Annotated in this window: 91 protein-coding genes and 1 tRNA gene (2 of these 92 cut by a window edge); 49 read left to right on the forward strand and 43 right to left on the reverse strand. The window is 40.6% G+C overall.

From position 1 onward, the window contains the following. The 3 genes in view from SLH46_RS19540 to SLH46_RS19550 are tightly spaced (at most 57 nt apart) and all read left to right on the forward strand, a layout consistent with a single transcriptional unit that may run on beyond the window. A protein-coding gene (locus SLH46_RS19540) for a KpsF/GutQ family sugar-phosphate isomerase (protein ID WP_320282907.1) crosses the window boundary here: on the forward strand, positions 1–336 show its 3' portion. 282 nt of this gene lie to the left of the window's left edge; the window shows 336 of its 618 coding nt (coding positions 283–618); its start codon lies beyond the left edge, outside the window; its stop codon occupies positions 334–336. 57 nt (positions 337–393) lie between these two features. After that, positions 394–936 carry an isochorismatase family protein gene (locus SLH46_RS19545; RefSeq protein WP_320282908.1) on the forward strand — a complete coding sequence of 181 codons (543 nt, stop codon included), beginning with the start codon at positions 394–396 and terminating at the stop codon, positions 934–936. A 56-nt stretch (positions 937–992) separates the two neighbouring features. After that, on the forward strand, positions 993–1,823 hold the full coding sequence (locus tag SLH46_RS19550; protein WP_320282909.1) for an MBL fold metallo-hydrolase: 831 nt from the start codon (positions 993–995) through the stop codon (positions 1,821–1,823). A 105-nt stretch (positions 1,824–1,928) separates the two neighbouring features. On the opposite strand, the gene SLH46_RS19555 is transcribed toward SLH46_RS19550, so the two are convergent. After that, on the reverse strand, positions 1,929–3,245 hold the full coding sequence (locus SLH46_RS19555) for an aspartate kinase (protein ID WP_320282910.1): 1,317 nt from the start codon (positions 3,243–3,245) through the stop codon (positions 1,929–1,931). Positions 3,246–3,441: 196 nt separating this feature from the next. Between SLH46_RS19555 and SLH46_RS19560 the strand changes: the two genes are divergently transcribed. Beyond that, positions 3,442–4,329, forward strand: a complete 888-nt coding sequence (locus tag SLH46_RS19560; protein WP_320282911.1) for a hypothetical protein — start codon at positions 3,442–3,444, stop codon at positions 4,327–4,329. Between the two features lie 14 nt (positions 4,330–4,343). Here the strand turns inward: SLH46_RS19560 and SLH46_RS19565 are convergent, their stop codons facing one another. Next, positions 4,344–5,231, reverse strand: coding sequence for an alpha/beta hydrolase (locus SLH46_RS19565; RefSeq protein ID WP_320282912.1), 888 nt, complete (start codon positions 5,229–5,231; stop codon positions 4,344–4,346). Positions 5,232–5,272: 41 nt separating this feature from the next. Continuing rightward, the gene (locus tag SLH46_RS19570) at positions 5,273–6,061 is read right to left on the reverse strand and encodes a peptidoglycan DD-metalloendopeptidase family protein (protein ID WP_320282913.1); all 789 of its coding nucleotides are present in this window, start codon (positions 6,059–6,061) and stop codon (positions 5,273–5,275) included. 200 nt (positions 6,062–6,261) lie between these two features. Between SLH46_RS19570 and SLH46_RS19575 the strand changes: the two genes are divergently transcribed. Continuing rightward, entirely contained in the window at positions 6,262–6,927 is a 666-nt protein-coding gene (locus tag SLH46_RS19575; protein WP_320282914.1) for a transaldolase family protein, read from the forward strand. Between the two features lie 3 nt (positions 6,928–6,930). On the opposite strand, the gene SLH46_RS19580 is transcribed toward SLH46_RS19575, so the two are convergent. The 14 genes from SLH46_RS19580 to hpt form a co-directional block, all read right to left on the reverse strand. Beyond that, entirely contained in the window at positions 6,931–7,653 is a 723-nt protein-coding gene (locus SLH46_RS19580) for a L,D-transpeptidase family protein (protein ID WP_320282915.1), read from the reverse strand. Continuing rightward, positions 7,637–10,885, reverse strand: a complete 3,249-nt coding sequence (locus SLH46_RS19585) for a ligand-binding sensor domain-containing protein (protein ID WP_320282916.1) — start codon at positions 10,883–10,885, stop codon at positions 7,637–7,639. Before SLH46_RS19585 ends, SLH46_RS19580 begins: the two co-directional genes overlap by 17 nt. A 281-nt stretch (positions 10,886–11,166) precedes the next feature. Next, on the reverse strand, positions 11,167–16,251 hold the full coding sequence (locus SLH46_RS19590) for a hypothetical protein (RefSeq protein WP_320282917.1): 5,085 nt from the start codon (positions 16,249–16,251) through the stop codon (positions 11,167–11,169). 255 nt (positions 16,252–16,506) lie between these two features. After that, entirely contained in the window at positions 16,507–17,142 is a 636-nt protein-coding gene (locus tag SLH46_RS19595) for a response regulator transcription factor (RefSeq protein ID WP_320282918.1), read from the reverse strand. A 516-nt stretch (positions 17,143–17,658) separates the two neighbouring features. Then, positions 17,659–20,115: a helix-turn-helix domain-containing protein gene (locus SLH46_RS19600; protein ID WP_320282919.1), complete on the reverse strand. Its 2,457-nt coding sequence runs from the start codon at positions 20,113–20,115 to the stop codon at positions 17,659–17,661. A gap of 64 nt (positions 20,116–20,179) precedes the next feature. Then, a complete protein-coding gene (locus tag SLH46_RS19605; RefSeq protein WP_320282920.1) occupies positions 20,180–21,811 on the reverse strand; it encodes a thiamine pyrophosphate-binding protein in 1,632 nt (543 codons plus the stop codon). 80 nt (positions 21,812–21,891) lie between these two features. After that, positions 21,892–22,389 (reverse strand): shikimate kinase, encoded by a 498-nt coding sequence (locus SLH46_RS19610; protein WP_320282921.1) that lies wholly within the window; start codon positions 22,387–22,389, stop codon positions 21,892–21,894. A gap of 22 nt (positions 22,390–22,411) precedes the next feature. Continuing rightward, complete coding sequence (locus SLH46_RS19615) at positions 22,412–25,060, reverse strand: DNA gyrase/topoisomerase IV subunit A (protein ID WP_320282922.1); 2,649 nt, start codon at positions 25,058–25,060, stop codon at positions 22,412–22,414. A 43-nt stretch (positions 25,061–25,103) separates the two neighbouring features. Continuing rightward, positions 25,104–26,939 carry a DNA topoisomerase IV subunit B gene (locus SLH46_RS19620; RefSeq protein WP_320282923.1) on the reverse strand — a complete coding sequence of 612 codons (1,836 nt, stop codon included), beginning with the start codon at positions 26,937–26,939 and terminating at the stop codon, positions 25,104–25,106. Between the two features lie 335 nt (positions 26,940–27,274). Continuing rightward, positions 27,275–29,053 carry a MutS-related protein gene (locus SLH46_RS19625; RefSeq protein ID WP_320282924.1) on the reverse strand — a complete coding sequence of 593 codons (1,779 nt, stop codon included), beginning with the start codon at positions 29,051–29,053 and terminating at the stop codon, positions 27,275–27,277. After that, positions 29,054–29,746 (reverse strand): phosphatase PAP2 family protein, encoded by a 693-nt coding sequence (locus tag SLH46_RS19630; protein WP_320282925.1) that lies wholly within the window; start codon positions 29,744–29,746, stop codon positions 29,054–29,056. Next, positions 29,746–30,735 carry a GTPase ObgE gene (gene obgE, locus SLH46_RS19635; RefSeq protein WP_320282926.1) on the reverse strand — a complete coding sequence of 330 codons (990 nt, stop codon included), beginning with the start codon at positions 30,733–30,735 and terminating at the stop codon, positions 29,746–29,748. Before obgE ends, SLH46_RS19630 begins: the two co-directional genes overlap by 1 nt. An 87-nt stretch (positions 30,736–30,822) precedes the next feature. Further along, complete coding sequence (locus SLH46_RS19640) at positions 30,823–31,395, reverse strand: adenylate kinase (RefSeq protein WP_320282927.1); 573 nt, start codon at positions 31,393–31,395, stop codon at positions 30,823–30,825. Positions 31,396–31,412: 17 nt separating this feature from the next. After that, positions 31,413–31,952, reverse strand: coding sequence for a hypoxanthine phosphoribosyltransferase (gene hpt, locus SLH46_RS19645; protein ID WP_320282928.1), 540 nt, complete (start codon positions 31,950–31,952; stop codon positions 31,413–31,415). Positions 31,953–32,040: 88 nt separating this feature from the next. Between hpt and purE the strand changes: the two genes are divergently transcribed. The 5 genes from purE to SLH46_RS19670 are packed head-to-tail and all read left to right on the forward strand — an operon-like array spanning position 32,041 to position 37,277. Next, the gene (purE, locus tag SLH46_RS19650; protein WP_320282929.1) at positions 32,041–32,547 is read left to right on the forward strand and encodes a 5-(carboxyamino)imidazole ribonucleotide mutase; all 507 of its coding nucleotides are present in this window, start codon (positions 32,041–32,043) and stop codon (positions 32,545–32,547) included. 59 nt (positions 32,548–32,606) lie between these two features. Beyond that, positions 32,607–33,425 carry a hypothetical protein gene (locus tag SLH46_RS19655; protein WP_320282930.1) on the forward strand — a complete coding sequence of 273 codons (819 nt, stop codon included), beginning with the start codon at positions 32,607–32,609 and terminating at the stop codon, positions 33,423–33,425. Beyond that, a complete protein-coding gene (locus SLH46_RS19660) occupies positions 33,422–35,464 on the forward strand; it encodes a ComEA family DNA-binding protein (protein ID WP_320282931.1) in 2,043 nt (680 codons plus the stop codon). Before SLH46_RS19655 ends, SLH46_RS19660 begins: the two co-directional genes overlap by 4 nt. A 38-nt stretch (positions 35,465–35,502) precedes the next feature. Continuing rightward, positions 35,503–36,645 (forward strand): 1-acyl-sn-glycerol-3-phosphate acyltransferase, encoded by a 1,143-nt coding sequence (locus tag SLH46_RS19665; protein WP_320282932.1) that lies wholly within the window; start codon positions 35,503–35,505, stop codon positions 36,643–36,645. After that, a complete protein-coding gene (locus tag SLH46_RS19670; protein ID WP_320282933.1) occupies positions 36,645–37,277 on the forward strand; it encodes an HAD family hydrolase in 633 nt (210 codons plus the stop codon). Before SLH46_RS19665 ends, SLH46_RS19670 begins: the two co-directional genes overlap by 1 nt. On the opposite strand, the gene recJ is transcribed toward SLH46_RS19670, so the two are convergent. Next, positions 37,274–39,001 carry a single-stranded-DNA-specific exonuclease RecJ gene (recJ, locus tag SLH46_RS19675; RefSeq protein ID WP_320282934.1) on the reverse strand — a complete coding sequence of 576 codons (1,728 nt, stop codon included), beginning with the start codon at positions 38,999–39,001 and terminating at the stop codon, positions 37,274–37,276. The genes SLH46_RS19670 and recJ overlap by 4 nt on opposite strands. Positions 39,002–39,240: 239 nt before the next feature. Here recJ and lysS point away from each other — a divergent pair, with 239 nt between their 5' ends. The 8 genes from lysS (at position 39,241) to SLH46_RS19715 (ending at position 49,881) form a co-directional block, all read left to right on the forward strand. After that, the gene (gene lysS / locus SLH46_RS19680; protein ID WP_320282935.1) at positions 39,241–40,947 is read left to right on the forward strand and encodes a lysine--tRNA ligase; all 1,707 of its coding nucleotides are present in this window, start codon (positions 39,241–39,243) and stop codon (positions 40,945–40,947) included. Positions 40,948–41,115: 168 nt separating this feature from the next. Beyond that, on the forward strand, positions 41,116–41,700 hold the full coding sequence (locus SLH46_RS19685) for a hypothetical protein (RefSeq protein WP_320282936.1): 585 nt from the start codon (positions 41,116–41,118) through the stop codon (positions 41,698–41,700). A gap of 557 nt (positions 41,701–42,257) precedes the next feature. Continuing rightward, positions 42,258–42,656 (forward strand): hypothetical protein, encoded by a 399-nt coding sequence (locus SLH46_RS19690; protein WP_320282937.1) that lies wholly within the window; start codon positions 42,258–42,260, stop codon positions 42,654–42,656. 250 nt (positions 42,657–42,906) lie between these two features. Then, entirely contained in the window at positions 42,907–43,395 is a 489-nt protein-coding gene (locus SLH46_RS19695) for a T9SS type A sorting domain-containing protein (RefSeq protein ID WP_320282938.1), read from the forward strand. A gap of 7 nt (positions 43,396–43,402) precedes the next feature. Then, on the forward strand, positions 43,403–46,117 hold the full coding sequence (locus SLH46_RS19700; RefSeq protein WP_320282939.1) for a hypothetical protein: 2,715 nt from the start codon (positions 43,403–43,405) through the stop codon (positions 46,115–46,117). A 180-nt stretch (positions 46,118–46,297) separates the two neighbouring features. Then, complete coding sequence (locus SLH46_RS19705; RefSeq protein WP_320282940.1) at positions 46,298–46,762, forward strand: hypothetical protein; 465 nt, start codon at positions 46,298–46,300, stop codon at positions 46,760–46,762. 295 nt (positions 46,763–47,057) lie between these two features. After that, positions 47,058–47,130, forward strand: a tRNA-Thr gene (locus SLH46_RS19710). Positions 47,131–48,099: 969 nt separating this feature from the next. After that, positions 48,100–49,881, forward strand: coding sequence for a T9SS type A sorting domain-containing protein (locus tag SLH46_RS19715; RefSeq protein ID WP_320282941.1), 1,782 nt, complete (start codon positions 48,100–48,102; stop codon positions 49,879–49,881). A 130-nt stretch (positions 49,882–50,011) separates the two neighbouring features. Here the strand turns inward: SLH46_RS19715 and tsf are convergent, their stop codons facing one another. From tsf to rplM, 4 genes are all read right to left on the reverse strand, one after another. Continuing rightward, a complete protein-coding gene (gene tsf / locus SLH46_RS19720) occupies positions 50,012–50,836 on the reverse strand; it encodes a translation elongation factor Ts (RefSeq protein WP_320282942.1) in 825 nt (274 codons plus the stop codon). 45 nt (positions 50,837–50,881) lie between these two features. Then, positions 50,882–51,649 carry a 30S ribosomal protein S2 gene (gene rpsB / locus SLH46_RS19725; RefSeq protein ID WP_320282943.1) on the reverse strand — a complete coding sequence of 256 codons (768 nt, stop codon included), beginning with the start codon at positions 51,647–51,649 and terminating at the stop codon, positions 50,882–50,884. Positions 51,650–51,749: 100 nt separating this feature from the next. Beyond that, positions 51,750–52,136 carry a 30S ribosomal protein S9 gene (rpsI, locus tag SLH46_RS19730; protein WP_320282944.1) on the reverse strand — a complete coding sequence of 129 codons (387 nt, stop codon included), beginning with the start codon at positions 52,134–52,136 and terminating at the stop codon, positions 51,750–51,752. Beyond that, positions 52,136–52,591: a 50S ribosomal protein L13 gene (rplM, locus tag SLH46_RS19735; RefSeq protein WP_320282945.1), complete on the reverse strand. Its 456-nt coding sequence runs from the start codon at positions 52,589–52,591 to the stop codon at positions 52,136–52,138. Before rplM ends, rpsI begins: the two co-directional genes overlap by 1 nt. A 406-nt stretch (positions 52,592–52,997) precedes the next feature. Between rplM and SLH46_RS19740 the strand changes: the two genes are divergently transcribed. The 5 genes from SLH46_RS19740 to queA all read left to right on the forward strand — a co-directional run bounded on the left by SLH46_RS19740 (position 52,998) and on the right by queA (position 57,011). Then, positions 52,998–53,873 (forward strand): cell division protein FtsX, encoded by an 876-nt coding sequence (locus SLH46_RS19740; RefSeq protein ID WP_320282946.1) that lies wholly within the window; start codon positions 52,998–53,000, stop codon positions 53,871–53,873. A 189-nt stretch (positions 53,874–54,062) separates the two neighbouring features. After that, positions 54,063–54,317, forward strand: coding sequence for a DUF3098 domain-containing protein (locus tag SLH46_RS19745; protein ID WP_320282947.1), 255 nt, complete (start codon positions 54,063–54,065; stop codon positions 54,315–54,317). Positions 54,318–54,327: 10 nt separating this feature from the next. Further along, on the forward strand, positions 54,328–55,107 hold the full coding sequence (locus tag SLH46_RS19750; protein ID WP_320282948.1) for an undecaprenyl-diphosphate phosphatase: 780 nt from the start codon (positions 54,328–54,330) through the stop codon (positions 55,105–55,107). A gap of 41 nt (positions 55,108–55,148) precedes the next feature. Next, on the forward strand, positions 55,149–55,862 hold the full coding sequence (gene truB, locus SLH46_RS19755) for a tRNA pseudouridine(55) synthase TruB (protein WP_320282949.1): 714 nt from the start codon (positions 55,149–55,151) through the stop codon (positions 55,860–55,862). Positions 55,863–55,961: 99 nt separating this feature from the next. Then, positions 55,962–57,011 carry a tRNA preQ1(34) S-adenosylmethionine ribosyltransferase-isomerase QueA gene (gene queA / locus SLH46_RS19760; RefSeq protein ID WP_320282950.1) on the forward strand — a complete coding sequence of 350 codons (1,050 nt, stop codon included), beginning with the start codon at positions 55,962–55,964 and terminating at the stop codon, positions 57,009–57,011. 72 nt (positions 57,012–57,083) lie between these two features. Here queA and SLH46_RS19765 read toward each other — a convergent pair whose 3' ends face one another. The 4 genes from SLH46_RS19765 to rimP form a co-directional block, all read right to left on the reverse strand. Next, a complete protein-coding gene (locus SLH46_RS19765) occupies positions 57,084–59,867 on the reverse strand; it encodes a DUF3352 domain-containing protein (RefSeq protein ID WP_320282951.1) in 2,784 nt (927 codons plus the stop codon). A 150-nt stretch (positions 59,868–60,017) separates the two neighbouring features. Continuing rightward, positions 60,018–62,807: a translation initiation factor IF-2 gene (infB, locus tag SLH46_RS19770; protein ID WP_320282952.1), complete on the reverse strand. Its 2,790-nt coding sequence runs from the start codon at positions 62,805–62,807 to the stop codon at positions 60,018–60,020. Positions 62,808–63,021: 214 nt separating this feature from the next. Then, the gene (gene nusA, locus SLH46_RS19775; RefSeq protein ID WP_320282953.1) at positions 63,022–64,257 is read right to left on the reverse strand and encodes a transcription termination factor NusA; all 1,236 of its coding nucleotides are present in this window, start codon (positions 64,255–64,257) and stop codon (positions 63,022–63,024) included. 10 nt (positions 64,258–64,267) lie between these two features. After that, entirely contained in the window at positions 64,268–64,732 is a 465-nt protein-coding gene (gene rimP, locus SLH46_RS19780) for a ribosome assembly cofactor RimP (RefSeq protein ID WP_320282954.1), read from the reverse strand. 268 nt (positions 64,733–65,000) lie between these two features. Between rimP and SLH46_RS19785 the strand changes: the two genes are divergently transcribed. The 4 genes from SLH46_RS19785 to lpxA are packed head-to-tail and all read left to right on the forward strand — an operon-like array spanning position 65,001 to position 69,536. Then, a complete protein-coding gene (locus SLH46_RS19785; RefSeq protein ID WP_320282955.1) occupies positions 65,001–66,257 on the forward strand; it encodes an HD domain-containing protein in 1,257 nt (418 codons plus the stop codon). A gap of 37 nt (positions 66,258–66,294) precedes the next feature. After that, positions 66,295–67,332: a UDP-3-O-(3-hydroxymyristoyl)glucosamine N-acyltransferase gene (gene lpxD / locus SLH46_RS19790; RefSeq protein WP_320282956.1), complete on the forward strand. Its 1,038-nt coding sequence runs from the start codon at positions 66,295–66,297 to the stop codon at positions 67,330–67,332. Between the two features lie 18 nt (positions 67,333–67,350). Continuing rightward, the gene (locus tag SLH46_RS19795; RefSeq protein WP_320282957.1) at positions 67,351–68,736 is read left to right on the forward strand and encodes a bifunctional UDP-3-O-[3-hydroxymyristoyl] N-acetylglucosamine deacetylase/3-hydroxyacyl-ACP dehydratase; all 1,386 of its coding nucleotides are present in this window, start codon (positions 67,351–67,353) and stop codon (positions 68,734–68,736) included. A 17-nt stretch (positions 68,737–68,753) separates the two neighbouring features. Continuing rightward, positions 68,754–69,536 carry an acyl-ACP--UDP-N-acetylglucosamine O-acyltransferase gene (gene lpxA, locus SLH46_RS19800; protein WP_320282958.1) on the forward strand — a complete coding sequence of 261 codons (783 nt, stop codon included), beginning with the start codon at positions 68,754–68,756 and terminating at the stop codon, positions 69,534–69,536. Between the two features lie 77 nt (positions 69,537–69,613). Here lpxA and thiL read toward each other — a convergent pair whose 3' ends face one another. Continuing rightward, the gene (gene thiL / locus SLH46_RS19805) at positions 69,614–70,651 is read right to left on the reverse strand and encodes a thiamine-phosphate kinase (protein WP_320282959.1); all 1,038 of its coding nucleotides are present in this window, start codon (positions 70,649–70,651) and stop codon (positions 69,614–69,616) included. Between the two features lie 252 nt (positions 70,652–70,903). Between thiL and sufB the strand changes: the two genes are divergently transcribed. From sufB to SLH46_RS19825, 4 genes are all read left to right on the forward strand, one after another. Further along, positions 70,904–72,349: a Fe-S cluster assembly protein SufB gene (sufB, locus tag SLH46_RS19810; protein WP_320282960.1), complete on the forward strand. Its 1,446-nt coding sequence runs from the start codon at positions 70,904–70,906 to the stop codon at positions 72,347–72,349. 62 nt (positions 72,350–72,411) lie between these two features. Then, positions 72,412–73,164, forward strand: coding sequence for a Fe-S cluster assembly ATPase SufC (gene sufC, locus SLH46_RS19815; RefSeq protein ID WP_320282961.1), 753 nt, complete (start codon positions 72,412–72,414; stop codon positions 73,162–73,164). A 1-nt stretch (position 73,165) separates the two neighbouring features. Further along, entirely contained in the window at positions 73,166–74,533 is a 1,368-nt protein-coding gene (gene sufD / locus SLH46_RS19820; RefSeq protein WP_320282962.1) for a Fe-S cluster assembly protein SufD, read from the forward strand. 110 nt (positions 74,534–74,643) lie between these two features. Next, positions 74,644–75,861 (forward strand): aminotransferase class V-fold PLP-dependent enzyme, encoded by a 1,218-nt coding sequence (locus tag SLH46_RS19825; RefSeq protein WP_320282963.1) that lies wholly within the window; start codon positions 74,644–74,646, stop codon positions 75,859–75,861. Positions 75,862–75,953: 92 nt separating this feature from the next. Here SLH46_RS19825 and rbr read toward each other — a convergent pair whose 3' ends face one another. Next, on the reverse strand, positions 75,954–76,532 hold the full coding sequence (gene rbr / locus SLH46_RS19830) for a rubrerythrin (protein ID WP_320282964.1): 579 nt from the start codon (positions 76,530–76,532) through the stop codon (positions 75,954–75,956). Positions 76,533–76,699: 167 nt separating this feature from the next. Between rbr and SLH46_RS19835 the strand changes: the two genes are divergently transcribed. The 3 genes from SLH46_RS19835 (at position 76,700) to SLH46_RS19845 (ending at position 78,161) form a co-directional block, all read left to right on the forward strand. Continuing rightward, complete coding sequence (locus tag SLH46_RS19835) at positions 76,700–77,122, forward strand: SufE family protein (RefSeq protein WP_320282965.1); 423 nt, start codon at positions 76,700–76,702, stop codon at positions 77,120–77,122. Between the two features lie 12 nt (positions 77,123–77,134). Next, the gene (locus tag SLH46_RS19840; protein ID WP_320282966.1) at positions 77,135–77,440 is read left to right on the forward strand and encodes a metal-sulfur cluster assembly factor; all 306 of its coding nucleotides are present in this window, start codon (positions 77,135–77,137) and stop codon (positions 77,438–77,440) included. An 85-nt stretch (positions 77,441–77,525) separates the two neighbouring features. Next, entirely contained in the window at positions 77,526–78,161 is a 636-nt protein-coding gene (locus tag SLH46_RS19845) for a thiamine diphosphokinase (protein WP_320282967.1), read from the forward strand. Positions 78,162–78,211: 50 nt separating this feature from the next. On the opposite strand, the gene lon is transcribed toward SLH46_RS19845, so the two are convergent. The 6 genes from lon to SLH46_RS19875 form a co-directional block, all read right to left on the reverse strand. Further along, the gene (gene lon, locus SLH46_RS19850; RefSeq protein WP_320282968.1) at positions 78,212–80,665 is read right to left on the reverse strand and encodes an endopeptidase La; all 2,454 of its coding nucleotides are present in this window, start codon (positions 80,663–80,665) and stop codon (positions 78,212–78,214) included. 264 nt (positions 80,666–80,929) lie between these two features. Then, positions 80,930–81,193, reverse strand: coding sequence for a type B 50S ribosomal protein L31 (locus SLH46_RS19855; RefSeq protein ID WP_320282969.1), 264 nt, complete (start codon positions 81,191–81,193; stop codon positions 80,930–80,932). Between the two features lie 155 nt (positions 81,194–81,348). Beyond that, positions 81,349–82,515 carry a GNAT family N-acetyltransferase gene (locus SLH46_RS19860; protein WP_320282970.1) on the reverse strand — a complete coding sequence of 389 codons (1,167 nt, stop codon included), beginning with the start codon at positions 82,513–82,515 and terminating at the stop codon, positions 81,349–81,351. A 51-nt stretch (positions 82,516–82,566) separates the two neighbouring features. Further along, positions 82,567–83,730 carry a GNAT family N-acetyltransferase gene (locus SLH46_RS19865; RefSeq protein ID WP_320282971.1) on the reverse strand — a complete coding sequence of 388 codons (1,164 nt, stop codon included), beginning with the start codon at positions 83,728–83,730 and terminating at the stop codon, positions 82,567–82,569. Positions 83,731–83,846: 116 nt separating this feature from the next. Further along, a complete protein-coding gene (locus tag SLH46_RS19870; protein WP_320282972.1) occupies positions 83,847–84,617 on the reverse strand; it encodes a Bax inhibitor-1/YccA family protein in 771 nt (256 codons plus the stop codon). Positions 84,618–84,807: 190 nt separating this feature from the next. Beyond that, positions 84,808–85,512, reverse strand: a complete 705-nt coding sequence (locus tag SLH46_RS19875; protein WP_320282973.1) for a hypothetical protein — start codon at positions 85,510–85,512, stop codon at positions 84,808–84,810. A gap of 138 nt (positions 85,513–85,650) precedes the next feature. Between SLH46_RS19875 and SLH46_RS19880 the strand changes: the two genes are divergently transcribed. From SLH46_RS19880 to SLH46_RS19950, 15 genes are all read left to right on the forward strand, one after another. Further along, entirely contained in the window at positions 85,651–87,003 is a 1,353-nt protein-coding gene (locus tag SLH46_RS19880; RefSeq protein ID WP_320282974.1) for a lipopolysaccharide biosynthesis protein, read from the forward strand. Beyond that, positions 87,000–88,550, forward strand: coding sequence for an asparagine synthase C-terminal domain-containing protein (locus SLH46_RS19885; protein WP_320282975.1), 1,551 nt, complete (start codon positions 87,000–87,002; stop codon positions 88,548–88,550). The genes SLH46_RS19880 and SLH46_RS19885 overlap by 4 nt, the downstream gene beginning before the upstream one ends. 53 nt (positions 88,551–88,603) lie before the next feature. Beyond that, the gene (locus tag SLH46_RS19890; protein ID WP_320282976.1) at positions 88,604–89,734 is read left to right on the forward strand and encodes an AI-2E family transporter; all 1,131 of its coding nucleotides are present in this window, start codon (positions 88,604–88,606) and stop codon (positions 89,732–89,734) included. 189 nt (positions 89,735–89,923) lie between these two features. Further along, positions 89,924–91,084 carry a cytochrome c3 family protein gene (locus tag SLH46_RS19895; RefSeq protein WP_320282977.1) on the forward strand — a complete coding sequence of 387 codons (1,161 nt, stop codon included), beginning with the start codon at positions 89,924–89,926 and terminating at the stop codon, positions 91,082–91,084. 32 nt (positions 91,085–91,116) lie between these two features. Beyond that, positions 91,117–94,056, forward strand: a complete 2,940-nt coding sequence (locus tag SLH46_RS19900; protein WP_320282978.1) for a TAT-variant-translocated molybdopterin oxidoreductase — start codon at positions 91,117–91,119, stop codon at positions 94,054–94,056. Positions 94,057–94,062: 6 nt separating this feature from the next. Then, positions 94,063–95,448, forward strand: a complete 1,386-nt coding sequence (nrfD, locus tag SLH46_RS19905) for an NrfD/PsrC family molybdoenzyme membrane anchor subunit (RefSeq protein WP_320282979.1) — start codon at positions 94,063–94,065, stop codon at positions 95,446–95,448. After that, positions 95,441–95,938 carry a DUF3341 domain-containing protein gene (locus SLH46_RS19910; protein ID WP_320282980.1) on the forward strand — a complete coding sequence of 166 codons (498 nt, stop codon included), beginning with the start codon at positions 95,441–95,443 and terminating at the stop codon, positions 95,936–95,938. Before nrfD ends, SLH46_RS19910 begins: the two co-directional genes overlap by 8 nt. Before the next feature lie 14 nt (positions 95,939–95,952). Continuing rightward, on the forward strand, positions 95,953–96,552 hold the full coding sequence (locus SLH46_RS19915) for a c-type cytochrome (protein WP_320282981.1): 600 nt from the start codon (positions 95,953–95,955) through the stop codon (positions 96,550–96,552). A 108-nt stretch (positions 96,553–96,660) separates the two neighbouring features. Next, positions 96,661–97,821: a hypothetical protein gene (locus SLH46_RS19920; RefSeq protein WP_320282982.1), complete on the forward strand. Its 1,161-nt coding sequence runs from the start codon at positions 96,661–96,663 to the stop codon at positions 97,819–97,821. Positions 97,822–98,246: 425 nt separating this feature from the next. Then, positions 98,247–99,170: an ABC transporter ATP-binding protein gene (locus SLH46_RS19925; RefSeq protein ID WP_320282983.1), complete on the forward strand. Its 924-nt coding sequence runs from the start codon at positions 98,247–98,249 to the stop codon at positions 99,168–99,170. 10 nt (positions 99,171–99,180) lie between these two features. Beyond that, positions 99,181–100,524, forward strand: a complete 1,344-nt coding sequence (locus SLH46_RS19930; RefSeq protein WP_320282984.1) for an ABC transporter permease — start codon at positions 99,181–99,183, stop codon at positions 100,522–100,524. Positions 100,525–100,930: 406 nt separating this feature from the next. After that, a complete protein-coding gene (gene cysK / locus SLH46_RS19935) occupies positions 100,931–101,842 on the forward strand; it encodes a cysteine synthase A (RefSeq protein ID WP_320282985.1) in 912 nt (303 codons plus the stop codon). Between the two features lie 142 nt (positions 101,843–101,984). Then, positions 101,985–102,455, forward strand: coding sequence for a DUF302 domain-containing protein (locus SLH46_RS19940; protein WP_320282986.1), 471 nt, complete (start codon positions 101,985–101,987; stop codon positions 102,453–102,455). Positions 102,456–102,479: 24 nt separating this feature from the next. Next, complete coding sequence (locus SLH46_RS19945; protein WP_320282987.1) at positions 102,480–102,788, forward strand: heavy-metal-associated domain-containing protein; 309 nt, start codon at positions 102,480–102,482, stop codon at positions 102,786–102,788. Between the two features lie 113 nt (positions 102,789–102,901). Continuing rightward, on the forward strand, positions 102,902–103,054 hold the full coding sequence (locus SLH46_RS19950) for a hypothetical protein (RefSeq protein ID WP_320282988.1): 153 nt from the start codon (positions 102,902–102,904) through the stop codon (positions 103,052–103,054). A gap of 94 nt (positions 103,055–103,148) precedes the next feature. On the opposite strand, the gene SLH46_RS19955 is transcribed toward SLH46_RS19950, so the two are convergent. From SLH46_RS19955 to SLH46_RS19995, 9 genes are all read right to left on the reverse strand, one after another. After that, positions 103,149–104,087 (reverse strand): sugar phosphate isomerase/epimerase family protein, encoded by a 939-nt coding sequence (locus tag SLH46_RS19955; RefSeq protein ID WP_320282989.1) that lies wholly within the window; start codon positions 104,085–104,087, stop codon positions 103,149–103,151. Positions 104,088–104,289: 202 nt separating this feature from the next. Beyond that, complete coding sequence (locus SLH46_RS19960) at positions 104,290–106,584, reverse strand: patatin-like phospholipase family protein (RefSeq protein ID WP_320282990.1); 2,295 nt, start codon at positions 106,582–106,584, stop codon at positions 104,290–104,292. An 82-nt stretch (positions 106,585–106,666) separates the two neighbouring features. After that, complete coding sequence (locus SLH46_RS19965; RefSeq protein WP_320282991.1) at positions 106,667–106,843, reverse strand: hypothetical protein; 177 nt, start codon at positions 106,841–106,843, stop codon at positions 106,667–106,669. Positions 106,844–106,903: 60 nt separating this feature from the next. Continuing rightward, positions 106,904–107,674, reverse strand: a complete 771-nt coding sequence (locus SLH46_RS19970) for a LytR/AlgR family response regulator transcription factor (RefSeq protein WP_320282992.1) — start codon at positions 107,672–107,674, stop codon at positions 106,904–106,906. Positions 107,675–107,769: 95 nt separating this feature from the next. Beyond that, entirely contained in the window at positions 107,770–108,840 is a 1,071-nt protein-coding gene (locus SLH46_RS19975; RefSeq protein ID WP_320282993.1) for a sensor histidine kinase, read from the reverse strand. A gap of 17 nt (positions 108,841–108,857) precedes the next feature. After that, positions 108,858–110,243, reverse strand: a complete 1,386-nt coding sequence (locus SLH46_RS19980; protein ID WP_320282994.1) for a TolC family protein — start codon at positions 110,241–110,243, stop codon at positions 108,858–108,860. 163 nt (positions 110,244–110,406) lie between these two features. Beyond that, on the reverse strand, positions 110,407–113,463 hold the full coding sequence (locus SLH46_RS19985; RefSeq protein ID WP_320282995.1) for an efflux RND transporter permease subunit: 3,057 nt from the start codon (positions 113,461–113,463) through the stop codon (positions 110,407–110,409). Further along, positions 113,463–114,536 (reverse strand): efflux RND transporter periplasmic adaptor subunit, encoded by a 1,074-nt coding sequence (locus tag SLH46_RS19990; RefSeq protein WP_320282996.1) that lies wholly within the window; start codon positions 114,534–114,536, stop codon positions 113,463–113,465. Before SLH46_RS19990 ends, SLH46_RS19985 begins: the two co-directional genes overlap by 1 nt. Before the next feature lie 107 nt (positions 114,537–114,643). Then, a protein-coding gene (locus SLH46_RS19995) for a glycosyltransferase family 2 protein (RefSeq protein ID WP_320282997.1) crosses the window boundary here: on the reverse strand, positions 114,644–115,343 show its 3' portion. The gene runs 71 nt beyond the window's last position; the window shows 700 of its 771 coding nt (coding positions 72–771); its start codon lies beyond the right edge, outside the window — the gene reads right to left on this strand; its stop codon occupies positions 114,644–114,646.

A 115,343-nucleotide genomic window follows, 5' to 3' on the forward strand; every position in this document is an offset into this window, starting at 1 on the left:
TCAAATTCGGGAAAAACCCGTGAGATTATTGAGCTGATCGAGCTGGCAGAGAATTTATATACAGGACTTCCACTGATCGTAATTTCAAGCAATCCGGAAGGTGTGCTGGCAAAAGCTGCCGATGCCTTTATTTACACCGGAAATCCACAGGAAGTTTGTCCATTGGGTCTTTCACCAACTACTTCAACAACAGTCATGACAGTAATTGGTGATGCGCTTGTAGTGTCGATGATGAAAAAAATTGGTTTTACCAACGAAGATTACGCCAAACGTCACCATGGAGGATATTTGGGAAGCAAATCGCGTTTGCAGGCGGAGAGTGAGAAGAAAGATTGATGAAGATTGAATTAGATTGACAGAAGATTGATTTTAGATTTATAACCAGAAATTGAAATGAGAATTACTAAAGAAAATACGGTTGGATTGGTGATTGATATTCAGGAACGTTTAATCGTTGCCATGAATAACCAGGAAGAGTTGCTGAAAAACTGCGAGACTTTAACACAAGGACTAAAGGAACTGGAAGTTCCGATGTTGGTATCGCAACAATATACAAAAGGTTTGGGCGAAACAGTTCCGGTAATTCAGGCTGCTTTTGACGAATTCAGCTACTTCGAAAAGAAAGAATTCAGCTGTTTTCAGGTGCCGGAAATTGCAGCAAAAATAAAAGAGCTGGGAGCGAAGAACATAATTATTTCAGGCATTGAATCGCATGTTTGTGTATTACAAACAGCAGTTGATTTAAAAGCTGCCGGTTTAAATCCGATCGTTGTTATGGATTGTGTGTCGTCGCGCACCGCCGCTAACGTTGAGCTGGCGAAAGAACGTTTCCGCCACGAAGGAATTATGATGACTTCGTACGAATCGATCTTGTTTGAATTAACCGGTTCGGCCGGAGATCCGTCATTCCGTGCTATTTCGAAATTGGTAAAATAAAAAACACCATAGTCATCGCCTGCATTAAAACGGGCGATGACAATTAACAAAACAATATGCTTGAGATTTGTGCCATAGCTTCAGGAAGTAACGGAAACTGCTATTATATTGGCAATAGTAAAACTGCCATTTTAGTCGACGCCGGTATTTCTACAAAACAAATTCTGGTGCGAATGAAAGAGCGGGATCTGGATCCTGACAAATTACGGGCACTATTTATTACCCACGAACACAGCGATCATTTGCGCGGTGCACGGGTTCTCGGGAAACGACTTCAGATTCCGATTTACATGAGTGCAAAAACCTACGATGGCGCCTATAAAAATCTGCGCCCTGATTATCCCAAATATTTTGATGCCGAACAACAAATCGAGGTCGACGATTTTATCGTTTTCCCGGTGGCAAAAAAACACGATGCAGCCGATCCGTTTTCATTCAGAATTAGCTACAACAACCTGAATGTTGGCGTGTTTACAGACATTGGCGAAGCCTGCGACAACGTAAAAGAACATGTTAGCCTTTGTAATGCACTGTTTCTGGAATCGAATTACGACGACAAAATGCTTTGGGGAGGTCGCTATCCGCAATTCTTAAAAGAAAGAGTTGCCTCAAGTGTTGGGCACCTCTCGAACGACCAGGCTTTTGAACTCTTGGACCAACACACCAATGGCGAGTTACGATGTGTATTTCTGAGCCACATTTCGAAAGACAACAACACACACAAAAAAGCATTGGAAACGATGCAACCACTTTCAGAGCGGTTCGAAATAGCCATTGCATCACGCTACGAAGCGTCGGAGGTGTACCAACTTACACTGGATGCGGGCCATAAAAAACAAATCCCAAATAAGCCCCAAAACTTAAAACTGCAGTTTCCTGAGTTTTAATCAACCAAAAAGTTGAAATGGATCTTATTTGAGATCTCTAAGCTAAACGGAATTTCTTCCCTAATACCAAATTCAATTGCAAATGAGCCTTAAATTTTGGTATAATTAGCCATTCAATAAGTTATCGCTTAATGACTGTAATGTTTGTTTTTTACAATCGGTTGGTACCAACACCGAAATGTTGTGTTTGCTACCACCATACGAAATCATACGAATAGGAATGCCATCAAGTGCTTTGAACACTTTTGGAGCAAAACCCTGTTCTTCCTGAATGATGTCGCCAACAATACAAACGATGGTCATGTCCTGATCGATAATTACTGTTCCAAAATTTGCCAGCTCCTCTTTTATCGAATCAAGGTTTCGGGTATCGTCAATAGTTAATGAAACGGCAACCTCCGAAGTTGAAATCATATCAATTGGTGTGCGGAAATCTTCAAATATTTTAAAAACCTTTGATAAAAATCCGTAAGCATTTAACATTCTTCCCGAACGAATTTTGATGGCGGTAATACCATCTTTTGCAGCAACTGCTTTTATGCCCATTCCATCCGATTCCAAGGTAATAAGAGTACCGCTGTCAGTCGGATTCATGGTATTTTTTAAACGTACCGGAATGTTTTGTACACGCGCCGGCAATACTGTTTGCGGATGCAGGATTTTTGCACCGAAAAATGCCAGCTCGGCAGCTTCGTTAAACGACAACTGATCGATTTTCTTGGTATTTTCCACATAACGCGGATCGTTGTTGTGAAAACCATCGATGTCAGTCCAAATCTGGATTTCGTCGGCATCAATTGCAGCACCAATCAACGAAGCAGTATAATCACTTCCACCACGCTGTAGGTTGTTTATCTCGTTTTCCGCATCGCGGCAAATAAATCCCTGGGTAATGTAATAGTCGGCATCTCCAACTGTTTCCATTACCGAAGCTATATTCTGACGAATAAAAACCAGGTCGGCAGCCTTATCCTCATCAATTTTCATAAAATCAAGAGCCGGCAACAACTTGGTATTGTAGCCATTTTCATTCATCAATAGCGTTACCAAATTGGTTGAAATAATTTCGCCCTGAGCCAAAATTGTATTCTCACCAACCAAGTTAAATGCGCCCGATGTAAATGATTTGATGGTATCAAAAGCTTCCTGAACAACCTGTAAGCCCTTCTTCTTATTTTCGTCGGAGGTAAAAAGTTCGTCAACTACCTGTTTATAGTTCTGTTCAAGTTTACCAATAAAAATTAGCGCCGTGTCCTTGTTCTTTTTATGAAGATAACTAGATATTTCCACTAACGCGTTGGTTGTACCCGACATGGCCGACAACACCACGATTTTTTTCTCACCATCGGTTACCAGGTCCATAACTGCCCGCATATTTTCAGGCGACCCAACCGATGTTCCTCCGAATTTTAAAACTTTCATCTCTTTCTTATTCAAAAATTTAGTGTTGCAAATATGATGAATTTTTAACTCATACGAAAAGCTTTTGTTTTCTCATGCATAATTATTCATTTACCGTGCATATATATTAACATAATAGCTATGATATGTATCATAACCCATCCTCATTTCCATTTTAATACAGGCAGTACTTTTACCCAAACTAATTCAATAAAAAATGAAACGAACTATTTTTCTATCCCTTCTTTGTCTTTTATCCTTTTCATCTTTATTTGCACAAGACGAATCAGCCTATTTCCTCATCAGCAGCTCAAACGAAACGATGGCCGACGGAATGGCAAGAACCAAAGCAGCATTAACCGAATCGGGCTTTAAAATAATTGGAGAATACCATCCGGCCCAATCACAGGACTTGGGTGTTGTTTGCTACACTCATCCTGATTTGGAAAAAATTGCCCTTGGCTTTAAAGATCGTGGGGCACTGGCTGCAACTTTAAAAATCGGCTTTAAAAAAGATGGCGAAACACTTCAGATAAGTATGATTAATCCGATCTACCTTTTTTATGCTTATTTCGTTGATGGAGTTGACCAACAGGAAAAAGCTTTACAAGCGATTTCTGATCAGGTAGTAACTGCCATGCAAAATGTTGGAACAATGAACAAACCGTTTGGCGGCACACTCGACAAAAATAAATTGCAGAAATACCACTATAAAGTAATGATGCCCTACTTTACCGATGCCGAAGAACTAAAAACTTTTGATTCGTTTGATGAAGGCGTAAAAACTATCCAGCAAAACCTGGAAGCCGGCTTGGGCGAAACAGAACAGGTTTATGAGTTGGTTTACACCGACAATCAAGTGGCAGTTTGGGGCGTTGGACTAAAAAATACAGAAGACGGTGAAGCTCACTTTCTACCTATTATTGGCGACGACCATGTGGCAGCTATGCCGTACGAAATTATTCTGCAGGGTAACACAGCTTCCATTCTTCCCGGGAAATACCGAATTGCGCTGCACTGGCCGGAGCTCACCATGGGTACTTTTATGAAAATTATGAGCACTCCCGGCGATATAAAATCTGCAATGGAAAAACTTACGGAATAAACTTTATCCTTATTCTATAAAAGTTTCTCAATAAAAAACTCCACCACATCTTTTCCCGACGAATCGGAAATTCCAAGAGCCGGAGCATAAACCAATGCTTCGGTGCTAACTTTGTCGGCCTTGTCTTTTAAAGCTTTTGCATGAAGCGGATGATGATTCAACTCGTCTTCGTTGGTGGGGATTCCACCCTCGTAATGATTAAATACAAAAAACGGCGGAGAATCTTTTGTCATTTTCTCCATGAAATCGAGTTCCTCCCGAATTTTATGTTGAGCAAACAAATCAATTCCATCGGCCGATTTTAAACCAAATACGCGGGCAATGGCTAACAACTCCTCCGGATTCTGATAAGGTGGGATTCCGATCAATTCGGGCCAACGTAAAATATCGTAGGTCGACTGGGTAGAAAAAGCAGCAGCACACACAATTTTTGTACTTTCCCTTAAAATGGGATCTTCGTTTTCGGCATCCGCCATATCATCTGAAAAAGCCAGCCACAACGAAGTTCCCGCGCCGGCAGAACCGCCACTACAAGCTATTCGTTCTTTATCGATATTGTAGCGATTGGCGTTGGCCCTGATGTATTGCAAACACCGTTTTGAATCGTACATACTCGCCAGAATTCCATAAGGAGGCTCAAACATATAACGGTAATTGATGGAAGCGATCGAAATGCCTGCATTCAATAAACGTATCCAATCTTCCGAGTCGTAGTATCTGCTTTTATCTCCGCCAACAAATCCTCCACCATGAATAAAAATTGCCAGCGGAGTTGGTTTTTCCGAATCGGCCAGCCAAATATCAAAGGTGTTTCGTTCGTGTTCTCCGTAGCGCTCGTTGGCAAAAGTTGCACGCACTCCTGCTGCGTTTATGGCTTCCGGATATTCGTTATTTTCAGTCATTGATTTTTTAGTTTTATTTCAGAAAGTCGGTGCCGGTTTTATTAATACATTTTAAGTGGCTGTCCAATTTGCAATACGGAGTTTTCTGAAATATTGTTCAGGCGACAAAGCTCACCAATCGGCGTTTTAAACTTTCGGGAAATTACCCAAAGCGAGTCGCCTGAGCGCACTTTGTAATACTCAGGCACGGCCACATTTGTTGAGTAACCTTTTGGTTTTAGTCTTTTATGCAACGCAATCAAACTTTCCATTTCAGCAGCGTCGTCACGTATTTTTTCGTCTTTGAAATCAAATACCAGTTCCGGATCAAAAGGCTTCCCATTTTCGCGCATCTCAAAATGCAGGTGAGGTCCACGCGCACGGCCTGTACTTCCGGCAAGCCCAATTGGCTCACCCTTTTCAACAGTTTCGCCTTTTCGCTTCAGAAATTTTGAAAGATGTGCATAATACGTTTGAATATTGTTACGATGCTGAACGACGATTAAATTTCCAAAACCGTAGCCCCAGTTCGAACGCGCTATCACACCACTTTGTGTTGCAACAACCGTATCGCCTTTAAACATTTTAATATCGGTTCCGTAATGCATGCGTCCCGATCGCGGACCAAAACGACTAATAATGTACCCATCGTTGCCGGGTACAATAAATTGCCCCAGATAACCTCCTACTGCCTCTTCAGGAAAACTATTCAGCTTTGCTTTGTAGCCCTCCAAATCCAATGTTTTTGTTACATCCGGCGTAGTCAACTTTTCAGCACTTTTATACTGTCCGAAAACGTTTACAGCCAATAAAATGTATAAAACAAAAATTACCCCTCTTCTCATTAACATGCTACAAAAAAAGTTAAAAGTTTCTGGATTTGAAAACGATAAACGAAGAAGAATATTTCTCACGATACAAATTCATGTTAACAAATTTACGAAATCGACTGAAAGCGGCTGCCTCGGTAAAATCATGATTATCTTTGCAGAACTTTCTACACCGGAACTTTTACCTTAACTTTATTTCAATCAATAAAATCAAAAAAAAGATGATTTATCTGGCAGACACCGCAGACATTGAGGCATTAAAACAGTTATATGACTTTTTCCCTTTACAGGGCGTAACCACCAATCCGACTATTCTGAAACAATCGGGATTAAAACTTTCGGAAGCTATAAAAGCAATTGCCGAAATTGTTGACAAAGGCACCATTCACGTTCAGGTGATGACAAACACCGCCGAAGAAATGGTTAACGAAGCCAAAACCTACAAAACATATTTCGACCTTGGCGATAATTTTTATGCCAAAATACCTGTGTCGATTGAAGGTTACAAAGCCATGCGTATGTTAAAGGATGCGGGCATTAATGTAACGGCAACCGCTATTTTTACGCAACAACAAGCTTTGGTAGCGTCGCGTGCAGGTGCCGATTTTGTAGCGCCTTATGTTAGCCGACTCGACAATATTTCGTCGCATGGTATCGAGGTCGTTTCTGATATCGTAAAAAATACAAAAGAGTTTAACCTGCCTACAAAAGTTTTGGCGGCAAGCTTTAAAACGGTTGACCAGATTCACCGGGTGAGCATGTCGGGAGCACAATCGGCAACCATTAGTCCTGAGTTACTTTTCCAACTGATAAAACATCCGATGACCGACATCAGCATTGCCCAGTTTGAAAAAGACGGCGAAGGTTTATACGATGTAGAAAAGTAGAACTTAAGGGTTAAATTCTGAAAGTATTTCGTTCGAATTTCCCATAATGATGTGCGGATTACTTTCAGGATTGAGCCATTTTAAAACCCTGAGCATATTCTCCTCGGTAATGGCCACACAACCGGCTGTTGATTCGTTTCCTGTCTTATTCAGGTGAAAGAAAATCGCACTGCCTTTTCCTTTAACCACAGGTTTGGTATTGTATTCGATTACCATACAAAATTTGTACGCATCGCTTTTTAACAGCAGATTTTCATAGGATTTTGCATCGGTTTCGCCCTGTACAAAGCAGTTGTAACTTTCCGATTCCGGGTCGTCGATCCATTTATCGTCTGCCGTAGTTGTTTGAAAGGGCATCTGTGTATCAACACTATCGAGGTAGGTAAATAAGTTGCCGAGCGCGAAAATTCCAGAAGGAGATTTTCCATCGCCTTCTACTTTCTCTCCTGTAGGAGCAAAACCGTTTTTTCCAATTCCTGCCGGAATCTCATCAAAAACCTGATCCCAACCTTGAAGTGTTTTTTCGAAAGCAAAAAGTGTTGCCTGGTGATTGTTTGTTTGGCTGTTAAAAACTACCAGCGTTTGTTTTACACCCGATAATTCTTTGTCTGCAATATTTGCTAATAGCTTTTGTGCGGTTTCCTGTTTCTTTTCCGACGGAGTGTTGCATGAAACTACCATCACCAAAACCAACAGAAATGTAATTGTTCTATTTATTTGTATCATCTACAGGCAAAGTAAACATAAATTCGCTTCCTTTCCCAACTTCACTTTCAACACTTATTTTCCCGCCATGTCGTTCAACAAACTCTTTACACAACACCAAACCCAATCCGGTACCTTTTTCGCCATCTGTGCCACGGCTGCTAACATCATTATCAAGCGTAAAAATCTTCTCAAGATTTTCTTTCGGGATTCCTATTCCGTTGTCTTTAACTTTTATAATACACCACCCATTTTCTTTTAAAATATTGACTGAAATTTCGCCATCCTTATTTGTAAATTTGATAGCGTTCACCAGCAAATTCCGCATAATGGTTGAGAACATATTTACATCCACTTTGGCCTCAACCGCTTCTTTGCTAAAAACTTCAATCAGAATATTTTTTCGTAGCGCGGCCTCTTCATGGAAATATAATAACTCCCTTGTTTTTTCGGGAATATTTATCGGCTCTGGACGAAAAACTAGAGCATTACGTTGCAAACGCGCCCATGTAAGCAGATTGCCTAACAAATCGTCGGCCAGTACCGATGACTTATGAATATTTGAAATGTGATGCTGCAATTTGAGTTCATCCATCGATTTAAAGCCCGAAAGCAGGTTCTCGGAAAAACCAATGATTATATTAAAATGATTACGTAAATCGTGCCCGATAATGGAGAAGAATTTATCCTTTGTCCGGTTCAGTTCATTCAGCTCTTCATTTTTAGCGGTAATGATTTGATTCTGTTCATCAATTTGGATGGTACGTTCCTGCACCTTTTTCTCCAACCGAACCTTTTCCAACTGCAACCGGCGTTCGCGCAAAATTGTAATCCCTACGATCGCCATCGAAATTAGCACAAAGTAGGCCAGGTAAGCATAAACACTTCGCCACCACGGAGGAAGAATTACAACCTGCAATTGTATTCCTTCATTGTTCCAAAGGCCATCGTTATTTGAGCCTTTAACAAAAAAGGTATAATCGCCAGGTGGCAATGCAAAAAAGGGTACAAACTTCCTGTTCCCGATTTTGATCCACTCGTTTGAAACGCCCTGCATTTTATAGGCGTAGTTATTTTTTTGCGGATTGGTAAATTCAAGTGCTGCAAATTCAATGGTAAACGATTGCACATTGTGGCGCAACACCACTCTTGGAGAAGATGCAATATTAACCTTCTGTTGTTGCTCCCCAATTGTTGACTCAAAAGAAGTAAGCACAATAGTTGGCACATACGGATTTCCGCTAAGCGAATCGGGGTAAAAGGTGTTAAAACCGTTCATTCCTCCAAATAGTAATTCGCCATCGCGGGCACAGTAGGCAGCACGTAAATTAAATTCCGGACTTTGCAGACCATCGTCGGAAGTGAAAGTTTGAAGCCTGTTTTCTTTTATCAAAAAACGGCACAATCCGTTGCCGGTGGCAAGCCACAAATCGTTGTTTTTGTCTTCAACAATCTCGTAAATATAATTACTGGGTAATCCGTCCTTTTCGCTAAAATAGCTGAATTGTTGTGTGTTTTTATCAAAAATATTGATAGCTGCATTTGTGCCGATCCAAATTCGCCGGAGACTATCTTCGCATAACGAAATAACAAAATCGCTGCTCAGTCCGCTATCCGTTTTTTTATATTCTTTCATCGTATCGGTCTCCGGATCGTACACATCCAGTCCCCCGATGGTTGCTATCCAAATCAATCCATCCGAATCCTCCAGTAAACTATAAACCAGGTTCGAGCTGATTTGCCGGCTGCCTGTTTCCTGTTGAGTAAAATTTTGAACATCGCCGTTTTTGATATTTACACGGTAAAGACCGTTTGATGTACCTATCCAAATCATTCGGTTACGATCCTGAATGATGTGATAAATCCGGATATTTTGGAATGCAGGCCAGTTCGGAGAATTAAAAAATTGCCGATAATCTGCAAAACTTCTGGTTGATTCATTCCAAATAAAAATACCGTTACGGGTACCTAACCAGATATTTCTAGCTGCATCTTTAAAAATTACATGAATAAAATCGTTTGGCAGGTAATTTTTCCCTGTATGTTGCGACGAAAAATGTTCCACCTCATAGGTTTCCGGATCAACAATATTCAGCCCCTGCCCCCAGTTACCGATCCAGAGTTTTCCATCGTCGTTTTTTAGCATTCCGGCAACAACATTCCCTAACAAATCGATTGACGATGGCGAATTACTGTGGCGATAAAGTTGAAATTTGTCGCGTTTTAAATCGGCTTTACTAAGACCTGCCAATGTCCCAACCCAAAGGTTTTCCGACCGGTCGATTAATAAACTTTGTACAATATTGTGTGCCAGCTGGCTGTTCTCTGACGTAAAGTTCTGAACGGTAAACTGACCTTCAAAATTTTCAGAAAGTACATAAATTCCATTTCCTTCTGTTCCCAAAATCAGTTCTCCCGACCGGGTTTCAGCAATACTTCTGACACAGGTAGAAAACGAAAAAACGGCTCCACTTTCCAACCTGAATTCCTGTTCTTTGAAACACTTTTGCTCCGGTTTAAAACAGAACAATCCCCTACTTGTACCTGCCCAGATACGTTGACTTTTATCCTGAAACAAAGCCGTTACATTTACCGGTTCCAACGTGTCATCCGAAATTGACAAAAAACTGTAACACGAGAAATCTTCGGTCTGAAACGAGAATGAACTAATTCCACTGGTACAACCCGTCCATATTGTTCCTTCCTCATCTTCTAAAACGGGTTGTTTTACGTCCTGCACGGCCGGATCAAATGGAGCATCGCTCTGGTAATGTGAGAAATTATTGGTATCGAAATTAAATACAGAAATTAAAGGTGGCGTATTTATAACCATCCGTCCATCATTGAGCAAGAGGTTGTCGTAGCTGCGCGAAGTAACATCGGGAGAGTAATCCGTTTGATACTGTATTCGTTCAAAACGATCTTCCGCAAAAAGGTACTTGTTTAATCCTCCTTTAGTTCCAATCCACAGGTTACCGGCACGATCTTCCGAAATGGCATAAATCCAATTGTTGGAAATCGATGTAGAATCGTCCGGTTGAAAGCGAAACACTCTGAAGTTCTCTCCGTCGAAACGATTCAATCCATTTTGTGTACCAATCCAAATAAAACCCTTTGAGTCTTGAAACAGACAGTTTACAACACTTTGCGACAGGCCTTCGTTAATGGAATACGAACTAAAATTGTATTGCCTGGGGAAAACAAATGACAGCAGCGCAAAGTTAAAAATCAGAATACAGCACAATCGTTTCATGGTAAAACAAATAAATTTCTATCGTTGTTAACCAGCGCATTGCGAAGTTCGCGATAAGTTAGTTTATTTCAAAATTTGTATTTATACCTAAAGAAACATTACGGCAAAGTCAAAAAAAAAGGATTCCATCTCTTCAAAAAGATGGAATCCTTCCCAAAACCAAAGAAAGAGGCTGACCTCAACAAGTCAGCCTCTTTAACGAATCCCACTAAGGACGAATCCTCAGGCCAAAGTCTGAAAAACTTTGGCATTATACACGATAAAAAATAAGGGTCAAAAAATTATTCTTTGTAGATAATTCTACCCATTTGGAATTTTCCATCCAAATCTAAACGATAGAGATATATTCCGCTAACATTATGTCCCGGTACATATTCTACCCGATTCATAACTCCAGCCTCAACCGGACGATCAAGTAATCTTGCTACCCGCTGACCGAAGATATTGTAGATTTCAAGCACACCATAAGCATCAACACCTGAAACGAATTCGAAAGTTACCTTTTCTGTAAATGGATTCGGGAATACTTTCAGGTCGCTTGGTGCCAATAGCGGTTCTACCTCAGTAGTAATTTCTGCACTACTTGTTGGGTGCAGACATTCTATCATGTCACCGTTGTAGGTCATACTTCCTGAATTAGACTCCGGTGGCTCCTGAGTTCCAGGAATATGACAAGCCACAGCATGTGCAATGAGATAGAAATCACCCAGATCGATACTACCATCGATGTTCTCTGCAGGGATTGTAATTGTATAATCGGTTACATAACTCAAACCGGTAATGTTAACACTGTATTGGCCCGGAGATACTGATACTCCTCCATTGGGCTTAATTACAAATGGATAACAATTAACATTTAAGTGAATCTGACTCATGTAATATTCATCGAAGGTAACATAGTGAACAACCAGGTCACCATCAACCAAACTTACAGTTACTTCTCCCATTTTATCAGTAATGATATCACAAGATGAATTTCCTGCATAAACATCCAGAGTTACAGGGAAGTTGGCAGTGTCCATATGGTTACTCCAACCCCAGTTACTAAAGTTGAAGTATGTATTATCCATGAAACAAACGCTGTCTTCATATACTCCGTAGGCAGTTTCACATTCTTCGCAAGCCGGCAATGTAAATGTACAGGTTACCGAGTCTCTTGAACAATCATCCCATGCTTTGAATTCGAAGGTAAGCGTACCTCCCGAAGTTGGATCGATTTCAGACAACAGCGGAACAGATGCTATATTTGTTGAAACCTGACCTTCGCAACCACCCTGATAGGTAAATCCTTCAACCCATGCCTGATATGCTCCGGAAATATCGGTCGCATCACATTGCAGTGAAGTGGTATTACAATCTACGGTAATTGCCTCGCGGGCAGCTACACCAAAGCTCGCTCTTACTGTATCACTGGTACACAAATCGCCAATACCGTAAACTATTTTTATGGTATCGCCCATACACAGATCAGGTGCCTGGATTCCTGAAATATCAGGTTCGTCAACACCACATTCGTTGCTATTGACCATGAATTTATTTTTCCAGGTAGTAAATGCATTGTTCAACTCGGTCTGATCGGCAAAGTCGCAGCTGCTGTAGTATTCGTCGCCAGGACCTTCTACATCAACTGTATCTCGTGCGGATACACCGAAGCTTGCCCAAACTGTATCGCTGGTACACAAGTCGCCAATACCGTAAACTATTTTTATGGTATCTCCCAAACATACATCCGGTGCCTGGATGCCTGAAATATCAGGTTCCTGAACATTACATTCGTTGCTGTTCACCATAAATTTGTTTTTCCAGGTAGTAAATGCATTGTTCAACTCAGTCTGATCGGCAAAGTCGCAGCTGCTGTAATATTCGTCGCCAGGACCTTCTACATCAACTGTATCTCGTGCGGAAACACCGAAACTTGCCCAAACTGTATCGCTGGTACACAAGTCGCCAATACCATATACAATTTTTACGGTATCGCCTAAACAAACGTCAGGTGCGTTATAGCCGGAAAGATCAGGTTCCGGAACGCCACATTCGTTGCTATTGACCATGAATTTATTTTTCCAGGTAGTAAATGCATTGTTCAACTCGGTTTGATCGGCAAAGTCGCAGCTGCTGTAGTATTCGTCGCCAGGACCTTCTACATCAACGGTATCTCGTGCGGAAACACCGAAGCTTGCCCAAACTGTATCGCTGGTACACAAGTCGCCAATTCCATAAACTATTTTTATGGTATCGCCCAAACATACATCCGGTGCCTGGATGCCTGAAATATCAGGTTCGTCAACACCACATTCGTTGCTATTGACCATGAATTTATTTTTCCAGGTAGTAAATGCATTGTTCAACTCGGTTTGATCGGCAAAGTCGCAACTGCTGTAATATTCGTCGCCAGGACCTTCTACATCAACTGTATCTCGTGCTGAAACACCGAAACTTGCCCAAACTGTATCGCTGGTACACAAGTCGCCAATACCATATACAATTTTTACGGTATCGCCTAAACAAACGTCAGGTGCGTTATAGCCGGAAAGATCAGGTTCCGGAACGCCACATTCGTTGCTGTTGACCATGAATTTATTTTTCCAGGTAGTAAATGCATTGTTCAACTCGGTCTGATCTGCAAAGTCGCAGCTGCTGTAATATTCGTCGCCAGGACCTTCTACATCAACTGTATCTCGTGCTGATACACCGAATGTTGCTCTTACCGTATCAGTGGTACATCCATCATAGATTGAGTAAACAACATCAACTGTATCTCCCAAACAAACATCGGGTGCTGTTAAACCTTCTTTACCTTTGCCAACTGAATCGCAACCTCCATTATTGGTTACTACAAACAAATCAAGCCAGTTCTGGAATGTGGTATCCAAATCTGTCTGATCCGCAAAGTCGCAACTAGTGTAGTAAATTGTATTTGGACCGTCTGCATCAACTGCTTCCGGTGTTGGTACAGTAAAGGTTGCAAAACAAGTATCCGACAACATACAATAGTCTGAGACAATAATTTCAAGCGTAATGCTGCCTCCGCATTTATCCGGAGCGACAATAGTATCAAGATCAACTTCAACATTATCTATTTTAAAAGTTGTATCAAGAGGATCAGTTCCACCGCTTACAGAGAATAATGTGTCCAACCAATTGTTGAAATCTGAATCAATCTGACTTTGTGTTAGACATGACTCAACCGTCAAATCAGAACAATCCACAAATACCAATTTTTCATCAGGCTGTGTAACTGTATCATAACAGAAAGTTGAATTCGGGTCGTATGCATCCCATATTTCTACCGAATAAATTCCCGGTTCCAGATTATATAAAGTATCCGTCAAACTGTACGTTACAGATGTATCGTAAGCAACAGGTGGCGGACTGGGTGGATTCGTATCTTTAAACCAGTGTAACGTATATGGTGGATTATACCCAACACCTGTGGTATCAATCACGGCATAAGCAATCCCGTCTCCTGCTCCGAAACATTCCAGATCAATAGTAAATACCTGACAAGTTGGTGTGGTGAATAGATAGCTTATAGTATCTCTACAAGTTGACACACACCCAAACGCATCGGTTACAGTTACTATATAGATTCCACTACCCAATCCTGTTAATATACTATCAGTATTTATAGAATCGGCCACATATCCTCCCTCATCTGCTTCCCAGAAGAAAGTATAAGGTGCGGTTCCTCCATATGGAATAACCTTTGCAGTTCCATCGGATGCATGATAATGCGACTCATCGGTAACTACAACTTCACATGTAGGATTTTCGTGTACGGTAAGTACTGCTGAATCAGACCGGGTACAGCCGGTTCGTTCATGCTCAACCTCCAGCCAGTAAACGTTGCCATCCATTGAAATATCAACAGTATTAATTACCAGCGAATCATCTGTTGCTCCGCCAATTGGGGTTGCTCCCAAATACCATTGATACGACCAGTTCTGATCGGTAGGATCGATATTATCGGTAACAATTTCTGAGCGGAAGATTACAGGGCCTTCATTCTCGCATGTATCTCCATCGTTTACCACCACGTTAAAATCAATGGCATTGCCAAAACGGTAAGGTCCGGCAAAGTCTTTTAACTCGGCAGTAAACTCTTGCGAAGAACGGGTTTTTACAATTAAAGTCCCCAGCAAGTTAACACAGTCATCATTTTGTCCTTCACCCAATTGTACATCCAAACCAAAAGCAGTCAGGTCAATGGCCACCTCTGTAATTTGGTACTGAAGATAACTCTGAAATACTTTACCTTGCGATCCTGCCAGGGTTCCCCATGGTGGTGCAGCAGTGGTACCGCTAACATTAACGGTTGCCCAAACATCAGGGTCATCCAAATTTTCACCGGTTACAGTACCCTTAGGAGCAATTTCAAAATAACCATAAGGCGCATCATTCGGGTCTGTATCATAAATACCGGTTAAATCAAACGGCCTGTTTGTCAGATGGTTAAAAACGGAAGTATCTCCATCGGCAACCGCTATCCATACCCTTACGGAATAAGTCGGATTTTTACCGCCTTTTTCAAAATCGGTAGAGAAAACAAGGTCTCCCGCATCCAATCTTGTTCCGTCTGTATCAAAAGTCCATACGGTATGACCCATTGTTGTCGGGTCCAAATTTCCAAACTGACCAAGACCCGGATCATAAGTAAGATTTCGTCTGAAGAATTCAAAATCGGTATGAGACGAACCATCTGCTGAAATAGTTGATGCGGCACCATAGGCAATCCTGTGTTCATCTCCAAACAGCTTTTGCCTGATATAACCATAAACGTCAACCAAATCGTTTTTTTGCGGAGATCCTTTAATACCTAAATTCCAGGTGTGAGGATCCTGTGCATTTTTGTCTTTAGTTCCTGTAAACGTGGTCGAATCATTCAAACCGCCAACTGATACATTGTCGCGGCCGTAAACTCCATCAATCCATTCGTATAAGTTACCGTCATCTGAAGTCCATTGTGACCAACGTGGTACACTCATACGAAATTCAAACGATTGATGGTTCGCGATCCAGCCAAGAATTGTAGAAGGACTGCTGGCCCACAACGAGGTGTCAATAACTCCCCAACCATCCATCGATCCGAGAAGTTCAGGATTGGCTCCAAACCAGTCATCCGAATTAAAAACGGGAGCAGGTGCTTCCAGCTCCTGTGCTGCCCAAACATCACCATCAACACCAAAAGCAGCCACAACTTCGGCAGGTTTTGTGTTTTGCGCAACTGCAGAATAATTAATCATTAACATCGCCATTACAAGTAATGGCGTAATAAAGCAGAAGCGCCAACATCGGAACCAAAGCCTTTTTTGTTCATCGAATGATACCCCAATATCATCCTTTCGTTCAGCGTAATTGTTTCCCATAATCTGATAATTTTTTAGTTTAAAATGTGCTTTCGCCATTATCAGATCATCATCAAAACAAACTACGTCCTCACAATTTGGTATACATAAAATTGGTTTATCGGAATTAATTCCAGGGGTATGGAGTTAATTCAGTTTCTAGTATCAATTTTTATGAAAAAAAGTTACGACAGGATACGCAGGAAGTCAATCGGGTTTTATACGCATTTATTGCATATAAAATTACAATACCTCCAACTCTTTTTTAATAAAACATTATTTACTTATTATGTGATTTCTATAGGCATATTTCACCATATCGGCAGTGGTATTTATTTTCAATTTTGCTAAAATATTTCGTTTATGCGTTTCGACTGTTCGCGGACTGATATTTAACCTGGCGCCAATTTCTTTATAAGTTAAGCCACTCGAAAATAGTTTTAAAACAGACACCTCTCTGTCTGTAAGAAATTGCGATTTTTTCTTACCATATTTTCGTCTCTGAATGGATGTTTTAAATATGTCCCACACTTTTTTCCGGAAGAATTCTCCTCCCTCTTTTAACCTTTTGATGGCTTCGATTAAATCTTTTCCGGAAGCATCGTTAAAAACAAAACCTTTAACTCCCAGTCGGATATACTCCTCGAAACAATCCGAATAGTTCTGACTCAATATTAACAATACGGGTATTTGGGGATATGTACGTCTGATCTTTTTTATTGATCTCATTCCGGAGTTATCTCCGTGGATAACATCTATTATTATAACATCGGGCGCTGAGTCTTTAAATTGTTTGAAAAGTTCCTCACAGCTTGTGGCATGCACAATTTCGCAATCATTCGTTATTTTCAGTATCGACTCAATTCCCGAAGCAAATAGAGTAAACTTATCCAGTATGGCCAGTTTACACATAACAGTACAATTAAGAGTAAGCGAAATACGCCTGTCCAAAAAGAAGTTTCGGACAAGTCAATATTTTCATGTTGTGTTTCTAGTAATTCAAATAAACTGTCTCCTGAAAGACATTATTTGCAATTCAATCATTCTAAAAAACCGTATCTGAGGAGTGATTTTGAGAAAGGGATCCTCTCGTTTCAATGGATATACAAGATACAACAATATTCCGCTGATTTCAATCCGTAAAATCCCGTACCATGTTTTAGGAAAGTACGTAAATATAACGCAAAAGACTGCTTAATTGAATTGTACTTTAAGCATCGTTTTTCGTATAACGATGAAAAAACTCAACTAGAGAGTATTCGAATTTTCTGTCTAAATACAAATTCCGATGAAGAACATATCGAAATCTATGTAAGCCGATTTTAAGACTTTAATCCCTTATGTGACTCAAGCGTATAACATTCAATTGGGTAATAGATGAGTTGAAGAAGATTGATTTTAGTTAATAGAAATCAGCAACATAAAAAACTAGGTCTCTGAGGTTGATTTTTTTAATTCCCAATAACTCAATCCAATCCGCAACTCGCCATAACTCACATCATTTCCAAAATGCGACTTTGCTACTCCAAAGGATCTGTCATCGGCTTTTTCGAAATAGTCAGCTATTTTTTTCAGTTTCGCTTCATCGACTAAGCGTGTAGCCTCCAATTCTCCCAGTTTTATGTAATGTGCTAAATGTGCCTCAATGGTATTTGCCGATAAGGCGCGTTCTTTGGCAATTTCGTCAATGGATTTACCGCAATTAAACAGCTCAAAACTCACAAGTTTTGTATCCACTTTTTCCTTCTTTTCCTTTTTGGGCTCCTGCAACGGAATCTCCCCTTTCTCAATATTATTTTCGTTGCAATAATGTTGAATGATTTCTGCTATCTCTGCACCAAACTGTGTTATTTTTCGGGGCCCCAAACCATTTATCAATTTTAACGATGCTGCATCGGTTGGGAGGTAAGTTACCAGTGCATAAAGTACCTTTTGCGAAAAGATCATAAAAGGAGGAATCTCAAGCTCGCCGGCCTTTTCCGTTCGGAAAGTACGCAATTGCTCAAACAATTCGGGATTCGGAATATTTTCGAAATCGGTTATTTCTTTTGCCTTTTGTTTCCCTGAAGACTTGCTTTGTTTCACCAGCGTTTTGGCACGCGAGTCCATCAACCGTTTTACATCAAATCCTTCGAGGCACGATTCAAATGCGGTTAACTTAAGTTGGGCATCATCTTTCAGGTCGTTCACATATCTTTTTAACTGGCTTTTAATCTCTTTGTTGTCAACATCCAAATCCACCTTTTTAATTCCGTCAGCCAGAATATGTTGCACCTTCTCGCCAAAATAGGCAGCCGCCTTTTTTATGCGCTCCTGCAAAGTTTCGTTTTGATAAACATCAGGTTGTTGCCGCAACAAATCAGTGATCTGATTATGGAATTTAGCTGCCACGGCAACAATCTCTGAGTCATGCCCATTGCGCATTTGTTCTACTTGAGTGATGGTAACTTCCGGAAAACTTCCTTTGTTTTCGTTCACCAGCTTTGAAACGTTTCGTAATAAGTTTTCTGAGCGGTAAAAGCGAAAAATCTCTGTCAACTGTTCTTTTTGAAAGGCCAGTTTTGCAGCATTTAACTCCGGCTCTCCGGGTTGATTTTCTTCCACTTCGCGGATAAAACCACTAACTTTTTGATCGCTGATAATACTCCGGCCGGCAATTGGCGATGAAAGTACCATACCTTCCAGCGATTTACAACGACTCAACGCCACATAAACCTGCCCATGCGCAAAAGATGCTTCGGCATCTATAATAGCTCGCTCGAAAGTAAGTCCCTGGCTTTTATGAATGGTAATCGCCCACGCCAGTTTTAACGGAACCTGAGTGAACATACCTTCCATTTCTTCGCGAATCTCGCCCGATTCTTTATCGATAGAGTATTTGTAGTTTTCCCAGTTTTGAGCTTCCACTTCAATCTCCTCTTCTTCACCCGGACACAGCACAAAAACACGATCCTTTTCAATCGACTGTACCTGTCCGATTTTTCCGTTATAAAACCGTTTCTCAGGATTGGAGTCGTTTTTAACAAACATCACCTGTGCACCAACTTTTAGTTCAAGTTTAAAATCGGTTGGGTACGAATATTCGGGAAATTTTCCCTCAACCGAAGCAGTAAAAACTTCCTTTTTGCCCGTTAAAGCACCCAGTTTTGATTCGTTGATACGTTGTGCACTTACATTGTGCGTACAAAGCGTAATGTAACCGTCCTCGTCGCCGGGAACAAAATCGGGAATATGCCTTGTATTTAAGAGCTGACGCGCTTCTTCATCGAGTTTATTCTCGCGCACTTTATTCAGCACCGAAATAAACTTTTCATCCTGCTGACGAAACACCTCAGTGAGTTCGATACTCACATGCGGAAACTCACGAAGTGCTTTACTGCTGAAAAAATATGGAGTATCATATTCGCGGCGTAACAAGCCCCACTCTTCGTTTTTAACTACCGGAGCTAACTGCTGCAAATCGCCGATCATTAAAACCTGCGCTCCGCCAAAAGGCTTTTGCCTGTTTTTAAAGCGGCGCAGTGTGCGGTCGATCGCGTCAAGAACATCGGCCCGAACCATACTCACCTCATCGATCACCAAAAGATCGAGGCTTCGCATAATATTTATCTTTTCTTTGGTGAAACGCTGTTCGCTGCTGTGTTTACTTTCGTGCCCCACCTGCGGTGCAAACGATAATTGAAAAAAGGAGTGAATCGTAACTCCGGCTGCATTTATAGCCGCCACACCGGTTGGTGCAACCACTACCATTCGTTTGGGAGAGCGCTCTTTCAGGCTTCTCAGAAAAGTAGTTTTACCGGTTCCGGCTTTCCCAGTGAGAAAAATATTTTGCCCGGTATATTGTACAAAATTAAAAGCTAACTGGAGTTGTTTGTTGGTCTTCATATATAATATTCAAAAGCTGAAAATCCGATTGGTTACTATTTCGATCAATAAATATAATGAGAATTTATTTATTCGGCTGCAGCACAAGTTCGTCATATTCCCCGCGGCTAACAACAGCCTCAATTACCAGCGGATCATCAGCAGCAAAAGCTTTTTCCAATGCAGTTTTATACTCTTCGCTGTTTGTTACACGAACTGCCGGAACGCCAAAATAATTATTGGTCGGTTCATCTTCCATCACATTCAAATCAGTACCGTAACCACTGTCGAAATTCTTTTTCGTTTGCTTTATACTTATCAGCGATAAACTATCGTCGTAAATCACCACAAAAACGATGTTGAGATTAAGTCGTTTTGCTGTTGCCAACTCACCTACCATCATCAGAAAACCACCATCACCCATTAAGCTAACAACCGGCGCATCAGGATTACAAAGTTTTGCCGCCAAAGCTGCCGGAATAGCAAACCCCATGCTCGACCAGCCATTTGTCATTAATAATTTTTCGGGATGCGGCGTACGCCATTGTTGCCCAACGAGGTGTAAATGAGCTCCCACGTCAACCGTTAGAATTCCGTTATCTGGTAATGCTTTCCGCAATTCATCAACTACAGTCAAAGGCCCAAAACTATCCGGTTTGGGAGTCAGCTTTTTTACAATTTCCTTTCTGTTCTGCTCTAAAAATTTTAAATCCCATTCTTTCGCCGGAATCATAAGTTGTAGCAATTCATTCAAAGCAACATCGATTGTTCCTACAACATTTAAAACTTCCGGGATCTGTCCTGTCTCTACATCTGCCTTTTTGAAATCAATATGAATCAGCGGTACTTTGGGCATCCAGTCTTCATAATTAAACTCCACCGGATCGTAGCCAATTCCAATAACCAGGTCGGCTTGCGAATACACATTTGCAACATGGTTTGACAATGCATGAAAAAGCACTCCTCCATACAACGAATGCTCCTCCGGAAAAAGTCCTTTTGCCATTGGAGTGAGAACCACCGGAACCTGTAATTTTTCGGCGAGCGATACAAGTTGTTCACCAACCTGGGCATGCACAGCCGATAAACCAAGCGCCAAAACCGGCTTTTTGCTTTTCGTCAGAAGCTTTTCAATTTTTGTAACCTGATCGGCCACTAACGGCGACCACCGTTTTTTTTCCAGCCGCAAATAATCCACTTCTGCTTTCACTTTTTCTACCGGATTTCGTCCAATTCCTGCAGGAATTCCAATATGTACAGCACCGGGTGTATTTTCAGTAGCAATACCGGCTGCTTTCAGTATAATTTCTGCAATATTTTCCTGAGTGATGCGTGTAGTCCATTTGGTAATGGGGAAAAAAAGTTGTTCATGGTCGATATTCATCTGAACAGTTCTGTTTCTCAGGTTATCGGGCATTTCGTCGGTAAAGGCCAGCAAAGGAAACCGGTCGAGTTGAGCGCCGCCAACACCGGTACTCAAGTTGGTTGCACCCGGACCGAAAGTTGCAAAACAAACTCCGGGCACACCTGTTAACCGGCCACAAACACCAGCCATAAAAGCCGCCGTTGCTTCGTGACCAACCAATATAAAATCAATTCCGTCTTCTTTTCGCAAAGCTTCTACATAATCGATCATGTTACCGCTTGGCACCCCAAAAACGTAACGTACTCCAATCTCTTTTAAAGTATGTGCAAAAATTTCGGCAACCGTTGACATGCTTCTTTTATTTTAAAGCTAATTTAAAGCCTATTTCGTGAGAAAACAAAAGCAAAACAGCGACAAAAATCGAACCGAAACTATGAGATCATATCCTGAATCTCGTCCAGGCTTAAATCAGGTTCTGTTATTTCGAAGCGGGCCTTCGAATAGAATTCTTTTCGTTTCTTCAGTGTATCGTCAATAAAAACGACCAGCTCGTCACGCGATTTTCCTTTAATAAGCGGGCGTTCAGTTTTCGACTTCATCAAACGGTCGGCAAGAATAGCAGGATCGATATTCAGGAAAATGGTTTTACCGCTCTTATTCATCACGTCCACATTATCGAAAAAGCAAGGTGCTCCTCCCCCGGTTGCAATTATCACGTCAGTAAATTCCGATAACTCTTCAAGGGCTTTTCGTTCAATCTTTCGAAAACCATCTTCCCCATCTTCAGCAAATATTTGCGGGATTGTTCTACAGTTCCGCTCCTCAATATAATCGTCCATATCAACAAACTGCACACCCATGTGTTCCGACAAAAGTCTTCCCAACCGGGATTTTCCACACCCCATGTATCCTATTAAATATATCCGCATCCTCTCCTATTTCTGTTATGGATTAAAACAGCGAGCCCTGGCCGTCGTCTTCATTTTTGGGGCGATTTATTTCCATCGGAATGTCGTCAGTATTATCCACGGCATTGTCGTCAACTCCCCCTTCTTCATCGCGCTCACTCTCATCTTCATGATGATCGTAATCATCCTTAATCGTCGGCTCTATTTCTATAATTTTGTTTACATCGTAATTGCTAAGTCGTTTACCTTTTGCCTTCCACGATTTTACGCCAATAAACTCGGCAACTTCGATAATCTCATTTTCGCGCTCGGCATTCTTCCCACCAAAAGTAAGCTCCAAACGCGGGTAATGAACCCAGGTTATGCTTACCAGTCGGTTGTCTTTGTTATCGCCAATAAAACGAATCAGTTTTCCTTCCGGTTCATCAATCTCAAAACGTTTTACGTAGTAATAATCCTGATCAGCATCAAAATAAACCACCGACAAAATCTTACGTCTGTCAAATTTTTCAATTACCAGAATATCCTGTTGGAAGTGATTACTGAGGTCGTAATTGTACAACTGGAAATCGCCACTTTTGTAGATAACCAGAATCTGGTCTTCGCCTGTAAACTCGCCAAGATACTTGCCCCGGCTGTCGGCATTCAGTCGCAATACATCCGGATCGAACCAAATCTTACGGCCACCAAGCGTAGAAACTCCTTTTTCTTTCAGCGTAATTTTGTGGACTTCGTTTTTGGTCAGGATATTTCCCATCGACTGACGACCTTTTATGGCCAGCTCGCCAAGATCTTCTTCAAAAATGAGCTTTTTCAAACGTGGTTTTGGTTTTAAAACGATACGCAGCACTTCCGCTTCGCCGTTTGGATTGGCCGAAAAATATACGATACGCGAGCCCTTTGTTTCTTTGGTAAGGTTGTATTCTTTATCGCGGGTTACCCCGGTTACAAAGAAACGCTTCATGTAATAGAAACCCGTTTCGCCATCTTTGTAAACCACGTTGTAAATGGTTCGTTTATCGCTTTTTTTGAATACTGCCAGGTGAAGAATATTCTTACCGATAAACGCTTTATCGGTTACTTTGGTAATGTAATACGATCCGTCGCGGCGGAAAATAATGATGTCGTCGATATCGGAACAATCGCAAACAAATTCGGCCTTTTTGAGCGAGGTTCCCATAAATCCTTCTTTCCGGTCGACGTAAAGTTTTTCGTTCTTCACAACAACTTTGGCAGCCACAATATTCTCGAAACTCCTGATTTCGGTTTTGCGCTCCTTTCCTTTGCCATATTTTTGTTTCAGGTGTTTAAACCAGGCAATGGTAAAGTCAACAATATTTTCGATGTTGTGCTCAACTTCTGCAATCTCATCTTCGATTGATTTTAGCAGGTCGTTGGCTTTATCTTTATTAAATTTAAGGATACGTGCCATCCTGATTTCCATCAGTTTCAGGATATCCTCCCTTGTTACATCCCGTTTAAGTTTTGGCTTCCAGGGCTCCAATCGGTTATCGATATGAGCAACTGCCTGATCCATATTCTCCGCATCCTCAAACTTTTTATCCTTATAAATGCGTTCTTCGATGAATATTTTTTCGAGTGAAGAAAAATGCCATTGTTCTTCCAACTCCGACTTACGAATTTCCAACTCCAGTTTCAACAGGTCTTTTGTTGAATCGGCCGAACGTTTCAGAATTTCGGAAACGCCAATAAAATGCGGTTTATCGTTCTCAATAATACAGGCATTTGGCGACAGCGAAACTTCACAATCGGTAAAAGCATACAGCGCATCGATGGTTTTATCTGATGAAACCCCGGCAGCCAGATGCACCAGAATTTCAACATCAGCAGCAGTGTTATCATCAATCTTTTTGATTTTGATCTTGCCCTTATCGTTGGCTTTAATAATCGACTCGATCAAAGTAGATGTTGTTTTGCCGTATGGCACCTCGTTAATAACAAGCGTTTTATTATCGCGCTTTTCAATTTTGGCTCTTACTTTAACCGAGCCGCCACGCAGTCCATCGTTGTATTTGCTAAAATCGGCCGATCCTCCGGTTGGAAAATCGGGATACAATTCGAAATTCTTACCACGCAGGTACGCAATCGAAGCATCGATCAGTTCAATAAAGTTATGCGGGAACATTTTTGATGCGAGTCCAACGGCGATACCGTCGACTCCCTGTGCCAGCAATAACGGGAACTTAACCGGGAGTGTTACCGGTTCCTTTTTACGGCCATCATACGAAAGTTTCCATTCGGTGGTTTTGGGATTAAAAAGAACCTCCAATGCAAACTTTGTTAAGCGCGCCTCAATATAACGAGGAGCAGCTGCACCATCGCCGGTAAGAATATTTCCCCAGTTTCCCTGCGAATCGATCAGCAATTCTTTTTGGCCGATCTGCACAATCGCATCGCCAATAGAAGCATCTCCGTGCGGGTGATACTGCATGGTTTGCCCGATTATGTTCGCTACTTTGTTGTAACGTCCATCATCCATTTCGCGCATGGCGTGCATAATACGGCGCTGAACGGGCTTCAATCCGTCGTTAATATACGGAACGGCACGTTCGAGTATAACATACGAGGCATAGTCCAAAAACCAGTCGCGGTACATCCCCGACAGGTAGGTTACTTCCTCTTTAATATTATCGTCCTGAATTTCTTCGTGATCCAAATTCTCTTCTGACATTTCTTTCTTGAAATTTATCGTGCTCCCCCGCGGGGATTTTTCTTTACATTACTTCGTCTTTCTCAACATACAGGTTATCAATAATGAATTCCTGTCGCTCCGGGGTATTTTTGCCCATGTAATAAGCAAGCATCTGCGATACCGATTCGTGCTTTTTCATTTGCACCGGATCCAGTCGGATATCTTTTCCGATGAAATGTTTAAACTCGTCCGGCGATATTTCTCCCAAACCTTTAAATCGTGTGATTTCCGGTTTCCCGCGTAATTTCCCAATCGCTTTTATTTTTTCTTCTTCGGAATAGCAGTAGTAGGTTTTTTGCTTATTACGCACCCTGAACAGTGGCGTTTGTAAAATATACACATGACCTTTCTTTATCAATTCGGGGAAAAATTGCAGAAAGAATGTGATAAGTAGCAAACGAATGTGCATCCCGTCGACATCGGCATCTGTTGCAATAATTACCTTGCTGTAACGCAGGTCTTCCATGCTTTCCTCAATGTTCAACGCCGCCTGCAACAGGTTAAACTCTTCGTTCTCGTAAACCACTTTTTTAGTCAGACCAAAGGTATTCAACGGTTTTCCTTTCAAGCTGAACACCGCCTGAGTATTTACATCGCGCGATTTTGTAATCGATCCACTTGCCGAATCTCCCTCGGTAATAAAGATGCTCGATTCATCCTTCCGCTCGTCTTTTTCGTTAAAGTGAACACGGCAGTCGCGCAGTTTTTTGTTATGTAAATTGGCTTTTTTAGCCCTTTGCCTGGCCAGTTTCTTTACGCCGGAAATCGCTTTTCTTTCGCGTTCCGACTCTACGATACGTCGTAATAAAACCTCTGCGGTTTCCTGGTTTTTATGCAGGAAGTTGTCTAATTCCTTTTGCAGGAAATTACCAACATGTGCGCGCACCGACGGACCATCAGGACCAATATCTTTCGATCCGAGTTTGGTTTTGGTTTGCGACTCAAAAACAGGCTCTTCTACTTTAATGCTAACAGCCGCCACAATTGATGCCCGTATATCCGACGGGTCAAAATCCTTCTTGTAAAAATCCCTGATTGTTTTCACTAAAACTTCACGAAAAGCCTGTAAGTGAGTCCCTCCCTGGGTGGTGTGTTGGCCATTAACAAATGAATAATAATCTTCCCCATATTGATTACCATGCGTGATGGCAACCTCAATATCTTCGCCTTTTAAATGTATAATTGGGTAAATTGGGTCGTGATCCATATTTTCCTCAAGCAGGTCGCGCAATCCGTTACGCGAGTAAAAGCGCTCGCCGTTGTATTCGATGGTCAGTCCGGCATTAAGGAAAGTATAGTTTTTCATCATATTCACGATATAATCGTTCATATAACGATACTTCTTGAAAACACTTTCGTCGGGAACAAAAGTTACCAGTGTTCCGTTTTCCTCATCAAGTCCTTCAAAATCTTTTTCTCCCGTTTTTATTCCCTGGCTAAAATAAACCTCTTTAGCAACGCCTTCGCGAACTGCTTTTATCGTAAAATCGGTCGACAGCGCATTTACGGCTTTAATACCAACACCGTTCAAACCCACCGATTTTTTAAACACCTTATTGTCGTATTTTGCGCCGGTATTCATTTTGCTGACAACATCCACCAGTTTGCCAAGCGGAATTCCCCGTCCGAAATCGCGGATGGAAACCGTGTCCTGATCAACTGTTACAACGATTCGTTTACCATGTCCCATCATAAACTCATCGATGGAGTTGTCCATCACTTCTTTCAGCAAAACATAAATACCGTCGTCAGCAGAAGTTCCATCTCCCAATTTCCCAATGTACATTCCCGGGCGTCGCCGGATATGTTCCTGCCAATCTAACGTTTTAATAGTTCCTTCGTCGTAATTTGCGCTCATACTTCAATCTCAGAATCAACTTTCGAAAATTTTATGAACCCTGTGTCTTCGCTGGTTTTGCGCTTGCGGATCGTGGTTTTCCTAATAAAAAACACAGAATTCACCCAGTTGTCACAAATATAAACAAATACTCCACTCTGCAAGGGTTTTGACGGCCGCAATAACTAACAATCTACCGTTGAAAAAGTGTGAATAAAAACAGGCATACAAGCGGGCGAAGACGACTATTCATTCATGATTTGTTGCGAGAATTCGCAAGATTAAATCCGATTCTGTTTAGACAAAATACTGGTTTACAGATTTGAAAAATGATGATAAAAAATCAGCCGACGGCCTTAAATGATTCCCATCTTTTTCATCAGAAAAGTGGCATTCATGGTTTTTGTAACACCATCAGAAAGTTTGTAGTCGAAGATCAACTCGTTGTTTTCAATCCGAATTTCGAAACACTTATTAAAAACCTGCTTCGGGAGTTCGTTTTCCATCTCACTCAATTTCAGGTCGTGAGTGGCAATCATAGCTGCACATTGATACTGTGCAAGTTTTCGAACCAGCTCTTTAGAACCATTTAGTTTATCTACCGAGTTGGTTCCTTTTAGCATTTCATCGAGAATAACAAAAATTTGCTCGCCTGCAGCCAACCGATCGAGCACAGCTTTTATCCGTTTTAATTCGGCAAAGAAATACGACTCATCTTTTAGCAGCGAATCAGTTGTGCGCATGTTTGTATACAGGTCAACCGGTTTGATTTTCATCGACGAGGCACAAACGGGAGCTCCAATTTCGGCCAACAATATATTTGTTCCAACCGTGCGCAAAAAGGTACTTTTACCGGCCATGTTTGCCCCGGTTACAATCATTATTTGCGACCAGCCTTCAATTTCAATAGCATTGTTTACCCGCTTATCTTTTTTCAGCAGCGGATGCCCCAGCCCGGTAGCACACAACATAAATTCCTGATCCGAAATTTTAGGATACGCAAAATCGTCGTGATTATTGGCATAATTCGCCAAACTGATTAAAGCATCCATTTGAGCGATAATCTCCAGCCACTCGGCTAACCTGTCATGATTCTTTTTGTGCCAACTCCAAAGTTTATACACACAACGAATATCCCAGGTTAAAAGCCCGTTCAGCATAACACCCACCAATATATTCTGGCGGTATTCAAACTTCTTAACCAGGTTTTTTAGCTCTCCAAACAATTTACCGGCCGATGGCTCTGTCACTTTTTTCTGCAATTCGCACAAATACGGAGATCGAAATTCTTTCTGCTCAATCATATCCAGCAACTGCATGTATTTTGCAAGCAGATCGGACTTACGACCAAAAAAACCAAAGAAATAATTCACTCTTTTTGTCCAGGCAAACAAAAGCAAGAACTGAATAACGATCATCGTTACAAGATAAAAGTTAGTCCATCCAATTATTGCCGGAATTGCCGCCAAAACTGTTACTGCGGGAACAATACGAATTAACCACTTCACCAGGTTCGAATTCGTTAAGCCAAGCTCAAGTTCCGACCAGGACTGAATTTCATTATACTGCACAGTGGTTTCCTGAAACAGGTTGCCTTCGGTTAAAAAATCGAGTCGCCACAATGGCATTTCAACCAATTCTTTTATGGCTTCCTGACGCTGCTCAATTTCCTCTTTTACCTTAAGCGGCTTTTGCAACCAATCAGCCAGTCGCTGCCTGCCTTCAACCGTTGAAGTCCGGTTCAGATACTGAAACAAAGATCCTTCGCCAAACAGATCGAGGTCGTACGCAAATGGATGTTCAACATCTAAAAACTGCTCACCGTTCTCGAAATGCAGAAACGAATGCTCCAGCGCTTTCAATTCATCTTCAAGCAATTTCTTTTTAATCGTAAGTGTTTGCTTTATTTTTTCGAGACGAAGATTTCTTTTAATGAGGTAAAAAAACAGAACAACAAGAGGAAGCGTACAATACAGAGCTGCGAGCTCCCAGCCAAGTATTATTAACGGAAGAAATATTCCAACAAATGAGCCAAAACGATACCAGGCAAAACGTTTTACTTTCGCCGATATTCGCTGCAGTTCATCAGTATAAAACGAAAGTTTTTCGGAATAAAGCCTGGCCGGATCATTCATTTATAAAACATTATAATGACGAAGAATAGCAACAGCAACAAATACAGTACACAACAATACAGTGTAGATTAAAACGATAGTTCCTACCTCTCTTGCCGAAAGTGCCGTTTTTTCAATTTTTGGCGAGCGCCCAAAAAAGAAATGGTTCTCTACAAACATCATCAGCCGGAATAATCCCCAACCAATTAACCAACCTACAAGTCCTCCGCAAATCAGATCGAGGGGGTAATGCACGCCCACATAAATACGTGAATAACAAAACACAAGCACCCACGACAGCATTATAAAATAAAACGTGCGGTTTTTGAATGTACGGGAAATAAGTACCAACATCGCCACCGAGTTGGCAGCATGTGCCGAGACAAAACCATAAGGCCCGCCTTTACCCATCACCTCGTGCACCAAATGCGCAATGGCCGGATCGTGCACAGGGCGGAAACGCTGAAAGAAATCTTTTATTAATCCTGAAAACTGATCGGTAGCCGCAATTAACAGCGCCAAAGCAATAAGAATTAAAATGGTCTTGATCCGATAATTTTTTAATATATAAAATAAAATGCTGGCAAAAAACGGGATCCAGATTTCCTGTCGCGTAATCATCACCATGATGGGATCCCAAAAACCATTGTGCAAGCCGTTAAGGAATAAAAACAGATCCTTATCCAGCTCCATTATTCGTTGAATTAACTCCATTAACTATTTAAAATTTCCCAGATTTGGTCTTTCAATTGTTGAATATTAAACCCTGAAACGGCAGAAAAAAACATGTGCGGAATATCGCCCAGCTCGCTGCTAATTTCCTTCATCAGTTCCTCATCAAGCATATCGGCTTTACTGATGGTTAAAAAGCGCTGTTTGTCGAGCAACTCGGGATTGTATTTTTCGAGTTCGTTGAGCAATACTTTATATTCTTTCAGGTGATCTTTACTATCGGCCGGCACCATAAACAACAGCATCGAGTTTCGTTCGATGTGGCGCAAAAAACGCAGTCCCAAACCACGTCCTTCGTGTGCTCCTTCAATAATTCCGGGAATATCGGCCATCACAAACGAACGTTGTTCACGGTGTCCCACAATTCCTAAATTCGGCACAAGCGTAGTAAACGGGTAATCGGCAATTTTTGGTTTTGCCGCCGACACTACAGACAGTAAAGTCGATTTTCCGGCACTCGGAAATCCAACCAAACCAACATCGGCCAGTACTTTTAGCTCCAGTATCTTCCAACCTTCCACACCTTCTTCGCCGGGTTGTGCATAACGTGGTGTTTGATTGGTAGACGTTTTAAAATGGTCGTTACCTAATCCTCCACGGCCACCTTTCATCAGAATTTGCTCTTCGCCGTGTGTTGTAATCTCGAACAGGAATTCGCCGGTTTCCACATCGCGGGCCACCGTTCCCAGCGGCACTTCCAGGTAAATATCCTCCCCGTCGGCACCTGTACTACGCTGCTTTCCGCCCGGTTCACCATGTCCGGCTTTAATATGTTTTCGGTATTTCAGGTGCAGCAATGTCCACATCTGCTCATTCCCCACAAGAATAACGTGGCCACCACGACCACCATCGCCACCATCGGGGCCACCTTTGGCAACATATTTCTCTCTGCGCAAATGCGCCGAGCCGGAACCTCCGTTACCCGACTGACAATGAATTCTTACGTAATCAACAAAATTGGTCTCTGCCATCTGATCTTTACTGTTCGTTTACTATACAAATATAAAAAAGGTGAGATACTTGTCCTACAACAAGCTCCTCACCCTTGTAAATCAATGTTATAATTTTTCTACAACTTCCTGCAATCTTCCTGCAATTTCCTCGATAGTACCCATTCCGTTTACATCGAAATGTTTACCCTGTGGCTTGTAGTATTCAATTAACGGAAGTGTTTTTTCGGTGTAAACCGTGATGCGATTCTCAATAATCGACTGGTTTTGATCGTCGGAACGGCCCGAAACTTTTCCGCGGCTTAACAAACGATCGATCAATTCCTGTTTTTCAACCTGCAGACAAAGCATGCCTGAGATTGGAGTACCATTTTCGTTCAGCAAAACATCAAGGGCTTTTGCCTGATCAACGGTACGTGGAAATCCATCGAAAATAAAACCTTTCGCATCGGTATTCGCGTCTAGTTTAGTTTTAATCATTCCAATCACCACTTCATCAGGAACCAATTCTCCTTTATCCATGAAGTTTTTGGCTTCTTGCCCCAATGTTGTTCCTTCAGCAATTTCGCTACGTAACAAATCACCGGTCGACAAGTGGATCAATCCAAATGATTTTATTAGAAATTCGGCCTGGGTTCCTTTTCCAGCTCCCGGTGGGCCAAACAATACAAGATTTAACATAATTTTTGGTTGTTTTTTTATTTTACTACTGTGTAAATATCGATCAGATTTCTACCGTAGCCGTCGTAGTCAAGTCCGTAACCTACGATAAAATCATTCGGGATCTCTATTCCCACATATTTTAGATCGACTTCTTTTTGAAGCGCATCGGGCTTTAACAACAAGGTTGCCACCTGCACTTCTTTTGGATTCATTTGTTCCAGTTGCTCCAAAATATTATTGATGGTAATTCCGGTATCAACAATATCCTCTAAAACAACAACGGTTCGTCCTTCAATTTCTTCATTTAAACCGATCAGTTGTTTCACTTTTCCGGTTGTAGAATCGCCTTGATACGAAGCCAGTTTTACAAACGAAATCTCCGACTCAACAAAGTTAATCCGCTTATAAACTTCGGCGGCAAACATAAACGAACCATTCAAAATACACAGGAAAAGCGGATTTTTATCTGCCAATTCCTCATTCATTTGTTCAGCCATTTGTTCAATAACCGAACGAATCTTCTCATATGGAATAAATAACTCAAATTCCTTATCCAGGATTTTAACCTTCTTCATATGTGGATTTGATTTTTATTAATTGCTAATTTGCTGTATTTTCGTGCTGAAAATAAAAAGATACAAAGTAACAAATAAATTATAAAACATGACTCCAAAAGTTAGTATTATTATGGGCAGCACATCGGATTTAACGGTGATGGAAAAAGCTGCTAAACTGTTTGATGAGTTTGAAATTCCTTTCGAGATCAATGCTTTGTCAGCACATCGCACACCGGAAGAAGTAGAAAGCTTTGCCAAAGGAGCCAAAGACCGTGGTATTAAAGTGATTATTGCGGGTGCCGGAATGGCGGCGCACCTGCCGGGTGTTATTGCTGCAATGACTCCAATTCCGGTAATTGGTGTTCCGATTAATGCCAGCCTTTCGGGGTTTGATTCGATTCTTGCTATTCTTCAAATGCCTCCGGGGATACCGGTAGCAACTGTTGCTGTTAACGGTGCAATGAATGCTGCTATTTTAGCAACACAAATGATGGCCACCGGCGATGAAGAAGTGATGAATAAACTGATTGCTTACAAAGAGAATCTGAAAGAGAAAATTGTTAAAGCCAACCAGGAACTTTCGGAGGTAAAGTACAGATTTAAAACAAATTAATTGCAAGTAAAGATATTTTACTTAATTTTAAAGAGGTATTAATTAATACCTCTTTTTTTATGCAAAAACCCTTTTACATACTATTGCTATGCTCAACATTAATTGCATCAACAGCCTCCTCGCAAAATTACACCGGAGGCGCACGATCGACTGCGCTGTCAAACGCTTTTGTTTCTATTTCCGACACCTGGAGCACTTTCCACAACCAGGCAACTTTAGCTCAATTCAATCATTTTTCTGCCGGAATTTATTACGAGTCGAAATACGGAATCGATGAATTTGCATTGGCAGCATCAAGTGTTGTTTTGCCAACTTCCGCCGGAACTTTTGGTTTGAGTTTTTACCAGTTCGGAAAAGGAACATTTAAAGAACACAAAATCGGTTTTGCCTACGCCAAACAACTTTCTGAACGTTTGAATGCCGCTGTTCAATTCGATTACCAAACACAACACTTGCCCGAAAATGCTGATGTTTTTTCGTTCGTGACTTTTGAGCTGGGTGCAACTTATCAATTGACTGAGCAAATTAAACTAGGTGCCCACATTTACAATCCGCTTAAAAACGGCTTCAATTATCCGGAAGAGAAGATAAAACTTCCGGCAATTTTCAGGCTGGGTGCTCATTATGCTTTCGATGAACATGTCCTAGTGAGTTTTGAAACGCAAAAAGAATCAGACCATGATGTGGTTGTCAAGTCCGGATTAGAATTTATGCCGGTACAGAATCTGGCACTTCGTTTTGGAATTTCGGGAAGGCCGGTGCAATACACAGCCGGACTGGGCTACAGTTTTAAAAACGTTAGGACCGACATTGCATTCAGTTACCACGGTAATTTAGGATTTACACCATCAGTTTCCATTCAATACCAACTAAAATGAGAAGTCCGGTCCGACATATCCTTTTCATCCTGTTGCAACTGATTGTTTTGGCATCATCAGCACAAAACGAAACGCCGGATCAAATGATTGAATCGATATTGGAATCGCATCTCGACAAAATTGAAGAAGGTACCGATGTTGCATTGATCATTGAAGACCTTGAATATTTCCTTGAACACCCCATTAATATCAACGCAACCAATGCCACTGAACTGGCCCGGCTCTATTTGTTGAACGAAATACAGATTCAAAAATTACTGGAATACGTTACGAATTACGGCCCGGTTTATTCCATTTTCGAATTAAAAACCGTTGATGGATTTACACCCGACCTTCTACAAAAACTGCAATATTTTATTGAGTTTGGCCCAAAAGAACAGGAACAGCAAACATTAAAAGACCAGTTAAAATATGCCGACAACCAATTACTATTACGAACATTAGGAACCTTACAAAAAGCACGCGGCTATAAGGAAAAAGACGATGGCACCATTCCGTACGAAGGCAACCGGTTTCGCTATTACACGCGTTATAATTTCAGAGTAGATGACAAACTTTCTGCCGGTTTTACCGCTGAAAAAGATCCGGGCGAAGCCTTTTTTTCCGGCTCCAACAAACATGGCTTCGATTACTACTCGGGGCACATCAGTTTTAAATTGAACGAAACTTTTGAAAATATTTCCGTAGGCGATTATCTGGTACGATCAGGACAGGGTTTGGTGTTGTGGCAAGGTTACACCACCGGAAAATCGGAAAATGTTTTAGGAATCAGCAAAACCGGGCAGGGCGTTCGGGCTTACACATCGGTGGATGAGAATTTTTATTTCAGAGGTGCTGCGGGTACGGTAAAATTTGGGAACTCGCGTTTGAGTTTATTCTATTCACATAAAAATGCCGATGGCAATTTGGCTTACAGCGATTCTACCGTAACTCATTTTACCAGCCTTCAAACTTCGGGCTACCACCGAACCGAGAGCGAAATTGCAGATGAAAAGACCGTAAAATTCACCAACGCCGGCGGAGTTTTTACGCATAATTTCAATCACCTGAAACTGGGAGCAACAGTTGTTTATCAGCACTTTGACAAACCATTTATTCGCAGCGATCAGCTTTACAATCAGTTTCGATTCAGTGGAACTGAAAATTACACCGCCGGTGCCGATTATCTTTTTAGCAAAAACAACTACACACTTTTTGGTGAGGCTGCACTCTCAAAATCAAAAGGGAAAGCAGTAACACAAGGCGCGATCGTTCATGTAAACGACCAGCTGGGATTTTCAGCGCTGTTTCGTCATTTCGATAAAGACTACCACGCTTTTTGGGCCAACACCATGGCCGAAGGAAGCAATATTTCAAACGAGTCCGGACTTTATTTTGGGCTGCGTTTTTTACCCGCCAAATTTGTTACGTTATCCGCCTACTCCGATGTTTATCAATCGGAGTGGTTTAACTACTCTACTGCAGGTCCGGCACGTTCCTGGGATATTTTTACGCTGGCCGATTTTCAGATCAGTGAAAAATTAAATGGCTACCTCCGTTTTAAAAACGAGGAAAAAGATCAAAAATTCAAGAACGAAAACCGTTACATCAACCTTCCCGAGCGTGTTCAAAAATTACGTTTACACATTCAATTTCAAGTTTCGGAAACGATTCTGCTAAAAACCCGAGCCGAACATGTTTATTACAAAGACGACGAAAGCGAAAATGGCTTTCTTCTTTTTCAGGATATTCAATTTAAACCACAAGAATTTCCGATGAACCTTGCTGCCCGGCTGGCATGGTTTCATACAGAAAGTTACAACAGCCGCATTTACGCTTACGAAAACGATATTCTTTATGCTTTTTCAATTCCGGCGTATTACGGCAACGGATTTCGGGGATATCTCAATTTAAAATACCAGGCTGCAAAAAAAATCGAGTGCTGGTTAAAACTGGCAAACACCTGGTGGATCGACCGTGAAATCATCAGTTCGGGCTATAACGAGATAGCAGGACACCACAAAACAGAGTTAAAATTCCAGTTGAGGTTGAAATTTTAAATTTGAATACCTTACTTTGTCAGGTTAAAATTTAAATAATGCGAGACATTGATTTTGATGATATTCGCCCTTACACTGACAAAGAAGTAAAACAAAAGATCAGACAATTACTAAAGGACAAAACCTTTGACGACGTTCTGCATCACCTGTTTAAAAACCGGCCAAAGGTTGAAATGGTAAAATTTCAGTTACGCCGGGTAAGCAGCATTAAACAGTTGCAAGGCGTGTTTATTTACGACCTTTTGCACTGGTTGGTTGACAAAACTTCAGACGGACTAAAAGTTACCGGAATAGATAAACTGGATAAAACCAAACCTTACCTGTTTATTTCGAACCACCGCGATATTATTCTGGATGCGGCGTTATTAAATTTCCTCATTTTCGAACATGGCATGAACACCACCCAAATTGCAATTGGCGACAACCTGTTGCAATACGAGTGGATAGAACATACGGTTAAACTGAATCGATCGTTTGTAATTAAACGGAATTTGCCACCACGCGAACTAATGATGGCTTCGAAAAAGGTTTCGCATTTTATTCGTAAATCAATTACCGAAGATAAATTATCGGTGTGGATTGCACAGCGCGAGGGAAGGACAAAAGACGGCAACGACAAAACTCAGGAAAGCGTTTTAAAGATGCTGAACATGAGCAATAAAGACGGAATTTCCGACGGTTTTAACGAGCTGAATATCGTTCCGGTTTCTATTTCGTATGAGATTGAGCCTTGTGGTTTGGCCAAACTTCGCGAGCTGATAAAAAAAGAACACTACGGCAGGGCAAAACAAAGCAAAGACGATTTGAAAGCGATGTCGATGGGTATGTTTGCACCAAAAGGAAGAATGCGGTTTGCCTTTGGCACACCCATAGAAACCCATTTTGAGCTGGCCAAAAACAACGAGCAGCGCAATGATTATATCCGTCGTTTGGCTGAAATGATTGACGACCAGATCTACAAAAACTTTAAACTGTGGCCCAGCAATTTTGTAGCTTACGATATGCTGATGCAGGAGCACCGTTTTAAAGACCGTTACACTGCCGACGAACAAAAGAAATTTGAAATAATGGTGGAACAGGCCATGGTGCATATCGATTTCCCGATAACCGACATACAGGAACGTTTTCTGAAACTTTATGCCTACCCGGTAATTAACAAATTCGACAGAAATAAAAAGTAATGCAATCAATTATCTGGGACTGGAACGGTACGCTGCTTAACGATCTTGACTTTTGTATTTCAACCATTAATGTGCTGCTCAAAAACCGACAACTAAATCTGCTCGATCATTTTTCGTACAAAGAGGTATTCTCGTTTCCGGTAAAAGACTGCTACGAATCAATTGGTTTTGATTTTTCGAAAGAAGACTTTTCGGTTGCGGCACAGGAATATATGGATATTTACAACGCAGGAGTTTCAAACTGTAAATTACATTCGGGCGTTATCGACGTACTGGAACATTTTAAAAATATGGGCTACCGGCAATTTGTACTTTCGGCAATGAAACAGGACATGTTGTTACACACCTTAAAACACCAGAATATTTTTGACTATTTTGAAGGTGTCGCCGGATTGAATGATCATTATGCGGTTTCGAAAATTGAACGTGGAAAACAGTTTATCCGCGAATTTAACATCGATAAAACGCAGGCAACAATTGTTGGCGATACAAACCACGATTTTGAAGTTGCACAACAATTGGAAGTTGATTGCATTTTGGTTGCCGACGGGCATCAATCAAAAGACCGACTTAAAGCAACCGGGGCAAAAGTTATTGATGATTTACGAGCGCTAAAAACGCTGCCGCTTTAATCCAGAAATTCTCTTTTCTTGATATCCCTTACAAATAACTGAAGATTTGTTTTTCCCCGGTATTCGTTTTCGTTAATCGAATAACAAACATCAAAAGGCGAACCGGACGTGATTACATCGTAAGCTTCCGATTGATTAAAGGCAATTCCCGGAAAAATTCCTGAATTTACATCAGGCTCAACCAGGTCGAGTTTTAAGTGTTCGGCATTTTTCCCTACCAAACGGCTTGTTCCGGCATCGAATACATCTTCAGTAACAAACACCGGCATCATATTGTGTGGGCCAAACGGCGCAAATTGTTTCAGGATTCGATAAAAGCGTGGTGTAATCTCACTGAGCGCAATTTTTGCGTCCACCTCAATGGTTTGAACCTGCTGTTTATCGGTAATCTGATTGGTAACAATTTCTTCGAAGCGGCGTTTGAACTCCGGAATATTTTCAATTTTCATGGTCAACCCTGCGGCATACATGTGTCCACCGTATGATTCCAGCAAATCGCTACACTGACCGATTGCTTCGTACAAATCAAAATCGCGCACCGAACGTGCTGATCCTGTTGCCAAACCATTCGATTCGGTTAAAATTATGGTTGGCCGGTAGAAATGCTCGGTAACCCGCGATGCAACAATTCCAACCACTCCTTTGTGCCAATCGCGGTTATACAACACTGTGCTGTTCATCGCTTTTAACTCTGCACTATTCTCGATGGTATCCAATGCATCCTGGGTAATGTCGCGGTCTAGCGTTTTCCGGATTTCATTAAAAGAGTCGATCTCCTCTCCCAGCAAATCCGATTTATCTTCATCGGTTGAAACAAGAATCTGTACCGATTTTTTACCATGTTCAATCCGGCCCGATGCATTTAAGCGCGGTCCGATTTTAAACACAATATCGCTGATTGTAATTTCGGTTCCTGAGATACCTGCAAAATTTATAATCGTCTGTAAACCAATCCCCGGATTCGAGTTTAGCTTTTTAAGACCATAATAAGCCAGCACCCGGTTTTCTCCGGTTATCGGAACAATATCGGCAGCAATACTTACCGCGACCAAATCGAGTAAATCGTATATTTCTTCGTAATCAATTTCATGTTTTTTACAGTAGGCCTGCAACAACTTAAAACCTACACCGCAACCTGACAATTCTTTATAAGGATATTGACAATCGGTCTGTTTCGGATCGAGCACTGCAACAGCCGGCGGAACTTCGTCATCCGGATTATGATGATCGCAAATAATAAATTCAAGCCCGCGTTCTTTTGCCGTAGCAATTTTCTCAACGGCTTTAATTCCGCAATCGAGCGCAACAATAAGCGTCACCCCTTTCTCAACAGCATAATCGATACTTTTAGGAGAAATTCCGTAGCCCTCGCTGTAACGATCAGGTATATAATATTCAATATCGTTAATCCGCTGTTTCAGAAACTGGTACATCAACGCAACTGAGGTGGTTCCATCCACATCATAATCGCCGTAAACAATAACTTTTTCCTGATTTTCAATAGCCTGATCTAAACGCGCCACTGCTTTATCCATATCTTTCATCAGGAATGGATCGTGGAGGTCGCTTAAACGGGGACGGAAAAATGCTTTTGCTTCGGGGTAGGTTTTTATACCCCGCTGAACCAGCAGACGGGCGATAACCATATTCACATTTAACGCCGCAGAAAGGTGTTTCACCTCATTTTGGTCGCCTTGTTTTTTTAAGTTCCAAATTCTATCCATGCTGCGTTATCGTGTTTTTCAAGATGTGAATGGCAAAGATACAAAATGCAATTGCATATGGAAATAAATCATCCAACCTCAACATTATTTTTTATTTTATTCATTGTTACAACGATAATTACAACCAATCTGTTTTATTATCTTTGCCAAAATTTTTTACAGGGATTCGTAAATTGTATCCCGCACAATAAATTGTCATTTAAACAAAAGAGTGACAGGAATATAAAAGTGAAGAAGAAATGAGTCATCAGGAATTAAGCGAACAAGAGATCATCAGACGTAATTCGTTGCAAAAAATGCGCGAGTTGGGGATCGACCCCTACCCGGCTGCACAGTACCATGTAAATACAAACACCCAGGATATAAAACAGAACTTCAAGGAAGAGGATAAGAACTTTCAGGAGGTTGTGATTGCCGGCCGTTTGATGAGCCGCCGAATTATGGGAAAAGCTGCGTTTGCTGAGATTCAGGACCACGAAGGACGTATTCAGATTTACGTTAATCGCGACGAAATTTGCACCGGCGACGATAAAGTAATGTACAACGAGGTATTCAAAAAATTGCTCGACATCGGCGATATCATCGGTGTAAAAGGACATGCTTTTATTACTCAAATGGGCGAATTAACCATTCACGTTACTGAATTTACAGTGCTGAATAAATCGTTGCGCCCATTGCCAATTGTAAAAGAAAAAGACGGTAAAACGTTTGATGCGTTTACCGATCCGGAACAACGTTACCGTCAGCGTTACATCGATTTGATCGTTAACCCTGAAGTTAAAGAGACGTTCAAAAAACGGACGATCATATACAACACCATGCGTCAGATGTTTAACGAGTATGGTTATCACGAGGTGGAAACTCCAATTCTGCAGCCGATTCCGGGAGGAGCTGCGGCGCGTCCGTTTATTACGCACCACAACGCGCTGAACATGCCGTTGTACATGCGTATTGCCAACGAACTTTACCTGAAACGACTGATTGTTGGTGGTTTTGAAGGTGTTTACGAGTTCGCTAAAGATTTCCGTAACGAAGGAATGGACCGTACCCACAACCCGGAATTTACGGTAATGGAAATTTATGTGGCCTACAAAGACTACAAATGGATGATGAGCTTTACCGAAGAAATTTGTGAGCGTGTGGCGATGGCTTTACACGGAACCACAAAAGTTCAGTTGGGCGACAACATTATCGATTATAAAGCACCTTACCCACGTGTTACCATGGCCGAGGCTATTTTGGAGCACACCGGTTACGATATCAACGGCAAGTCGGAAGACGAACTGCGCGAAATCTGTAAAAAGCTCGATATTGAAATCGACGAAACTATGGGTAAAGGAAAGTTGATTGACGAACTATTTGGCGAAAAATGTGAGGGCAACTACATTCAGCCAACATTTATCACGGATTACCCAAAAGAAATGTCGCCGCTAACAAAAATGCACCGCGACAATCCAGAATTAACAGAACGTTTTGAGTTGATGGTGAACGGTAAAGAGCTGGCAAACGCTTACTCTGAACTGAATGACCCAATCGACCAACGCGAACGTTTTGAAGATCAGTTGAAACTTTCGGAAAAAGGTGATGATGAAGCGATGTTTATCGACCAGGATTTCCTGCGTGCACTGGAGTACGGAATGCCTCCTACATCGGGAATGGGAATTGGAATGGACCGCTTAACCATGTTTATGACCAACAGCCCATCGATTCAGGATGTACTGTTCTTCCCGCAAATGAAACCGGAGAAAAAAGCTGTGGAATTAACCGACGACGAAAAAGCTGTTTTCGAACTGTTAAAAGCAGAATCGCCGGTTGAATTAACTGCACTAAAAGAAAAAGCCGGACTAAGCAACAAAAAATGGGACAAAGCCATTAAAGGCCTCACTAAAAAGAATGTGGCTAAAGTTGAAAATACGGATGCCGGTTTAATGGTGACTGCGTTGTAGAAGACAAGGCAAAAGGATAAAGGCAAAAATCAAAATTAAGATAGTGAAGCCTCTTCGATTTTCGGAGGGGCTTTTTTACATCAAAAAACTCAAAATCCAACAACTAGGTCGTTGAGCGTTTAATTTAAAAGTATATATTTAACCTAATATACTAATCACACCGACAACATGAACTTCAAGCATTTTTTCAATTTTGGTATTGCGTTGCTGTTCTTCTACCTTGTTGGATGCACAAAAGAAGAACAATCACAAGCTTTAGGTGAAAATATGTTCGATCCTTGCGGGGCCATCGAGTTCATCGCAAAAAACAGAGACAACTGTCATAGCAACATTGTTCTTCAAAGTTATGTAAATGAATATACTTTTACGGAAATTGAATCTTCATATTATGCTTTAGGTCCGCAATGTGAACAAAATCGTTTTACGATTAAGTACATAAATTCGACGCACGATCATAACGAACCAGACCTTGAATTTGGCTTCTATTTGCCCAAATATCCAAATAGTATCTTCTTTAAAAAAGACACCTTTAATATTGACACCATTTATTATAGAGAGTGGAGGCCTTCTGGAGGCCATGGAGGTCCTAGGTACGATGCCGAGGCAATCTTTATTTGGGATGAAGTAGAAATTAATGATACAATTTATTCAGGAAAAGGTAAATTCATCCTCAACAAAGAAATTCCTGTAAACTATCCGGCAACGTACTTTTTCCCCGCACAGGAGATTCCATTCGAGTTTTGTAATAAATAAAATTCTACATCTATCAACTCATTGATCTTTCTTAAAGATACTAAACCACGTATATTTCTTTCGATAACAGTCACCCATCATTATTTCTTTGTATCAATTCGACAAAAGCTTATTTAACACAGTCCCATTTTTATCCATTATCTACGTTTTTTCTAAATCTGAAAAAGTAAGCCAAAATCAAGAACACCATAAAGCACACATTTACTGCCACTTACAAATAATGGCATTATGTTTGATTAACATAGTTTGACTATGGAGACTTAATGTCATTTTGAAGATAAGAACCTTAACTCTTTTTGAGTTGCACGATAACCGGGTTATCATTGAAATTTTACGACTGACAGATAAAAAATAAGGGTACTTCTTTAACGTCGTTGTTCAACTATTAAAATTGTTTACGCGAGTAAACACTGCTTCCACAGCAAACCAATTAAGTTTTGATAAAACCAGTATTATTATGAGCTGATGTACACTCTCCTTCTGTACAAACACAGAATTCTACAAACATTTTATAAAAACAAAAATCTTACTTTTTTAAACCTTTAAATTGAATTATTATGAAAAATTTCAAAATTTTATTCTTTAGTTTTTTGTTAGTGGCTTTTATTGCTCCTAATGTTGTGAAAGCACAGGCGTTTTTCGATGAACCTTACTATTGTAATGTAAAAGTGGACAATAAACCATACAAAGCAATTGAGGCTAAGGTCATGATTTCACCAACTGGAAATTTGCTTCTCAAGGCCACATTTGATTTAAGTAGTTTGAAACTTGACCTAAAAAAGTCAGGAGTGACAAAATTCACCGTAGACAGATTGGCAGTGCAAGTATACCCATCTTCAAAATTTCCTGAAGAAGAGATAGATTATCATTACGAAGCATTCGATGTGAAAGTATCAGTGAGACCTAATGGTATAGCAACTGCTGTTTTTAATTGGAAAATGGAAGAAGAATATTAATCTAAAGATATTTAATACTTGATTAAGCTCTCTGCTTTGGCAGAGAGTTTTTTTATTTAAACCTTGATTCCCTTCGTAAATATTTGCTAACCAAATACAAAATTTTTCAAAAAAAATAAATTCTTATTGTAAAGCAAGCCCACTCCGCATTACATAAACTTTCACACACAACTTCCTTTTCAGATATTCCGATCTTTTTTGCTTTTATAAAATATTCGCCCTAACTTGAATGGACTATAACACATTTAAAATGAAAGAACTAATCCTCTGCGTGTGTTTAGTATTCTTGCTCTCACACGCCAAGCTTTCTTTCTCACAAAGGATTTCCGCAGAAGTCATCTCCAATTCGGGCGCAGAATTTAAAACAAAAGATTTTAGCCTTAACTGGACTTTGGGAGAAAGCGTAACAGATGTTTTGGAAAGTCGCCCTTACATTCACACACAGGGTTTTCATCAAACTTTTGTTACCGCAACGGACGTAGAAACTGACATTACAAACCCATCAGTTTCAGTTTACCCAAATCCTTTCCGGGATTTTATAACTGTTAAACTGGAAGATGTAAACGAAAATGTCTCAGTTGAACTTTTTGATGCCTCGGGCAAACTTTTGGAATTTCATAAAGAAGTGCTCCAAGAGGAATTTCGTTTAAACACGACGAAATACACCGAAGGTAGATACCTTTTAAGAGTTAACTCCGACAAAACACAAACCTTCGGAATTATTAAATCTTCAAACTAAAATCATCATGAAAAAATTTTTACTCCTAACAGTCCTTACCATTTTTATAGGGACTCAACTTCACGCGCAGCCACAAATTATGAATTACCAGGGTGTTGCACGCAACAGTTCGGGGCTTGTAATAGCCAACCAGCAAATTGCCTTAAAAATCAGTATTCTTGAAAGCAGCTCTTCGGGGCCGGTTGTTTATACCGAAACCCACGAGGTTACTACCTCGCAATTTGGTGTGTTTAGTTTAAAAATCGGCACCGGAACACCTCTGCTTTCATCAATGGATCAGGTAAACTGGGCCGGCTCGGATCATTACATCCAGGTTGAAATGGATGCTACCGGTGGCGATAATTACCAGTTGATGGGAACAAGCCAATTGCTTTCTGTTCCTTACGCTTTTCATGCCTTAACTGCCGGATCGATCGAAGGAAGTTTGAGTGACGAACTCAAAGCAGGAAAGGTTGGTATTCCATCACAAACCTGGTCGTTGTTTGGCAACTCAGATTCCGATCCCACAAAAGATAAAATGGGAACCACCGATTACACCGATCTGGTATTTGTTACCGATAATATGGAACGGCTCAGGATTACTGCCGACGGTCAACTTATCACTCCTGATGGAGTTGGATTACAACTGGGAGGTAATTTACGGGTGCAAGGTGATAGCACAACCATTGAAAAAGATCTTTATGTAGGTAGAAATGTGTATCTGAACACCAGCGACGAGTTTACGCCTCCGGGACAGACTATCAACTACGGTAATTTTACGGTAGCAAAGATGAGCTCCACTTTGTTAACCGGCGACTTAACCGTCGACGGAGAAACAAATCTGAATAGCGCACTGAGTGTAAATAATTCGAGCCCTACTTTACTTTCCGGAACACTTACCGTGCAAGGAAATGGTGTTTTCAACCAGTACTTAACGTTAGATAATCCTTCTCTTGGATCAAGCGACCCAACAAGCGGAGCGCTGGTAGTTGCTGGCGGCGTAGGAATTGGTGAGAACCTCAACGTTGGTGGCAATTCTCAAATTGACGGACAATTGCATGTGGCTGACAATACAAGTTCTACTTCGCCAACAACCGGAGCATTAACCGTTGTAGGAGGTGCTGGAATAAATGAAAACTTAAATGTTGGAGGCGAGGCTAAGTTCGGTGGCCCGTTACATATTTCCGATGCAACAAGTTCAACTTCGCCAACAACCGGAGCACTGACTGTAGTTGGAGGTACCGGGATAAACGAAAACCTGAATGTAAATGGTAACACTGCCATTGGTGGAACACTGGGTGTTACAGGTGCAACAACGCTGAACAGCACTTTGGGTGTAACGGGAGCAACCACGCTAAGTAGCACTTTAAATGTTACAGGTAACTCCACAGTAAATCGTTTAAATGCCAACGGACAGGTAACAATTTCTACATCGTTGGCAACTCCCGAAGATAATTATGCCAATTACCCCTTGCAGGTTGAAGGAAGCCAGCAGGGAATTGCGGTTAAACTAACTCCTACCGATCCCGGCCGTTCCAACAACTTTATGTCATTCTGGGGTTCCGATGGAAGTGCAAAAGGACGGATAGAAGGCATGCAGGGACTCACCGGAATAACCCGCAGCATTGTAAATTCGTTGGTAAGTAAACCTGATTCGGCATCAGCCAGCGATCAATCTGACAGTAAAAACCAGGCAGCACCAGCAGTAACTCCTAATCAGTATTTTAATAACGATTATGCCTACGACGCCTATTCGCTAACCATTGATTTTGTTATGAGCATTGTAACTTTTGGAACTAACCTCGCCGCTGCTTCAGGACTTTGTATTGTAGGAGACTGCGATGATGTAATCTGGAGTGCGCTGGAAATGACAATAGCCGGTATTCAACTGGGCGGTTATATTGCCTATAATGAAACCAACTTAGGAGTAGCTTTTGAATCGGGAGGCGCTGATTATGCCGAGTGGTTAATGAAAAGCAATGCCGACGAAGCTTTCACCTTTGGCGATGTTGTAGGCGTAAAAGGCGGATTGATTTCAAAAGAATTTAAAACTGCCGAGAAATTTATGGTGATTTCAAAGGACCCAACTGTTATTGGCGCAATGCCCGAAGCTGACAAGGAAAAATTTTATGAGAAAATAGCTTTTATGGGACAGGTTCCGGTGAAAGTTATCGGGAAAGTAAAGAAAGGCGATTACATCCTGCCTTCAGGAAATCAGGATGGAATGGCCATAGCAGTAGCTCCAAATCAAATGGCGACATTAGATTACAGCCGAATTATTGGGACTGCCTGGGGAGAATCGGATGGTAAGAAATTATTCGAATACGTAAACACCGCTGTTGGTATCAATTCGAATGATATGGCCGGCGTTATTTCAAACATGCAATCGTTATTAAACGAAATGCAAATCGCACTGAACAGCGTTGTGCCTGATTACCAGCCACAACTTTATGCGGTTGCCGGGGCGAGTTCCAACTTGCCAAGCGGGCAATACACAAAATCGCAATCGTTGACCGAACTTTTTGAACAAAACAGTGATGCTTTGCAATATAACAGCATGGAAGAAGCTCTTTCTAAAGTTCAGGAATATGCAGGGGTTCAGGATTTTGATTTTAGCGAATATCCTTATCTGGCAGAGATTTTTGAAAATCCTAGTCCTGAACTTGCAGAAGAAATGGTGACGTATTATACCCAGGTTCTAAACCGCCTGAATGAAATGATGGCAAGTATTAACCAACCATAAAATAACACCGACTCAAATGAATAGAAAAAGCTCTCTGCTATCAGAGAGCTTTTTTAATTCAAACACAGCCAATACAAGGCAAACATGCTTTACACCATATTCAATTCCTTTGAAAAATATTCGTTTTCCAGTATTTTTAATTCAATAAAATCTTTTTAGCTGTTTAAATGTTATATGAGTATGCAAAGTCAGGAATTCAATAAGGATTTTCATCTGAAATTAAATGCCGAATTTGAGCGCATCGACAAATTTCTAGAGAAATTTCAGCGTCATTTTATTCGCGAACAATTGTTTATTGTTAATGAATACCCAATTCCACACCTGAAAAAAGTAGAACTCAAAGAAGAACTGAAGCAGTATGCCAACCGCATCTTCAACTGCGCCGATTCAGTTTCCGACAAGGATCAAAATTACAGTGAAATAAGACTTGGGCTTGAACTGGAAGCCATGACACGTGCGACTGAAAAATATCCGGTACGTTTCAGGAAGGCGAATCTTGCTTTAAAAACACATCAGAAAGCAAAGCAACTGCTGATTCATTTTTTCCCTGAACTGATCGAACTTTCGGCAAATGGATTTCGCTTATTGGAAAAGTATTGTTTGCTCTACAACTTCGAATTTTTCTCTTCTCTCGAAGAACAATAATACTTATTTCAAACTCAAAATATTTATTTACTCAATAGTGTATACAATACGTTAAAAGGGCAGTTCAATAACTGCCCTTCAACTAATGTTAACCCCCAAACACACATTGGTCAGAACGACCAACTATATATTTATACTTATTAACACAATAAAAGGTTGCAAAGTCTTTTATTGAAAATTCAACTCATGTTATTCCGTTTTAGAACAGCCACAGATTATCAGTACTCTTCTTGCAGTATCTTAAGCAGGTCCAAACTTAAATATCAAGCAAAATTTCTAATATTGTATAACTTAAGCCTCTTTAGCTCAGTTGGTAGAGCAGCTCATTCGTAATGAGCAGGTCGCGGGTTCGAGTCCCGTGAGAGGCTCTTTTCTTCACTAAACATTCTTATTGTCTTGATTATAGCAACGATTAGAGGCAGGGGCAGAAATCCCCGTTTCGAGGTTAAAAACCCCGTCGCTGTTCGTTAGATAGTTTTTATTGACGGTTAACGACTGAACAGTGGATCAATGATTGTCTTTTGCATCCTGGTAGCTTCGGTACATCATTACCGAAATTGCCATCAGAACCAAAACGCCATAAATAAGTACTGTCATAACTTGCCGTTTTAAGTCTTCTCTAAAATTACATTCATTTTTAATGCACTACACACAGTGTAACAAATACTTACAAACACCGCCTGTTAATATGTCTCGACGTATTTCTGAATTCTAAATGAAAACGTATGGTCGATGAAGAAGAGATTGTAAGCGAATAAAGGCGTTTGGATGAGAAAGAATTAGACAAACCTAGAGAATAAATGAGAGCTAAAATGCCGGAAATGAAAGCATATACCTTTCCTGTTATGGTAAAATTACCATTCGATTATTGGTATTTTCGGGTGCAGCACCATACCAAATAACTCTAGCTATGTTCTACATCGCGATAGCACAAAATTAGTACTGCAATAATTATGGCTATCATTACGAGTGCTATTAAAACAACTACCATAACAACAGCTTTTTAACTTATTAAAAAATCGCTCTGCCTGCTGAACAACAATAATTTGCCCAGCGGCATTCTGTTTCAACTCCAACAATTCATTCATACTGTTTCGATTAAGTCAAGCCATTTTCGTATACGAAGAAAGACACCAAAAAGATTACCTTTTGGTCATTTTCAGAATATTAAACTGAGGACGCAAATAATTTACAAATAAGAACCAACCCAAGATTCCGATTGTACTGGACAGGTCAGTTACTTTGATTTTAGCCTGATAATCCATAACTTTTCTTGATTTTTCCCTTTAGTGGAATATGCGGATGGTTAAGTTGATCACTAACTTAAAATTCACTTTATGAAAAAATTCTACATCACATTAAAACGATTGTTGTTAATGCCGGCCATATTTCTGGCATTTGGCGTAGCTGGTCAGGAGTCGCTTCAAATAGCTGGAGGAGACCTGACCTTGAATCCCGACACCTTATATGAAGTTTCGGCAGTTTATACTGATACCTCGGGCAATGCTGTTGAAGATGTTAAAATAAAATGGAGTACCGAACCGGGTTATCTTGGCAAAGTCGACAAAGATGGATTCCTTGAAACAAACCATTCCGGCGAAGGATTCCTTATTGCCAAATACAAGGAACTTCGCGATTCGGTCGTTCTAATCGTTAATGGTCCGGTTAAAGACGACGATGATGATGACGAGGACGATGACAAGGAAATGGAGGATGAGTATCCGAAGATTAAAATTGTTCCTGATCACATAAAACTTGAAATGAGCGATTCGGTCGAGCTTCGTGCTTTTTATATCGATTCGTCGGGCGTTAAAATCGACACCTCATTTGTTTGGTCGGTTGAGCCTGCAGAACTTGGTACGTTCCCCGACCCGGAAGAAAGTCTGTTCTACTCTGCCGACACAACGGGCAAAGGAATTATAATTGCCATGCTGGGTGAATTGGCTGACACTGCTAAAATTACCGTTTACGAAAGTAAAGCCAAAAAGGAGAAAAAAGAAAAACAGGAACAAGTTGAAAATAACCGTGGCAAACAGCTCACAATTGAACCGGGCGACATGGTGGTATACACCGGACACGAGGCTATTAAATATGAAGCTGAGTATAAAACCAATGGCCAGAAACATCAGAATGCAGACTACTACTGGAGCGTTTCGGACACCTCAGTTGCTACAATTACAGAAGAAGGTTGGCTTACGCTGACCGGCGAAACCGGAATGACACTGGTGCATGCCGAATACAGTAATTTTAAAGCCTCGGTTGAATTGTTGGTTGTAGACTCTACAGTTGACATGGAAGTAAATACCATTTCAATACGCCGTGTTTTACCGGATGGACAGGAGCTAAAAGCAAAAACATTTAAAGAAGGAGAAAGCTTCAAAATTGGCGGACTTCCTTATCCGTTAAATATTTTGAATGCAGGTATGCTACATTTTCCATTCGGATGTATTGATGAAGACGTTGAGATTTTCATGTTTATTCCTGAAGAATATGCAGAAGTAAGCGACAGCAGCACCGAAGTAACATTTACCGATGATGTTATTACCGGTGTAAAATTCAGTGTTAAACCTGTTGGATCGGATACGATCGTTGAACCTTACTACTTTAATGAATCGGTTGTTTTAAGTCTTGTGTTTAAACACGACTTACTCGATTCGCTTGGTGTTACACCTGAAGAACTAGATGTATTCTTTGCTGAGAATACCGAGTTTGAAGAAACTGATGGACATGTGGCTGTTGATACGGTTCGAAATAAGATATACGCCAATATTATCCACTTTAGTACCATTGTTGTAAAACAGGCAAACGCGGTTACTAGTGTTAAGGAAATTGAACCTCTTCCCGACCTCGATTTGTCGATCTACCCGAATCCTTTTACATCATCAACTACAATTCAGTTTATGATTGATGATCCTTCGGAAATTCAAATCGAAATCTACAATCTCGTTGGTCAACAAGTTCAAATACTAACCAATAGTCATTATGACAAAGGAACACACCGTATTACATGGGCAGGAGACGACTTGACCGGAGCAACGGCTAATTCAGGCGTTTACCTATGTCGTTTTATTAAAGACGGTCAGGTTAGCCAAGTTAAGAAAATAGTACTGAAACGATGAAATAATAAGCTTTCCTCAACATAGAAATTTGAGCCTTTTAAAGATTTTCGAATCTTGGAAGGCTCTTTTTTTATGCAAAAAAAAGCCATCCGAAAAATCGAATGGCTCTTAATATATTCTTCTACTTTAATTAAGCATTCAAAGAAAAACGATCGAAAGCTGTTACTGTTAATTCTGCATCAGCTTGCTTCAAGTAATCTTTTACAGGCATTTTTCCGTCTTTAACGAAAGCCTGGTTTAAAAGAGTTACATCTTTATACCACTTGTTTAATGAACCTTGTGCAATTTTTTCAAGCATTGCTTCAGGTTTACCTTCTTTGCGGTATTTTTCTTTAGCGAACTCTAATTCCTTATCGATTTCAGCTTGTGGAATAGAAGCTTCATCAACAGATACAGGAGCCATAGCAGCAACCTGCATTGCAATATCTTTTCCTACCTGCGTGTCAACAACTTTGTTAAAAGCAACAAGAGTTGACAATTTGTTTCCAGGGTGGATATAAGGAACTACAGCCTCGTCAGATAAACATTTGTAATATGAAAGGTCAAGTTTCTCACCAGTAACACCGGTTTGCTCAGTAATTTGTGCTTCGATGGTAGTTCCATCTACCTCAAGAGCTTTTAATGCTTCCAAACTTTCTGGCTTAGCTTCTAATGCTTTTGCAAGAATTTTCTCAGCAAATGCTACAAAGCTTTCGTTTTTAGCAACAAAGTCAGTTTCGCAATTCAGTACAACGATTGCACCAAATTTACCATCTTCAGTTGCTTGTGCAATAGCTACACCTTCAGCGGCATCTCTGTCTGCACGTTTGTTTGCAATTAATTTACCTTTTTCGCGGATGATTTCCAGTGCTTTGTCAAAGTCACCTTCGGCGTCTTTCAGGGCGTTTTTGCAATCCATCATCCCTGCGCCTGATACTTTACGCAATTTTACTACGTCTGCTGTTGTAAAAGACATAATTAAAATTTGTTTTAAATGGTTTATATATTACTTAACCTTTTATTACTCTTCAGAAGTTTCTTCTGCTTTAGCTTCCTTCTTTTTAGGAGCCTCTTCAGTTGCCTCTTCTTTATCTTTCTCGATTTTGCGCTCGCTTAAACCAGCTTTAACTGCATCACACATCTCACCAACAATAATGCGGATTGACTGAGAAGCGTCGTCGTTAGCAGGAATTACAAAATCAATATCCTCAGGATTTGAGTTGGTATCAACAATAGCAAATACTGGAATACCCAATTTTTTTGCTTCGCGAACAGCAATTTTTTCTTTCAATACGTCAACTACAAACAATGCAGCCGGCAAACGGGTAAGGTCTGAGATTGAACCCAAAACTTTTTCCAGTTTAGCACGCTGACGTGTAATTTGAAGTTTTTCGCGTTTTGAAAGGTTATCCCAACTTGTATCTTTCATCATTTTATCGATGGAGATCATTTTCTTAACCGCTTTACGGATAGTTGGGAAGTTGGTAAGCATACCACCTGGCCAGCGCTCAGTTACGTAAGGCATTCCTACCTCTTTAACTTGCTCTGCAACCAATTCTTTGGCTTGCTTTTTAGTTGCTACGAATAGTACTTTACGACCTGATTTTGCAATTTGTTTGATGGCAGCAGCAGCTTCATCAATTTTTACAACTGTTTTTTGCAGATCGATAATGTGGATACCGTTTTTCTCCATGAAGATATAAGGCTCCATGTTTGGGTTCCACTTTCTTTTCAGGTGACCAAAATGAGCACCTGCTTCCAATAATTCTTGAAAATTTGTTTTTGGCATCTTTTTACTTTTTCTATGCTCTAAAAGCAACCGCTGAGTAGTCCGCCACGAGACGAAATCACAGCCGTTTTAGATCCATATAATTTGATAAATAATAATCTTAACGTTTTGAGAATTGGAAACGTTTTCTTGCTTTTGGTTGTCCAGGCTTTTTACGTTCCACCTCGCGAGGATCTCTGGTAACAAAACCTGCAGCTTTCAACTGAGGTCTTGACTCAGGATCGATTTCCATTAATGCACGGGTAACTGCCAAACGAAAGGCTTCTGCCTGACCTTTTGGGCCACCGCCATCAAGGTTTGCTTTGATATCGTACTTTTCAGCAACCTCAAGAAGATTTAGTGGCTGCAATGCAATGTATTGCAATGTCTCTGCAGGAAAGTACTCTTTAAGTTCCCTTTTATTGATGGTAATATTTCCTTTACCTTCACTTACGTAAATACGAGCAACAGCTGATTTCCTACGTCCGATTGTGTTTACTACTTCCATTATTTAATCGTATTTAAATCAACAACTTTTGGTTTTTGAGCCTCATATTTATGCTCAGCACCAACTACTACATGCAAATTTCTGTACAAAGCGCTACCTAATTTATTTTTAGGAAGCATACCTTTTACAGCTTTCTCAACCAAACGCTCAGGATATTTAGCTAAAATATCTTGTGGAGACTGAGTACGCTGTCCACCTGGATAACCAGTGTGACGTACATAAACTTTGTCTGACATTTTTTTACCAGTCAAAGCTACTTTCTCAGCGTTGATAACAATTACGTTATCACCACAATCTACGTGAGGTGTGAAATTTGGCTTGTATTTACCTCTTAACATTTTGGCAACTACACTTGCCAAACGTCCCAATACCATATTTTCAGCATCAACAACTACCCATTCTTTATTAACGGTAGCTTTATTTGCTGATACAGATTTATAACTAAGTGTGTCCACTTTTCTAATTTTTTATTGTTTAAAACACTTCTGATTTTACTTTTCGTCGCATTTTCTGTCTCAACGGAATTTTTTCGACAAACTGCTTTACTCAAAGAAAATCAACTATTTACACTCCTTATTTCTAAGGATAATAATCGGGACTGCAAAAGTATTCTCTTTTTTTGGATTTCCAAAGAAATAACAGTCAAAAATTCAATTAGTTAAATGATTTTTACCCGAAACTAAAACTACTATTTCCAAAAGTGGGCAATTCGCTATTAATCTGACAGTTAAAAACCAAACACTTAAATAGCGAGCAAGTGAAGTTAATGTTAACACCACAGAGTAAAAAAGAAGACTTTATGAATTTACCTTAGGCCACAAATTTATATACATTTGTAAGAAGCTGAAATTTTTAAGAAGCATGCAAACAAAGCCTAAAAAGTTAAAATCCCGGTTTCTGAATTCGTGGATTACATCATTAATCAGCATAACACTTGTGCTGATTTTAATGGGCATGCTCAGTTTTATACTCATTAACAGCAAACGGTTATCGGACTACGTACGCGAAAAAATCGGGCTTACCCTGGTTCTGGAAGACAATTTAAAAGACACTGAAATTATCAGGCTGCAAAAAGTATTAAGTGCCACCAACTTTGTAAAATCAATCGAATTCATCGATAAAGAAGCGGCAGCCAAAACGTTAACAGCTAATCTTGGAGAAGATTTCCAGGGATTTTTAGGCTACAATCCGCTCTTCGATTCATTCGATCTGAAGTTGCTTGCTGCTTATACACAAAGCGACAGTCTGCAGCTACTGGAGAAAAAACTTTTGGAATATCCACAATTAACGGAAGTATATTACCAGGAAAACCTGGTGGTATTAATCAACAACAATGTTCGAAAAATAAGTATCGCATTATTGGTAATTAGCGGCATACTCACTTTTATCTTTTTCGGTCTTATTAATAATACCATTCGTTTACTGATTTATTCGCAACGTTTTACCATTAACACCATGCAAATGGTTGGGGCAAGTAAAGGTTTTATCCGCAAACCCTTCCTGCTTAAAAGTTTACTTCTTGGTGCTTATGGCGGAATCCTTGCCAATGCTGCGTTAATCGGAGGCATTTATACTTACAAAACACAACTTCAGGGTTTAATAAACTTTGCCGATCTGCAAACAATTTTGCTGATTGTTCTTATTGTTTTTGCACTGGGATTTTTCATTTCGCTGGTGTCAACATGGTTTGCTCTGGGCAAATTCCTGCGGATGAAATTTGATGAATTATTTTATTAGTGAGACTCAATTTTAAAAGTGTACCATTTTAAAATTTGAAAGTCGAACTAATCCCGATAGCGAAGCATATCGTAGAATATTACTATTTCACCCTGATTAAATCATATCTTTCTTTTTTTCTAAAAACAGAATCAATATTTGACGGGTTATTTGGATTAACTATATTTACTGCTTCAATTTCAGAAGACAATGGCAAAAAAAAGTAAAGAAGTAAAAGAATCAGCAGGATTTGCGCTGGGAAAAGAAAACTACAAGTTAATGGCAATTGGCTTCGCCGTAATTGTTCTCGGTTTTATTTTAATGGCAGGCGGCGGTAGCGACGATCCAAATGTTTTTAGCGAGGCTATTTTTAGTTTTCGCAGAATTACGCTTGCCCCGATAATCTTGTTACTGGGTTTTGCTTTTGAGATTTATGCTATAATGAAAAAGCCAAAAGAAGAATAGCACATATTTTATGACAGAACTCCAGGCACTTCTTCTCGGCATTATTCAGGGACTCACTGAATTTCTTCCCGTTAGTTCAAGCGGACATCTCGAAATAGCACACGCTTTTTTGGGTATAAAAGATGAAAACAATTTGCTTTTTGTTTTAACCGTTCACGTGGCTACAGTTCTGAGCACCATTCTAGTATTTCGAAAAGACATCGCCAGCCTGTGCAAAGAATTGTTTGCATTTCAATGGAACGATTCGACTAAATACATAGCCACACTTTTATTTTCTTCCATCCCGATTTTAATTGTTGGTTTACTTTTCCGTGACAACATAGAAGCAATCTTTACCGGCAACCTATTTTTTGTAGGATGTATGTTACTGGTTACTTCCGGTTTGCTTGCACTAACACAATTTGTTAAAAAGAGCGAAGGAAAAATCACATTTGGAAAAGCATTAATAATTGGCGTGGCGCAAACATTAGCTACTCTTCCTGGAATTTCAAGAAGTGGTGCAACCATTGCAACCGGTTTACTTTTAAAAGGTAAAAAAGAAGACGTGGCCCGGTTTTCATTTCTTATGGTTCTGATTCCAATACTAGGCGCTGCCTTCCTCGATATTGTTACAGGCGAACTTAAATCAACAAATGTTGATTTATTACCATTATTTATTGGTTTTATAACTGCTTTTATTTCAGGATGGCTGGCCTGCTCGTGGATGATAAAAATCGTAAAACGCGGTAAACTAATTTATTTTGCAATTTATTGCGCTCTTATTGGGCTAATTGCTATCTTTGCAGCCTGATTTTTCAAAACAGGCTTAATATACTGGAATATAGATTCTTAATGCCCGATTTCAAAAAAACATACGATTTCCCTGCCGGCGAAATTTTACTATTCAATAAAGAATTGGAATGGACATCGTTTGATGTTGTTAACAAAATACGTTACAACCTGTGTCAAATGATGGGTATAAAAAAGCTAAAAGTAGGTCATGCCGGAACACTTGATCCGCTGGCTACAGGATTGGTTATTTTATGCACCGGCAAGGCTACAAAAAAAATCGAGGAGCTTCAACTTGGTGAGAAAGAATACATTGCCACGTTAAAAGTTGGAGCAACTACACCATCTTTCGATTTGGAAACAGAGGAAGATAGCCAGAACGATATTTCGCATGTTACCCGTGAAAGTTTTGAAAAAGTATTGCCGCAGTTTATCGGTGAAATCGAGCAGGTACCACCTGTATTTTCGGCGGTAAAAGTAAAAGGGAAACGTGCATTCGATTATGCCCGAAATGGTGAAGATGTAAAACTAAAAGCAAAAAACATTGTTATTAGAAGCATTGAAATCGAATCGTTTAACCTGCCCGAGGTTAAAATAAAAGTAGTTTGCGGCAAGGGTACTTATATTCGGTCGCTGGCACGCGATATTGGAGAAGCCTTAAATTGCGGAGCTTATTTAACCGGATTAAGAAGAACACGAATTGGAGATTACAATATAGATGACGCGTTTGAGGTGAACTTTTTTTTGGAAAATTTAAATATTAGTGAAACTAATTGAATTTTTCGCCGTATAACGTGACTCGAAAACATAAAACCAACTGACTGTATTACCTTTGCAGATTACATAAAAAAGGATTATTAATAAATTTATTACAATATGAAGTTATCAAAATTCAAGTACAATTTAGATCCGGAGAGGATTGCTTTGCACCCGGCAGATAACCGCGACGAGTCGAAACTTATGGTGTTAAACAGAGCAACAAGAACAATCGAACACAAGTTGTTCAAAGACCTGCTTGATTATTTTGATGATAAAGACGTGATGGTGTTTAACGACACTAAAGTTTTTCCTGCACGTTTGCACGGTAACAAAGAAAAAACCGGTGCTGAAATCGAAGTTTTTCTTTTACGCGAACTAAACCGCGAGCAACGTCTGTGGGATGTTTTGGTTGATCCTGCACGTAAAATACGTATTGGAAACAAACTGTATTTTGGAGACGACGACTTGTTGGTTGCTGAAGTTATCGACAACACCACTTCACGTGGAAGAACTTTACGTTTCTTATTCGACGGACCATACGACGAATTCAAACAAACATTATACAGCCTGGGAGAAACACCACTTCCTAAATTTATCAATCGCCCTGTTCAGCCGGAAGATAAAGACCGCTACCAAACCATATTTGCAAAGAACGAAGGAGCTGTTGCTGCACCAACTGCAGGTTTGCACTTTAGCCGCGAATTGTTAAAACGTTTGGAGATCAGAGGTGTTGACTTCTCGTACATTACACTTCACGTTGGACTTGGAAACTTCCGCAGCGTAGATGTTGAAGACCTTACCAAGCATAAAATGGACTCGGAGCAAATCTGGATTAAAGATGAAGCTTGCGACCTGGTAAACACGGCGAAACAAAGTAAAAGAAATGTGTGTGCTGTTGGAACAACAGTAATGCGTACTCTTGAAAGTTCGGTTTCTACACAAGGATTTTTAAAACCATTCGAAGGTTGGACAAACAAATTTATCTTCCCTCCTTACGAATTTAGTGTAGCAAACAGCATGATCACTAATTTCCACCTGCCTTACTCAACATTGTTAATGATGGTGGCAGCATTTGGTGGTTACGATTTTGTTATGGAAGCGTACGAAGTTGCTATTAAAGAAAATTACCGCTTTGGTACTTATGGCGATGCGATGCTGATTATCTAGAAAAAGCTTATAGAAATTATACAGAAACCACGGAATATTATTTCGTGGTTTTTTTGTGCCTTAAAACGGGATTTATTCCAACTCGTAACACAACAAATCGCCGTCATCATCTCCAACAACCAAACACAGCGGTCCACCATTTTTAAGTTTACTAATCGAAAATGCACTGTTCCCATTCAGAGGAAATCCTCCGTATTGTTTCCCGTTTGGTTCATACAAATAGATTTCGTTTTCCTTTACATCAGTCACCCCGATTAGTTGCTTTGTAGCGGTAAAAGCATACAAGTTTGGTCCCAGTAGTTCACTCTCTAATTTTTCCTCAAAAAGTTTATCTCCCGCTTCGTTATAAACTAAAAGTCTGTTTTCATCCGTAATGACAAACTCCGGTTTTCCGTCGCCATTAATGTCATCGGCCGCAAAACCATGGTCAGAAGAAAATGCGCCGGTCTCCTTTTTAGCAAATTTCCCATCGAAAAATAAGTAGTAAACATCACCATCTTTCGCCGAAACAATCAATTTGGGAGTTCCCTGTGTATTTAAAATTATATCATTGGCGGATGGAGAAAATTGTGCCGATGAATTAACGCGTGTCTCTCCTCGCCTGTTTTGAATGTAGACTTTGCTCTCGTCGCTAAAAACAATATAATCTTTGTTGCTTACCCTGAAAAACTGTATCGGGGTGGTAACTTTTCCGGCAGTTTTATCAAAAACCCAACCGCTTATGATTTTGCCTTCATGATCGTAAGCATATACCTTTTTATCCTCGCAGGCCACAAAGTATCGATACTTATTATTGTTGTTGTAGTCGAAAACACTAACACCGTTGGTTGCCGGCGATTTTAAAACAACCGGAAAGTTCGCGACGCTCGCACCGGTTCTGTCGAGCAAATAAATCTTTTCGCTGGTATTAAAAAGGTACTGCAGTTTCCCATTGTTATAATAATCAACCTGATGAATCTCGCCTAAAATTCTACCACTTACCGGGGCACTCCAAAGTATTTTTCCATCAGCATCAATCAGATAAAGCTGATTATTTTTATCCTGTACAATTATTTCTTTCTGCGCTTTATTGGTGTGATTAATTACGATTTGTGGTTTTATTGCCACCTCTGCACCAAGATTGCATTGCCAACTGGAGCGAACATCCTTTTTGGGTTTTTCCTGATAATTGAGATTAACGGCGTTAAAATAAATGTTGTTTTCGCACACTACCTGCCAGCTAATGGCATTAAACTTCCGAAAGATCTCTTCATTTTTTTCCAAACCTTTATTCAACGCAGCGTTAAATAGGTTTTGACGCATGGCATAAAGTTTATTTACATTGGCGTAAACATTAAGGTTTGCTTTGCTTTCTGCTGATTTGCTCACTGACTCAAAATCGGAATCCTCTCGCAAGGTTTCCCCCGAATCCATATCATCCAAATAGTTTTCCAAACCTTTTACTGAACTGGCAAAAACCAGGGTTTCGTTGTAAAATGCAGCATAACGGGCCTTGGCAAAATCGAATGCTCCTCCCAACCAGATTCCCGGCAAAGAGGGGAAAGGAAAAGTATAAATCGGATAAGTTTGCCCATCGGTAGATGTATAATTGCGCATCAAACTACTCAATTCAATATCCTTGCGTTTGGCATAGTTGGTCAACAAACTTTCAAATGTCTCGCGGCTTTCGTTTCGCGATGGATTGTTAACGACAAAAAGCGTTCCTATCTCACTTTCTGACGGAATGTTGGTTACTGCAGCAATCACTTTATCTTTTACAAGACTTCTCAGTTTCTCGCGACTGTTGGACCGAAATGATTGTTCGATCTTCTTTATTTTCTCTTCGCGATCGTAATACGATTCGGAATGAACAAAATACGACTCAAGTTTACTAAAAAACAGTTCGCGATCGGAAAAAGAAAAACCAATATAAAACGAAGTAGATTTTGGGAGCAGACGATCAGCATTACAACTCACTGCCTGCTGTCCTTCCAACACGGAAAGAAAATGATTCAACGAATCATCTGCCGCAGTAATTCCGTTAATTGCAATCCTGTTGTCATATAATTTCATATCCAGTTCACTCCAACTGGCATACGTTTTTATTCCCATTACATCGCGCTTCAGATTGATCCGTTCTGAATCTCCAAATTCGTTGATTTGAGTTTTTGTTTTTGCATTAAGAAAGTTAGCCCATAGTTCGGGGAAACGACGGTGATTAATGTACCACGAAACATCGGATTGACGTGTAACAGTCTTGTTTACCAGCTGAAAATAGTTGTTATCAGTAATACCCGGCGCATTTAATTGCCGGATACATTTTTCAACCAATATTACTTCCGGACTGATTATAACCATATTTCCGGCCACACTAAAACTTAGTTTATTGCTGCCGTTTGTATCAGTTACATCAATTATTGCGTAGCCGTTGTAGTTTCGTTTCTGAAATGAGGTTTGCGGAATTCCTGTCAGTTTTTCAAATAACAGCTCCAACCCTTGGCGTTCTTTGGCACTTTTTAGTGTGCTAATAACAAGAGGATGTAATACATTTTTACCCACAAAATCAAGAGCGAGTACAAACGAACGACTTCGTAGCTGGTTCTGTATTTCCGGATTGTCTTTTATTGTATTTTCTAATAGAGTAACCTGGTTCAGTAGTTTATTTACCCCGGGAATTCCGGTTAATTCTGCAATAACAGGATTATCAGCTGGTATCGCACTCAGCGAACTGGCCTCGATAAAAACCGGCGACGATAACGGCACGGCTTTATATAACGACGATTCTTTTGAAAAAACAACATCGTCTTTTGTAAAATACAGGAAACCTGCCACGGCAGCTGCCAGAATAACAAGTATGATTATGAGGTTCCGCTTCATTTTCTATTCTTTTTGTCAAAAGTAATAATAAGCTAACGCTCTGTGCTACCTTTTTCGTTTATGAAATTAAATATTGATTGTTAATAAATTAGGGGGAACAAAAAAGGCCGGGATAACCCGGCCTCTTCATATCTCGTTCGAATGATTTTCTTAAAGTGTTTTTGCTACCTCAATTTCGTGGTAAGCTTCAACGTGGTCTCCCACTTTAATATCGTTAAAGTTTTCGATGTTCAAACCACATTCGTAACCGTTCTTCACTTCTTTTACGTCCTCTTTAAAACGTTTCAGCGATCCGAGTACTCCGTCGTAAATTACAATACCATCGCGAATTACACGAGCTTTCGAGTTACGTGCTATTTTACCATCGCGAACAATACATCCGGCAACAGTTCCAACTTTTGTAATCTTAAACGTTTCAAGCACTTCAACGGTTCCGGTAATTTCCTCCTTAATATCAGGAGAAAGCATACCTTCCATTGCCGCTTTAATCTCGTTAATCGCATCGTAAATAATCGAGTACAAACGAATATCGATTTGCTCGCGCTCTGCCATTTTACGTGCATTTAACGATGGACGAACCTGGAATCCAACAACAATTGCTTCTGAGGCAACCGCCAGCGAGATATCAGATTCAGAGATCTGACCAACCGCTTTATGGATAATATTGATTTGAATTTCTTCAGTCGATAATTTGATTAACGAATCAGATAATGCCTCGATCGAACCATCCACGTCACCTTTTACAATAAGGTTCAGCTCCTGGAAGTTTCCGATTGCAATACGACGTCCGATTTCGTCAAGCGTAATGTGTTTCTGCGTACGCAATCCCTGTTCGCGTGCAAGCTGCTCGCGTTTGTTGGTAATGCTGCGGGCCTCACGTTCGCTCTCCATTACATTGAATTTATCACCCGCTTGTGGTGCTCCGTTCAATCCAAGGATAATTGCAGGTTGTGCAGGACCAACTTCTTCAACTTTCTGATTACGTTCGTTAAACATTGCCTTCACGTGTCCGTAGTACTGTCCGGCAATAATTATATCTCCCACTTTCAGGGTTCCGCTCTCTACCAACAAGGTAGAAACATATCCTCTACCGCGGTCGAGCTCAGATTCAATAATTGTACCTTGTGCTCTTTTATCAGAATTGGCTTTTAGCTCCAGCATTTCTGCTTCAAGCAATACTTTTTCAAGAAGCTCTTCGATACCAATTCCATTTTTAGCTGAAATATCGTGCGACTGGTATTTACCACCCCACTCTTCAACCAGGTAATTCATGTTCGCAAGTTCTTCTTTAATCCTTTCAGGATTTGCACCCGGCTTATCAATTTTGTTAATGGCAAAAACAATCGGCACACCAGCTGCAGTAGCGTGGTTGATCGCTTCAATTGTTTGTGGCATCACATTATCGTCGGCTGCTACAATAATAATTGCAATATCGGTTACCTGTGCTCCACGAGCACGCATCGCGGTAAACGCTTCGTGACCAGGAGTATCAAGGAAAGTAATATCTCTTCCGTCTTCAAGACTAACGTGGTATGCACCAATGTGCTGTGTAATACCACCGGCCTCACCGGCAATTACGTTCGTGCTTCGAATATGGTCGAGCAACGATGTTTTACCGTGGTCAACGTGTCCCATTACAGTAACAATTGGCGGACGAGCTTTTAAATCCTCAGGATTATCAACTTCCTCTTCAATCGCTTCTGCAATTTCAACACTAACGAACTCAACTTTAAACCCGAACTCTTCGGCAACCACAGCCAAAGTTTCGGCATCGAGACGCTGGTTAATAGATACGAACATACCGAGCGACATACATGATGAAATAATTTCGTTTACTCCAACATTCATCATGGTAGCCAATTCTGCAACAGTAACAAACTCGGTTACTTTCAGAATGTTCTGTTCCATCATTTGCTGTTCCATATCTGCCTGCATTCTTTCGCTGGCAGCGGCACGCTTGTCACGACGGTGTTTTGCTCCTTTTTTTGTTTTACCCTTTGTTGTTAAACGGGCAAGTGTATCTTTAATTTGCTTTTGTACGTCTTCCTCGTTAACCTCTTTTTTAAGCGGTCGTTTTCTTTTTGCTCCGGGCTGTTGTTTGTTTGCCTGGAATTTTCCTCTCGGACGATCGCCTTGTTGTTGCTGTTGTTGTTTATCAACGCTAACACGACCGGTATCTTTTGTGATACGCTTTCTGCGTTTTTTTCGGTTGCCCTGGTCGCCTCCATCTTGTTTTTTCTCAGGAAGATCAATTTTCCCCAAAACAGTAGGACCATTCAACCTATTAGCTTTTGCTCTGATAACGTCACCACCTTCAGCTTGGTTTGAACCTCCCTGAGGTTGACGCTCGGCAGCTTTTTGTTTCTGACGCTCTTTACGTTCCTTTTCGCGCTCTTCTTTTGACTTTTTGGCCGGACGGGTTTTCTGATTCATATTGCTCAGATCGATCTTTCCAACCACTTTTACCTCGTCAACTTTTGGAACTTTTGTCTCGGTAAGTTCTTTTTCTTTTGGAGGCGCTGCTTCTGCTTTAGGCTGCTCTGCTACTTTTTCTTCTTTTGCAACAGGTTCGCTTTTTGCCTCAATAACCGGTTCTTTTTTCGGTTCTTCTTTAACCGGTTTTTCTTCTGCTTTTTCCTGAACAGGAGCCTTCTCAACAGGTTTTTCCTCTACAGGTTTTTCGGTTTTCTTTTTAACACCGTTAACCTCATCCAGGTCAATTTTGTCAAGAACCTTAACTTTTACCTCAGGCTTTTTAACAACCTCTTCCACAGGTGCTTCCTGAATATCTTTTTTAGCAACAGGCTCACTTTTTGGTTCTTCTTTCTCTTGCTCAGCTTCCTCCGGCTCCATAGAAATAACTTCTTTCTTTGGACGCTGACTTTTCAGATTCATCTTTTCCGACTCTTTCTTGATGGTAATATCTGTTTTATATTCCATTTCAAGAAGTTGCACGGCGTCTCCGGAAACTTTAGTATTAGGATTTGAATCAATATCATATCCTTTTTTATGCAAGAATTCAACAATGGTGTGGATCCCCACGTTGAACTGTCTTGCAAGTTTACTAAGTCTTTGTGTATTGCCTGCTACCATATAATTTCTTTATTTACTTTTCTAATTTCTTGAATAAATCCCGTTGTTTATAAACAGTCTTCTATTCAAACTCTGAACTAAGAATCTTCAGAACGTCGTCGATAGTTTCCTCTTCGAGGTCGGTTCTTTTAATCAATTCTGCACGAGGAATATTCAATACGTTTTTAGCAGTATCGCATCCGATACCTTTTAACGAATCAATTACCCAGCTTTCAATTTCGTCTGCAAACTCATCCAGGTTTACATCTTCATCGTCTTCTTCCATCTCACGATAGACATCGATTTCGTATCCGGTTAACTGGCTGGCCAAACGAATGTTTAAACCTCCTTTACCAATTGCCAACGATACTTCTTCCGGTTTCAGATAAACTTCAGCTTTTTTATCTTCTTCCAATATTTTTATCGAATTAATTTTCGCCGGATTCAGTGCGCGTTTAATAAACAACTGAAGATTTGACGAGAAATTAATTACGTCGATATTTTCGTTACGCAGCTCGCGAACAATTCCGTGGATTCTCGATCCTTTCATACCCACACAAGCTCCAACAGGATCGATACGTTCGTCGTACGATTCAACGGCAACTTTTGCACGCTCGCCCGGTACGCGAACAATTTTCTTGATGGTAATTAATCCATCGAAAATTTCCGGAATTTCCAATTCGAACAAACGCTCGAGGAAAGCCGGTGCTGTACGCGACAAAATAATCAGCGGGTTGTTATTGCGTAATTCTACTTTATATACAATTGCGCGAACGTTATCGCCTTTGCGGAAATAATCTGATGGAATTTGTTCCGATTTTGGAAGGATCAATTCATTTCCTTCATCATCAAGAATCAGAATCTCTTTTTTCCAAACCTGATAAACTTCACCGGTTACAATGTCGCCAATTTTGTTTTTGTATTTACCGTAGATATGGTCTTTCTCCAGCTCCAGAATTTTACTGGCCAGGTTCTGACGCAAGTTCAAAATCGCACGGCGTCCAAAATCGGCCAACTTAACCTCGTCGGTAACTTCCTCGCCTACTTCGTAATCGTCGTCAATTTTCAGCGCATTGCTCAAAGTTATCTGCAAATTCGGATCTTCGATCTCGTCGTCTGCAACAACTTCGCGGTTTCGCCAAATCTCAAAGTCGCCTTTATCAATATTGATAATCACGTCAAAGTTCTCATCAGTTCCATACTGACGGATAAGCACGCTGCGGAATACTTCTTCCAGCACACTCATCATTGTAACCCTGTCAATGTTTTTTAGCTCCTTAAATTCGGCAAAAGTATCTATCAGGTTAATATTTTCCATCTTGCATCATTTATTTAAATGAAATAACCGCTTTCGCACTTTTTATTTCGTCGTATTTTAAAATATGTTTTTTTACTACCAACTGCTTTTTTTTATGCCCTTCAACTTTTTCACGTTTCGAGGTCTCCAGCACTATTCCTTCGTCTGTGCTTTCCAAAAGCAAACCTTCCAATTTCTCGCTTTCTGCTGTTACAACATTAATTTCTTTGCCGGTATATTTTTCGTATTGCTGCCTAACTTTAAAGCTTTCTGTTAAGCCCGGCGACGAAACCTGCAAGGAAAAGTCCTCTTCTTCCCTGTCGAGATTGTGTTCAACATTACGACTGATAGCAATACATTGTTCGATTGTAATTCCATTAAATCCATCAACATATACATTAATATCGTTGGCCGAGCTGATAGCTACATCAACTACAAACATCTGATCATCAAGACGTTCATTCACCAATTCTAATACTTTCTGTTTCGCTATCATTTCTCCTTATGTAACAAAATAGGGAACCATCGGTCCCCTAAAAATTCCGCTTTTTAGAAAATTCTCGGCAAAAATAGTAATATTATGCAACAATTACAAATAACAGCACACGCATAAATCTCTGATTTTAAACTAAAAAAATCATTAACCGCTTTCTGTGCATAACAAATCTATTTTTAGCGAGCCCGACATTTTATTTCAGAAAAAAAACGTTGTCATTTGTATTTCAGAAAGTTTTATAATTTTAAACCAATCCAACAAGTGGCTTGTGCAGCAAATACAATTAAATAAGAAAAAGATTATTAACGACCCCGTTTTTGGTTTTATCAATCTTCAATCAGATATTATTTTCGACTTGTTGGAGCATCCAACATTTCAGCGTTTACGCCACATTAAACAACTCGGATTATCGTACCTCGTATTTCCGGGAGCCAACCACACCCGTTTTGAGCACGCCGTTGGAACAGTACATTTAATGCGGCAGGCCATTTCTGTTTTACGGATGAAAGGCCACAACATTACCGACGAAGAAGCAGAAGCCGTAACTATTGCTATTTTGTTACACGACATTGGTCACGCACCGTTTTCGCACGTTCTGGAAAATACGATGGTAAACATTTCGCACGAAAATATTTCGTTGATGCTCATGCAGGATCTTAACCGCGAATTTAACGGAAAACTCGATCTTGCCATCTGCATATTTACAAATCAATACAAAAAACAATTCCTGCACCAACTGGTTGCCAGCCAACTCGACATGGACCGGCTCGATTACCTTAGCCGCGACAGTTTTTTCACCGGAGTGGTTGAAGGTACGATCGGTATCGAGCGTATTATTAAAATGCTGAACATTCATAACGACCAGCTGGTGGTTGATGTAAAAGGTATTTACTCCATCGAAAAATTTCTGATTTCGCGTCGTTTGATGTATTGGCAGGTTTATCTTCATAAAACAGTTGTTGCTGCCGAATTCTTATTAATTAATGTATTAAAAAGGGCAAAAGAGCTTATTTCGCAAGGCGATTCGCTGTTTGTAACACCAACACTCAAGATTTTTCTTACCAATAATTTAACCCCGGAAGACTTTACGACCAATATTGAGATCGATGGGAAAAGTGTTCTCACATGGTATACATTGCTCGACGACAACGACATACTAATTTCGATTAAAGAGTGGCAAAATCATCCCGATCCGGTTTTATCGAAGCTGGCACAGGGAATTACCAACCGCAAACTCCCGCGGACTAAATTCAGCGACAAACCAATTTCGGCAAGTAAGGAAGAAAAGTACATTAAGAAGATTAAGGAACACATAATTGCCGATCCTGATTTGGCAAAACACTTCCTGATGACAGGTGTTATAACCAATAATGCTTACAACAAACACTACGAAAATATATCGGTATTATATAAGGACGGAACAGTAAAGGAAATAAACGATGCATCCGATATAAACCTCTCTGCTCTTGGGAAAACTGTAAAGAAGTATTTTGTGTGTTATCCTAAAGAATTGGACATTTACTAGTTAAAACCTATATTTGCATCGCCAAAAAAACAGATAGATGGATTTTAAAGCTACAGACATTGCCTCATTTTTAAACGGAGAAATAGTTGGTGATGGGGATGTTAAAGTATCAAATGTTTCAAAGATAGAAGACGGAAAACCGGGAACATTGGCTTTTCTTGCCAATCCGAAATACGAACACTTTATATACGAAACACAAGCTTCTGCAGTACTGGTTAATAAAAGTTTTGAACCAAAAGAAGCAATTTCTGCAACGTTAATTAAAGTTGACGATGCTTATCAGGCATTTGCGTCGCTGCTTGATTTATATGTGCAGGCAAAAGCAAGCATGAAACAAGGTATTGAACAACCTTCGTTTATTGCCGAAACCGCCACCGTTGGAGAAGATGGTTACGTGGGTGCGTTTGCATACATTGGTAACAATGCCAAAATTGGCAACAATGTAAAAATATATCCGCAGGTACATGTTGGCGACAATGTAAAAATTGGCGACGACTGTATATTGTATCCCGGAGCAAAAATTTACGACGATTGTGTTATCGGAAACCGTTGCATCATCCACTCGGGAGCAGTAATTGGTGCCGATGGTTTTGGTTTTGCACCTCAGACTGATGGCACTTATAAAAAGATCCACCAGATTGGAAATGCTGTTTTGGAAGACGATGTTGAGATTGGAGCCAATACAACTATTGATTGCGGTACAATGGAATCAACGATCATTAGAAAAGGTGTAAAACTCGACAACCTGATACAAATTGCACACAATGTTGAGGTGGGCGAAAATTCTGTGATGGCGGCACAAACCGGTATTTCAGGATCGACCAAAGTGGGGAAAAACTGTATGTTTGGCGGTCAGGTTGGCCTTGGCGGACATATTACCATTGGCGATAATGTTACCCTTGGTGCTCAGTCGGGTGTTGTTTCAAATTTAAAAAGCAACCAAACATTGCTTGGCTCACCGGCCATCGAAATCAGAACAGCAATGCGTGCTTACGTGCTGCTTAAGGATCTCCCCGAAATTCGCAGAGATGTACTTCAGTTGAAAAAAACAGTCAATACAGACAATAAAAAATAAGAAATATTTCACTTCCCTATGGTTGTAAAACAAAAGACGTTAAAGAACTCATTTAAGATTGAGGGGAAAGGTTTACACACCGGTGTTAATGTTACAATGAACTTTTTGCCGGCGCCGGAAAATCACGGATTTAAATTTAAACGGGTTGACCTTGAAAACCAACCTATTATTGATGCCGATGTTGATTTGGTTATCGACACCTCACGCGGCACACTGCTTGAGAAAGACGGCGCACGAATTGGCACCATCGAACATGCACTTGCTGCATTGATTGGAATGGACCTCGACAATGTGCTGGTTGAAGTAAATAATGAAGAAGCTCCGATTATCGACGGAAGCTCAAAATATTTTGTCGAAGCCATTGAAAAGGCAGGAGTTGTTGAGCAGGAAGCTGAAAGAGATTATTTCGAGATCACTGAAAAAATTGAGATCTACGACGAAAAATCGGACTCGCACATTATTGCGCTTCCCGATAACGATTACAGTTTAAATGTAATGATCTCATTTCCATCTGCAGTGCTGAATAACCAGTACGCAACACTCGACTCGATAAAAGACTTTAAGAAAGAAATTGCAGAGTGTCGTACTTTTGTGTTTTTGCGCGAAATTGAATTTTTACTTAGCCACAACCTTATCAAAGGTGGCGATTTAAATAATGCAATTGTAATTATTGATAAAGAGATCAGCCAGGCGGAGTTAGACCATTTGGCCGATTTAACTAACCACCCGAGAGTTGAAGTTAAACCTCAGGGAATTTTGAATAACCTTGATTTGCATTTTGATAACGAATGTGCCCGTCACAAGTTATTAGATGTAATTGGCGACCTGGCTTTGTGTGGAAAACGTATTAAAGGAAGGATTATCGCTTCAAAACCGGGTCACGGACCAAATACTATTTTTGCCAAAGCACTGAAAAAGCAATGGAAAAAAGAAGCAGAGGCCGCACCAAAATGTAATCCGAACGACGCGCCGTTAATGGACGTTAACCGAATCAGGGAGTTACTACCACACCGTTACCCGTTTTTACTGGTCGACAAAGTAGTTTGTATCCAGGAAGACGAAATTATCGGTGTAAAAAACGTTACTGTTAACGAACCATTTTTCCAGGGACATTTCCCCGATGAGCCGGTTATGCCGGGTGTGCTGTTGGTTGAAGCCATGGCGCAGTGCGGAGGATTGTTGGTTCTGAACAAACAGGAAGGACAATTTTCGACGTACTTCATTCGTATTGACAATGTTAAGTTCAGAAAAAAAGTTGTTCCGGGCGATACTCTGATTTTCAAATTAAAATTAACTTCGCCGATCAGAAGAGGAATAGCCAACATGAAAGGAACTACGTATGTTGGAGATAAAATTGTTGCCGAAGGTGAATTTATGGCACAAATTGTAAAAAAAGAAGATTAATAAAGACATTATAAAAGATGAAACAACCATTAGCTTATGTCCATCCCGATGCAAAAGTTGCCGATAACGTTGTTATTGAGCCTTTTGTTTCTATAGACCACGACGTTGTAATCGGAGAAGGGACAAGAATTGGTTCAGGTGTAACAATTTTACCCGGAACACGAATTGGAAAAAACTGTAATATATTTCCGGGTGCCGTTATTGGTGGTGTTCCTCAAGACCTGAAGTTTAAAGGTGAATATTCTACTGTTGAAATTGGCGACAACAATACAATCAGAGAATTTGTAACCGTAAACAGAGGTACTTCTGCAAAAGGAAAAACCGTAATTGGCGACAACAACCTGTTAATGGCTTACGTACACGTTGCCCACGACTGTAAAGTTGGTAGTAACATTATTTTGGTAAACAATGTACAGTTGGCCGGAGAAGTACAAGTTGACGACTGGGCTATTTTAGGCGGTATGTCGGCAGTACACCAGTTCGTAAGAATCGGATCGCACGTTATGATTTCGGGTGGATCGCTGGTTCGTAAAGACGTTCCTCCTTTTATTAAAGCAGGTCGCGAACCACTTTCGTATGTTGGTATCAACTCAATCGGTTTACGCCGTCGTCAGTACAACAACGAAAAAATTCGTGAAGTACAGGACATTTACCGTTACATCTACCAAAAAGGTTTAAACACTGCACAGGCTGTTGAAATTATTGAAGCAGAAATGCCGGCAACTCCTGAGCGCGATGAAGTTTTACTTTTTGTAAAAGATTCGAAGCGTGGTATTATTCGTGGATATTTCCCGGATTAATTACCAACCAAAAGATATCATACAAAAAAGCCATCCGTCAGCTGACGGATGGCTTTTTTTGTTTATGCTAGTTAAACTTACTTTCCATGATTCCAACCCTGCGCTTCCAACGGAATAGTTGAGCCACCGGTTGTCTGCAGATTTACTCCTTCTCCGGCCTCTGTCATATGACCAATAATTGTAAAATCAGGATCATTCTTTATTGTCTCGTAATCATCCAACGGAAGCGTAAACAGCAACTCATAATCTTCGCCACCATTTAATGCTGCAACCAAAGGATTAATGTTTAATTCTTCGGCCATTTGTTTGGTCTGGTAATCCATCGGCACCTTGTCTTCAAACAAACTGCATCCAACTCCCGAGTTTTTACACAAGTGCATAATCTCCGACGACAAACCATCAGAAATATCGATCATCGAAGTTGGTTTAATGCCCAGCTTCTTAAAGGCTGCAATAATATCTACCCTGGCTTCAGGTTTTAACTGACGTTCGAGAATATAATCGTAACCACCAAGTTGTGGTTGCATGTTCTCATTCACTTTAAAAACTTCATTTTCTCGTTCCAAAAGTTGAAGTCCCATGTAGGCTCCACCCAAATCGCCCGACACACATAAAATGTCGTTCGGTTGTGCGCCGCTTCGCATTACAATATTTTCCTTTTCTGCTTCGCCAATGGCCGTAATACTCAAAGTTAATCCGGTTAATGAGCTGGTTGTATCGCCACCAACCAAATCAACATTGTACTTCTCGCAAGCCAGGTGAATTCCTTCGTATAAATCCTCTAAAGCTTCAACCGAGAATTTACCTGACACAGCCATACTCACAATTATCTGTTTTGGCGTTGCATTCATCGCAAAAATATCCGACAGATTTACCACCACAGCTTTGTAGCCCAGGTGTTTCAACGGCACATACATCAGGTTAAAATGAATACCTTCAGTAAGCAAATCAGATGTAACAACAACCTGTTTTTCCTTAAAATCAAGAAGTGCTGCATCGTCGCCAACACCTTTTACCGTGCTTTCGTTTTTTATCGTTATCGCCTTTGTTAAACGGTCGATTAAACCGAACTCTCCCAGCTCCGAAATATTTGTTTGTTTTCTTTCTTTATTCATTGTTAATAAAAGACTATTTAGTCTGTTTTTATATACTTTTCACCTGCAAAAGTACCTATAGTTTTATATCTTTGCAATTTATACGTGAACAGGAACAAAAAAGCGTTGTTATTTAATCGAAATTGCTGTTATTTATGGTATTAAGCTCCGGAAATCAATTAGGCTTACATACCGAAAAAAAGTTTCCGGAACCATTAACCAGCAAGTAACGAAGAGACGCAAATTTTTAAACATTCGAGAGAAAGTCAGAAAATGGAAGAACAAGATAAAATATTGAATGACGTAACACAAGGCGAATACAAATACGGTTTTACTACTGATATTGAAACCGACATTATTGAGAAAGGCCTTAATGAAGACGTGATTCGTTTGATATCTGCCAAAAAGGAGGAGCCGGAATTCATGTTGAATTTCAGATTGGAAGCCTTTAAAAAATGGCAGAAAATGAAAATGCCAAACTGGGCTTATTTAAAAATTCCGCCCATCGATTTTCAGGCAATTAGTTACTACGCGGCCCCAAAACAAGGCCCTAAATATGAAAGTTTGGATGAAGTTGATCCGGAATTGCTGGACACTTTTAACAAGTTGGGCATTCCGCTGGAAGAACAGAAACATTTGGCCGGAGTTGCCGTTGATGCGGTTATCGACTCGGTTTCTGTAAAAACAACTTTTAAAGAAACGTTAGCTGAAAAAGGTATCATCTTTTGCTCTTTCTCGGAAGCAGTGAAAGAACACCCTGATTTGGTAAAAAAATACCTGGGACAAGCTGTTCCTGTAGCCGATAACTATTTTTCGGCGTTAAACTCTGCTGTGTTTAGCGATGGCTCGTTCTGTTACATTCCTAAAGGCGTTCGTTGCCCAATGGAATTGTCAACTTATTTCAGGATTAATGCAGCCAACACCGGACAGTTTGAGCGTACGCTAATTGTTGCCGACGACGACAGTTACGTAAGTTACCTCGAAGGTTGTACTGCACCAATGCGCGACGAAAATCAGTTGCACGCAGCAGTTGTTGAAATTATCACACTCGATCGTGCTGAAGTAAAATATTCAACCGTACAGAACTGGTATCCGGGCGATAAAAACGGAAAAGGCGGTATTTACAACTTCGTTACCAAGCGTGGTGTTTGCCGTGGCGTATCGTCAAAAATTAGCTGGACACAGGTAGAAACCGGTTCGGCAATTACATGGAAATACCCAAGTTGTATTCTCATGGGCGACAATTCTATTGGTGAGTTTAACTCAGTGGCAGTAACGAACAATCATCAGCAGGCCGATACCGGATCGAAAATGATTCACATCGGGCGCAATACAAAATCAACAATTGTATCGAAAGGTATTTCGGCAGGTAAAAGTGAAAACTCGTACCGTGGTTTGGTAAAAGTAATGCCAAAAGCAATTAACTCGCGAAACTTCTCACAGTGTGATTCGCTGCTGTTGAACGATACTTGTGGAGCGCACACTTTCCCGTACATCGAAGTTGGAAATAAATCGTCGATTGTTGAACACGAGGCAACAACTTCGAAAATTGGTGAAGACCAGATTTTTTACTGCAACCAGCGAGGCATTGATACAGAAACCGCAATTGGAATGATTGTTAACGGTTATGCAAAAGAAGTGCTAAACAAACTTCCGATGGAATTTGCCGTTGAAGCCCAAAAGCTTCTGCAGATCAGTCTTGAAGGCAGCGTAGGATAAACAAATTTTAAATAACTCAGGGCGAGAGTTAAGCTCTTTCCCGCAACAGTATACTAGTAAAGATGTTAAAGATTAAAGACTTATATGCTTCCGTTGAAGGAATGGAGATCCTGAAAGGAATCAATCTTGAAGTTAAACCCGGCGAAGTTCACGCTATTATGGGACCGAACGGTTCAGGAAAAAGTACACTTGCAAACGTACTTGCCGGAAAAGAGGACTATGAAGTTACCAATGGCGAAGTTGTTTTCGAAGGAGAAGATTTATTGGAGAAATCTCCTGAAGAACGCGCCAAAGACGGTATCTTTTTAAGTTTCCAGTACCCGGTTGAAATTCCCGGCGTACCAATGGTAAACTTCCTGAAGACTTCAGTAAACGAACACCGGAAGCACAAAGGATTAAAAGAACTTACTGCAGGCGAATTCCTGAAATTGATGCGTGAAAAGATGGATTTGGTTGACATGCATACCAAATTAACCAACCGCATGGTAAACGAAGGATTCTCTGGTGGTGAGAAAAAGAAAAACGAGATTTTCCAGATGGCACTGCTCGAACCGAAATTAGCAATTCTTGACGAAACCGATTCAGGACTTGATATTGACGCATTAAAAACGGTAGCCAACGGAGTAAACGCGCTTAAATCGCCTGAAAGGTCGACAATTGTGGTTACCCACTACCAGCGCCTGCTCGATTATATTGTGCCTGATTATGTACATATTCTTTACCAGGGAAAAATTGTAAAAACTGCCGGAAAAGAACTTGCCCTTCATTTGGAAGAAAAAGGGTACGACTGGATTAAATCAGAAAACGGAAATTAACATGAGCGTTTTAGTTGACAAAGCAGATTTATCGCTAAAATATACCGCGCATTACAACGAAGTAAAAGACGAGCTTTTTGCCAACTCGTCCGATATTTTGAACGCTCAACGAAATAAAGCGTTTCAAAACTTCGTCTTGCAGGGTATACCTACGCGACGAAACGAAAATTATAAATACACCAACCTGAATCCGGCGTTTTTGCCCGATTTTAAATTTATCCACACAAAGGAAGAAAAGAAAGCAGATATTAGCGAGGTTTTTCGTTGCGATGTTCCGCAACTAAACACTAACCTGGCCCTGGTTTTTAATGGTTGGTTCTACAAAAACGAAACAGAAAAAGGAGACCTTCCGGAAGGTGTAATTCTCGACAGCCTCGACAGTATTTCGAAAGAAAGACCTGAGTTGCTGGAAAAATATGCCAGCCTGGCAAATGTTGAAGAAGACCCGATGGTGGCGCTGAACACAGCTTTTGCCAAAGATGGTTTTTTCCTTTATGTTCCGAAAAATGTAGTGGTTGAGAGTCCTATTCAGATCATTAACCTGTTGCAGGACGAAAAAGATACCTTCTCTACTCAACGGAATTTCATTCTTGTTGAAGATGGTGCTAAAGTTCAGGTGTTGTTATGCGATCATACATTGAACCTGAATCAATACCTGAATAACTCGGTAACCGAAATTTTTGCCGGTAATAATTCAGAGGTTGAGTTTTATACGCTGCAAAATCAGCACAACAAGGCCACGAATATCAATTCGGTATTTATCGATCAGCAGCGCGATTCGCGTGTTACTTCGCACACGGCGTCGTTACACGGTGGCTTGATTCGTAACAACCTGAAATTTGCGTTGAATGGTGAAAACGCCGAAGCTCACATGTATGGAATGGCCTTTATGGACAAAAAACAACATGTCGATAATTTTACGCAGGTTATTCATGCAGCTCCGCATTGCGAGAGTAATCAGATATACAAGAACGTACTCGACGAAAAATCAACCGGTGCTTTTGCCGGAAGGATTCACGTTGTTCGCGATGCACAAAAAACAAATGCTTTCCAGCGCAACAACAACTTGTTGTTGACCGACGAGGCAACCATGCAAACAAAACCTCAGCTGATAATTGATGCTGACGATGTAAAATGTAGCCACGGTGCAACGGTTGGTCAGATTGACGAAGAAGCATTGTTCTACCTGCGTGCCCGCGGTATTAACGAAGATCAGGCACGCCTGATGATGATGAATGCATTTGCCCACGAGGTTGTAAAAGAAATCAAACTGGAGCCGTTGCGCGACCGTATTGACGAATTGGTTGACAAACGCCTGAAAGGTGAAGTTGCCCGTTGTCACGATTGTGCTTACCAGTGCGATTGTTAAATATTTCTTTGCGAAACTTTGTAGCCTCGGAATAAAAACAAAGTTTTAAACTCCTGGCAAGTATAGAGTTTCGCAAAGTTTCTTTTTTTACTTTTCGCTATCTTCGCCTTATGAATTACGATATCGAAAAAATCAGATCATATTTCCCCATTCTCCAGCAGAAAGTTTACAATAAACCACTTGTTTATCTCGACACGGCTGCGTCGGCTCAAAAGCCGGTTCAGGTGCTAACGAAATTGGAGCAGCTGCACAACGAGTACTATGGTAACATTCACCGTGGTGCTCACTACATGGCCGATAAAGCAACGCTTGAGTACGAAGAGGTGCGTGATAAAATACAGGCCTTTATTAATGCTGCTTCGCGAAAGGAGATAATTTTCACTAAAGGGACTACCGAAAGTATTAACCTTGTCGCCAGTAGCTTCTGCGAAAAATATGTTTCGGAAGGTGATGAGATCATCGTTTCGGAAATGGAACATCACTCGAATATTGTTCCGTGGCAAATTGCAGCCGAAAGACGAAATGCAAAAATTGTAAAACTTCCGTTTAACGACACCGGATTACTCGAGATAGAAAAGTTACCTGAACTGATCACTTCGAAGACAAAACTACTTGCTGTTAATCATGTTTCCAACGTGTTGGGAACGATAAATCCGATTGCAGAAATTATTGATATAGCACACCAACATAATGTGGCTGTTTTGATTGACGGAGCTCAGGCATCGGCACACATAAAAATTGATGTGCAAAAACTGGATGTTGATTTTTATGCTTTTTCGGCACACAAGGTATACGGACCAAACGGAGTAGGCGTTTTATACGGTAAAGAAAAGTGGCTGAACGAAATGCCTCCATACCAGGGCGGTGGACAAATGATCTCAGAAGTGTCGTTTGACGGTACTACCTTTAACGAGATACCTTACAAATTTGAAGCGGGCACGCCTAACATTTCGGGACTGGCAGCTTTTGGAGCAGCAATCGATCTGGTAAACGAAATTGGCGTTGAAAACATGGGCTGCCACGAACACGAATTGCTGGAGTATGCCACCGAAAAACTAAAAGCTATTGATGGGCTGAAGATCTACGGCGAAGCGCCTCAGAAATCTGGAGTGATCTGTTTTAATATAGATGGAATTCACTCGTACGATCTGGGAATGCTGATCGACAAAATGGGAATTGCCATTCGCACCGGACATCATTGTGCCGATCCAATAATGCAGCATTTCGGAATGTCGGCCTGTGCACGCATTTCATTTGGTATGTACAATACAAAAGAAGAAATCGATATTTTTATGGAAGCACTGAATAAAGCAATTATGATGCTTTAACCATCGATATTCAGCACAAAAGAAAATGCCATCCGAATTGAACAAGCAATCGGATGGCATTTTTTATATTGGAAATTCCACTAAAAATAAGCTTAATAATTTGACTCCTTAATTTCGAAGTACGACTGTGGATGCTGACAAGCAGGACACATTTTCGGAGCTGCTGTACCTTCGTGAATAAAACCACAGTTACGGCATTTCCACACTACTTTATCGCCACGTTTAAATACTTTACCTTCTTCAAGATTGTTGTACAATGTACGGTAGCGTTTTTCATGTGCTTCCTCTACTCGGCCAATAAGTTTAAAAGCCATTGCAATTTCTTTAAAACCTTCTTCTTCTGCAACTTTGGCAAACTCAGGATAAAGCTCCGTCCACTCTTCATTTTCACCATCGGCAGAAGCTTTCAGGTTTTCCATGGTAGTACCAATTTTACCCGCCGGGTACGCTGCTGTAATTTCAACCATGCTGCCTTCTTCTAAAAATTTAAAGAAACGTTTTGCATGCTCTTTTTCGTTCAATGCTGTTTCGTCAAAAATGGCTGCTATTTGTTCTAAACCTTCTTTTTTAGCTTGTTTTGCATAATAATCGTAACGCATACGTGCCTGCGACTCACCGGCAAATGCTTTTAATAAATTCTGTTCGGTTTTTGTACCTGCTAACTGTGTCATATTCTCTCTTGATTTTTTAGTTTTTCTGTTTGGAGCAATAAAGATAATGATTTACCTACTGGCATACTATACATAAAGATAGTTTTGAATTAGTCTGAATAAACGACATACAGCATTGTCATAAACAAGAAAATTACGATCTTTGCTAACTCTTAAAAACGATATTTATGAGCATGGAAGAAATTCAACAGGAGATAATTGAAGAGTTTTCGATGTACGAAGACTGGATGGACAAATATGGATACCTGATTGAATTGGGGAACGATTTGGAAGACCTTGACGCCAAGGACAAAAACGACCAGAATATTATAAAAGGATGCCAGTCGCGCGTGTGGTTGGTTGCCGAGTTAAAGGATGGTAAAATATACTTCCAGGGCGAAAGTGATGCGGTAATTGTAAAAGGTTTGGTAGCCTTGTTATTGCGCGTTGTTTCGGGCCGTACACCAAAAGAACTGCTTGAAACAGAACTGCACTTTATCGACGATCTGGGATTAAAACAACACCTGTCGCCTACCCGTTCAAACGGTCTGCTGGCCATGGTAAAACAAATTCGCTTATACGCTGTTGCTTATAGCAAGATTGCAGGTTAAGGAGGACACAAAATGGATAAAAGAATAGATCTGATTATAAATAACCTGAAAGAGGTTTACGACCCGGAAATTCCGGTAAATGTATACGACTTGGGACTGATTTACAATGTAGATGTAGACGAAAATAATCAAGCTAATATATTGATGACACTTACCGCACCGGGTTGTCCGGTGGTTGATGTATTGGTCGACGACATTACTCAGGCAGCTCAATCGGTAGAAGGTGTAGAAAAAGTTGATGTAGAATTAACGTTCGAACCGCCTTGGGATAAATCGATGATGAGCGAAGAAGCCCGACTCGAACTGGGATTCTTTTAAACTCGTTCGCAAATTTAGTACCTGGTTTCAACCCATTTTTACCCCATGCTGTCAGTGATTTTTATTTTTGGTATTTTCGCTTTCTATGAGTCACTTACCATTCGAGTCAAAAATTGTTATTCTTTGTGATGGATCTTTCCCTCAGCATCACATTCCGCTGTCTGTATTAGAAAATGCCGAACAGATTATTTGTTGCGATGGTGCAGCCGACAAACTTATTGCTTATGGTTTGGAACCAACTTTTATTGTTGGCGACATTGATTCTGTTTCGGAAAAGACAAAGGCTGACTTTGCCGATCGAATTGTTTTAAATACTGACCAGGAAACAAACGACCAGACCAAAGCCATTGAGTTTGTATTAAATCGTGGTGCTAAAAACGCAATTATTTTAGGTGCTACCGGAAAACGAGAAGATCACACTATTGGAAATATCTCGTTACTTTTAGATTATGCAGAAAAGCTTGAAGTGCTCTCAATAAGTAATTCCGGAATTTTCCGACCAGTTCTTAAATCACAAACACTTCCCTCTTTCAAAGGACAACAGGTTTCCATTTTCTCTTTGGGGAATCCCGCTACTGTTACATCACAAAATTTGAAATTCCCTTTAACAAAAACTGTTTTAAGTTCGTGGTGGATGGGAACCTTAAACGAATGTCTTGGCGAATCATTTTCGCTTGAATTTGAAAAAGGGAAGCTGATTGTATTTCAAAGGTTTGAATAAAAAAAGGTGCCCGCAAGCACCTTCATAAATATATCCTTCTGTAATATTAACTATTCAATCTTCATTGGCTTGTCCACTTTAGCCTTTAAAAGTGCGACATCAAGCACATCCATTATCGTATTCACAAAGTGGAACTTTAACCCTTTTATGTAGGCATCTTTAATGTCTTCCAGGTTTTTCTTGTTTTGCTCCGATAGTATGATCTCGGTAATTCCGGCACGTTTTGCAGCCAGAATTTTCTCTTTAATACCTCCAACCGGCAGTACTTTCCCGCGCAAGGTTATTTCACCTGTCATAGCCAGGTTTTTCTTCACTTTGCGTTGCGTAAATGCCGATGCCAGCGATGTTACCATTGTAACCCCCGCCGACGGACCATCTTTTGGAATAGCTCCTTCAGGCACGTGAACATGCACATTCCACTTCTCAAAAACTTCAGACTTCAGATTCAACTCTTCAGCGTGCGATTTCAGGTATTCGTGTGCCAGCATTGCCGATTCTTTCATCACATCGCCCAGGTTTCCGGTAAGCGTTAAAGCACCTTTTCCCTTGCTTAGGCTGGTTTCTACGAAAAGAATCTCGCCACCAACGGCGGTCCAGGCTAAACCTGTCACCACACCGGCAAAATCGTTGCCTTGGTATTTTTCTTTCGAATACTCGGTAACACCCAAATATTCGCGTACATCAGCTTTACTTAGTTTCTTATTATACGATTCCTCAAAAGCGATCTTTTTGGCAACACGACGAACCAGTTTTGCCAGCTTTTTATCCAATTCGCGCACACCACTTTCGCGGGTGTAACCGTCGATAATCAGCTCGATAATATCTTTTGGGAAGGTAATATCCGATTTTTTCAATCCGTGATTCTCCAGCTGTTTTGGAATCAGGTGACGTTTTGCAATCTCAATTTTTTCCTCAACCAGGTAACCACTCACCTCTATCAATTCCAAACGATCACGCAGAGGTGGAGCGATGGTACTCAACGAGTTTGCAGTTGCAATAAACATTACTTTCGACAAATCGTAATCATGCTCGATGTAGTTGTCATGGAATTCTCCGTTTTGCTCCGGATCAAGCACTTCAAGCAGTGCAGAAGCCGGGTCGCCATGAAAGTGTTTCGAAACCTTATCGATCTCATCCAGAATAAACACCGGATTCGACGATTTTGCCTTCTTAATATTCTGAATAATACGCCCCGGCATTGCACCAATGTAGGTTTTACGGTGACCGCGAATCTCCGACTCGTCGTGTAAACCACCCAAACTCATTCGCGCATATTTACGCCCAAGGGCACGTGCAACCGATTTTCCCAACGATGTTTTTCCAACCCCCGGAGGGCCGTACAAACAAAGAATCGGCGATTTCATATCGTTTTTCAATTTCAAAACTGCCAGATGTTCCAATATACGTTCTTTCACTTTTTCAAGTCCGTAGTGGTCTTCATCCAACACTTTATTGGCGTGCTTCAGATCGAAATTATCAGTGGTATATTCATTCCAGGGTAAATCAAGCAAAGTCTGGCAGAAAGTAAACTGCACCGAATATTCACCGGCTGCTGGATTTAAACGTCCCAGCTTCTCTACTTCGCGGTGAAAAAACTCATCCACGTCCTTCGACCATTCTTTCTTTTTTGCCTTTTCTTTAAGTCCTCTAATTTCCTGCTCTACAGGATTTCCACCCAATTCGTCCTGAATGGTTTTCATTTGCTGGTTCAGCATGAACTCGCGTTGTTGCTTATCCATGTCGGTTTTTACCTTCTTCTGAATATCATGTTTCAGCTCCAGCATCTGAACTTCTTTCACCAAAAAACTAATCGCCTGAATTCCGCGATCTTTCAGGCTTTCAATCTCTAAAAGCTTTTGTTTATCGTCAACATTAATGTCTGTGTTCGAACAAATAAAGTTGATCAAAAAGGTAGAATTCTCGATATTTTTAACGGCAAAAGTTGCTTCAGGCGGCACATTGGCCGAGAACTGCGCAACTTTTATCGACAGGTCTTTTAACGACCCAACAATGGCATTAAATTCATTGTCATCTTTCGAGGTAATATCTGTTAAGGGCTCAACAGAAGCTTTAAAATACGGATCTTCACTTACCATCTCATTGATGCGGAAACGACGTTTACCCTGAATAATCACAGATGTCGATCCATCGGGCATTTCCAGCACCTTCATAATTTCGGCCACCGTACCAATTTCGTAGAGGTCTTCTGCTTCGGGCTTGTCAACCGTATAGTCTTTTTGAGCTACGGTACCCAGCAGTTTGCTTCCACGGTTTACATCGCGAATCAACTTTAACGATCGTTCGCGGCCAACGGTAATTGGCAAAACCACGCCAGGAAACAAAACGGTGTTACGCAAAGGTAAAATCGGAAGAACCGACGGCACTTCAACATTCTTTAAATCCTTATCATCGCCATCGGCAATAATTGGTAGAAAGTCTGATTCGTCATCCATCATTCCCGATCCGAACATTGTTTGAAAAACTGTATTTTTATATTTACCCATTTTCTTTTTTATAATAATGACATTCTGTCGTTAAACGGACAGAACAGGCAAAACATTGCCGGTTTTTTGTGTACAGTACAGTAAAGCAATAGCCATGCCATTTACACAGACTGCTTACCATGTCGGATTGTTCATCAAAATTCGGAGAATAACCCGACAAATTTGCACCATCGCCTCTACGGAATGAGACAAATCTGAATTTTTAGAAATAAAAAAAGCATTCATCTAACCGACGAATGCTTTTCTCTATATCTGTAAGAAATATTATTTCTTTCTGTTTTCCATGTGCTTACCGTAACGGCTCATAAATTTATCAACACGTCCTGCAGTATCCACAAGTTTAGTTTTACCTGTGTAGAATGGATGTGAAGTGTTTGAAATCTCCAGTTTGTAAACCGGGTATTCAACGCCGTCGATAGTTTCTGTCTCTTTTGTGTCAACAGTAGAGCGGGTAATAAAAGTATGTCCGTTCGACATATCTTTAAAAGCTACCAGTCTGTATTCCTGTGGATGAATTTCTTTTTTCATTTTGCTTTATTGTTTGCTGAATGGTTACACTCTCGCTGTGCAATCCATTCGAAAATTTATATTCTTAATCTATTTTCGGGCTGCAAAGATATATATTGTTTGCAACTTTCCAAAAACTTATCCTATTTATTTGCTTATTAAACAAGTTGTTAATCCTAACTAATTAGCGGAGCCTTTGTCACCTTTTTACTTCGGTCGAACAAATACCGCATTGTATAATGTGTTTTGGCCTTTTTAGCGCCTGTCGCTTCGTAAATTGAAATAATCTTTGGATTAAAATCACCGGCCCACGACAACTCCACTTCTTTGTAATGTTGGTGCGATTTCTTTTTCATTATCTGCTCCTGATGCCAGAAAATTCCGGATTCGATTCCGGCACGCTGATATTTCGGATCAACTCCCATCAGGAAAATCCGGGTTCGGTTGATTACATTTTTCTTTTTGTAATACAAGAACTTTAAAATTCCGGGGAGATTTAGTTTCCCATTCAGTTTAATCAGCAACTGATTAATATCCGGAATCATCACAAACATCGCAATTGGCTTATCCTCGGCGTATGCAAACCAAATCATTTCCGGATCGAGAATCGCTTTTGACTCGGTCAGAAAATCATACAGATCGTCCGGGTCGAGTGGTTTGTAATGCTCGTGAAACGACCAGGCTGCATCGTAAATCTCACAAAAATCTTTTACGAACTTATCGGCTTTTTTAAAATCGAAATGTTTGAACTGATATTGCGGCTTCTTAGCTACCCATCCCGCAATTTTCCAGAAACGCTCGGGAAAAGGAACAGTGTAATCGAGATGGAAACAATACTGCTCGAAATACACTTCGAAACCAAATTCACGGAATAACTTCTCGTAATATTTTGGATTGTAAGGCATTCCAAATCCCTGTGGCATAAAACCATCAACCAGCAATCCCCAGTTTACATAGTTCTCGCCAAAATTTATCGGGCCGTCCATGGCCTCCATGCCATTTTCTTTGTTCCAGTCGGCAGCCGCTTTAAAAAGTAAATTTGCAGCTTCCTGATCGTCGATACACTCGAAAAAACCACAGCCACCTGTTGGTTGCTCGTAAGTTTTTGCCAGGTTAAAATTTATAAATGCAGCAATCCTTCCGATTAATTTTCCATTATCGTCAATCAAAATCCAGCGTATGGCTTTCCCATTACGAAAGGTTTTGTTTTTTTTCGGATCAAAGATTCCCTCAACCATCCCCTGTAAAGGAGCGGCCCAGTTTGGATCATTCTTGTAAATGATGTGTGGTACCTGGTGAAACTGTTTCTTTGTCCCCCTATCAACGACTTCTATTAACTGCATCTTTAAAATTTGTCGCAATAATAGTTTAAAAAATCACAACAAATACCATTTTTATTCAATAATCGGGGCACGTACAAATTCTTTCTCGCGGTCGAATAAATAACGCAAAGTACTATGGGTATTTGTGCGATCGGCACCAAAGGATTTAAACATGGCATTCATCTTAGGATTAAAGTCTCCAATCCAACTCATTTCCATATCGTTGTACCACGATTTTCGCAACATCACCTTCTTTAAATGATGAAAAATTGCCGACTCGATTCCTTTACCCTGATAACCGGGAATTACCCCCAAAACAATAACCCGGCAGCGTGTAATTGTTCTGCGCTTTTTTAAATACAATAATTTAAGGCCCTGCCACAAATTCAGTTTACCTGTTTTTAGCTTTTTAAGAATCTGGTTCAAGTCGAGTATCTGCATAAAAAAGGCAATTGGTTTGCCGTCGTGATAGGCATACCAAATAAATTCCTCATCGAGAATTATTTTTGCACTCGTTAAAAGATCTTTCAGCAACCGAAATTCAATCGGCTTATAATTACCATGATTTCCCCAGGCTTTTTCATGGATCTCGAGAAAATCGCGTATACACTTATCCTGGTTTTTAAATGAAAAATGCTCGAAGGTATATCCCGGTTTTTGCGCCACCCACTCTGCAATTTTCCAAAAACGCTCCGGTAGATCCGGATTTGTGATATCGAGTGAGTAACTGTACTGATCGTAATAGGTTTTAAATCCATAGGCCTCGAACAGCTCGTTAAAATAAGCCGGGTTGTATTGCATTCCGAAAGTTTGCGGCTGGAAACCATCTTTTAACAGCCCCCAAAAGAAGAAGTTCTCATCGAAGTTTATCGGACCATCCATCGCTTCCATACCTTTCTCCTTAAGCCAATCGTGTGCCGTATCGAAAAGTTTAAAAGCCGCTTTTTTGTCGTTTATACACTCAAAAAATCCACAGCACCCTGTAGGCTGATCGTAGCCAGATGAATAATCTTCATCGTAAAATGCAGCAATCCGGCCAATCAATTTCCCGTTTTGTTTTAGCACCCAACGCCGGGCGTCGCCTTTCTGAAAACGTGCATTTTTTGCCGGATCGAACGTATCTTCGATCATCATTCGAAGTTGAGGAATCCAGTTGGGATCGTCTTTATAAATTTGTTCCGGCACTTTATGAAAATCATCTATCAGGTATTTACCGGTAACCTGAATAAGCTCCATACCTCTTTGGTTTTTGGTTGAACAATATTCGAAAATAACACATCCGTTTTAAAAATAAAAAGGACTTACCCTTTCATTCAGGATAAGTCCTCTTTCCAATAATTAATTTGAGTTATCTAGTCGCGACTTGCAACTTTAGAGAGCAAGCGCAAAATTTCGAGGTACAACCAAATAAGTGTTACCATTAAACCAAATGCTCCGTACCACTCCATATATTTTGGAGCGCCTGATTCTGCAGCCCTTTCGATAAATGAAAAATCAAGTACCAGGTTTAGTGCGGCAATGCCAACAACAAACAGGCTGATTCCGATGCTAAGTGGTGAATTCCCGTACAAAAACGATAGTTGTGCACCAAACATTCCGGCAATAAAGCTGACAAAATAAACCAGCGCGATACCGGCTGTTGCAGCAACAACTCCCATCATAAATTTTTGTGTCACTTTAATGATTCCCGAGCGATACAAAAATAACATCACCATAAAAACGGCAAGCGTAAGCATTACTGCTCGCATTACAATTCCGGAGTATTGCATTTCGAATACTGCTGAAATTCCACCTAAAAACAGCCCTTCAAAAACCGCATAAATTGGTGCTGAAATTCCCGAACTTTGCGGACGGAATACAGTTACTAAAACAGTAATAAATCCTCCAATAGCACCAACTGCAAGCCATGGTCCAACCGCAGCTAATCCGGCTTCGGGATTGGTGGCAACAACTTCAAAAAATTTATTCCATGTAAATACGGCTCCGGCAATTACCAACAGCAACATCAATGCTGTTTTATTTACAGTTCCGTTTACAGTCATCACATCCGACTGTGTTGTATAATCTCTGCTAAAAGTTTTTTCTTTTAATACAGGATTTGAAGATTTTGATAGATTCATCATTTTTAAAATTAAAAGTTCAATTCTCAGTTTTCTGTTTTACTGAGTCGTGTCAGAAATAACAAAGAACCTGCCACGAAGTTCTGTCATGACAGCTTTGCAGTTAAAGAAAGTTAACTGTTTGAGTTACGAGATACAAGTTGCGAGTTGCGAGCATCCAGAATCTAGTATCGAGAATCCAGCACCCCTCAGACTATTCCTTAAATCGTTCCTGCACGTACTCACTGGTCAATTCCTCGAACAGACTCTCGCCCAGTTTTACTGCGTTTTCGGAATCGCTCAACTGAAATTCTTTTGCCAGCTCAACACATTGTTCGTTCAAAACTTTTGAGCGGCACCCCATTCCAATAACCGAACGATAAATTGGCGTATACAGCTTTTTATCTTTTGCCAGGGTTTTCAGCTCTTCGAAAAAAGGCTCAAACATTTCATCGATGGCATTCTTTTCAGTAATTGCCAAACGGCCGATCAAATGAACTCCGGTGAAACGCACCAAATGTTTTTTCCCTCGGCACCATTCCATGGCTTTAATAAAAGCGAACTTACTTTTCACCCACAGGTTGGTTGAGGCCTGTTCTGCTATTTCAACATTCTCGAAACTTTTTGTCCAGAAATCCATCTGTTCTTCAGTCACTTCCGATGGCTCATCAAGCAAAGTAGCAAGTATCATCGTTTCGCGCCATTGCTTGTTCCAAAGTTTGAGCGCCAGCAAATGATCAGCTTCGTACGATTGGGCAATTTCGCGCAAATCGAGCAACGACACGCCCCAGTTCATTTTATACGAAATGCCGCGTTCGTTCATTGCCTCTGCAACTTCTCCACTCTGTCGCAACCTGATTACCCGAATCAGCTGCTGAAATTTCTTTTCCGTTTCCTGGTTATCGAGAATAAAATCCATTCTTGCTATTTCCCGTTTTAAAGTTCAACGAACAAAAATATAAAAAGCACCTGTATTTCTTCGTTTTCGCGAAAAAGCTTAACCGATGCAATTATTTTTATGATATTTACATAAAATAAGACACGGTGTTATAAGTGCATGAACGTTTCCAGCTATTTCAAAAATATTATCCACAGGTTTAACCAAAGTGAATTTTACCAAAACATTGCCTCGCTTTTCACAGGGATGTTCATTTCCCGAATGGTGCCCTTTGTTTTTGCTTTGGCAATTGCGCGTTTATATGCACCCGAGGAATTTGGTTATTTTGCCTTGTACCTGACCATCGCATCGGCCCTGTCGATTGTTTCAACCGGCAAATACGAAAAGGCGATTATTTTGGTTGACGAAGCGCACGAACGCAAACAAATAATCAGTTTTGCGCAGCGGATAAATTCGGCAGTGAATCTGGCAGCACTTGTAGTCGTTGTCGCAATTATTCTACTTATTAAATCCGAAGACGATCAGAAACTAAACCTGCTTTTAGTTCCATTTTATTCCTATTTTTTTAGTTCTATCCAGCTAATCCGGAATTTGTACATCAGCAAAAAGCAGTTCCGCCAACTTTCGATTTTAGAAATTGGCCGGGCAATTTTAACCGGAGTTTTGCAATGCGCATTTTTCGTTTTTCCAGCCTCAGGATTGTTTTTGGGTGCAGTGGCTGCGCAAATGATCACCTTTTTTGGATTCTCACTAAAAATAAACGAAGCCAGCCTTTTTCGTTTTGGGAAATTCAAACCCGAGGAAAAGGTATTGGCAAAACGTTACATCAAATTCCCAAAATTCTCGATTCTTTCCGAGGTCATGAATTTTATCAGCAGTCAGCTTCCCATATTCCTGTTTAAGCCGTTTTTCGGCGATAAAATGCTCGGACTCTATTCGTTCTCGCACCGGTATATCAGCACTCCGGTTCAGTTGCTGAGTGTTTCCATTTCAAGTGTTTATATTCAAAATGCCAAATCGCTAAATGAAAATCCGGATACACTGGCCAATTCAACGTTTTCATTATTTCGGAAACAGGTTATTCTTGGAATCATCCCGTTTACCATTTTAGGATTTTGGGGCGAACAAATCTTCAGCCTGATTTTTGGAGCAGAATGGGCATTTTCGGGTTACCTGGCACAGCTAATTTCGCCATGGCTATTTTTTGTAATGCTTGGTTCTCCGCTTTCGGCCATTCTTATCGTAAAAGAAAAACAACACGTGTCGATGTGGTATAACATCCTGATGTTGATTGCCCGTGCAACCAGTTTACTAATTGGCGGCTTAATTCTGAAAGACGTGGTTTCTACCATTGTTTTGTACAGTTTCACAGGACTTGTCTTTTTCGCCTTTTTAACCATTTATTCCTTGTTTTTGGCCGGGGTTAACCTAAAACACGCAATTTTGTATTTGCTGAAAATGATGCTTTTAATTGTTCCTTTTGCTGTAATTAAAATCTGGCTGCTCAAATGATTGATCTCAAAAAATATAACTGGACCAAAGGAGGAAATGTTTTTACGGCGGGATTTGCCTGGTCGGGAGAAACATTTTTTACGGGTCAGGATTTTGTAGCACTCATACAGAATAATTGTACAGATTTTGAGCAATTCAAAAAATTGGCGGGCGAACTAAACGGCCAATTTTCAATTGTTGTTGAAAAGGAAAATGAAATTTGGGCGATTTGCAGTATTAGCTGGACTTATCCGCTCTTTTACATAAATTCGAATTCTAGATTGGCGATCAGTGACCGTCCCGAAAGTCTTTTTGGCAAAGAAGAACAACCGGAAATCGATGAATTTGCAGCGTCCTACTTTTTGCAATTTGGAGTAACGCCGTTTGAAAGAACTTTAAACAAATCGATCAATCAGGTTCTGCCGGGAGAATTGGTGGTTTTACAAAAGAACGAAGATAAAGCTAAGTCACATTTTCTTGCAGAAAAGGCCAAAAACTCAACAGAGACCAAGACGACTTTGGAAATAGCCAACCATTTAACATTGGTATTTGAAAGCTATTACGAGCACATTAAGGAGAGACAGGTTTTGCTTCCACTTACCCGTGGATACGATTCACGTTTACTGGCTTGCCTGCTGGCTGAACTTGGACATAAAAAGGTATTGTGCGCCACCTGGGGCAGAGCAAATAATTCAGAGAAGTCAACAGCACAGAAAGTAGCTAAACAACTCGGACTACGATATCAATTTATTGAATACAACGAGGCGTTGATCAACGGTTTTCAGGAAGATCCTACATTTATCGACTACGTTCAATTTTCAGCACACCTGTCATCGATGCCTTATTTGCAGGATTATTTTGCTATAAAACACTTGATTGAAAATAAACTTGTTGACCAGGATACAGTGGCATTTCCCGGGCATCCAGGTGATTTTTTAAGAGGTTCCCATTTTAAAGATTCGCTTATGAATCTGCAACCATCTGAACTTGGAAAAACAGTTTCAGAAGCATTCGGAACCTCCTATCCTTCGATTAAACAGTTCAGATCTGAGCTTCAAGAATATTTGAATCAGAGATTTTTTGAAGAACAAAATCTTTCTCCGGCTAAAGCTTACGATTTTTGGGACTTGCAAGAACGACAGAGTAAGTTTATAAGCAACTCAAATCAGGTTTATACCTTTTTCGGAGTTGATGTTTTAATGCCACTTTTTGACAGAAAAAGCTTGCAATTTTTTAGCAGTATTGATGCCCGAAACAAAAACAGGGAGCGTCTTTACAACAAAGCACTAGAAGATCATTTTTTCAAAAAACACAAGGTTGATTTTGAGCTGAAGCAAATTTCAGATCAGGAAAGCCCAAAATTGCAGGCATTAAAAAACCGACTGATAAAAGTGGCTCCTCATCAACTAAAAACTGTTTACTACCCAATGAACGACAGTATTTTCTACCGCGAAATAACCAACCAATTACGACAAAATATAAAAATGAAACATCCGGTTAAACCACATTCATTTAACGCTTATATCGTTCAGTGGTATCTGAATTTTTTGGCTTCTCAAACAAAATGACAAACTATTTCGATCATCCCAAATTTGGTTATATTTGTTAAAAACGAACAAAAATGATTCAACTTAAAGGCTGGACACGCAATACACTTTTTATTGTCGGACTTCTTTTTATCATTTTTCTGTTGTGGTATTTCAGTGCCATTGTTACCTACATTCTTATTTCCGTAGTACTTTCGTTTATTGGCCGGCCGCTAACGCGTTGGCTAACAAAAATAAAATACAAACGTTTTAAAATCCCTAAAGGTCTGGCTGCTTTTGCAACACTTGTTTCCTTGTGGATTGTTTTCATTTCTTTTTTCAGATTCATTATTCCACTCTTGCTCAGCGAAGTGGAAACCTTATCACAAATCGACTTTACGCTGGTTCTCGATTCTATTGAAGACCCCCTGCTCAACCTGTTGCACATTTTTCACAAAGATGCAGTGAGCATTGAATCGAAGAATTTTATGGATATTGTAACAGAAAACCTGGGGGCTGAAATTGATTTTTCGCAAGTCTCGAATTGGTTTGGACTGGTTGCCGGGACAGTGGGAGAACTTTTAATCGGATTCTTTTCGGTTTCATTCATCACCTTTTTCTTCCTGAAAGAAGAAACAATGTTTCGCACATTTATTATCCTTCTGGTTCCAACTCATCTGGAGGAAAAAGTTGCCCATATTCTCGATTCCATTGCCTACTTATTACGCCGTTATTTTATCGGATTACTTTTAGAGGTTTTTATGGTGATGTTGCTCGACACGATCGGTCTCACCATTGTTGGCATCGAATTTAATCATGCGGTTGTAATTGGCCTCTTCTGTGGAATGTTCAATGTAATTCCTTATCTGGGTCCGTGGATGGGGGCAGCACTTGGATTACTTATTGGGGCAGCTTTACATATTAATCTCGATTTTATGAACGAGGTTTTACCTGTTTTGGGATGGATGACACTGGTTTTTCTTTCTGTTCAGGTGATCGACAATGTACTTTTTCAGCCACTTATTTACTCGAGTAGCGTAAAAGCACATCCGCTCGAAATTTTCCTTGTAATAATGGCCGCAGGAAGTATGGCCGGCATAATCGGAATGATCCTCGCGATTCCTGTTTATACCATAATCAGGGTGATTGCCGCCGAATTTTTCGAGAATATGAAACTGGTAAAAAAGCTAACCGAGCACCTCGAAAAAGAGAAAGTCAAGGACTAAAACTCCCTTGCCTAATCGATATTAGAAATCGAAATAACATTTTTCATAAATCTAACCAATCACTTTTCCCAAACATTCCCAGCTATTTAACGTAAAAAATTTAATCATTTCAGAACCTTAAGGTCTTTTTATTGTTAATAGGTTAAGTCTGAATAGAAAGGCCTATATTTTAATACTAAACTTAACAGAATGAGAGAACACTTCTTTAGGGGAAGTTTCATGAAAAAAACGCAAATTTTCATATCCCTGTTCGCTTTTGTTACCTGTATTTTGCTATCCAATAATTTGTATGCCGATTCCACCGAATCTGTTGTTACCGATGGTCATTCGCACGCAGAAGTTAAACGTGGAGAACGTTTCTTCAAAGGATTATTACCCTTCGATCGTAATTATTCGTCATGCGTTTCTTGTCATAATTTGAATCAGGTTGACACACTTAACTGGAATCCTTCGGCAATGGACATTGCAATGAAATTCGTGGACAAGGATTTTGAAGCTTTTCAAGCCTCGGTAATGAATCCGGTCGGTGTAAAAATGGAAGCATCGCACGTAAATTTCAACATTTCGGAAGAAGACCTGAAAACTGTAAAAATCTATTTAGACGATTTGGTGCACACGGGAACTCCGGTTCCAAAACCAACTCATTACAATCTTATTCTGTTCCTGTTTCTTGGATTATTAATTACCTGGGCGGTCGTTGAACTGATCTTCATCCGAAAAATTAAACTGAAATTCATTCCTCTGATAATATTGCTTGGCGCTTTTGGCTGGCAGGTAAAAATGATTGTTACCGATGCCATTAAATTAGGCCGCCAGGAAAATTACGCTCCCGATCAACCCATAAAGTTCTCGCATAAAGTGCATGCCGGCGAAAACGGAATCGATTGTATGTACTGCCACACAACGGTTGAACAAAGTAAGTCTGCGGGGATTCCTGCCACAAACCTTTGTATGAACTGCCATATTCTGATTCGTGAAGGTACAAACAGTGGCAAGTTTGAAATTGCAAAAGTGGTTGATGCCGCAGAGAACGGACACTCAATCGAGTGGAAACGAATTCACAACCTGCCCGATCATGTTTATTTCAGTCATGCCGTGCATGTTGGCTCAGGCAAACTCGACTGTATGCAATGTCATGGTCCGGTCGATGAAATGGATATTATGCAGCAACACAGCGACCTTTCGATGGGCTGGTGTGTAAACTGTCACCGCGATACCGAAGTAGATTTTGGAAATAATGGCTATTACGAACATTACGTGAAGTTGCACGAAGAATTAAAATCCGGAGCAATCGACTCGGTAAAAGCAGTTGATATTGGCGCCAATGATTGTATGCGCTGCCACTATTAATTATTCAAGTTTAAAGCAGAATCAAACAAACTATGACAAAATATTGGAGAAGTTTAGACGAGTTAAATAATCCGGTTGAGTTTAAGCAAAACGAAGTTAAACTGGAACTGGATGCTAAGCGTGCCGTAATGAAAAAGGCTTCCGGCTCATCGCGTCGCGATTTTCTTAAAACTTTTGGTTTTAGCGTTGCTGCTGCGGCAGTTGTAGCCAGCTGTAAAAGGCCGGTAGATAAAGCTATTCCGTACCTGGTAAAGCCGGAAGAAGTAACACCGGGGATGGCCAACTATTACGCCTCGAGCTATTTTGAAGCCAACGAATATTGCAGTGTTTTGGTAAAAGTGCGCGACGGACGCCCCATTAAAATTGAAGGCAACGATCTTTCATCAGTTTCACAAAAAGGTACTTCTGCTCGTGTTCAGGCATCGGTTTTGGATTTATATGATGACGCTCGTTTTAAAACACCACTAAAAAGAGGCGAAGCAACAAATTGGGAAGAAGTTGACAGCTACATCACAAAAAAGTTAGAGCAACTAAATAGTGACAATAAAAAAGTCGTTCTGCTCACGTCAAGCATAATTTCGCCAACAACAAAAAAAGTAATTGCAGGCTTTCAGGAAAAATACTCCAATGTTGAATGGGTAAAATACGATGCAGTTTCGGCAAGTGGAATATTGGAAGCCAACCAGCAAAGTTTCGGAACAGCTTTGATTCCTGACTATCGATTTGAGCGTGCAAAAGTAATTGCCAGTTTTGGCGCCGACTTTTTAGGCACCTGGCTTTCTTCAACTGAATATACAAAAGCTTATGCAGCCGGAAGAAGAGTGCTGGACAAAGGCGACGAAATGAGCCGTCATTATCAGTTCGAGTCGGGAATGACTTTGACAGGTTCAAATGCTGATGTTCGCGTACCGATAAAACCGTCTGAAGAAAAGACGATTTTAACAGCACTGTATTATCAATTGTTGCAGGCAAAAGGTTTTATGACTATTGCAGCTCCCGGTAGTCCGGTTGATGTAACAGGACTGGCTGAAGATCTGTTGGCAAACGAAGGAAAATCGCTGGTCATTTCGGGAAGCAACGATGTAAACATTCAATTGATTGTAAATGCAATCAATAATCTTTTGGGGAATTACGGTTCAACGATTTTATTTGACCGGACATTAAACACGCATCAGGCTATTGATGCTGAATTTGAAAAAGTATTTGCCCGATTAAAAAACAAAGAAATTGCCGGAGTGCTTTGCTGGGGCGTAAATCCAGTTTACAACCATCCAAAAGGACAAGAACTAAAAGAGCTGATTTCCGGAGCCGAGCTGTCAGTTTCGTTTTCTGATAGAAAAGATGAGACAACAGCAGCCTGTCATTGGGTGTGCCCTGCCCCACACTACCTCGAAGCGTGGAACGATGCGGAGCCGAAAAAAGGACTTTTCAGCTTGTCGCAACCTACGATATCAAAACTTTTTGATAGTAGACAAGTTCAGGAAACGCTGCTAAAATGGGCCGGCGAAGAGCAACCTAATTATTACGAACTTTTAAAAGCAAACTGGGAAGAGAACTTCACCGGCTTGCAATCAAAATATTCCGATTCACGATTATTCTGGAACGATGCCTTGCAAAAAGGTGTTTTCGAAACAGAGATAATTGCAGAAGCACCTGTATACAGTGAAAATGGATTAGAAAATGCCTTACAACTTGGCGGAGCTGAATCTCAGGGATGGGAAATTGTTTTCTACCAAAGTGTGGCGCTGAAAGACGGAAGTTCTGCCAACAACCCGTGGTTGCAGGAACTGCCCGATCCCGTTGCGAAAATCAGCTGGGATAACTTTGCTGCGGTCCCCGTGAAATGGGCCGAAGAAAATGGCCTTCAGAATGAATCGGTGATTACCATAAACGGAATTGAAATGCCGGTTTTTGTGCAGCCCGGACAAGCACCTGGCACCATTTCGGTAGCATTGGGTTACGGCCGCGAAGTTGCCGGGAAAGTTGGCGACGGTGTTGGTAAAAATATGTATGCACTGGCATCGATACAAAACAACGCCAAACAACTTTGGCTGGGTGGTGCTGATGTGCAGACCACAACAAAAACTTTCGAGCTGGCGCTGTCGCAAACACATCATTCGATGGAAGGCAGGCCAATTGTTCGTGAAACCAATTTCGATAAATGGCTACTTGATCCGGCTTCGGGCAATGAAATCCGTGAGGAGCATCTGGAACACCACGTTTCGATGTATCCCGAGCAGGAATTTAAAGGTCACCATTGGGCAATGGCAGTCGATTTGGGAAGTTGCGTAGGATGCGGAAACTGTTCCATCTCGTGCCAGGCTGAAAACAACGTTCAGGTAATCGGAAAAGAACAGGTTCGCAACCGCCGGATCATGCACTGGATTCGTATTGACCGTTATTTCTCAAACGATGCAGAAAATCCGGATGTGTATCATCAGCCGGTAATGTGCCAGCATTGCGACAATGCACCGTGCGAAAATGTTTGTCCGGTTTCGGCAACTCCACACAGCGAGGAAGGTTTGAACCAAATGGCTTACAACCGATGCGTAGGAACCAAATATTGTGTGAACAACTGCCCGTATAAAGTACGTCGTTTTAACTGGTTCCAATACGTTCAAAATCCGGAATTCGATTATGCATCAAACAGCGACTTGGGACGTATGGTTCTTAATCCGGATGTTACAGTTCGTTCGCGTGGAGTGGTAGAAAAATGCTCGTTCTGCGTACAACGTATTCAGGAGAAAAAGGCGGAGGCAAAAGTTGCCGGCAGAATGTTAAAAGACGGCGAAGTACAACCGGCCTGTGTTCAATCTTGTCCGGCCGATGCGCTGGTTTTTGGCGATGTGAACGATCCAAAAAGCAAAATCAACAAGCTGTTTAAAAACGAGCGCAATTACCATTTGCTGGAAGAATTGCACACCCTGCCATCGGTAGGTTATTTAACTAAAGTAAGAAACAAAAAAGCATAAACGCCTATGTATAATTCAGCCGTAAGGGGAAAGCTAATTGATGGCGACAAGTCGTTCAGCCAGATATCGAAGGAGATATTAGCACCCATTCACGCCAAAACGCCGCTGTGGTGGTATGCTGCCATGCTGGTGAGTTTGGGTATGTTCGGATTTGGTTTGTATTGCAAATACATTACCGTTTCAACCGGAATTGGTACCTGGGGAGTGAACAACTCGGTAGCCTGGGGTTGGGCCATCATCAACTTTGTTTGGTGGATCGGAATCGGACATGCCGGAACCGCATTTTCCATTTTCCTGCTCATTTTAAGGCAGAAATGGAGAACTGCCATTAACCGTGCAGCAGAAGCAATGACCGTTGTCGCCGTTTTCTGTGCCAGCCTTTTCCCACTGTTACACATGGGGCGTCCGTGGTTGTTTTTCTTTATTTTCCCGTATCCGAATACGCGCGGTCCGCTTTGGGTGAATTTTAACTCACCTCTTTTCTGGGACTTTGTGGCCATTTCAGCTTACCTGCTTATTTCAGCAAGTTTCTGGTATTTCGGAATGGTGCCTGATTTTGCAACCATTCGTGATACGGCAAAATCGAAAATTAAAAAGGCGGTTTATGGGTTTTTTGCCTTTGGTTGGACAGGTTCGAGCCGCGAGTGGCTACGTTTTGAAGGCCTGAGTTTTGTATTGGGTGGAATTGCCGCAGTATTAGTAGTTTCGGTACACTCGATTGTATCTACCGACTTTGCGGTTTCGGTACAAGCCGGATGGCACACCACTATTTTTCCACCTTACTTTGTAATTGGAGCAATTTTCTCGGGATTTGCCATGGTGCTGACTCTGGTTATCACGATGCGCGGATTATACAATATGAATGATTTTATTACCGACCGACACGTTGATGCGGTTTGCCGGATCCTGATATTTATTTCACTGATTATGGGTACTGCCTATATGACCGAAATCTTTATTGCCTGGTATTCAGCTTCGGAATATGAAACTTACATGTTCTTCAAAAACCGATTATTTGGCGATTATGCGTTCCAGTTTTGGGCAATGTTTACAGCCAACGCTGTGATTCCGCAGTTGTTCTGGTTTAAGGCTGTGCGCAAACGCATGTGGATCGTATTCATTATTTCCATCATCATCAATATCGGTATGTGGTTCGAGCGTTTTAACATTGTGGTTACCACGCTTAGCCGCGACTATCTTCCTGCCGCATGGGCAAATTACTCGCCTACATATGTTGAAATAGGATTCTTTGTCGGTACACTCGGAATGTTTTTGGCCGGAGTACTGTTGTTCTTCCGCTATATTCCAATGATTGCCATTTCTGAATTAAAAAGTGTGGCAAAATTCGACAAACCAAATAACGGACAACTAAAAGCAAAAAGTCATGAGTAAAAAATATATCCTTGGCGTTTTTGACGACGAAGCAACTTTAGTTGATGCCTTTGAAAAATTAAAAGACAAAGGAGTAATGCCGGTTGAGGTTTACACGCCGTATCCGGTACACGAAATATTGGAGGGAATGCCCATAAAAACGCGCATTACGCATGCAGCATTCTTTTACGGATTGTTTGCCGCGCTGGGTATTCTTGGGTTTCTGACTTACGCTGCCTCAATTAGCTGGCCTTTGCACTACGGAGGAAAGCCGTTTAATGCATTCCCGTCGTTTATTGTGGTAACGATTGTGGCTACCATTCTTTCCATAACACTGCTTACGCTTTTTACTTTTTCGGCACGTGCGAAAGTATTTCCCGGCAAAAAAGCAGAGATCTTTCACGAGCGGGCTACTGACGATAAGTTTGTTATGGTTTTCGACGAAGCCGGAATTGCAAACGACAGCGAGTCAGTAAAATCGATTCTCACAGAACATGGTAAAATTGAATAAATAGATTTTGAGCTATGAGCAATAAAATCAAAAAAAATAAAAAGATTCAAAGAAGACAAAAAGAAGTTCTCAGGTTTTTTGCCTTTTGCCTTTTGCTTTTTGCCTTTTCTTCATGTGATTACAACCGCCGAACTACAGGCTGGCAGTATTTCGATGATATGGTTACCTCGCCGGCATACGAGAGTTACACACCCAACCCAAATTTTGCCGACGGAAAAACCATGCAACCACCTGTTGCGGGAACAATTCCACGTGGTAAGGTTCCTTATGCCTACCAAAAAACAGATGAAGACCGAGCACTGGCTGCTACCACACTGATAAACAATTTGGAGCCAAACAAAGAGAACCTGCAACGTGGTGAAAAAATGTACGGTATTTATTGTATGCAATGCCATGGAGAAAAGGGCGATGGACAAGGATCGTTGTATGTACGCAAGAAATATACGTATCCACCGGCAAGTTTGCTGAGCGAAAAAATGCTGGCTAATCCTGAAGGAGACATTTACCACGTAATCACAGTGGGCCATGGAATTATGGGCGAGCACGGTTCTATGATCAAACCGGACGATCGCTGGAAAATAGCCATGTACGTAAAAGAGGTATTACAAAATTAAGAACGTCATGCTGCCCGTCAGCTGACGGATTCAGCATCTTCGAGAGATTCCGAAACAAGTTCGGAATGAAGGAATAAAGAACAGATGAAGAATTAAAAGGAACAAAATATGGAAGACCGATTAACACTTTCCAATAAGTTTAAAATACTCACTTACGCGCTGATGGCTGTTGGTGTGATTTCGTTTGCACTGGGTTTTGTTTTCGACGCCGAGCGCACTTGGGCAAACTATCTTTTAAACAACTACTATTTTGTGTCGCTGGCGATTGGCGCCGCCTTTTTTGCAGCCATCCAGTACATTACACAATCGGGCTGGTCGGCTATGTTTAAACGTGTGCCCGAAGCCATGGTTGCTTATCTACCGTTTGCAGCGGTATTCTTCCTCATCCTGTATTTTGGAATGCACTCAGTTTTCGAATGGACACACCACGAGGTTGTTTCTCACGATCATATTTTGCAGCACAAATCGCCATATTTAAATGTACCGTTCTTTTTTGCACGGGTAGTTGTATTTTTTGCCGCGTGGATCATTCTTTCGAAAGTGTTACGCAAATTCTCGCTAAAAGAAGACGAGGTTGGTGGCATGCTTTATTTCGAAAAATCCGAGTTCTATTCCAAGATTTTCATTTTTGTGCTGGCCCTTTCATTCAGCCTGTTCTCTGTTGATATGCTGATGTCGCTCGAGCCACACTGGTTCAGTACCATGTTTGCCGGAAGAAGTTTTATGGCGGGTGTTCTGCACGCCTCATCAATAATTGCTCTGATTGTAATTATACTATCAAAGCAAGGGAAATTCCCCTTGCTTAACCACAGCCATTTGCACGATTTTACCCGTTATATTTTTATGTCGAGCATTGTTTGGGGCTACTTCAATTTTGCCGAATTCATGTTAATCTGGTACGGAAATATTCCGGAAGAAACATCGTACTTTGTTCACCGCTGGCACGGCGTTTACAAGATCCTGTTCTTTGCCAATATCGTTATCAACTGGGGCATCCCGTTTTTGGTACTGATGCCACGAAAAAGTTCAAGAAGCAAACTATTTATGATTCCGGTAATCATTCTTCTAATGATCGGACAATACACCGAACTCTATTACATTATCTGGCCGGCAACGGTTCATGAAGCTAAGTTTGGCATACTCGAGATCGGTACTTTTCTGGGTTATGCAGGATTATTTTCGTGGGTAGTTGGCACAACGCTTACCAAATCCAGTTTGGTTCCGAAAAATCATCCTTATCTGGAAGAAAGTATTCAGCACCATTTTTAAAGCAAGAGTTTTAGTGGTCTTGGATGCCACGCCGAAGGTTAATTCCTTCTGGAATCATAGATATTCTCTATAGAATTACTTTGATTCCAAATAGAACATCTATGATTCCATGTAGCTTTAACACAATTCCACAGTGAAGAAGGATAATTCCAATTGGAATCATAAAGATTCCCTATGAAATAATCATCATTCCTTAGAGAATATCTATGATTCTTTACTGCCGAACGATTATTCCTTGTTGCCGGGAAACAATTCCATCCGGATTAATTGAGAAAACAGATTCAATATTTCCGGTTTATCCCTTAATAATCCCCATTCGCCGATATTTCTTTCAAAAGGCCGCATTTTCAGGTTTTCTTTAGGAATAATTAAAACCAAACCTGTAATTTGCACGGGTTATATCTTACTATTCAATTAAAAGAAATATGGAATTATTCGAAGCGCGCGATGTAAACAAGGTTTTTGCCAGCACGCAGGCCTTAACCAATGTTAGCATTTCGGTGAAAGAACAAAGCATTTTTGGCTTGCTTGGCCCTAACGGAGCGGGTAAAACCACCCTCATCCGCATCATAAATCAGATTACGGCACCCGACAGCGGTGAAATTTTTCTGAACGGTAAAAAGATGAACCGAACGGACATTTCGCAAATTGGCTACTTGCCCGAAGAACGTGGACTGTATAAGAAAATGAAGATTGGCGAGCAGGCAATTTACCTGGCTCAGTTGAAAGGTATGTCATACCGCGATGCATCGAATAACCTGAAAAAGTGGTTCGAGAAATTCGATATCATGCCATGGTGGAACAAAAAAGTGGAAGAGCTATCAAAAGGAATGCAGCAAAAAGTTCAGTTTATTACCACTGTTGTTCATCAGCCTAAACTGTTGATTTTTGATGAACCTTTCAGCGGTTTCGACCCGATAAATGCCAACTTGCTAAAAAAGGAAATACTGAATCTGAAAGCAGAAGGTGCCACCATTATTTTCTCGACTCACAACATGGGATCAGTTGAAGAATTGTGCGACCACATTGCGCTGATCAACAAATCGAAAAAGATTGAAGACGGACCTACCAACGAGATCCGAATGAAATATAAAACCAACATTTTCGACATAAAGTACAGAGGCGAATTCAGAAATGTTGACCTGGCATTGGGAACCGATTACAAAATCATCAGTCACGATGAGTCGGAAAAAGGAAACACCCTTAAAGTGCAATACTTGAACGGGAAATCGAATAACGAGCTGTTATCGGCCATTATGCCGGCCGCCGAGATTATGTCGTTCGAGGAACTTATTCCAAGCATGAACGACGTATTTATTAAAGCCGTTGAAGAGTCGAACAAAATCTAAACAAGCTAACATGAGCAGCACATTACTTATATTAAAACAAGAATACCTGAAACGGGTAAAAAAGAAATCGTTCATCATATTAACCATCCTCATGCCGTTTTTAATTGCCGGGGTATACGGACTGGTAATTTATTTCTCGATTAAAGACGATACCGAAGAACGTACCATTGCGGTGTACGATGCCACCAATTTATTTCTCGGCGAATTTAGTGATGCAGGAACAACCAGCTATCATTTTATTCCGAAGGAGGAATATGCATCATTAAAAACCAACCTGAAAGGCAGTGGCTATTACGGACTTCTGTTTATCCCTTCCGATATTTATTCGAATAATCAGGCGCAACTTTTCTCGGAGAAACAGCTGCCGCTTGAACTCTCCGAACAAATTGAACGCAAACTCAGCCGATTTATCGAGAATGATAAACGACAAAAAGTTATTGCAGAATCGGGCATCCCCGATTTGGAAGAGCGACTCAGCCACACGCAAACCAGCGTAAACCTTAGTACACTAAAAATATCGCAGTCGGGCGAAACAAAGAAAAGTTCGTCGGTTGTGGCTTTTATTGCGAGTTATGCGATGGGCCTCATCATTTATTTCTTTGTGTTTATGTATGGTGCCATGGTTATGCGCAGTGTGATGGAAGAAAAGAAAAGTCGCATTATAGAGGTAATCATTTCATCGGTGAAACCCAGCCAGCTAATGGCCGGAAAAATTATCGGTACAGCTTTGGTTGGCCTAACCCAGGTTGCAATCTGGGTAATTTTGGGCGGTATCGGTTTGGTGGTGGTACAAAGTTTCTTTTTGAGTCCGGATACTGCTCAGCAAATGGGGCAAAGTATCATGGAGTCGCAAGGACAAATGAATCCGGCGGCAATGCAGGCGGCACAGCCAAATCAAGTAACTGAAGCAATGGAAATGATCGGAAATTTAAACCTGCCGCTCATTCTGTTTTCTTTTGTGTTCTACTTCCTTGGTGGTTATTTGTTGTACAGTGCGTTGTTAGGTGCGGTTGGTGCTGCCGTGGATAACGATGAAGATTCGCAACAAATGGTTTTCCCTGTAACTTTCCCGTTGATACTGTCGATTATGTTGCTGTTTCCGATCGCTAAAAATCCGGAAGGGGCACTGGCATTCTGGTGTTCAATTATTCCGTTCACTTCGCCTGTGGCAATGATGGCACGTGTTCCATACGATCTACCGCTTTGGGAACTGTTACTTTCAATGGGACTTTTAGTTCTTACAACCATTGTCTGCATTATGGCAGCTGCCAAAATCTACCGCATCGGACTGCTGATGTACGGTAAAAAGGTAAATATTAAAGAACTGATTAAGTGGCTTCGGTATAAAGGCTAATGCTTAAAATTAGTGATACCCTCACTCAAAGTGAGAGTATCACTAAAAGTCAGATTTCTTAACAAAGAGCGGAAAACATGATTTTTTTCATATTTCTTATTTAGAATCAATTAAAATTATTTATATTGCACTCAATATGAAACGAGCATTAATAATTGTTCCATACAGGATGATTAATACAAGTGCGAGTTCCATACTATACAATTAAAAACAAACAATTTTAATAGTATGAAAAACACCGGTAACAATATGATGATGTGTTGTTGTTTCCTGCAAAACGGGAAAGGTGTTGTAGTGTATTAACTTGAACTTAATTGCAAGATTATACGAGGCCTTTCCATGAACGGAAAGGCCTTTTTTTTGTTTAAAAATTATTAACCGAGATAACTCAAAATTTTAAAATCAGATGAAAGCAAAAAACATTTTGGAAACCATTGGCAACACGCCACATGTAAAAATCAATCGTCTCTACCCCGAGGACTACGAAGTTTGGGTGAAAGTTGAAAAAACAAATCCGGGTGGAAGTATTAAGGACCGTATTGCGCTGTCGATGGTAGAAGATGCGGAGAAAAAAGGCATTTTGAAGGAAGGTTCGGTGATTATTGAACCAACTTCCGGAAATACCGGAATCGGGCTGGCTTTGGTGGCTGCCGTAAAAGGTTACCGTTTAATTCTTACCATGCCTGAATCGATGTCGTTGGAAAGAAGAAGAGCTTTAAAGGCATTTGGTGCGGAGTTGGAATTAACACCAAAAGAAAAAGGAATGAAAGGTGCCATTGCCAAAGCCGAAGAACTGGCGGAGGAAATAGATAACGCCTGGATTCCACTTCAGTTTAATAATCCGGCTAACGTTGAAGTACACCGCGATTTTACCGCGCAGGAAATTCTGGCTGACTTCCCTGAAGGATTTGATTACCTGATTACCGGTGTTGGAACCGGCGGTCACATTACCGGTGTTGCTGAAGTTTTAAAAGCTAAATTCCCGAACTTGAAAGTTATTGCCGTTGAGCCGGATACCAGTCCGGTTATTGGAGGAAAAGCTCCAGGCCCTCACGGAATTCAGGGAATTGGTGCCGGATTTATTCCAAAAAACCTGAATACCGAAATTCTTGACGGAACAATAGAAATCAGCAAAGACGAAGCTTTTGAGTATGCTCAAAAAGCAGCAAAACAGGAAGGATTGTTTGTTGGTATCTCATCGGGTGCTTCGTTGGCAGCAGTTGCCAAAAAGATTAAAGAACTGCCAAAAGGATCGCGGATTCTTACTTTTTCCTACGACCACGGCGAGCGCTATTTATCTATTGAAGGATTATATTAAAACTAACTTCAACATAAAGCGAGGGGATCATTCAAAAGAGTGGTTCCCTCTTTTCTTTCCAAACTTTTAAGCCCCATCAATCAAATCTATCAAACAAAAGTTTACTCTTGGTTGTTTTTTCCTTAAATTAACAAAACTAATAATGAAAGGATTAACTATGTTTTTAACCGGATTGATAGTAGGAATACTCTTCACCATTATTATGATAGTGGTTATTCTACCAAAACAAATGTTTGTAGTTAACGAGAGTAAACTGGGATTTGACGAAACAGTTGCTGCAATTGAACAATCGGCGAAAGATAACAATTGGAGTATGCCGCATTTATACGATCTGCAGGCAACCATGAAAAAACACGGTTTTGAAGTAAAACCTGTTAAAGTTTTTTCGTTGTGCAAACCCGATCATGCTTACAAGATTTTAAGCAGCGATCAGGAACGTGTTGTTTCGGCGCTGATGCCATGCAGAGTGGCCGTTTACGAACGTAATGGGAAAACCTATGTTTCGATGCTGAACTCGGGACTTTTCTCGAGATTTATGGGCAGCAAAGTAAAAACAGTTATGGGAGCCGCCAGCGAAGAAAACAAACAGATCCTTGCTCCGGTTATTCGATAAGATCACATAAAAACAAAAAATACCATGAAGAAACTCTTTTATCTACTTGCCCTGATAGGTTTTGTTGCCTGTAATTCAGGAACACAAAAAAGTACCGAAGTAGCACCGCCCGAACAACTGGTTGAGGCCACTATTGATATTGGCGGGTTACATTGCGATGCCTGTGTAGCCTCGGTTGAAAAGGGAATAAATACCCTAGATGGGATAGAAACCGCAAAAGTGACACTTGCAGATTCCACTGCCATTGTAAAATACAACGCCTCTGCTGTGTCGATCGAAGAAATTGAGAAAAGTATCGAAAAGCGCGGATACACTATAAAAGCTGTTAAATAAGCAGTGCGGAACAAGTAAAATGCTATTGTTCACAATGTTCTGGTGATAAATCACCTCCTTTTTCGGCATAATATTTGTAAAATTCCGTACATTGCATAAAAGCCACAGAAACAATGAAAGACAATTTTAAGAACGGAAAACCGGAATTACAGGAAACAGGTGCAGTGTGGAACGTTAAAATCGACATTACCACTTCTGTTTCTACAAATTCCATTCGGCTTCATAAGAAAGCCAAAAAGCTGAAAATGAAAGTTATTTTGAATTAAATAAAAGCTTTGATCATTTGGGTCAAAGCTTTTTTTATGACAAAAAAACAGGCCGCTTAAATAAACGGCCTGTCCTATATCTTTTCAGTATTGATTAAACGAAAATTTTCGATTTAACGTTGTCGATACTTACATTAACACCTTCAAAAGGTTTTCCATTACCCTGGTTGTCGTCTTCAACAAATAAGTATTTCAAACCGGCAGTTTCACGTGCATCGTAAATACTTTTGTAATCCGCAACACCGGCACCAACAGAAACGATATCGTCTTTGTCTACAGTGTAAAATGGTTCTACAACCTCTTTACCCATACCTTTAAAGTGAAGCAACTGGAAACGTCCGGGATATTTATTGAACATTTCAACAGGATCCTGACCTGCTTTCATTGCCCAATAACAATCTAGTTCCATAGTAATCAGGTCTGCATCCATTTCTTTCAGGAATACATCATAGTAAGGTACTATTCCGTCAGTTGGTTTAAACTCGAAATTATGGTTGTGATAACCAAACTGAATACCTACATTTTTCATGATCTCGCCAACTTTATTCCACTCAGCGATCATCTTTTTGTATGTTTCAATGTTACGATCTTTTTCTTCAATCCAAGGCTGAACACAATATTCTACACCAATTTCGGCATGTGCATCGGCCATTTTCTGAGCGCTCGCAGTAGTAATTCCTTCAGCTTCAACACTAGTGTGGCTACTAACCACTTTCATACCTGTGTCTTCCACCATTTTTTGGAATTCTTTTGGTGCTACGCCATAAAATTTGCCATCGGCATACGAAGCCATTTCAACAAATTTATAGCCCATGTCGGCAATTTTCTTTAACGAACCAGTCGCATCGGCAGCCATTGCATCGCGAATACTGTATAGTTGCAGACCAAGACCCATTCCTGTTGCCGCTTTTACTACTTCTGCCGCTTGCTCAGCAGGTTTTTTACCACCCGAACCACAAGCATAAGTACCAAGTGCCAAAACACCAACAGTACCTGCTGTAGAAATCCTTAGAAACTCTCTTCTATTCTTCATGATTTTTTGTTTTAGTTAGTTATACTGATTATTACTATTTATTCAACTTAATTGCTCAAAATGCAGGGATGATTATTTTGAGAGGCACTAAAATTATAAAGATTTTGCAGAAAATGCCAAAATCCTTTAAATATGTCGTATTTACACAACAACAATTAATAAGAGGTTTAGGCTGCCCGGTTTGCAAATTTACAAAGACACGTTAGAATGGGAAGCCAACAGTGAAATGAAATCGAGATTCGTTATCCTGGTTATTTTCCGACACCATTAATTGAATAGGGCCTAATATCGATTCGTACTTAAATCCAAAACTGTAACCAAAAATATTGTCGGTAAAAGGATTACTTGTTACCTCATCAAACAAATCTTCGTAGGTATGAGCGGTGGCAGCCACATTTACATTGGCAGAGAAATACAAACCCGATAAGAGTTCGATATTTAATGCTGATTTTACCATCGCATAATTGTAGGTGTAGATCTCAGCTAAATTAAAGCCTGCCATATTTTTGAAGTTTAATTTACTTTCTCCAAACTGCGATCCTCCCAAGATAAATAAACCATTTGTGCCTGATTCCTTTGCACTAAAACCGGCATCAACACCAAAATTATAAGTAAAGCGTTTCGCAAATGTTTTGTACCAGTTATGATCGATTGTTAAGGTTGCATATGCTTCATTTGTTTCATCAATCAGATAGCTCCGTGGCTCGATGGCATTGCGGTTTAACTCGCTGTTTGCCGATAGTATGTGCTGAAAACCTATATTAAATTTAATCCCCCTTTTCGGAAAATAGAGATCATCGGTGGTATTTACCTTATAATACAACTGATACCCCCAATCGTGTGCTTTCATGAATTCCACATCGGCTTCAGGATATATCGCGCGAAGGTCCTTGTGTGGTGTTAACCGATTGTATTTGTAAAAAGCATTTCCTCCCAATTGGTGATTCAGGCCAAATAAATATTCAATTCCGTAGCCTCCTCCAAAATAGGCTCTTTTATACGTTCCAAGCCTGTCCCCTGCGTCGTAAAAAGGAAGTTTATAGCTATAAGAATCCATAAAGAAATAATCGGACAGACGCTGTTTTTTGCCAACAAATTTATTAAGTTTAATCTCCATTCCCGGATTCTCAGCAATGTTTACCGAAAACAACAAACGTGTTGCTGGGGCAATAATATTGCGTAAAGTAAAATTGGTAGTTATTCCAACACCCAGATCATCGTCGTACTGAGGGGCGAGTTTAAACATTGCCCGGGGCGTTTCTGTGATGTGAAAAACAAGAATATAACCATCATTCTCCTGGTCCTTTTTTAACGAATAGGTAAGTTTCCCAAAATGTCTGGTTCCATACATAAAATTTATGGCCTCTTCAATAGCATTGTAACTTACCGAATCGCCTTTTTCGATTCCCGATTTCGAGAGTACAAAATTCTCACTCAGGTACTGCAGACCAGTTGTTTCCAGACCTGTAATTTTAATTTTTTTGGGTCTACCGATTGGGTCAACGGCCGTGTATTTCAAGTTGTATTTCTCAACCAAAGAATTGATTTCCTCAATTTTTGCCCTTGCAGCATCCTCTCCTATCTGTTCAATATTTTGCCCTTTCATAAAATCGGCAGCAGAATAATCGCGCAAATCCGGAATGATCAACACATCACATTTTGGAAACTGTTCTTTCGCGTCGACAATACCTCCCAAGGCGATAGCCCGTTGAAGAATTTCGGTCATCGAACCAATGTCGTTTGCGGTAATATCTTCCTGAAATCCCACATAAACCCCAATAATTATATCCGCCCCCATATTAATGGCTTCCTGCACCGGAAAATTCCGTGCAACACCCCCGTCAACCAACAGCATTGAATCCATTTTAACGGGCGAAAAAACAGTTGGAATTGACATGCTGGCACGAATGGATTGTACCAAATCTCCCGAGCTGTGTTCAATGGTTTCTCCAGAAATCATATCAACCGACATACAATGAAAAGGAACCGGGAGTTGATTAAAATCTTCCTCTTCGGTAAGCGGCCACAATAATTCCGAGAAATATGCCTCAAGATGTTGGCCTTCGATCACACCGGCCGGAAGATTGATCTTTTTATCGCGAATGGGTATTTCGAAGAGGTATTTTTTGGTCTCATTTTTCTCGTCCATCGCCACACTTAACAGCCTCACCTTATCGGTCAACAACAAATCCCAATTGGCATTTTTGTTAATCTCGCTAAGTTCCTCGGCTGTATAACCTGCAGCGTACAAACCTCCCATAATACCTCCCATACTGGTTCCGGTAATAATATCGGGACTAATACCGGCCTCTTCCAATACTTTAAGCACACCAATGTGGGCAAGGCCTTTGGCTCCACCACCACTCAGTACTAAACCAATCTTTGGTTTATCCTTGTTATTTATTTGTTGTGAATAGACGGGAAAAACAGCCGAAACAAACACAAGAAAAATTGCTGTAGAAATCTTGAGACAAGTAGTGCGTCTTGTGTTTTTCATGTCGGTAGGCTGATTTAATTTCTTTATTCATGGCAAAAACGGTAAAAATCTTCATCCCGTGAGGAATTCAGACTCAACAGTTTTAATCGCATGAATTTAAGAAATTAACCAATTCATGCACATCTTTTTGTGATGAAAAAGGATAGCCTCCGTTAACTTTTAATGAATAAATGTTGTGATACAAAATGCTTTCTTTCTGCGGAGTGGCATCTTCAATCATTGCAATTGCTTCCGCGTATAACTGATCTCTTTGCTTCATTCTTGCTCTGGTTAAACTGACAAATATATATTAATCTTATAGATTGTACCTCTTAATCGTTTATTTCCCTACCCATTCTTTAAATTCGGTAGCTTTTAAACGGCTTATTGTAATTGGTTCATCAAAAGGAGGAATCAAACGCAAAATAAGTTTCCCCCCAAAATGGTTTTCAAATTTTCGGATCGCATTAATATTTACGATCGAGCTCCTGTTTGTCCGGAAAAAAAGATCTGGATCAAGCTGTTCTTCCAGCTTTTCAATAGTCAAGTCAATTACATGATCTTTTCCCTTAAAAGTAACTGCTGTTGTAACCCTGTTTTCGGTGTGAAACCACGCCACATCATCAATATCGAGTTTAAAATACGAGGTGGCCCCGCTAATTAAAAACCGCTTGCGATACCTTTTCTCCCCTGAAGTAATTGCCTGTAATAATTCTTTATAATCGGGTGTGTCCTTTCCCTGTTTGCTATTGGCCTGAACCATGTGCTCGAATTTTTCGATGGCCAAACGCAGTTTATCTTCTTTAATCGGTTTAAGCAAATAGTCGATACTGTTTACCTGAAAAGCGCGCAGGGCATATTCGTCGTAAGCAGTTGTAAAAATCACCATACTTTCAACATCCACCTGGTCGAAAATGGAGAAACTAATACCATCGGTTAGCTGAATATCCATGAAAATGATGTCGGGTGCAGGATTGCTTTGTAGCCAGGCAACCGAACTTTTTACACTTTCAAACCATTCAACTATTTGCCAGTCGGGGCGAAGTTTTTCAACCATCCCGCGTAACAAACGATAGTTATGAAGTTCGTCTTCAACAATTATTACTCTCACTTTTCCCCTTTTTAATTCATTTTAAGCTTTATCCGCTCAATTCTGCGGCGCAATATCCGAGATTAAAATTACTTTTTATGTAACTCAAATCGCATTCACAACAAAGGAACTTTCACTTCAAAACGTTTCTCATCGTATTGAACCACAATTTCTTTTTCAGTTAATATCTCGTAACGTTTCACCAGGTTCTTTAATCCGGTTTTGGTTGAGTAAGAAGCAGCCCGGCGATTCAGACTATTGGCAACCACCAAACAATCCTCTTCAATGTAAACCTGTATTTCAAGCGGTTCTTCTCTACTTGTTATGTTGTGCTTAATTGCATTTTCAATTAACAACTGCCCGGTTAAAGGTGCAATTTCCCGGTCTTTATTATCGCCCGACACATTGGTTTCAACATGAATTCCTTCACCTAACCGTTCTTTATGCAAGGCAATGTAGGCTTTCATAAAATCCAGTTCATCGTTTAACTTAACCAGTCGTTTGTCTTTGCTTTGTAACACGTAACGATAAACGTCGGTAAAGTTTTCGGTAAATTCCACGGCCACTTCCTGATCGTAAATAATCAGCGATTTTAGCACACTCAGGTTATTGAACAGAAAGTGTGGATTTAACTGATCTTGTAACGAGTTATAATCCATGCGTAACTTCTCGCGCTTCATCTCGGCAATCTGTTCCTGAGAATCGAGCCATTTTTGTGTAAAACGTGCAATCGTTAAGGAATTTGCCACCATTTGCACAAATACCAAACCGGTAACCATTCCCATAATTACTCCCGCACGGGAATCTGCAAGCGTAAGCTTTGGCTCAACAAAATACATGATTCCCCGGTGTGCCACATACAGAAAGATTATTCCGACGGCAACCTGCAGAAAAAGCCGCAATTTTACTTTTTTAGGAACCGGAAGAAATCGCTCTAAAATGTTATCGAGGATAATTTGCAACTCGGCAGCCGCGTTAAACGCCAAAATCACCACGAGGTAAATAATAAACGGAATTTTAACGTCGGAGTCTGCCGGCACTTTGGTTACGTATGCAATGAAGTGCAATATAAAAACTGCAATAATGCTAATTACGACAAACCTCCCAAAAATACTGATCGGTTCATAGCCGGGCAACCGTGTTACCAGATCCGGCTTTTTCTTGCTATGTACATCTAAACACTTCATTCAGGCGTAATAATATACTATTTTGCTTCTTCAGGAATATACAAATTTCCGGTTACACTTTGCCACTTCGTTTTTAATACTTCGAAGTTGGCGATGGCCTGAGTTAACTGAGCTTTTGCCTGCACCCACTGTGCCTGCGCATTTAGCATATCGGTGGTTGTATTTAAACCAACCTCGAAACTTGCTTCCGTTTCATCCATACTTTCTTCAGCTTCTGCAACATTTTTTTGTGCCAGACTGATAGACTCGTAAGCCTCTTCAACCTGCACTTTTACTTGCATTACCTCAAGATTAATCAAATCATTTGTATGTTGCAAATTGGTTTCAGCCTGTTGTACTTTTAACTGCGCTGCACGTTGTTTTTTCTTTCCCTGTCCCCACTGAAAAACCGGAATAGAAACCTGTGCTGCCAACATGGGTTGAAAATCAATTTCTTCGTATAAATCTTTCACCCAGTAGCTGGTATATTGTGCACTAACGCCAACAGTTGGCAAATAATCGGCACGTGTAATTTTGGCGTCAAGCTCAGAAATTTCCTTTTGCTTTTCAAGAATCTTAAGCTCGTTACGGTTATTGCTAGCCAACTCCACTCCATCTTCGAGATTAAACAATTGAACTTCGGCAGTTGCATTATGAGTAATCTGAATCTCTGTATCCAGCGGCTGACCCAAAATCTGATTCAGGTACATTTTTGCAACTTTCAAACCGTTTCTGGCTTTAACAAGATTTAGTTCTGCCTCATTTTTCTGAACCGTTACACGTAATTTTTCGCTGGCGGGTTGCAACCCCACTTCGTACATGGCTGTCATCTGCTCTTCCAGCTCGGTAAGCATTTTAATATACTCCTCAGCAATTATTATACTTTCTTCAACAGTTGCTACCTGCCAAAATGCCTTATCAGTTTCCTGAATCACCTCCGAATACTTCATATTAAGTGCCATATCAGCAATTGAAACTCCGGCATCGGCCTGTTTGTTTGAATTCCTGATTTTTCCACCGGCATAAATGGCCTGGTTAATCTGAAAACCACTGTTAATAAGCGTCAAACTACCCAAATCGATATTAATACCCGGGCTCCAAACATCGCTGGTTCCTGAGAATTCGCCATTCATTGCAGCTTCCTCGCTATCGGCCGTTGGTAAAAAATAACCCGGCATGTTTATGGCATCCATTCCCGGACGGTGCATTAACGAAGAAGAAAAACCTACCGATGGCAGATAAGCAGTTCTGGCCACTTCCTGGTTCACTTGTGCTTCGCGGTTTTGCAGGGCTGCATTTTTGAGTTCCTTGTTAAACTCAACAGCTTGTTCCCGGCATTGCTCAAGGGTCATTACCTTTTGTGCAAAGGTATTACCAACAAAAACAGTGGCAAATACCAATGTGGCAATTATATATTTATTCATTTTATTCATCTCTTTCGTACTATTATTTGTCTGAATACTCGATATAAACTTTGAAATAAAAGGTTAACCCTGATTGGTTTCTGTTATGAGAATCAATTGTCTTCCCCCCGACAATTTCCAAACAGGGTAACCTTTCTACATCTATCTATACTGCATAAACCTATTATGCCTCTTGTTTTAATGTTTTTATGTTTCTGCCGTCAATTTTGTACAAAACAGCATACAACACCGGAACAACTACAAGCGTAATTACTGATCCCACAGCCAATCCGAACATGATTACAACAGCTGTTGAGTTGAACATAGAGTCGGTAATAAGCGGTGCCATACCCAAAATTGTTGTCAACGATGCCATCATTACCGGACGCAAACGCGACAAAGCGGCATCGGTTGTTGCCCTCAGTCGATCTTTTCCTCCCTTGAGATTCTGGTTTATCTCATCGAGGAGTACCACTGCGTTTTTAATCATCATTCCAATCAAACCTAAAGCTCCGATAATCCCGGCGAACGTGAGGTAAACACCAGTAGTTGCCAAACCAAGTACAATACCAACAAAAGCGAATGGAACTACAAGGAAAATAATGATTGGTTGTTTCAGGTTATTAAACAAACCGATGATAATTATCGCCATCAATCCGATTGCAAGTGGCAGGAACATAAATAATCCTGCGTTGGCCTCTCCTGAACGGGCCGTGGCTCCCTCCCAGTGTAATTCGTAACCATCTGGTAAATCAATGGCTTCAACTTTAGCCTGAAATTTTGCTTGCACCTCTGCAGCCGTATATCCGTCTGCAGCATCGCATTGTGCTTTAATCGCCCGCTTGTTATCTAAACGGTGAATTAGTTCGTAATCCCATGTTACCTTCATGGTATCCACAATTTGCGACAACGGAACGCTTGCACGGCTTTGTTGTCCCCAAACCGGTATGTTTAGTAACTGCTCCATATTCTCGGCTACCTGGTTATCAGTTCGCAATACAATCGGTAGCATTTTATCTCCTTCGTAAATGGCACCAATTGGTCGTCCGTTGGTAGCTACCAAAATGGAATTACCCATATCAGAACGTGTTAATCCAAGCGGCTGAGCACGTTCCACCGAATAGGCAGGAACAATCTTTTTTGTCTGATTTTTCCAGTCGTCGGTAACATGAATTGCTGAAGGCTCTTCCAGGAAGATTCGTTTTGCCTGGTTAGCCAAATCTTTTAATACCGCCGGATCCGGACCAACAAACTGAGCTTCGATATCAGCATCGGCAAATGCTGCACCGTACTCCATTACCCTGAAGAAGGCATCAGGATAATTATTGTTCAGGTAATTTTCAATTTCAGGAATAATAGTAGGAACCCTCTCGGTATCATCGGTTTCAATAATAAAATCGCCATAGTTTGCACCACCTGTTTCCATATGACGCATTAACAAATAACGCGCAGGAGGACGACCAACTGAAGCTGTAACCGAATGCACACCATCCATTGCCAAAATATCAGCCTGAATTTGCTGAATATCGGCTTCTACAGCTTCAATGTCAGCTCCTTGTGGAAGGAAATACTCGATAGCAAACTGATCGTATTGAATTTTCGACATAAAGTCAACTTTCACAAAACGGAACGACCAAAATGCAAATATCAGCACTGCAAAAGCGCCCAGCGAGAAAATGTATTTATTACGAATTCCCCATTTTAAAACTACACCGAAAATTCTGTAAAGACCTTTATCGTAAGTTTGGGCATGCTCTCCTTTCGGACGTTCTTTACGGTAAAAATATTTTGCGTTGAACGGTGTTTGGATCATTGCAAACACCCAGCTTAAACTAAGCGAAATAATCAGTACCGTAAACAATGATGAAAGGAACTCACCTGCTGCGTTTGGCGACATTCTTAACGGAAGGAAAGCCAAAATAGCAACGGCCGTAGCACCAAGTAAAGGCAAGGCTGTTTTTCGTGCCGTATTTACAAAAGCTTTACTCCGGTCCATCCCTGATTTTAGATCGACTAAAATACCGTCGGCAACAACAATGGCGTTATCAACCAACATTCCCATGGCCAAAATAATGGCTGCCAGCGTTACCCTGTGCAGTGGTAAACCAATGGCCAGCATTACGATTAAAGTCCCGAGGATTGTAAATACCAAACCGCTTGAAATAAGCAGGCCTGAACGTAAACCCATGGCAAACATGAGCACAACAATTACAATTCCCACTGATATTACCAGGTTCAGCATAAAATCTTTTACTGCTGCATCCACACGATCAGGTTGGTAATATACCTGGTTAATTTCGATACCTGCAGGCAACTCTTTCTGTAGCTCAGCCAGTTTTTCATCCAGCTTTGCACCCAGTTTTACAACATTAATACCGCTTTCGTTTGATAATCCGAGTGTTAATCCTTCTTTACCGTCGTAATATAGTGCCGAATTTTTTGGCTCCAGATACGATCTTTTAATGGACGCAATATCACCCAAACGGAAGTTTCCTCCTCCGGGCACTTGAATTAACAGGTTTTCAATCTCGTCGATGGACGAAATCTTTTGTCCGACCCCAACACGAATCGACTCCTCGCCGGTAACAATAGAACCCGGATTAATAATGGCCGTTTCGTTTTGAATGGCCGCTGCAATAAAAAGCGGATTTACACTTAAACCGGCTAGTTTCTCAGGCGAAAATACCACATCGATGGTTTCGGTTTGTTTACCAAATATTTGCGAACGGCGAACGCCACTAACTCCTAAAAGTTCGCGCTCGATATATTCCGTATATTTTACCAACTCATGATGCGAATATCCATCTGCGGTAATCGCATATAAAATTCCGTATACATCAGCAAAATCGTCATTTACAATTGGGTCCATTGCGCCAGATGGCAACGAACCTTTTGCATCGTTTACTTTTCGTCGTAAGTGATCCCAAAGCTGCGGTAGCTGTGGTGTTTTAACCGTTGACTGAACATTAATTGTAATAATTGACAAACCGGGACGTGAAACAGATGATATATCATCTATGTTTTCCAGTTTCTGAATAGCTTTTTCAAGCACATCAGTCACTTCCAGCTCCACCTCGTGCGCCGTTGCTCCCGGGTAAACGGTAACCACTGTCGCTGCTTTGATCGGAATCTCAGCATCCTCCAGCTTACCAATATTATTGTAGGCAATTAATCCCCCCAGCAGCACAGCCACCAGGATGGTTGAGATCATTGCTTTCTGATTCAGTAATCTTTCCAGCATTACAACAACCCTCCAATGTTAGTTACCGATGGTGTTTGGATTGGCTTTACTTTTTGGCCGTCAACTAAATAATGTACTCCGGCAGTAACAATTTGCTCTCCGTTGTTCACTCCCGACACAACGTTTACCCGGCCCTGTGCTCCATCCAGAGCAATTTTAACTTCGCGTCGTTCAACTTTATTTGACGAAGGATTGTACACCCAAACATAGGTGCTTGTTTTTTCGTGGAATATGGCTGAAGCTGCAACCGAAAGCTGACTTTGCTCTAACGCCGAATGAATCGTAACTTCGGCAGTCATTCCGGGTGCCACTTCTAATTCTTGTGTATTCGCAAAAGAAAATCTCACTTCATACAAACCGTCTTGTTTAGCTTTTTCGCCAACGCTTAGCAGTTTAACCGGAAGATTTGTAATGCCCGCATTTGCTACAGAAAGGTAGCTTTCGGTATCGCTTTTCACTCGTTGCAGCTGACTTTCAGAAACTGAAACAACAACTTCCAAATGTGAATTATCGATGATTGAAACGATTGGGGTTCCGGCTCCAACAGTTTGATAAGCTTCAACAAACTTTTCGTAAATATACCCCGAGAATGGCGCTTTTAACTCCGTATCGCGCAATTGGTTTTCGGCATTCTCATAAGCTGTTTTAGCCATCAAATAACCCGACTTAATCTTTTCGAATGTATTCTCCGGAATTTTCTTTTGCTCGATCAGTTGCTTGTAACGGTTGTATTCGCCTTCAATCTGCTCGAACTGAGCCTTTGAAGTTGCTAACTGAAGTTTGTAATCGCGCTTATCAATTTGTGCAATAACATCACCCTGTTTCACATAATCGCCCTGTTTTACATTTAATTTAATCAGTGGACCACCAACGCGAAACGAAAGCGAGGTAAGGCTTTTCTCTTTAAGTTTTCCGTTCAGTTTTACGGTGTTCTGAACTACACCGTCGGTAACTGTTTCAATCTTTACATTTTTAATTGTTTCGGCTTGAGGCACTTCGCCTGTTGAACTTTTGCACCCGTAAAATGCCAGAACGGCAACTGCAATTACGAGAATAATGTTTTTTAATTTCATATTGTGATTTTTATAATTTCTAAAATTCTGGCTCCGAAAGTATTCTTCCTGATATTTAAATAATTATATAATTGTATAAAGTGATAAAATTTACACCTGAACTGCATTTATGCGGTTTCAACTTTTACAATTTGTTCTTTCAGGTGCTTCATGTATTTGTTTAACTGCAGTTGCACACTCGAAATTGTTGATTGGGTGTAGTTCTGCGAATGTTGAATATTGTTCTGAATTCGTTTGGTTATCAAGTCGATATTTGAAATCAGCGCATTTGCAATTTCCTTGTTGGTACTCGAGGGTTTTTGTATGGTATAACCTTCGGAACGGGTGTTCTTTTTCTCCAATCCGCTCAACGACTTATAAGCAACTTTTTTGCCCAGCGCCTGAAAATAGATGGTAATGAAGGCTTCAACACCAAACAAAATTTCTTTTACATCTTTAATAATGGGCAGAAAATCGCTCTTTAAAATTGCCTTTTCACCCATTACAGTTTTGTATGGATTTAGACTATAATCCACAGTAAACGAATCGGGATTACCCACCACCATATCAGCTTGCTGATTGATGATGGGGCTAAGCAGCATTTTAAAATGTTCTTTCCTCAAATTAATCAGGTTCGCATTAATAAATAGCAGGATTTCGTTGCTGGCGTATTCGGCACCGTAAGCCATTGCGTAACTCTTTCCATGGTTTTCAGGCAGCTTTAAATAATCGAATTTATAATGGATGGCCAATGTTTCGAGAACACTTTCAGTGCCATCGGTCGAACCATCGTCAACTACGATTATTTCTGCATCGGGGTTATGCTTA

The sequence above is a fragment of the Draconibacterium sp. IB214405 genome (assembly GCF_033963885.1).
GTDB lineage: Bacteria > Bacteroidota > Bacteroidia > Bacteroidales > Prolixibacteraceae > Draconibacterium.

What these genes read in the sequence shown, in the direction of transcription:
- lysS (WP_320282935.1), top strand. Translation starts at nt 39,241, where the DNA reads ATGAGTCATCAGGAATTAAGCGAACAAGAGATCATCAGACGTAATTCG.
- purE (WP_320282929.1), top strand. Translation starts at nt 32,041, where the DNA reads ATGACTCCAAAAGTTAGTATTATTATGGGCAGCACATCGGATTTAACG.
- SLH46_RS19940 (WP_320282986.1), top strand. Translation starts at nt 101,985, where the DNA reads ATGAAAGGATTAACTATGTTTTTAACCGGATTGATAGTAGGAATACTC.
- SLH46_RS19590 (WP_320282917.1), bottom strand. Translation starts at nt 16,251, where the DNA reads ATGGGAAACAATTACGCTGAACGAAAGGATGATATTGGGGTATCATTC.
- obgE (WP_320282926.1), bottom strand. Translation starts at nt 30,735, where the DNA reads ATGGCAGAGACCAATTTTGTTGATTACGTAAGAATTCATTGTCAGTCG.
- SLH46_RS19550 (WP_320282909.1), top strand. Translation starts at nt 993, where the DNA reads ATGCTTGAGATTTGTGCCATAGCTTCAGGAAGTAACGGAAACTGCTAT.
- sufB (WP_320282960.1), top strand. Translation starts at nt 70,904, where the DNA reads ATGGAAGAACAAGATAAAATATTGAATGACGTAACACAAGGCGAATAC.
- cysK (WP_320282985.1), top strand. Translation starts at nt 100,931, where the DNA reads ATGAAAGCAAAAAACATTTTGGAAACCATTGGCAACACGCCACATGTA.
- SLH46_RS19835 (WP_320282965.1), top strand. Translation starts at nt 76,700, where the DNA reads ATGAGCATGGAAGAAATTCAACAGGAGATAATTGAAGAGTTTTCGATG.
- SLH46_RS19585 (WP_320282916.1), bottom strand. Translation starts at nt 10,885, where the DNA reads ATGAAACGATTGTGCTGTATTCTGATTTTTAACTTTGCGCTGCTGTCA.
- SLH46_RS19990 (WP_320282996.1), bottom strand. Translation starts at nt 114,536, where the DNA reads ATGAAATTAAAAAACATTATTCTCGTAATTGCAGTTGCCGTTCTGGCA.
- queA (WP_320282950.1), top strand. Translation starts at nt 55,962, where the DNA reads ATGAAGTTATCAAAATTCAAGTACAATTTAGATCCGGAGAGGATTGCT.
- truB (WP_320282949.1), top strand. Translation starts at nt 55,149, where the DNA reads ATGCCCGATTTCAAAAAAACATACGATTTCCCTGCCGGCGAAATTTTA.
- SLH46_RS19750 (WP_320282948.1), top strand. Translation starts at nt 54,328, where the DNA reads ATGACAGAACTCCAGGCACTTCTTCTCGGCATTATTCAGGGACTCACT.
- SLH46_RS19910 (WP_320282980.1), top strand. Translation starts at nt 95,441, where the DNA reads ATGAGTAAAAAATATATCCTTGGCGTTTTTGACGACGAAGCAACTTTA.
- hpt (WP_320282928.1), bottom strand. Translation starts at nt 31,952, where the DNA reads ATGAAGAAGGTTAAAATCCTGGATAAGGAATTTGAGTTATTTATTCCA.
- nusA (WP_320282953.1), bottom strand. Translation starts at nt 64,257, where the DNA reads ATGGAAAATATTAACCTGATAGATACTTTTGCCGAATTTAAGGAGCTA.
- SLH46_RS19605 (WP_320282920.1), bottom strand. Translation starts at nt 21,811, where the DNA reads ATGTCAACGGTTGCCGAAATTTTTGCACATACTTTAAAAGAGATTGGA.
- SLH46_RS19570 (WP_320282913.1), bottom strand. Translation starts at nt 6,061, where the DNA reads ATGTTAATGAGAAGAGGGGTAATTTTTGTTTTATACATTTTATTGGCT.
- nrfD (WP_320282979.1), top strand. Translation starts at nt 94,063, where the DNA reads ATGTATAATTCAGCCGTAAGGGGAAAGCTAATTGATGGCGACAAGTCG.
- SLH46_RS19610 (WP_320282921.1), bottom strand. Translation starts at nt 22,389, where the DNA reads ATGCGGATATATTTAATAGGATACATGGGGTGTGGAAAATCCCGGTTG.
- SLH46_RS19660 (WP_320282931.1), top strand. Translation starts at nt 33,422, where the DNA reads ATGAGAAGTCCGGTCCGACATATCCTTTTCATCCTGTTGCAACTGATT.
- SLH46_RS19865 (WP_320282971.1), bottom strand. Translation starts at nt 83,730, where the DNA reads ATGGAGCTTATTCAGGTTACCGGTAAATACCTGATAGATGATTTTCAT.
- SLH46_RS19920 (WP_320282982.1), top strand. Translation starts at nt 96,661, where the DNA reads ATGGAAGACCGATTAACACTTTCCAATAAGTTTAAAATACTCACTTAC.
- SLH46_RS19870 (WP_320282972.1), bottom strand. Translation starts at nt 84,617, where the DNA reads ATGATGAATCTATCAAAATCTTCAAATCCTGTATTAAAAGAAAAAACT.
- SLH46_RS19740 (WP_320282946.1), top strand. Translation starts at nt 52,998, where the DNA reads ATGCAAACAAAGCCTAAAAAGTTAAAATCCCGGTTTCTGAATTCGTGG.
- SLH46_RS19880 (WP_320282974.1), top strand. Translation starts at nt 85,651, where the DNA reads ATGAACGTTTCCAGCTATTTCAAAAATATTATCCACAGGTTTAACCAA.
- SLH46_RS19955 (WP_320282989.1), bottom strand. Translation starts at nt 104,087, where the DNA reads ATGAAGAATAGAAGAGAGTTTCTAAGGATTTCTACAGCAGGTACTGTT.
- SLH46_RS19890 (WP_320282976.1), top strand. Translation starts at nt 88,604, where the DNA reads ATGATTCAACTTAAAGGCTGGACACGCAATACACTTTTTATTGTCGGA.
- SLH46_RS19945 (WP_320282987.1), top strand. Translation starts at nt 102,480, where the DNA reads ATGAAGAAACTCTTTTATCTACTTGCCCTGATAGGTTTTGTTGCCTGT.
- SLH46_RS19915 (WP_320282981.1), top strand. Translation starts at nt 95,953, where the DNA reads ATGAGCAATAAAATCAAAAAAAATAAAAAGATTCAAAGAAGACAAAAA.
- SLH46_RS19985 (WP_320282995.1), bottom strand. Translation starts at nt 113,463, where the DNA reads ATGCTGGAAAGATTACTGAATCAGAAAGCAATGATCTCAACCATCCTG.
- SLH46_RS19825 (WP_320282963.1), top strand. Translation starts at nt 74,644, where the DNA reads ATGAATTACGATATCGAAAAAATCAGATCATATTTCCCCATTCTCCAG.
- SLH46_RS19795 (WP_320282957.1), top strand. Translation starts at nt 67,351, where the DNA reads ATGGTTGTAAAACAAAAGACGTTAAAGAACTCATTTAAGATTGAGGGG.
- SLH46_RS19860 (WP_320282970.1), bottom strand. Translation starts at nt 82,515, where the DNA reads ATGCAGTTAATAGAAGTCGTTGATAGGGGGACAAAGAAACAGTTTCAC.
- recJ (WP_320282934.1), bottom strand. Translation starts at nt 39,001, where the DNA reads ATGGATAGAATTTGGAACTTAAAAAAACAAGGCGACCAAAATGAGGTG.
- SLH46_RS19695 (WP_320282938.1), top strand. Translation starts at nt 42,907, where the DNA reads ATGAAAGAACTAATCCTCTGCGTGTGTTTAGTATTCTTGCTCTCACAC.
- SLH46_RS19950 (WP_320282988.1), top strand. Translation starts at nt 102,902, where the DNA reads ATGAAAGACAATTTTAAGAACGGAAAACCGGAATTACAGGAAACAGGT.
- SLH46_RS19690 (WP_320282937.1), top strand. Translation starts at nt 42,258, where the DNA reads ATGAAAAATTTCAAAATTTTATTCTTTAGTTTTTTGTTAGTGGCTTTT.
- SLH46_RS19615 (WP_320282922.1), bottom strand. Translation starts at nt 25,060, where the DNA reads ATGTCAGAAGAGAATTTGGATCACGAAGAAATTCAGGACGATAATATT.
- SLH46_RS19980 (WP_320282994.1), bottom strand. Translation starts at nt 110,243, where the DNA reads ATGAATAAATATATAATTGCCACATTGGTATTTGCCACTGTTTTTGTT.
- SLH46_RS19960 (WP_320282990.1), bottom strand. Translation starts at nt 106,584, where the DNA reads ATGAAAAACACAAGACGCACTACTTGTCTCAAGATTTCTACAGCAATT.
- SLH46_RS19670 (WP_320282933.1), top strand. Translation starts at nt 36,645, where the DNA reads ATGCAATCAATTATCTGGGACTGGAACGGTACGCTGCTTAACGATCTT.
- SLH46_RS19965 (WP_320282991.1), bottom strand. Translation starts at nt 106,843, where the DNA reads ATGAAGCAAAGAGATCAGTTATACGCGGAAGCAATTGCAATGATTGAA.
- SLH46_RS19625 (WP_320282924.1), bottom strand. Translation starts at nt 29,053, where the DNA reads ATGAATGATCCGGCCAGGCTTTATTCCGAAAAACTTTCGTTTTATACT.
- SLH46_RS19840 (WP_320282966.1), top strand. Translation starts at nt 77,135, where the DNA reads ATGGATAAAAGAATAGATCTGATTATAAATAACCTGAAAGAGGTTTAC.
- thiL (WP_320282959.1), bottom strand. Translation starts at nt 70,651, where the DNA reads ATGAATAAAGAAAGAAAACAAACAAATATTTCGGAGCTGGGAGAGTTC.
- SLH46_RS19560 (WP_320282911.1), top strand. Translation starts at nt 3,442, where the DNA reads ATGAAACGAACTATTTTTCTATCCCTTCTTTGTCTTTTATCCTTTTCA.
- tsf (WP_320282942.1), bottom strand. Translation starts at nt 50,836, where the DNA reads ATGTCTTTTACAACAGCAGACGTAGTAAAATTGCGTAAAGTATCAGGC.
- SLH46_RS19885 (WP_320282975.1), top strand. Translation starts at nt 87,000, where the DNA reads ATGATTGATCTCAAAAAATATAACTGGACCAAAGGAGGAAATGTTTTT.
- SLH46_RS19930 (WP_320282984.1), top strand. Translation starts at nt 99,181, where the DNA reads ATGAGCAGCACATTACTTATATTAAAACAAGAATACCTGAAACGGGTA.
- SLH46_RS19845 (WP_320282967.1), top strand. Translation starts at nt 77,526, where the DNA reads ATGAGTCACTTACCATTCGAGTCAAAAATTGTTATTCTTTGTGATGGA.
- SLH46_RS19900 (WP_320282978.1), top strand. Translation starts at nt 91,117, where the DNA reads ATGACAAAATATTGGAGAAGTTTAGACGAGTTAAATAATCCGGTTGAG.
- SLH46_RS19875 (WP_320282973.1), bottom strand. Translation starts at nt 85,512, where the DNA reads ATGGATTTTATTCTCGATAACCAGGAAACGGAAAAGAAATTTCAGCAG.
- rimP (WP_320282954.1), bottom strand. Translation starts at nt 64,732, where the DNA reads ATGATAGCGAAACAGAAAGTATTAGAATTGGTGAATGAACGTCTTGAT.
- lon (WP_320282968.1), bottom strand. Translation starts at nt 80,665, where the DNA reads ATGGGTAAATATAAAAATACAGTTTTTCAAACAATGTTCGGATCGGGA.
- SLH46_RS19765 (WP_320282951.1), bottom strand. Translation starts at nt 59,867, where the DNA reads ATGAAGCGGAACCTCATAATCATACTTGTTATTCTGGCAGCTGCCGTG.
- sufD (WP_320282962.1), top strand. Translation starts at nt 73,166, where the DNA reads ATGAGCGTTTTAGTTGACAAAGCAGATTTATCGCTAAAATATACCGCG.
- SLH46_RS19565 (WP_320282912.1), bottom strand. Translation starts at nt 5,231, where the DNA reads ATGACTGAAAATAACGAATATCCGGAAGCCATAAACGCAGCAGGAGTG.
- SLH46_RS19895 (WP_320282977.1), top strand. Translation starts at nt 89,924, where the DNA reads ATGAGAGAACACTTCTTTAGGGGAAGTTTCATGAAAAAAACGCAAATT.
- lpxA (WP_320282958.1), top strand. Translation starts at nt 68,754, where the DNA reads ATGAAACAACCATTAGCTTATGTCCATCCCGATGCAAAAGTTGCCGAT.
- SLH46_RS19600 (WP_320282919.1), bottom strand. Translation starts at nt 20,115, where the DNA reads ATGAAGACCAACAAACAACTCCAGTTAGCTTTTAATTTTGTACAATAT.
- SLH46_RS19745 (WP_320282947.1), top strand. Translation starts at nt 54,063, where the DNA reads ATGGCAAAAAAAAGTAAAGAAGTAAAAGAATCAGCAGGATTTGCGCTG.
- infB (WP_320282952.1), bottom strand. Translation starts at nt 62,807, where the DNA reads ATGGAATATAAAACAGATATTACCATCAAGAAAGAGTCGGAAAAGATG.
- SLH46_RS19580 (WP_320282915.1), bottom strand. Translation starts at nt 7,653, where the DNA reads ATGATACAAATAAATAGAACAATTACATTTCTGTTGGTTTTGGTGATG.
- sufC (WP_320282961.1), top strand. Translation starts at nt 72,412, where the DNA reads ATGTTAAAGATTAAAGACTTATATGCTTCCGTTGAAGGAATGGAGATC.
- SLH46_RS19855 (WP_320282969.1), bottom strand. Translation starts at nt 81,193, where the DNA reads ATGAAAAAAGAAATTCATCCACAGGAATACAGACTGGTAGCTTTTAAA.
- rpsI (WP_320282944.1), bottom strand. Translation starts at nt 52,136, where the DNA reads ATGGAAGTAGTAAACACAATCGGACGTAGGAAATCAGCTGTTGCTCGT.
- SLH46_RS19630 (WP_320282925.1), bottom strand. Translation starts at nt 29,746, where the DNA reads ATGGAGTTAATTCAACGAATAATGGAGCTGGATAAGGATCTGTTTTTA.
- rbr (WP_320282964.1), bottom strand. Translation starts at nt 76,532, where the DNA reads ATGACACAGTTAGCAGGTACAAAAACCGAACAGAATTTATTAAAAGCA.
- lpxD (WP_320282956.1), top strand. Translation starts at nt 66,295, where the DNA reads ATGGATTTTAAAGCTACAGACATTGCCTCATTTTTAAACGGAGAAATA.
- SLH46_RS19700 (WP_320282939.1), top strand. Translation starts at nt 43,403, where the DNA reads ATGAAAAAATTTTTACTCCTAACAGTCCTTACCATTTTTATAGGGACT.
- rpsB (WP_320282943.1), bottom strand. Translation starts at nt 51,649, where the DNA reads ATGCCAAAAACAAATTTTCAAGAATTATTGGAAGCAGGTGCTCATTTT.
- SLH46_RS19620 (WP_320282923.1), bottom strand. Translation starts at nt 26,939, where the DNA reads ATGAGCGCAAATTACGACGAAGGAACTATTAAAACGTTAGATTGGCAG.
- SLH46_RS19555 (WP_320282910.1), bottom strand. Translation starts at nt 3,245, where the DNA reads ATGAAAGTTTTAAAATTCGGAGGAACATCGGTTGGGTCGCCTGAAAAT.
- SLH46_RS19575 (WP_320282914.1), top strand. Translation starts at nt 6,262, where the DNA reads ATGATTTATCTGGCAGACACCGCAGACATTGAGGCATTAAAACAGTTA.
- SLH46_RS19545 (WP_320282908.1), top strand. Translation starts at nt 394, where the DNA reads ATGAGAATTACTAAAGAAAATACGGTTGGATTGGTGATTGATATTCAG.
- SLH46_RS19595 (WP_320282918.1), bottom strand. Translation starts at nt 17,142, where the DNA reads ATGTGTAAACTGGCCATACTGGATAAGTTTACTCTATTTGCTTCGGGA.
- SLH46_RS19715 (WP_320282941.1), top strand. Translation starts at nt 48,100, where the DNA reads ATGAAAAAATTCTACATCACATTAAAACGATTGTTGTTAATGCCGGCC.
- SLH46_RS19975 (WP_320282993.1), bottom strand. Translation starts at nt 108,840, where the DNA reads ATGAAGTGTTTAGATGTACATAGCAAGAAAAAGCCGGATCTGGTAACA.
- SLH46_RS19925 (WP_320282983.1), top strand. Translation starts at nt 98,247, where the DNA reads ATGGAATTATTCGAAGCGCGCGATGTAAACAAGGTTTTTGCCAGCACG.
- SLH46_RS19640 (WP_320282927.1), bottom strand. Translation starts at nt 31,395, where the DNA reads ATGTTAAATCTTGTATTGTTTGGCCCACCGGGAGCTGGAAAAGGAACC.
- SLH46_RS19705 (WP_320282940.1), top strand. Translation starts at nt 46,298, where the DNA reads ATGCAAAGTCAGGAATTCAATAAGGATTTTCATCTGAAATTAAATGCC.
- SLH46_RS19685 (WP_320282936.1), top strand. Translation starts at nt 41,116, where the DNA reads ATGAACTTCAAGCATTTTTTCAATTTTGGTATTGCGTTGCTGTTCTTC.
- SLH46_RS19655 (WP_320282930.1), top strand. Translation starts at nt 32,607, where the DNA reads ATGCAAAAACCCTTTTACATACTATTGCTATGCTCAACATTAATTGCA.
- SLH46_RS19665 (WP_320282932.1), top strand. Translation starts at nt 35,503, where the DNA reads ATGCGAGACATTGATTTTGATGATATTCGCCCTTACACTGACAAAGAA.